The 115,343-nt window shown below is 39.5% G+C and carries 104 protein-coding genes, 1 tRNA gene, 2 pseudogenes and 1 other annotated feature (2 of these 108 running past the window's edge); of the genes and pseudogenes, 76 read left to right on the plus strand and 31 right to left on the minus strand.

Annotation, left to right across the window (positions count from 1 at the left end):
• From BOD01S_RS08145 to BOD01S_RS08160, 4 genes are all read left to right on the plus strand, one after another.
• Nucleotides 1-2,347, plus strand: partial view of a type I restriction endonuclease subunit R gene (locus BOD01S_RS08145; protein ID WP_036157238.1) — the 3' portion only. The gene continues 755 nt to the left of window position 1, outside the view; 2,347 of the gene's 3,102 nt are visible here — the last part of the coding sequence; its start codon lies off the left edge, out of view; its stop codon occupies nt 2,345-2,347.
• A gap of 13 nt (nt 2,348-2,360) precedes the next feature.
• Entirely contained in the window at nt 2,361-3,083 is a 723-nt protein-coding gene (locus tag BOD01S_RS08150; RefSeq protein ID WP_036157236.1) for a M48 family metallopeptidase, read from the plus strand.
• An 87-nt stretch (nt 3,084-3,170) separates the two neighbouring features.
• Nucleotides 3,171-4,043: an SMODS domain-containing nucleotidyltransferase gene (locus BOD01S_RS08155; RefSeq protein WP_036157234.1), complete on the plus strand. Its 873-nt coding sequence runs from the start codon at nt 3,171-3,173 to the stop codon at nt 4,041-4,043.
• On the plus strand, nt 4,021-4,602 hold the full coding sequence (locus tag BOD01S_RS08160) for an SLATT domain-containing protein (RefSeq protein ID WP_036157232.1): 582 nt from the start codon (nt 4,021-4,023) through the stop codon (nt 4,600-4,602). Before BOD01S_RS08155 ends, BOD01S_RS08160 begins: the two co-directional genes overlap by 23 nt.
• A gap of 15 nt (nt 4,603-4,617) precedes the next feature.
• Here BOD01S_RS08160 and BOD01S_RS08165 read toward each other — a convergent pair whose 3' ends face one another.
• Nucleotides 4,618-5,103: a hypothetical protein gene (locus BOD01S_RS08165; protein WP_036157229.1), complete on the minus strand. Its 486-nt coding sequence runs from the start codon at nt 5,101-5,103 to the stop codon at nt 4,618-4,620.
• A gap of 328 nt (nt 5,104-5,431) precedes the next feature.
• Between BOD01S_RS08165 and BOD01S_RS08170 the strand changes: the two genes are divergently transcribed.
• Nucleotides 5,432-5,875 (plus strand): hypothetical protein, encoded by a 444-nt coding sequence (locus BOD01S_RS08170; protein WP_036157227.1) that lies wholly within the window; start codon nt 5,432-5,434, stop codon nt 5,873-5,875.
• A gap of 250 nt (nt 5,876-6,125) precedes the next feature.
• Here BOD01S_RS08170 and BOD01S_RS08175 read toward each other — a convergent pair whose 3' ends face one another.
• Nucleotides 6,126-7,262 (minus strand): site-specific integrase, encoded by a 1,137-nt coding sequence (locus BOD01S_RS08175; protein WP_036157226.1) that lies wholly within the window; start codon nt 7,260-7,262, stop codon nt 6,126-6,128.
• A 245-nt stretch (nt 7,263-7,507) separates the two neighbouring features.
• Here BOD01S_RS08175 and BOD01S_RS08180 point away from each other — a divergent pair, with 245 nt between their 5' ends.
• From BOD01S_RS08180 to BOD01S_RS08195, 5 genes and pseudogenes are all read left to right on the plus strand, one after another.
• Nucleotides 7,508-7,870: a cyclic-phosphate processing receiver domain-containing protein gene (locus tag BOD01S_RS08180; RefSeq protein WP_036157223.1), complete on the plus strand. Its 363-nt coding sequence runs from the start codon at nt 7,508-7,510 to the stop codon at nt 7,868-7,870.
• Nucleotides 7,871-8,275: 405 nt separating this feature from the next.
• A complete protein-coding gene (locus tag BOD01S_RS08185) occupies nt 8,276-9,091 on the plus strand; it encodes an HNH endonuclease (protein ID WP_052124948.1) in 816 nt (271 codons plus the stop codon).
• A gap of 149 nt (nt 9,092-9,240) precedes the next feature.
• Nucleotides 9,241-9,363 (plus strand): annotated as a pseudogene (locus tag BOD01S_RS24020) (GMP synthase (glutamine-hydrolyzing)); the annotation flags it as partial.
• Nucleotides 9,364-10,032: 669 nt separating this feature from the next.
• Nucleotides 10,033-10,218 carry a hypothetical protein gene (locus tag BOD01S_RS23250; RefSeq protein ID WP_036157222.1) on the plus strand — a complete coding sequence of 62 codons (186 nt, stop codon included), beginning with the start codon at nt 10,033-10,035 and terminating at the stop codon, nt 10,216-10,218.
• Nucleotides 10,219-10,456: 238 nt separating this feature from the next.
• Nucleotides 10,457-10,717 (plus strand): hypothetical protein, encoded by a 261-nt coding sequence (locus BOD01S_RS08195; RefSeq protein ID WP_143815038.1) that lies wholly within the window; start codon nt 10,457-10,459, stop codon nt 10,715-10,717.
• A gap of 705 nt (nt 10,718-11,422) precedes the next feature.
• On the opposite strand, the gene BOD01S_RS08200 is transcribed toward BOD01S_RS08195, so the two are convergent.
• Entirely contained in the window at nt 11,423-12,466 is a 1,044-nt protein-coding gene (locus tag BOD01S_RS08200; RefSeq protein ID WP_036157218.1) for a hypothetical protein, read from the minus strand.
• A 535-nt stretch (nt 12,467-13,001) separates the two neighbouring features.
• On the opposite strand from BOD01S_RS08200, the gene BOD01S_RS08205 reads away from it, so the two are divergent.
• Nucleotides 13,002-14,144, plus strand: a complete 1,143-nt coding sequence (locus BOD01S_RS08205) for a hypothetical protein (RefSeq protein WP_036157216.1) — start codon at nt 13,002-13,004, stop codon at nt 14,142-14,144.
• A 209-nt stretch (nt 14,145-14,353) separates the two neighbouring features.
• Entirely contained in the window at nt 14,354-15,085 is a 732-nt protein-coding gene (locus BOD01S_RS08210) for a hypothetical protein (RefSeq protein WP_052124947.1), read from the plus strand.
• 527 nt (nt 15,086-15,612) lie between these two features.
• Here BOD01S_RS08210 and BOD01S_RS22510 read toward each other — a convergent pair.
• Entirely contained in the window at nt 15,613-15,948 is a 336-nt protein-coding gene (locus BOD01S_RS22510; RefSeq protein WP_036157214.1) for a tyrosine-type recombinase/integrase, read from the minus strand.
• A gap of 162 nt (nt 15,949-16,110) precedes the next feature.
• Nucleotides 16,111-16,349, minus strand: a pseudogene (locus BOD01S_RS22515) (ATP-binding protein); the annotation flags it as partial.
• Between the two features lie 325 nt (nt 16,350-16,674).
• Here BOD01S_RS22515 and BOD01S_RS22520 point away from each other — a divergent pair.
• Both BOD01S_RS22520 and BOD01S_RS22525 read left to right on the plus strand, forming a co-directional pair.
• Nucleotides 16,675-16,905, plus strand: coding sequence for a hypothetical protein (locus BOD01S_RS22520; protein WP_036157212.1), 231 nt, complete (start codon nt 16,675-16,677; stop codon nt 16,903-16,905).
• 28 nt (nt 16,906-16,933) lie between these two features.
• Nucleotides 16,934-17,179 carry an HNH endonuclease gene (locus BOD01S_RS22525; RefSeq protein WP_081978033.1) on the plus strand — a complete coding sequence of 82 codons (246 nt, stop codon included), beginning with the start codon at nt 16,934-16,936 and terminating at the stop codon, nt 17,177-17,179.
• 282 nt (nt 17,180-17,461) lie between these two features.
• Here BOD01S_RS22525 and BOD01S_RS22905 read toward each other — a convergent pair whose 3' ends face one another.
• Nucleotides 17,462-17,617, minus strand: coding sequence for a hypothetical protein (locus BOD01S_RS22905; RefSeq protein WP_156117057.1), 156 nt, complete (start codon nt 17,615-17,617; stop codon nt 17,462-17,464).
• Between the two features lie 219 nt (nt 17,618-17,836).
• Here BOD01S_RS22905 and BOD01S_RS08220 point away from each other — a divergent pair, with 219 nt between their 5' ends.
• The 3 genes from BOD01S_RS08220 (at nt 17,837) to BOD01S_RS08230 (ending at nt 20,392) form a co-directional block, all read left to right on the plus strand.
• Nucleotides 17,837-18,394, plus strand: coding sequence for a hypothetical protein (locus BOD01S_RS08220; protein ID WP_036157209.1), 558 nt, complete (start codon nt 17,837-17,839; stop codon nt 18,392-18,394).
• An 11-nt stretch (nt 18,395-18,405) separates the two neighbouring features.
• Nucleotides 18,406-19,713: a hypothetical protein gene (locus tag BOD01S_RS08225; RefSeq protein WP_036157207.1), complete on the plus strand. Its 1,308-nt coding sequence runs from the start codon at nt 18,406-18,408 to the stop codon at nt 19,711-19,713.
• A gap of 391 nt (nt 19,714-20,104) precedes the next feature.
• Nucleotides 20,105-20,392: an SAVED domain-containing protein gene (locus BOD01S_RS08230; RefSeq protein WP_269845634.1), complete on the plus strand. Its 288-nt coding sequence runs from the start codon at nt 20,105-20,107 to the stop codon at nt 20,390-20,392.
• A gap of 99 nt (nt 20,393-20,491) precedes the next feature.
• Here the strand turns inward: BOD01S_RS08230 and BOD01S_RS08235 are convergent, their stop codons facing one another.
• Complete coding sequence (locus BOD01S_RS08235) at nt 20,492-21,691, minus strand: TerD family protein (RefSeq protein ID WP_036157203.1); 1,200 nt, start codon at nt 21,689-21,691, stop codon at nt 20,492-20,494.
• 851 nt (nt 21,692-22,542) lie between these two features.
• Here BOD01S_RS08235 and BOD01S_RS08240 point away from each other — a divergent pair.
• The 6 genes from BOD01S_RS08240 to BOD01S_RS08265 all read left to right on the plus strand — a co-directional run bounded on the left by BOD01S_RS08240 (nt 22,543) and on the right by BOD01S_RS08265 (nt 31,640).
• The gene (locus tag BOD01S_RS08240; protein WP_036157202.1) at nt 22,543-24,234 is read left to right on the plus strand and encodes a methyl-accepting chemotaxis protein; all 1,692 of its coding nucleotides are present in this window, start codon (nt 22,543-22,545) and stop codon (nt 24,232-24,234) included.
• Between the two features lie 499 nt (nt 24,235-24,733).
• The gene (locus BOD01S_RS08245) at nt 24,734-26,695 is read left to right on the plus strand and encodes a hypothetical protein (RefSeq protein ID WP_244887293.1); all 1,962 of its coding nucleotides are present in this window, start codon (nt 24,734-24,736) and stop codon (nt 26,693-26,695) included.
• A gap of 1 nt (nt 26,696) precedes the next feature.
• The gene (locus BOD01S_RS08250) at nt 26,697-27,551 is read left to right on the plus strand and encodes a hypothetical protein (protein WP_036157200.1); all 855 of its coding nucleotides are present in this window, start codon (nt 26,697-26,699) and stop codon (nt 27,549-27,551) included.
• Nucleotides 27,541-28,311: a hypothetical protein gene (locus tag BOD01S_RS08255; RefSeq protein ID WP_036157198.1), complete on the plus strand. Its 771-nt coding sequence runs from the start codon at nt 27,541-27,543 to the stop codon at nt 28,309-28,311. Before BOD01S_RS08250 ends, BOD01S_RS08255 begins: the two co-directional genes overlap by 11 nt.
• Before the next feature lie 111 nt (nt 28,312-28,422).
• Nucleotides 28,423-29,262: a GIY-YIG nuclease family protein gene (locus BOD01S_RS08260; protein ID WP_081978032.1), complete on the plus strand. Its 840-nt coding sequence runs from the start codon at nt 28,423-28,425 to the stop codon at nt 29,260-29,262.
• Nucleotides 29,263-29,411: 149 nt separating this feature from the next.
• Entirely contained in the window at nt 29,412-31,640 is a 2,229-nt protein-coding gene (locus tag BOD01S_RS08265; RefSeq protein WP_036157194.1) for a YcdB/YcdC domain-containing protein, read from the plus strand.
• A 179-nt stretch (nt 31,641-31,819) separates the two neighbouring features.
• Here BOD01S_RS08265 and BOD01S_RS08270 read toward each other — a convergent pair whose 3' ends face one another.
• From BOD01S_RS08270 to BOD01S_RS08280, 3 genes are all read right to left on the minus strand, one after another.
• Nucleotides 31,820-33,604 (minus strand): PD-(D/E)XK nuclease family protein, encoded by a 1,785-nt coding sequence (locus BOD01S_RS08270; RefSeq protein WP_036157192.1) that lies wholly within the window; start codon nt 33,602-33,604, stop codon nt 31,820-31,822.
• 462 nt (nt 33,605-34,066) lie between these two features.
• Complete coding sequence (locus BOD01S_RS08275; RefSeq protein ID WP_052124946.1) at nt 34,067-34,399, minus strand: hypothetical protein; 333 nt, start codon at nt 34,397-34,399, stop codon at nt 34,067-34,069.
• A 609-nt stretch (nt 34,400-35,008) separates the two neighbouring features.
• Nucleotides 35,009-36,415: a YfcC family protein gene (locus tag BOD01S_RS08280; protein WP_036157189.1), complete on the minus strand. Its 1,407-nt coding sequence runs from the start codon at nt 36,413-36,415 to the stop codon at nt 35,009-35,011.
• Between the two features lie 753 nt (nt 36,416-37,168).
• Between BOD01S_RS08280 and BOD01S_RS22530 the strand changes: the two genes are divergently transcribed.
• Nucleotides 37,169-38,608, plus strand: coding sequence for a serine hydrolase domain-containing protein (locus BOD01S_RS22530; protein WP_088321722.1), 1,440 nt, complete (start codon nt 37,169-37,171; stop codon nt 38,606-38,608).
• Nucleotides 38,609-38,972: 364 nt separating this feature from the next.
• On the opposite strand, the gene BOD01S_RS22910 is transcribed toward BOD01S_RS22530, so the two are convergent.
• Complete coding sequence (locus tag BOD01S_RS22910) at nt 38,973-39,143, minus strand: hypothetical protein (protein WP_156117055.1); 171 nt, start codon at nt 39,141-39,143, stop codon at nt 38,973-38,975.
• Nucleotides 39,144-39,446: 303 nt separating this feature from the next.
• On the opposite strand from BOD01S_RS22910, the gene BOD01S_RS08295 reads away from it, so the two are divergent.
• Nucleotides 39,447-40,784, plus strand: coding sequence for a PA2928 family protein (locus tag BOD01S_RS08295; protein WP_036157186.1), 1,338 nt, complete (start codon nt 39,447-39,449; stop codon nt 40,782-40,784).
• Between the two features lie 171 nt (nt 40,785-40,955).
• On the opposite strand, the gene BOD01S_RS08300 is transcribed toward BOD01S_RS08295, so the two are convergent.
• Both BOD01S_RS08300 and BOD01S_RS08310 read right to left on the minus strand, forming a co-directional pair.
• On the minus strand, nt 40,956-41,918 hold the full coding sequence (locus BOD01S_RS08300; RefSeq protein WP_036157184.1) for a 2-hydroxyacid dehydrogenase: 963 nt from the start codon (nt 41,916-41,918) through the stop codon (nt 40,956-40,958).
• A 429-nt stretch (nt 41,919-42,347) separates the two neighbouring features.
• Nucleotides 42,348-43,718, minus strand: coding sequence for a metallophosphoesterase (locus tag BOD01S_RS08310; RefSeq protein ID WP_052124964.1), 1,371 nt, complete (start codon nt 43,716-43,718; stop codon nt 42,348-42,350).
• 427 nt (nt 43,719-44,145) lie between these two features.
• On the opposite strand from BOD01S_RS08310, the gene BOD01S_RS08320 reads away from it, so the two are divergent.
• From BOD01S_RS08320 to BOD01S_RS08400, 17 genes are all read left to right on the plus strand, one after another.
• Nucleotides 44,146-44,694 (plus strand): helix-turn-helix domain-containing protein, encoded by a 549-nt coding sequence (locus BOD01S_RS08320; protein WP_036157177.1) that lies wholly within the window; start codon nt 44,146-44,148, stop codon nt 44,692-44,694.
• 137 nt (nt 44,695-44,831) lie between these two features.
• On the plus strand, nt 44,832-46,088 hold the full coding sequence (locus tag BOD01S_RS08325) for a hydroxymethylglutaryl-CoA reductase, degradative (RefSeq protein ID WP_036157175.1): 1,257 nt from the start codon (nt 44,832-44,834) through the stop codon (nt 46,086-46,088).
• A 3-nt stretch (nt 46,089-46,091) separates the two neighbouring features.
• Nucleotides 46,092-46,532 carry a hypothetical protein gene (locus BOD01S_RS08330; protein WP_036157173.1) on the plus strand — a complete coding sequence of 147 codons (441 nt, stop codon included), beginning with the start codon at nt 46,092-46,094 and terminating at the stop codon, nt 46,530-46,532.
• On the plus strand, nt 46,529-47,884 hold the full coding sequence (locus tag BOD01S_RS08335; RefSeq protein WP_036157171.1) for a tripartite tricarboxylate transporter permease: 1,356 nt from the start codon (nt 46,529-46,531) through the stop codon (nt 47,882-47,884). Before BOD01S_RS08330 ends, BOD01S_RS08335 begins: the two co-directional genes overlap by 4 nt.
• A 19-nt stretch (nt 47,885-47,903) precedes the next feature.
• Nucleotides 47,904-48,800: a hydroxymethylglutaryl-CoA lyase gene (locus BOD01S_RS08340; protein ID WP_036157169.1), complete on the plus strand. Its 897-nt coding sequence runs from the start codon at nt 47,904-47,906 to the stop codon at nt 48,798-48,800.
• A gap of 348 nt (nt 48,801-49,148) precedes the next feature.
• Nucleotides 49,149-49,331 carry a hypothetical protein gene (locus tag BOD01S_RS08345; protein ID WP_036157167.1) on the plus strand — a complete coding sequence of 61 codons (183 nt, stop codon included), beginning with the start codon at nt 49,149-49,151 and terminating at the stop codon, nt 49,329-49,331.
• Nucleotides 49,321-50,742 (plus strand): amidase, encoded by a 1,422-nt coding sequence (locus BOD01S_RS08350; protein ID WP_081978040.1) that lies wholly within the window; start codon nt 49,321-49,323, stop codon nt 50,740-50,742. The genes BOD01S_RS08345 and BOD01S_RS08350 overlap by 11 nt, the downstream gene beginning before the upstream one ends.
• Nucleotides 50,743-50,906: 164 nt before the next feature.
• Nucleotides 50,907-52,199: an arsenic transporter gene (locus BOD01S_RS08355; RefSeq protein ID WP_036157163.1), complete on the plus strand. Its 1,293-nt coding sequence runs from the start codon at nt 50,907-50,909 to the stop codon at nt 52,197-52,199.
• A gap of 339 nt (nt 52,200-52,538) precedes the next feature.
• Nucleotides 52,539-53,138, plus strand: a complete 600-nt coding sequence (locus BOD01S_RS08360) for a glycerol-3-phosphate responsive antiterminator (RefSeq protein WP_036157162.1) — start codon at nt 52,539-52,541, stop codon at nt 53,136-53,138.
• A gap of 161 nt (nt 53,139-53,299) precedes the next feature.
• A complete protein-coding gene (locus BOD01S_RS08365; RefSeq protein WP_036157159.1) occupies nt 53,300-54,598 on the plus strand; it encodes an ABC transporter substrate-binding protein in 1,299 nt (432 codons plus the stop codon).
• A gap of 61 nt (nt 54,599-54,659) precedes the next feature.
• Nucleotides 54,660-55,577: a carbohydrate ABC transporter permease gene (locus tag BOD01S_RS08370; protein WP_036157157.1), complete on the plus strand. Its 918-nt coding sequence runs from the start codon at nt 54,660-54,662 to the stop codon at nt 55,575-55,577.
• Nucleotides 55,564-56,388: a carbohydrate ABC transporter permease gene (locus BOD01S_RS08375; protein WP_036157155.1), complete on the plus strand. Its 825-nt coding sequence runs from the start codon at nt 55,564-55,566 to the stop codon at nt 56,386-56,388. Before BOD01S_RS08370 ends, BOD01S_RS08375 begins: the two co-directional genes overlap by 14 nt.
• 11 nt (nt 56,389-56,399) lie before the next feature.
• Nucleotides 56,400-57,512: an ABC transporter ATP-binding protein gene (locus BOD01S_RS08380; protein WP_036157154.1), complete on the plus strand. Its 1,113-nt coding sequence runs from the start codon at nt 56,400-56,402 to the stop codon at nt 57,510-57,512.
• 5 nt (nt 57,513-57,517) lie between these two features.
• Nucleotides 57,518-58,363: a sugar phosphate isomerase/epimerase family protein gene (locus tag BOD01S_RS08385; RefSeq protein ID WP_244887294.1), complete on the plus strand. Its 846-nt coding sequence runs from the start codon at nt 57,518-57,520 to the stop codon at nt 58,361-58,363.
• Nucleotides 58,338-59,123, plus strand: a complete 786-nt coding sequence (locus BOD01S_RS08390) for an HAD-IIA family hydrolase (protein WP_036157152.1) — start codon at nt 58,338-58,340, stop codon at nt 59,121-59,123. Before BOD01S_RS08385 ends, BOD01S_RS08390 begins: the two co-directional genes overlap by 26 nt.
• Nucleotides 59,124-59,636: 513 nt before the next feature.
• Nucleotides 59,637-60,209: a TetR/AcrR family transcriptional regulator gene (locus tag BOD01S_RS08395; protein WP_036157150.1), complete on the plus strand. Its 573-nt coding sequence runs from the start codon at nt 59,637-59,639 to the stop codon at nt 60,207-60,209.
• A gap of 105 nt (nt 60,210-60,314) precedes the next feature.
• Nucleotides 60,315-62,507, plus strand: coding sequence for a YhgE/Pip family protein (locus BOD01S_RS08400; protein ID WP_036157148.1), 2,193 nt, complete (start codon nt 60,315-60,317; stop codon nt 62,505-62,507).
• Nucleotides 62,508-62,656: 149 nt separating this feature from the next.
• Here the strand turns inward: BOD01S_RS08400 and BOD01S_RS08405 are convergent, their stop codons facing one another.
• A complete protein-coding gene (locus BOD01S_RS08405; RefSeq protein WP_036157146.1) occupies nt 62,657-64,051 on the minus strand; it encodes an L-cystine transporter in 1,395 nt (464 codons plus the stop codon).
• Between the two features lie 445 nt (nt 64,052-64,496).
• On the opposite strand from BOD01S_RS08405, the gene BOD01S_RS08410 reads away from it, so the two are divergent.
• Nucleotides 64,497-64,976 (plus strand): hypothetical protein, encoded by a 480-nt coding sequence (locus BOD01S_RS08410; protein WP_036157144.1) that lies wholly within the window; start codon nt 64,497-64,499, stop codon nt 64,974-64,976.
• Between the two features lie 120 nt (nt 64,977-65,096).
• Here the strand turns inward: BOD01S_RS08410 and BOD01S_RS08415 are convergent, their stop codons facing one another.
• The 9 genes from BOD01S_RS08415 to BOD01S_RS08455 are packed head-to-tail and all read right to left on the minus strand — an operon-like array spanning nt 65,097 to nt 72,816.
• Entirely contained in the window at nt 65,097-66,710 is a 1,614-nt protein-coding gene (locus BOD01S_RS08415; protein ID WP_036157142.1) for a class I adenylate-forming enzyme family protein, read from the minus strand.
• A 9-nt stretch (nt 66,711-66,719) separates the two neighbouring features.
• Nucleotides 66,720-67,499: an enoyl-CoA hydratase/isomerase family protein gene (locus tag BOD01S_RS08420; protein WP_036157140.1), complete on the minus strand. Its 780-nt coding sequence runs from the start codon at nt 67,497-67,499 to the stop codon at nt 66,720-66,722.
• Complete coding sequence (locus BOD01S_RS08425; RefSeq protein WP_036157138.1) at nt 67,496-67,900, minus strand: acyl-CoA thioesterase; 405 nt, start codon at nt 67,898-67,900, stop codon at nt 67,496-67,498. Before BOD01S_RS08425 ends, BOD01S_RS08420 begins: the two co-directional genes overlap by 4 nt.
• Before the next feature lie 14 nt (nt 67,901-67,914).
• Complete coding sequence (locus BOD01S_RS08430; protein ID WP_036157136.1) at nt 67,915-68,283, minus strand: hotdog family protein; 369 nt, start codon at nt 68,281-68,283, stop codon at nt 67,915-67,917.
• Nucleotides 68,280-68,654 carry a MaoC/PaaZ C-terminal domain-containing protein gene (locus BOD01S_RS08435; RefSeq protein ID WP_036157134.1) on the minus strand — a complete coding sequence of 125 codons (375 nt, stop codon included), beginning with the start codon at nt 68,652-68,654 and terminating at the stop codon, nt 68,280-68,282. The genes BOD01S_RS08430 and BOD01S_RS08435 overlap by 4 nt, the downstream gene beginning before the upstream one ends.
• Nucleotides 68,651-69,496, minus strand: coding sequence for a 3-hydroxyacyl-CoA dehydrogenase family protein (locus tag BOD01S_RS08440; protein ID WP_036157132.1), 846 nt, complete (start codon nt 69,494-69,496; stop codon nt 68,651-68,653). The genes BOD01S_RS08435 and BOD01S_RS08440 overlap by 4 nt, the downstream gene beginning before the upstream one ends.
• 1 nt (nt 69,497) lies before the next feature.
• Complete coding sequence (locus BOD01S_RS08445; RefSeq protein ID WP_036157130.1) at nt 69,498-70,676, minus strand: thiolase family protein; 1,179 nt, start codon at nt 70,674-70,676, stop codon at nt 69,498-69,500.
• Nucleotides 70,677-70,729: 53 nt separating this feature from the next.
• Complete coding sequence (locus BOD01S_RS08450) at nt 70,730-72,025, minus strand: GntP family permease (protein WP_036157128.1); 1,296 nt, start codon at nt 72,023-72,025, stop codon at nt 70,730-70,732.
• Between the two features lie 17 nt (nt 72,026-72,042).
• Nucleotides 72,043-72,816 carry an enoyl-CoA hydratase/isomerase family protein gene (locus BOD01S_RS08455; RefSeq protein WP_088321721.1) on the minus strand — a complete coding sequence of 258 codons (774 nt, stop codon included), beginning with the start codon at nt 72,814-72,816 and terminating at the stop codon, nt 72,043-72,045.
• Nucleotides 72,817-73,007: 191 nt separating this feature from the next.
• On the opposite strand from BOD01S_RS08455, the gene BOD01S_RS08460 reads away from it, so the two are divergent.
• The 4 genes from BOD01S_RS08460 to BOD01S_RS08475 all read left to right on the plus strand — a co-directional run bounded on the left by BOD01S_RS08460 (nt 73,008) and on the right by BOD01S_RS08475 (nt 77,622).
• Entirely contained in the window at nt 73,008-74,024 is a 1,017-nt protein-coding gene (locus tag BOD01S_RS08460; RefSeq protein WP_244887295.1) for a LacI family DNA-binding transcriptional regulator, read from the plus strand.
• An 81-nt stretch (nt 74,025-74,105) separates the two neighbouring features.
• A complete protein-coding gene (locus BOD01S_RS08465; protein WP_036157125.1) occupies nt 74,106-75,527 on the plus strand; it encodes an aldehyde dehydrogenase family protein in 1,422 nt (473 codons plus the stop codon).
• A 4-nt stretch (nt 75,528-75,531) separates the two neighbouring features.
• Nucleotides 75,532-76,701: an iron-containing alcohol dehydrogenase gene (locus BOD01S_RS08470; protein WP_036157122.1), complete on the plus strand. Its 1,170-nt coding sequence runs from the start codon at nt 75,532-75,534 to the stop codon at nt 76,699-76,701.
• Between the two features lie 720 nt (nt 76,702-77,421).
• Entirely contained in the window at nt 77,422-77,622 is a 201-nt protein-coding gene (locus BOD01S_RS08475) for a cold-shock protein (RefSeq protein ID WP_036157120.1), read from the plus strand.
• Nucleotides 77,623-77,812: 190 nt separating this feature from the next.
• Here the strand turns inward: BOD01S_RS08475 and BOD01S_RS08480 are convergent, their stop codons facing one another.
• A complete protein-coding gene (locus BOD01S_RS08480) occupies nt 77,813-78,280 on the minus strand; it encodes a hypothetical protein (protein ID WP_156117053.1) in 468 nt (155 codons plus the stop codon).
• Nucleotides 78,281-78,989: 709 nt separating this feature from the next.
• On the opposite strand from BOD01S_RS08480, the gene BOD01S_RS08485 reads away from it, so the two are divergent.
• The 6 genes from BOD01S_RS08485 to lhgO are packed head-to-tail and all read left to right on the plus strand — an operon-like array spanning nt 78,990 to nt 86,678.
• On the plus strand, nt 78,990-79,994 hold the full coding sequence (locus tag BOD01S_RS08485) for a TAXI family TRAP transporter solute-binding subunit (protein WP_036157116.1): 1,005 nt from the start codon (nt 78,990-78,992) through the stop codon (nt 79,992-79,994).
• 25 nt (nt 79,995-80,019) lie between these two features.
• Nucleotides 80,020-81,999: a TRAP transporter permease gene (locus tag BOD01S_RS08490; RefSeq protein ID WP_036157675.1), complete on the plus strand. Its 1,980-nt coding sequence runs from the start codon at nt 80,020-80,022 to the stop codon at nt 81,997-81,999.
• A 16-nt stretch (nt 82,000-82,015) separates the two neighbouring features.
• Nucleotides 82,016-82,720 (plus strand): FadR/GntR family transcriptional regulator, encoded by a 705-nt coding sequence (locus BOD01S_RS08495; RefSeq protein WP_036157114.1) that lies wholly within the window; start codon nt 82,016-82,018, stop codon nt 82,718-82,720.
• Nucleotides 82,721-82,777: 57 nt separating this feature from the next.
• Nucleotides 82,778-84,184, plus strand: a complete 1,407-nt coding sequence (locus tag BOD01S_RS08500) for an FAD-binding oxidoreductase (RefSeq protein ID WP_036157111.1) — start codon at nt 82,778-82,780, stop codon at nt 84,182-84,184.
• Entirely contained in the window at nt 84,177-85,466 is a 1,290-nt protein-coding gene (locus tag BOD01S_RS08505) for a (Fe-S)-binding protein (protein ID WP_036157109.1), read from the plus strand. The genes BOD01S_RS08500 and BOD01S_RS08505 overlap by 8 nt, the downstream gene beginning before the upstream one ends.
• Before the next feature lie 12 nt (nt 85,467-85,478).
• Nucleotides 85,479-86,678, plus strand: a complete 1,200-nt coding sequence (gene lhgO, locus BOD01S_RS08510; RefSeq protein ID WP_036157107.1) for an L-2-hydroxyglutarate oxidase — start codon at nt 85,479-85,481, stop codon at nt 86,676-86,678.
• A gap of 156 nt (nt 86,679-86,834) precedes the next feature.
• On the opposite strand, the gene BOD01S_RS22915 is transcribed toward lhgO, so the two are convergent.
• Entirely contained in the window at nt 86,835-87,053 is a 219-nt protein-coding gene (locus tag BOD01S_RS22915) for a DUF5694 domain-containing protein (protein ID WP_322787992.1), read from the minus strand.
• Nucleotides 87,054-87,219: 166 nt separating this feature from the next.
• Between BOD01S_RS22915 and BOD01S_RS08515 the strand changes: the two genes are divergently transcribed.
• Entirely contained in the window at nt 87,220-87,921 is a 702-nt protein-coding gene (locus BOD01S_RS08515) for a Type 1 glutamine amidotransferase-like domain-containing protein (RefSeq protein ID WP_036157104.1), read from the plus strand.
• 31 nt (nt 87,922-87,952) lie between these two features.
• On the opposite strand, the gene BOD01S_RS08520 is transcribed toward BOD01S_RS08515, so the two are convergent.
• On the minus strand, nt 87,953-89,425 hold the full coding sequence (locus BOD01S_RS08520) for a helix-turn-helix domain-containing protein (RefSeq protein WP_036157102.1): 1,473 nt from the start codon (nt 89,423-89,425) through the stop codon (nt 87,953-87,955).
• 162 nt (nt 89,426-89,587) lie between these two features.
• Between BOD01S_RS08520 and BOD01S_RS08525 the strand changes: the two genes are divergently transcribed.
• The 9 genes from BOD01S_RS08525 (at nt 89,588) to BOD01S_RS08565 (ending at nt 98,790) form a co-directional block, all read left to right on the plus strand.
• Nucleotides 89,588-90,922, plus strand: coding sequence for a YjiH family protein (locus BOD01S_RS08525; RefSeq protein WP_036157100.1), 1,335 nt, complete (start codon nt 89,588-89,590; stop codon nt 90,920-90,922).
• A 15-nt stretch (nt 90,923-90,937) separates the two neighbouring features.
• The gene (hutU, locus tag BOD01S_RS08530) at nt 90,938-92,599 is read left to right on the plus strand and encodes a urocanate hydratase (protein ID WP_036157097.1); all 1,662 of its coding nucleotides are present in this window, start codon (nt 90,938-90,940) and stop codon (nt 92,597-92,599) included.
• Nucleotides 92,599-93,897 (plus strand): imidazolonepropionase, encoded by a 1,299-nt coding sequence (hutI, locus tag BOD01S_RS08535; protein ID WP_036157095.1) that lies wholly within the window; start codon nt 92,599-92,601, stop codon nt 93,895-93,897. The genes hutU and hutI overlap by 1 nt, the downstream gene beginning before the upstream one ends.
• Nucleotides 93,898-94,265: 368 nt before the next feature.
• Nucleotides 94,266-94,445, plus strand: a complete 180-nt coding sequence (locus BOD01S_RS08540) for a hypothetical protein (RefSeq protein WP_036157094.1) — start codon at nt 94,266-94,268, stop codon at nt 94,443-94,445.
• Between the two features lie 76 nt (nt 94,446-94,521).
• Complete coding sequence (locus BOD01S_RS08545) at nt 94,522-95,358, plus strand: alpha/beta hydrolase (protein ID WP_158212484.1); 837 nt, start codon at nt 94,522-94,524, stop codon at nt 95,356-95,358.
• 187 nt (nt 95,359-95,545) lie between these two features.
• Nucleotides 95,546-96,253 (plus strand): carboxymuconolactone decarboxylase family protein, encoded by a 708-nt coding sequence (locus tag BOD01S_RS08550; protein WP_036157089.1) that lies wholly within the window; start codon nt 95,546-95,548, stop codon nt 96,251-96,253.
• Nucleotides 96,254-96,266: 13 nt separating this feature from the next.
• Nucleotides 96,267-96,950 carry a CoA transferase subunit A gene (locus BOD01S_RS08555; protein ID WP_036157087.1) on the plus strand — a complete coding sequence of 228 codons (684 nt, stop codon included), beginning with the start codon at nt 96,267-96,269 and terminating at the stop codon, nt 96,948-96,950.
• Complete coding sequence (locus BOD01S_RS08560) at nt 96,947-97,588, plus strand: 3-oxoacid CoA-transferase subunit B (RefSeq protein WP_036157086.1); 642 nt, start codon at nt 96,947-96,949, stop codon at nt 97,586-97,588. Before BOD01S_RS08555 ends, BOD01S_RS08560 begins: the two co-directional genes overlap by 4 nt.
• 2 nt (nt 97,589-97,590) lie before the next feature.
• Nucleotides 97,591-98,790: a thiolase family protein gene (locus BOD01S_RS08565; RefSeq protein WP_036157084.1), complete on the plus strand. Its 1,200-nt coding sequence runs from the start codon at nt 97,591-97,593 to the stop codon at nt 98,788-98,790.
• A gap of 29 nt (nt 98,791-98,819) precedes the next feature.
• Here the strand turns inward: BOD01S_RS08565 and BOD01S_RS08570 are convergent, their stop codons facing one another.
• Entirely contained in the window at nt 98,820-99,140 is a 321-nt protein-coding gene (locus tag BOD01S_RS08570; RefSeq protein WP_036157082.1) for a DUF3870 domain-containing protein, read from the minus strand.
• Nucleotides 99,141-99,226: 86 nt separating this feature from the next.
• Between BOD01S_RS08570 and BOD01S_RS08575 the strand changes: the two genes are divergently transcribed.
• The 5 genes from BOD01S_RS08575 to BOD01S_RS08595 all read left to right on the plus strand — a co-directional run bounded on the left by BOD01S_RS08575 (nt 99,227) and on the right by BOD01S_RS08595 (nt 103,986).
• Nucleotides 99,227-100,561 carry a short-chain fatty acid transporter gene (locus tag BOD01S_RS08575; protein ID WP_036157080.1) on the plus strand — a complete coding sequence of 445 codons (1,335 nt, stop codon included), beginning with the start codon at nt 99,227-99,229 and terminating at the stop codon, nt 100,559-100,561.
• Between the two features lie 211 nt (nt 100,562-100,772).
• Complete coding sequence (locus tag BOD01S_RS08580) at nt 100,773-101,363, plus strand: carboxymuconolactone decarboxylase family protein (protein WP_036157078.1); 591 nt, start codon at nt 100,773-100,775, stop codon at nt 101,361-101,363.
• On the plus strand, nt 101,363-102,232 hold the full coding sequence (locus BOD01S_RS08585) for a 3-hydroxyacyl-CoA dehydrogenase NAD-binding domain-containing protein (RefSeq protein ID WP_052124942.1): 870 nt from the start codon (nt 101,363-101,365) through the stop codon (nt 102,230-102,232). The genes BOD01S_RS08580 and BOD01S_RS08585 overlap by 1 nt, the downstream gene beginning before the upstream one ends.
• Before the next feature lie 6 nt (nt 102,233-102,238).
• The gene (locus BOD01S_RS08590) at nt 102,239-103,306 is read left to right on the plus strand and encodes a zinc-dependent alcohol dehydrogenase (RefSeq protein ID WP_036157073.1); all 1,068 of its coding nucleotides are present in this window, start codon (nt 102,239-102,241) and stop codon (nt 103,304-103,306) included.
• Entirely contained in the window at nt 103,303-103,986 is a 684-nt protein-coding gene (locus BOD01S_RS08595; protein ID WP_036157071.1) for a cyclase family protein, read from the plus strand. Before BOD01S_RS08590 ends, BOD01S_RS08595 begins: the two co-directional genes overlap by 4 nt.
• Nucleotides 103,987-104,445: 459 nt before the next feature.
• Here the strand turns inward: BOD01S_RS08595 and BOD01S_RS08600 are convergent, their stop codons facing one another.
• The 3 genes from BOD01S_RS08600 to BOD01S_RS08610 all read right to left on the minus strand — a co-directional run bounded on the left by BOD01S_RS08600 (nt 104,446) and on the right by BOD01S_RS08610 (nt 107,609).
• The gene (locus BOD01S_RS08600; RefSeq protein WP_036157069.1) at nt 104,446-105,072 is read right to left on the minus strand and encodes an HAD family hydrolase; all 627 of its coding nucleotides are present in this window, start codon (nt 105,070-105,072) and stop codon (nt 104,446-104,448) included.
• A gap of 243 nt (nt 105,073-105,315) precedes the next feature.
• A complete protein-coding gene (locus BOD01S_RS08605; RefSeq protein ID WP_036157067.1) occupies nt 105,316-105,933 on the minus strand; it encodes an NUDIX hydrolase in 618 nt (205 codons plus the stop codon).
• Between the two features lie 311 nt (nt 105,934-106,244).
• On the minus strand, nt 106,245-107,609 hold the full coding sequence (locus tag BOD01S_RS08610) for an amino acid permease (protein ID WP_036157065.1): 1,365 nt from the start codon (nt 107,607-107,609) through the stop codon (nt 106,245-106,247).
• 80 nt (nt 107,610-107,689) lie between these two features.
• Nucleotides 107,690-107,941: a binding site (T-box leader), on the minus strand.
• A 457-nt stretch (nt 107,942-108,398) separates the two neighbouring features.
• On the opposite strand from BOD01S_RS08610, the gene BOD01S_RS08615 reads away from it, so the two are divergent.
• Together BOD01S_RS08615 and BOD01S_RS08620 are read left to right on the plus strand one after the other, a co-directional pair.
• A complete protein-coding gene (locus BOD01S_RS08615; RefSeq protein WP_036157063.1) occupies nt 108,399-109,931 on the plus strand; it encodes a DEAD/DEAH box helicase in 1,533 nt (510 codons plus the stop codon).
• Nucleotides 109,932-109,945: 14 nt separating this feature from the next.
• On the plus strand, nt 109,946-110,722 hold the full coding sequence (locus BOD01S_RS08620) for a YqhG family protein (protein WP_036157060.1): 777 nt from the start codon (nt 109,946-109,948) through the stop codon (nt 110,720-110,722).
• 72 nt (nt 110,723-110,794) lie between these two features.
• Here the strand turns inward: BOD01S_RS08620 and BOD01S_RS08625 are convergent, their stop codons facing one another.
• Entirely contained in the window at nt 110,795-111,319 is a 525-nt protein-coding gene (locus BOD01S_RS08625; RefSeq protein ID WP_036157058.1) for a YceI family protein, read from the minus strand.
• Nucleotides 111,320-111,658: 339 nt separating this feature from the next.
• On the opposite strand from BOD01S_RS08625, the gene BOD01S_RS08630 reads away from it, so the two are divergent.
• The 6 genes from BOD01S_RS08630 to BOD01S_RS08655 all read left to right on the plus strand — a co-directional run.
• Nucleotides 111,659-111,731: transfer RNA gene (locus BOD01S_RS08630), tRNA-Val, on the plus strand.
• A 769-nt stretch (nt 111,732-112,500) separates the two neighbouring features.
• Nucleotides 112,501-112,680 (plus strand): hypothetical protein, encoded by a 180-nt coding sequence (locus BOD01S_RS08635; protein WP_036157057.1) that lies wholly within the window; start codon nt 112,501-112,503, stop codon nt 112,678-112,680.
• A 50-nt stretch (nt 112,681-112,730) separates the two neighbouring features.
• Nucleotides 112,731-112,955, plus strand: coding sequence for a hypothetical protein (locus tag BOD01S_RS08640; RefSeq protein ID WP_036157055.1), 225 nt, complete (start codon nt 112,731-112,733; stop codon nt 112,953-112,955).
• Between the two features lie 18 nt (nt 112,956-112,973).
• The gene (locus BOD01S_RS08645) at nt 112,974-113,282 is read left to right on the plus strand and encodes a hypothetical protein (RefSeq protein WP_052124940.1); all 309 of its coding nucleotides are present in this window, start codon (nt 112,974-112,976) and stop codon (nt 113,280-113,282) included.
• Nucleotides 113,275-113,982 carry a cysteate racemase gene (cuyB, locus tag BOD01S_RS08650; protein WP_036157053.1) on the plus strand — a complete coding sequence of 236 codons (708 nt, stop codon included), beginning with the start codon at nt 113,275-113,277 and terminating at the stop codon, nt 113,980-113,982. The genes BOD01S_RS08645 and cuyB overlap by 8 nt, the downstream gene beginning before the upstream one ends.
• 71 nt (nt 113,983-114,053) lie before the next feature.
• Nucleotides 114,054-115,343: the 5' portion of a YheC/YheD family protein gene (locus tag BOD01S_RS08655; protein ID WP_052124939.1), read on the plus strand. Its footprint extends 1,116 nt past the window's final position; the window shows 1,290 of its 2,406 coding nt (coding positions 1-1,290); its start codon is at nt 114,054-114,056; its stop codon lies off the right edge, out of view.

Here is a 115,343-nt window from a genome sequence, read left to right on the forward strand (position 1 = left end):
TTCTATGTTCCATCCAGCTCGCCTATTGGAGTTAACAGCATTCTTTACGCTATTCGATAAAGATGTGAAGAAGGTTACTCGTTATCAGCAGTATTTTGCAATTAAAGAAATCTTAAATACAGTTGAACAGCGTGACGAAAACGGCAATCGTCAATCAGGTGTTATTTGGCACACACAAGGTTCTGGTAAATCATTAACGATGGTCATGCTGGCACGCTATATTTTAACGGAGATATCATATGTAAACCCAAAAGTCGTTATCGTTACAGATCGTGTAGAACTGGACAAACAAATTCATAAGACGTTTAATCATACGCGCCTAAAAGCAAGCCGTGCAAACTCAGGTAATCATTTAATTGCCTTATTAAATGACGGCAACACAGACATTGTCACTACATTGGTCCATAAATTTGATACAGCTTCTGCAAAACAACAAGTGAATGATTCACGTGATATTTTCGTCCTTGTCGATGAATCGCACCGCACACAGTACGGGAAGCTTCATAATAAAATGAAGAAAGTATTCCCGAACGCGTCGTATCTTGGCTTTACTGGTACACCATTAATGAAAAAAGAAAAGAGCACGATGATTAAATTCGGTAAGCTCATTCATAAATATACGATTGCAGATGCGGTGAATGATAAAGCCATCGTTCCTTTATTATATGAAGGTAAAATGGTCGATCAAACTGTTAACAAGATAGCAATTGATAATCGTCTAAACATGATTACGCGTCATTTAAATGACAATCAAAAAGAAGAAGTAATGAAAAAGTGGGCGCACTTTGAGCGAATTGCTTCGTCGGATCAGCGCATTAGCATGATTGCTTTCGATATTAATGACCACTTCTATCGCAACTATAAAACGCAAGGCTCACAATTTAAGGCGATGTTGGCGACAAATAGTAAGATGGAAGCGATTCGTTATTTGAATTTCTTCGAGGAGTTCGGCGATTTAAACTGCGCGGTCGTTATTTCTCCGCCAGATCAGCGTGAAGGTCACGATTCCATTGATGAAGATTCTCAAGATTTAATTCAACGCTTCTGGAAGAAAATGATGGACCGTTATGGCACTGCCGACGCCTACGAGGATGCAATCAAAGACGAATTTATAAACGGCGATGAAATTGATATATTGATAGTAGTCGATAAACTTTTAACAGGCTTTGACGCACCGCGAGCATCGATTCTTTATATTGATAAGCCCATGAAAGAGCATACGTTATTACAAGCGATTGCCCGAGTAAACCGACTATATGAAGGTAAAGATTACGGTCTTATCATCGACTACCGTGGCTTACTCGAAAAGTTAGACGAAGCATTACAAATGTATTCAGGCGCGGGACTTGAAAACTTCGATCCCGAAGACATTCAGGGCGCTATTTACGATGTCATTACAATTATCGGTGAGCTTCGTCAATATAACTCACAGTTATGGGACATCTTTGCGCCGATTCGCAATAAGTCGGACGTTGAAGAGTATGAAGTGTTATTAGAAGACGAAGAACTGCGTAACGATTTTTATGACATGTTAAGTAAGTTCGGTCGTAACCTTGCTATCGCTTTAGAATCAGAACGTATATATAATGCTTTACAGGAAGATGAACTGAATAAATATAAGAAAGACTTGAAATTCTTCCAAGAGCTTCGTAAAAGTGTTAAATTACGCTACTCAGATTCGATTGACCATAAGGAATACGAGGCGAAAATGCAAAAGCTGATGGACCAATACATTTCAGCCGAGGACATTATTCGTATTACGAACCCAGTCGACATTTTGAACGAAAAAGGGTTTGAGGAGGAGCTTGAACGTCTTGGCTCAAAGCGCGCTAAGGCAGATGCGATTCGTACACGTTTAACGAAAAGCGTCAGCACGAAATGGGACGAAAACCCTGCGTACTATAAGAAGTTCTCCGAGCGCATTCAGCAAGTAATAGACGAATATAAGGAAAAGCGCATTTCAGAAGCAGATTACTTAAATTCAATGAATGAATTGCTAAAAGAATTCCGTCAAGGAGAGCCAAAAGAAGATTATCCATCAATCATTAAAGATAATGGCCATGCACAAGCATTTTATGGCGTTACGAAAGACCTTTTAACAATTAATGACGAGCAAGTATCGTATGGCGATGAAGACTTTGCTAATTTAGCAATCAAGATGGATGCAATTATTAAGCAACATCAAAAAGTTGATTGGCATAACAACCCGCAAATTCACAATCGTATTGCTCAAGACATTGATGATTTATTGTTTGATTTCTCAAATGAAAATAATGTAACATTAGAATTCGACACGATTGACAAAGTGATTGAACAAGTAAAAACAGTAGCCATCAAGCGTTATTAAGGTAGTGAGCAATATGGAAAAGCACCAAATTCACTTCGGCAATCAGCCTATTGATTTTTGGATTGAACGAAAAGACGTCAAAAACGTCAATTTAAACATTAAGCCTGATATGAGCATTCAAATATCAGCTAATGAGAAAGTGCCGTTAAGTTTTATATATGACTTTGTGAAAAGCAAAGGCTCCTGGATTTTGAAAAACGTAAAGCAATTTGAAGACGTACTTCCACATAAACAAAGCGAACGCGAATATGTAAGTGGCGAGTCATTCAAATATTTAGGGAAACAGTACCGCCTGCGCGTCGAACATTCGGCAGACGAAGCGGTCAAGTATTTTAGAGGTTTTATATATTTGCAAACGCAGAACCCAGCGAACTTTTCTAAGAAAGAGAAGTTAATGGATGCGTGGTACAAGGAAAAGGCATATAAAATTTTCGGTGAATCATTAAATAAGATGTCCGCATTAATGAACAAGTATGGCGTTGAAAAGCCTGCCCTTGAAATACGCGTCATGAAAGCGCGCTGGGGTTCAGCTCAAATTGACAACAATACGATTTTAATTAATACGGAGCTTATCAAGGCGCCAAAATACTGCATTGACTATGTAATACTGCACGAATTAATACATTTTAAGTACAATAACCACAGTGAAAGCTTTTACAATATGTTATTTACGCTAATGCCAGATTGGGAGAAGCGTAAAAAGATATTAGATGAAGAAATTGTGCGCGAACTATAACATCTTAGAAATTACATCATGAATATTAACTTTCGACAGTTTCTTAGCATTCCGCAAGGAAACGGTCTTTTTATAGGGGGAATATCTATGGGTGTAGCAAGTAACTTTGAAACTTTTTGTAAGAATTTAAGAATGAGCGAAGAAACAGTAAACAAAATAACTTACCGAACAAAGCGTATTACAAAACAACTAAATATAGATTTTTGGGGATCGACTTCAGATACTGATCATAGTTTTTATTCAGGGTCTTATGGGCGAGGTACAGATATTTATACAAGTGATATTGATTTGTTAGTACGCTTACCTTATTCGACTTATGTGAAATATAATAATTATACTTCTAATGGGCAATCCGCTTTATTACAGGCAGTTAAAGAATCGATTGAAAAAACTTACAAATCATATAAGCGCGGAGATGGACAAGTAGTTAAAGTGGATTTTGAGGACAATATTTCTTATGAAATTGTTCCATGTTTTTTGAATGATGATGAAACATATACTTATCCCGATACAAATAATGGCGGTAGTTGGAAAACGACTAACCCTAAAGCAGAAATAAAAGCGTTCAACGAATTAAATAAAAGCAGTAATAAAAACCTTAAGCGACTTTGCAGAATGATTAGAGCATGGAAAAATAAAAATAATGTTCAAATGAGTGGTTACTTAATTGATACTTTATGTTATAGATTCATGCAAAATTGGTCATATAGTGATAAATCCTATTTATATTATGATTGGATGATTCGCGACTTTTTTGATTTCTTAATTGAACAATCCGATAAAACATATTGGTACGTACCTGGTAGTAATAGAAGAATAGATAAAGTTCATAGTTTTGATTACAAGGCTAAACAAGCAAAAAATATAGCGTTAAAGGCTATTGAATATGAATCAAATGGGAATGAATATTCTTCGAAAAGGGAATGGAGGGAGCTATTTGGAACGAAATTCCCAAGTTGAGGTTGAGCAAAGAACTAAATTAATGAGTCAGATACGAGAATGTTACGGGCGTGTTGCATATACTCAAAAAACACATGATATAAGCGCAGTATTATTAGAAAAGAAAGAAACAAGATATAAAACGATTCAACTTATATTATCAACTTTGGTAGCAGGCGCATTTTTAATCGTGCTGTTAGGTGATGGTGAAATTACAACTTGGGTTGGTACATTAGTATCCTTGATGTTATTAGTAGTTACTACAATTATGCGGGAGTTTGATTTTGATGGTAATTCAAAAAAACATAGAAATGTGGCGCAGACATTATGGGTAATACGTGAGGATTATATTTCTTTAATAGCTGATATGGATACTATGAGCATTGAAGAAATTAGAACTGCGCGTGATGAATTGCAATTAAGAACCTCAGAAATATATAGTAATGCACCGATAACATTATCTAAAGCTTATAAAAAAGCTCAAGAAGCCTTAAAGAAGAATGAAGAACTGACTTTTTCAGATGACGAAATTGATTTTATGCTTCCTAAACATTTAAGAAGTAATAAAGAAGTAGTTTAGGCGACCAAACTACTTCTAACTGTTTGAATAATTATTGCTGAAATTTAAGAGTAGTTGCGCAATAATGTCTTGGATTTTTAAATGTGGGAATTCCTTTTCACAAGTGCGGACAAACTGCTGGTACAACTCTTCAGGCATACGAAACGTCTTTGTTGAGAGTTTGGAAGCAAATATTTTTTTATCAATTGTGAAGTCATCATTGCGTTTATACTTCTCAATAAGCTTTTTAAGAACTTCCAAATTTTCATTGATAAAGGCTGTTAGTTCGTCCGCAGAATTATCGACGGATGAAATCGTATTTACATTGCGAACAAATTTGTAGTATTGGTTCTCGCGCTTAATATAAACGTAATCGTCCTCTTGCATTACTTTTGTAAATGTTGAGTAATTGATTCCAATTTTGTCAGCAACTTGTTGTAAATCATGATTATTTTTTAATAAATCATTAACGAATGCAACGCGCTGATTGCAATCAAGAGCAAGAAATTTGTCTTTATTCATATTTACATCTCCTTTAAAATTTGATGCTATATTATAGACATTAGTTTATAAAATATTCATAGGGACTTGAAAAATATTAAATGAATTAGTATGATAATCTTGCTTAACCGCAACAATATAAATTCATTCAATTCAAGTGCTATTGCATAGTCTTGCAAAAAAAAACTTTTTTGCATTGCCTATGGTCAATAGCACTTTTTGTTTTGCCTACAAAATAAACTTGCTTAATCCAAATGTGCTATTGAACCATCTTGCAAAATGCGATTTTTCGTTTTGATTGTAGTCAATAGCGCTTTTTTGTTTTGTTTAAAAACAAGGAGAGTTATCTATGTTAGTGAAGTATGATGTAACGTTTTATAAAGGTGAGCAAATCCCGATTTATTTGTTTGAAATGAATCATGAAAGTGGTTTTGTAGAACAATTTGTTGTAAGTTTATTTGAGATTAATCAATGCAAACAGATAAAAACGCCAAATGATGTAAGTGAGTATTGTGGTTTAGAAGGAACATTTTATGATTGTTGCCATCGACCAAATGATATAGGAGTTACATTAAGTACAAAATATAGAAATGTTACTATAGCGGGTAAAAAAGTGAAGTTAGAATTTCGAATAGATGAAATAGACTTATATATGATAGATTATAAGGAATACGAATTTAAGATGAAGGCAAATGAGCATTTTAAAGTGAACTTAGTTTTTTGCTCAACAAAAAATAAAGTGGATAAAGAATATTACGTTGGTTATGCGCATGTTACAGAAGTAATTAAGTAAGTAGTAATTGTCCCCGTAAATTCTCGTTTAAGGTCAAAATGGTTTGAATGGCTATAAACCATTGATATAACTGTATTCCACGATGACAGGGCATAGCCCCGCCCCGCCGTCTCCATACATAAATTTTCTAGAGTTGTCTAGAGTGGTCAAAACCCTTGTATATCAAGGGTTTTTTCTTTTTTAGTTGTACTGAGTTTTCTGGGCTTTTTATCGAAAACTGGCCAAAAATCTGGTCACTTTTGGGTCAAATTTATGAGTTCAAGTACGTAACAAATTTATTAATTGTTTCGTTTTTTGCACGCTTTGATAGGTGTGTATAAATGTTGAGTGTTGTTTGCACATCTGTGTGACCTAATCGTTCTTGTACTTCTTTGACACTTGCACCCGCTTCGAAAAGCAAAGAGCAGTGGACATGTCGAAAAGAATGGACATGTGTGTAAGGTAAGTTGTATTTATCGATGATTTTCATGAGCCATCTTCTAGGGATTGTTTGCTGCAATAAACCATTTTGTTCGTTTGTAAACATTAATTGGATTTTATCACTCCCATTTGGAAATTTGCCTTGCTGAATCTTTTTCCATTGGGATAATGTGCGGCATGTTTCATCATCGATTAAAAGCTGGCGTGAAGTATCGGTTTTCGTTGATTTAATATAGAGCTTGTTATTTTTACCTCTTGAAAGAGCTTTTGTAATGAGCAGTTCCTTCGTTTCGAAATTTAAATCTGCCCAAGTTAATGCAAGTGCTTCACCTTTACGGATACCTGAAAAAGCAAGCAGATAGAAAAATGCGGTAACTTGAGCGTTTCCATATTGCTTTAAGCATTGAAGAAAGTAAACTAGCTGCTCCTTTGAATAGTAGTTGACGTCGGAATCTACTACAGTAGAGGCTTTGTTTTTTGGAAGATCCACTAGCTTGAATGGATTAGAACGGATGTACTCCCGCTTAATTGCAAAATCAATCACTTTAGATGCGTAAGTTTTCACCATTCGAAATCTTTTTAGTTTCAAGGAACAGTCATCAACAAAACTTTGGCAGATTGCTACACTCAGTTTCTCTATTCGGTAGTGACTTATTGCAGGTAAAATATGATGCTTGAAAATGACAAGAGTTTTGACAAAGGTACTTTCTTCAACAGTTCTTTCGTAGTGCTGAATCCAGACATTATATATATCCTCGTATGTTTCAGTTTTAGGCTTCTTATATTCCCCATTGCTAACTTCAACTCTTAATTGAGCTAATGCTAGATTAGCCTCTTTTTTAGTTAGAAAGCCACGTCTAGTAACATGAATTTGTTTGCCTGTTTCGCTATCCATTCCTAAATAAAGTTTAAACATATAGTAGGTTTTGCCATCTTTTTTTGTATACGATTTAATATTGTCTTTCATTGAAATGCCTCCTAGAACCATACAGGGAAACTAGGGGTACAGTTAATGCTGCGATTAACTATATTGTAAGTATAGCTTATAAAAAACGGTTTCCCAATAAATAAACTTCCTTTATTTTGGGAGCATTTAATGTAGAAATAATGATGATAGCAAAAAGGCTATTTGTAATTAGTGGTTGAATGTTTGCAAAATCTTTTATTACATTACACAATTGAAACAAACGATGCATTAAGGGTGTGATTATTTTGGGTACACAAAAAATAAATCTCTATGTGGATGATTTAAGAGATTGCCCGAGTGGTTTTGTTGTGGCAAGAACGTTTCAGGAAGCAATTCACCTACTTGAAAATCACGAAGTAGATATACTTTCTCTTGACCATGATTTAGGAGAAGATTTACAAGGTAATCTATTGCCAACGGGTTATGACTTAGTAAAATATATTTGTGAAAAAGGGATGCGAGCAAACAAAATATACCTTCATACGGACAACCCTGTTGGTAGAGAGAATATGTATCAAACGTTGCATGGGGCAAAGCGAAGAGGCTTCATTGATTCAGATATTGAAATTTATCACTATTCTATTACTGAAAATAAATATACAGAATGAAGTGATATTAAACAAATCGTCAAATTGATAATTATAAGTGATTTATATGAAACGGAAGATTCTTTCCCATTACCAAACCGTATCTAAGCTTCGTATATTGAAAGGTTAACGTAATATTTAAAACTACCTAAACCACAAATTTTGCGTTAAGATCCTTTAAGTAGGAAGAGTAGTTTGTCACCTTTAGACAACCTTTTAACATTCCAGGGTATGGGTGTAAAAAGTTAATTTCATTGGGTACCTGGTAATTCATAAAAAATGTGTCCGATCTAATGTCTGATGGTGCTATTGCAAAAAAAGTTATTCACCTCAATGAATTTATTTAGAATTAGTTAAATACTGTACAATTATATAGTAAATATAAATAAAATTATTATTAATAATTTTAAGAATGGGCGTGGTATTTTGAATAAAGTATATTTCGCTTCGAGTAAACTAATACAGACTAAAGAAAGGAAGAAATTCCTTGATACTAATAGAAAGAAATTAGAGGAATGCTTGAGTATACTAAAAATATTAAAAATCAAATATTCATTAGAACAATGGCGTAAGGAAGGGTTAGGTAATAACACCTTAAATTATAGTTCGCAAAAAATACTAAATAAGAGTACATCAAATACGTTAGAGGAAAGAGAAGTTAAATCAATAATTAAGTTTTTTCAAGGTTTTTTAAATAATAATGATGAGGTAAATTACAATGGGGACTTATTGGTAGATTTTATGTATCAACTATCCAATGAGTTCTATGACAATTACTACGAAGATTTATTAGAATATTTCCGATATGGTAACGATAAACAGCGTGAAGAAATGTCAAGCGTTAATAAGAAAGAGTTAAAAGAAAGCAATAATTTGAGTTATCCTAGAAATCCATTGTTACCTAATAGAGTAATTAGTCTATCAAATTATCATTGTGAAGTTGATCAGGAACATAAATTTTTTATTTCAAATAGAACCAAAAGGAATTATGTAGAAGCACATCATTTAATTCCACTTGCTTATCATAAAGATTTTAATACAAGCTTAGATGTTTTAGGTAATATGGTTTCACTTTGTGTTATTTGTCATAAAAAGTTGCACCACGGGGAATTTGACGAAAAAAGGGATATTCTGATTAGCCTTTATAATAGAAAAAAAGATGACCTATATAAAGATGGTCTAGATATAGAATTTGAGGACTTGTTAAAATATTATCAAGTAAAAGTTTATGAAGAATGGTAAACGATATTATTCAAATTTTTTATATAATTAGTTAACACCATTACTTGAAGTAAAGAATGTCGCTGAATTAGATAATAATTAGTACGCTAAGCTTAATTATCTATTTCTTTTAAAAAATAAACATATAAATTAAACGTACTTACGAATGCATCCGTGTAGTAACATCAATCGACGGCATGACTTCCGACTGAGCACATATTCCTTGGGATGTGTTGGAAAAAAACTCTGTACGCATCGTCAACGAAGTAAAACTTTATATCGCAACCCAATAGCGATAGTGAGTCATTTATTATCTGAGCTACTTAAACCTATGTGTCTTTTTCAGATGCACACCTTGGTTTTATTTGGAGTGGCTGGCATGATACCCTTGTTTTGGCGTTAAACCCTTGTTGCTTCGCCATTTAAGCGTGAATCATGCCCGCAGTGGCTCCATGTAAAGCCTACCCGTAAACTTGCTATATCGATAATCTTGTCCACCAGAATGTTCTAAAATTTCGGTTGCGATATGGCTCGCATTTTAATTGCCAATTACAAAAGCGTCGTTTGGTAACTTTAACGTCGTAAATCCGATGTCTGATGAGACCCCTAAATTATTTCAACTCTCTAACTATAAAAAACAAACATTTGTAGGTAAAATAAAAAAGATTAAAAAACCGCTTTTCCTATTTGTCCCTTGGATAACGTTTAATTTATTCGACAATTTAGTTTATTTACCTACCAATTGAATATCGCGATTCAAAGCATGTAGAATGATAATACGACCACACTATGAAAGGAGCGATTCTTTGCAAGCACAGCAAATTAAGCACGATTTAGCAGTAGCATTACAAGACGAATTCAATTCATATAAGCTGTACAAGCATGTGGCTCAGACGATACGAATGCTACTTGACGCTCAGCTAGATGAAAAATAATATGTAGAATGCCATTTTAATGACTAAATGGCGAAGGCTGGGGTATTAGAGCGTTCCGAAAATAAAGAACTCTCTATTATTGTTCTTGTATTTCGAGAAAATATTAACGGTGAAATATTGATTCAATTAAATATCGTTGGCAATTGGTTAATCCTGTACAATCAGCTTTCAAATGCAATGATTGAGATTATTGATTGGCGAAAAATAGAGTAGATGCAGCATATTGCATCTCTTTTTTTTGCTCAAAATGGGTAGGGGAGATCTAATACATGAATAAATACAAAGGGTGTATGCTGCTGTTTATGCTATAGTATAAAGTTACTTTCTAAACAATTAAAAACATGTCTTATGGTGTATTAGAGAATATCGCAGTACACTATTTTTATAATACAATAGAACAAACATTAGATATTATGGAGGCGATTGTATTATGAAAGAAGAAACAAGAGACATGTTATTATATATTGCATCACGCTTTTATTCGAGTATGCAACAAACCGCCAGATGCCTAGCTTACTTTTTTATCATTTTCTATGTTCCGTATGTGCTCGCTCATTGGGCCATGGTAACATATGCACAGGTTGATCCGCTACAATTTATACACGTATATGCTTATACAGTGACGCTAGCATTCCCATTAATGATAATCGTATCAAATTACATTCCAATGGAGCTAGATTTTGAAACGATGCAATTTGAGATCATTGACTAAATGGCTCTCAGATGAATCGAGAATTAACTTTAAAAACAAATTTATCCATCTGAATTCATCTCATGCTTATTGGTCATATAAGATCGGTAAGCTTTTTTATGATTAAATACTTTCCCTCTTCAATTTACATGTGTATTACTCGTTCGGACAATTAGTACTGTAGAATCGTGAGGTGTAAACTGTTGATAAGGGCGAAGCAATGATGATAGCTATACGTTTTTCAACACTTATCGTATCTGTAATTGCATTGTCATTTGCTTTTACAAAAAAAAATAAACCGCCCTCGCCCCAAAAGCTGAGTAGTGGTTTATTTTTTTACTTTTTATTCGCTAATCGCCTTTGAATCGATGCTGCTTCTTGCTAAGATTGCTTGGTGTACCACCACTAAACAGTCTTATTTATAATCATTTCATACCAAATTATAGCATGATTTTTGAATTTTCTCTATACGGTTTGAATTGAATTATTAATTTTGATGTTCTCAAGTATGTATGATTTATTCATAGTAAAATGTATGTTAAGTAACATTTTTACGATGTCTTTTAAACGTGAATTATGCCCGCAAAGAATCCGTGTAAAGCCTACCAGTAAACTTGCTGTCTCGATAATCTTATCTACCAGAATGGTCTAGTATTTCTGTTGCGATATGACTCACATTTCCATTACGAAATACACGTCTATAAAACTATCTATCATAAATATAATTTATTTTTCTAGATTAATTAATAGATCATCTAACATTTCATTTAAATAATCCGAAGGTAAGGTATCTCCATTATTCTCAATAACTTCGAGCATTTTTACTAAATCACTGTTTGTCAGACTTAAAATGAGTTTTCCATTTTCTCTCAAAGTACCTTTGATAGCTTTTTTAGAATTCTCATCTTCGCCAAAAGGTGAAATAATTATTGCAACTGACCTGAGTGCTTTAGCATATAAATATTTTTCAGTTGTATATATTTCTTTCTGGGTTATTTTCTTAGAATAATTTTTAAATTCAAAAATCACATATTTTGTTTTGAAATAATCACTTACAATTTTCCAAAAACCATCAGGTTCCCCAGATTTGATTTTACAAATTAGATCAAATCTGAATAAATCTTCATTTGATTTTTGTTGTAATTTCCATAATGTTAAGTCATCATTAAACAAAGTTTTTAATACACCAATACATAAATTTTCATAATCTGAAAAAGTAGTATCCGTCGTCACCCATGAGCTTAATTTATTCTTATAATCTCTAACATTATTACTTCCTATAATATTTTTTGGAACTCTATCAAATAATTCAATCTCAGTTTTTTTAGGAAGAATGTCATGAGTGGAAAAATCTAATATTGAAACTAACTCTTCTCTTAAGACATTATTGTTTCTGACGAGATACAGAATGTTAGAAAGGTCTAAAATTTTTATGTCTTCTGATTCTACCTCTTTAGAAATTTTATCAAAATCTATGCTATTCCCAACAATTAATAATAATGTCGGATTTCCCCCTGTGGTATTGATATATTGGGATTTATTACTTTTCATTTTACTTATTGCCATTTTAAGACTAGAAAGGGGGTATCTTTCCTTCGAGGAAATTTTCACTTCAACTAAATATTTATTTTCCAAAATAAAATCAAAATAATCTGTAAATTTTAAATCATCAATGTTTTTTATATTGTGAATATTATAATAATCGAATAACTTTTTCAAGAAGTCTTCAAATAGAAAGCCTCTCATAATTAATTTTCTTTGATTGCTCATATTTATCCCTCCTTGTTTGTAGGTATTATACCATAGGAATTAATTAGTAAATATTTTGATATTCATGTAATTAAATCATCTAATTATCTATTCAAATTTCTTAAATAAAATCAATCTTTTACTGAAAATCAAATATTAGTTTAGAGTGTGAGTTATTTGAATAAACTTGCACTCTTTTTTGTATTTCTATAAGTGAAATAGATGGATTAAAATGGTGTATAGTATTATTATAACAGACATCAAATTTGACCAAAGTTATGTATATTTGTTAAGTGTGTTTAGACAAAACAATATTCCTGTGAGACAGGAATCGATATTGCTAATGTGGTGGAAAAGAAGCTGATGAAGAATGGTGAGAAGTACCTATAGAGAAGGCTTATGGAGTTAACAAGAAATATACTGAGCTATAGGGGAGGGTGTTTTCCGATTCCAAGTTGATGGCAAGTATAAAGAAGGGTGTCCAAGTACACACATGGGAATGAGTTAAATAACGATACGAGTAACCATTTTGGGAAAAAACTCAAAGGGGAATAAGATGAACTTATTTGAAGTAGAAAAAAAAATCAATGATGAGAAACTACATTATAAATTTAAAATGCTAAAAGATAGTTTGATTGAAGAGAAGGAAATAATTCAAGAATGGTCAAAAGGGTTTATAGATAAAGATAATAAATTTGCATATGAATTTCAAACGACTTTTCATTCTTCTTTTTGGGAATTATATCTACACACAGTTTTTAAAGAGGCTAAATTTACCTTAGATTATTCAAAACAAGTGCCTGATTTTATAGTTAAATTACCCTTTGAGTTTTATGTTGAAGCTGTGGTTGCAAATATTAAAGAAAAAGGTTTAAAAGAGGAAGAAAGGACTTTCATGGACACCTTTATAGGATTAGAAGCATTACATTTAAACCCCAATTTTAATCAAATAATTGATGAATCTATTGTTAGGTATTCTAATGCAATTCGTTCAAAAACCATGAAATATAAAAATGAATATTCCACAAAAGATTGGATAAATAAAGAGGCTTCATTCACTCTCGCTTTAGCTTCTTATGATCAAATAAATTATGGAGTAGAGTTTATTTATCCTCTAATGGCTTTATTATATGGTTTATATTTTGATGTTGAATCCCAAAGTTACGGGCAAAAAGACCATATTTTGAAACCTGGAACTGATGCTAAAATAAAGTTAAATATTTTTAGTGATAAGGAATTTGAAGATATATCAGCAATTATATTTACCTGTACGCTTACAATAGGAAAATTAACATCACTAGTTATTTCGAAAGGAAAATATTCTTTAAATAAAGTATTTTGTATTCGACATGATATATCTGATGATGTGTTTCCATACAAATTAAATAAAGTGTCTCCTGCCACTCCCGAACATCTTTCGGATGGATTAATAGTTTTTCATAATCCGAGAGCTAAGAGTCCCTTACCTATAGGGCTTTTTAAAGAAACAAATGCATTGCAAATTCATGCTAAAGGCAGTAGTGATTTACAATTAATATCAGAAAATTTACCATTAGTTGCTCGTGTAAATAGTGTTTTTTTGAGATTATTTAATGATGAAATGATAATGGACTTGATGATTAAATATAATGGGTTGGATGATAAAATGTTATTGGATTTGATGATGAAAGATTTAGGGTTTAAATTTAGTGAAAAATAGTAGATTTTAGCGATAAAAACTAGAAAAAGAACTTCGATTACTTTTAGTTTTTTTTAGGTACTGCATAACCAAGCATAATATAGTAGTGAACATTGCAAAGCTTGGTATAGCGCTGTTTGGTGTTTTATATGGAATGATTAAATGAAGTTCACAATGCTCAATAAACTCATATCAAAGAGAGTTGATGTGATAACATATAAGGAGAACATATGGATATAACGAATTTTAGACAATTAGATTACTTTATTAAAAAAGGTGCGATTCCAAGAATAGAATTGATTGATAAATTGTCTGTCGATTTTAATATGGGTTTCTTTTTAGGTATTGAAAATGGGTTTCCCTTACATGAAGCTTCTAAACTTTCTGCTCAAAGTTTGAAACAATCTTGGGAAGAAAATAATAATTATATAGAGAGAGTAATTGAATATCTAGAAGAATTTTGGAATTGGGAAATAGAATATAGTGAAAACTATATCAACTTACATTTGGATAACGAAATCATCCGAGCTATAAAAAATGAAACCTTTCAACCTCCTACTACTTGTTGTCCTATTTATATAATTACAGTTGGCGAAGGTGAAAGTGAAAAGGTTGTTTATATTGGGAAAACTTCTTCTACAAATAATAGGTTTAAGGGAGGACATACAGTCGCTCTTAAGCTACATCATCCAAAATACGATGGACTGAAAAAAAGTATTTATTTTTCAAGCGTTATGTTATTAAGTACAGATGAAGAATATCTTCCTTTAGAGTTTATTTCTAACTTCAAAGGAGCTGAAAAGTTATTATTAGAAGTAGAGGCTAGCTTAATATACCATTATAAACCTGAGCTAAATACTATAAGTAAAAAGAAAGCTAATTATGATATAGTTTCGGAAGTGCACATTCAAAACTTTTCTAAATACAGTAATTTCCTTAATGATAATTTTATTTCTGTTTAGTTAGCAATTCCAATGCATACTTCATTAGTATTTGAAGGAACTAGGAGGGGCTGGGTTTCCGATATTGAGGAAGGGTATCTATCTACTAACATGTAACCTGTTGCACTCACACGAATTTAGGTTATGAACGAAACGACATGTTCATTATTCAAAATAATAACGTTGTAAAACAGGGGTTCACCTGCTATAATTGAGGACAAAAATTACATGAATTGAATGGAATTTTCTGTTTTGATTAATAGTATAAAACCCTTATGTATCAATGGTTGGTGAGCGTACTGTATGACATTACTTCTAAGCTACCTCCAACGATTGAGCAGGAATAATTAATGAAAATGTAAAAAGCTTGGTAGAGCCTTATCTAATAAGGTTTCTACCAAGCTTTTTTTATGATTAATGTATAAATAAAAGGGGTTAGTTTTAAGTATTTCTTTACTTATTGCGAATACCTGCTTAAAGATAGAGAAAGAACAAGTACCAAAATACAAATGTACTTTGGCACGAATTGATATTCAATTAACGATCATTTATGCAGTATGATTAAATTGCTTTACTAATAGGTTGCTTAATTCAGGAATGCAATGAATATACGTATCTATCGTTGTTGTTATGTCTGTATGACCTAAGAAGTATTGAATGAATTTTACATCCTTCGTTTGATAATAGAGGCGAGTAACACAAGTATGACGTAAGCCGTGAACTGAAACAAGTTTTAAGCCATGGTGAGTTTGGAATCTTTTTAACCAGGCATTTAGCTTGCAGTTATTATAAAAGGTATTTTTATTGTTTGGGAAGATAAACTGCTTTTCGCCTTGAGGCTCAAAATTTGCCACTTTAATTGCTCTGCTTGATGCTCCTGCCATTTTAATAATGCTTGGAAAGTTTCATTATCAATATCAAGTGTTCTTTCTAAAAAGTTCTTCGTAGCTTTAATATAAGGCTTATTCGATTCGTCCGTACCAATTGCTTGATGAATGTCAATATCGTGTTAATAATCCCCAAAATCAACGGAATAAAATTCCTCACTATTCCAATTCGGCAGCTGGAGGGAGCGGGAATATTCCCGCTTTTTTCTTCGCCTCCATCCGGTAAGAATCACCTTTAATATTAAATGTAATCGAGTGATGCAGTAAGCGATCTAAAATCGCTGTAGCCAGCACATCATCACCGAATGTTTGCCCCACTCTAGATAGGACTTATTTGATGTAATAATGACAGCGCCTTTTTCATATCTCCTTGAAACAACCTGGAAGAAAATATTGGCTGTTAATGCATCGATAAAGGTGAGTAAGAGTAATAAGTACCATTCATTCCTACTCTATTCCATAAACTAAGTTAGGTAGTAACTTTTGATTTGTAAAATGTGACTTATATTTTAAGATTCGTAACGTATAGTTCCTTCCTATCATTTCTACGAAATGGTATAATACTACAAATGGAGTATTTATTTGATTTGAAGTAGTTGATTTTAGCTAACGGCAAAATGTATAACCATGTAGGAGCTTTCGGTGAATTTGGATATATAGATTGGCGCCAAAAAGCGAATTATGAAACAGGAGATACCGTATATATATGCTACCAAGCCATATATGAAAGTTATGTTTAAAACTATTGTAGAAAAGATTGATATTTTGTCTGATGAAATAACAGATGATAAAAACTTTTGGTATAACATAGAAGAATGCGAAGGTTCATTATTTGGAAAATATGCTCGATTAAGGTTAATTGAACGTGTGGATAGTGAGAAGCTTTCATTTCGTGATTTAAAGGAGAATGGTTTAAAAGCTGCTCCACAAGATCCAATGAGAGTAAGAGAGTAACTCGAAACTTATTTGGAGAGCGACTTTAATGATTACTATTCAGAAGGTGTCTTTCCAAAAGAAGTTAGTTATGCTTGAGCAGAGGCGCATAGACGCACAATCACAGGAACGTAGCTCTGTTGCAAGACAGAAATGTATTGAAGAGCATGGTCTAAACTGTGTTGTTTGTAATATGAACTTTGAAGAGGTTTACGGAGAGGCAGGTAAAGGGTTTATTCATGTTCATTATGTTGTGCCTCTACACGGAAGGGGGTACATACAAAGTGAATTTTAAGAGAGATTTAGTTCCTGTTTGCCCGAACTGTCATGCTACGTTACATAAAAAGATGGGGGAGTAATTTTCCACCATATAATAATTAAAATCTATTTTAAATAAAGGGTAAGGATAAGGAGAGGCATACTCCTCAACCTAAAGATATAGCTATTAATTTTATTTTTTATTAAGGTTAAAGTCTGCTGGTAATGATTCTAAATACCACTCGTTATATAGATGCCTTTCAGTTAAATAATCTTTTAGTGAATCCTTTTGAATGTAATATGTACAATTTTGTTTCATTCATTCATTTGAAAAGTCTACGATTTCATCAAATGATACAGTATTTAGTTCACGCCTTGCTATGTATAGTAAACTTTGGATTTCGTCAATATTTCTTTCAATACCTTTTAATAAAGATACCGTTTTTTTTAGAGTTACTAATTGCCAAAGTTTCATAATAACATTCCTCCATTATATATATTATTATTTGAAATAACTCCCTCTCCATTTAGAGTACCGAAACTAGGGTGTTTGTTAACTTAAAATAAATATTTACATTTCAGTGTCGAAATATTAGGTCAACGGAAGGATTATACTAATTGGAGGAGGAAATAAAAATTACATAGAAATTCTGATTATAGAATAGAACAGTATAACAAAGAGGAGGGAGAGAATTTGAACAAATATACAGTACCGTTTATTTTAATTGGTCTAGGCATAGTTATGGCTACAGATATATTTCCTATAAAAAATCCTTATATAATTGCTTGTTTAAATTTTTGTGCTTTTTTATTTACGGTATCATGTATTAATTTAGGGTCAATAAAATCTATGGGGAGAAGAGGTATTTCAAAGTCTATAACATTTGTTTTGCAAATAATGGCGATAATTTCTTTTTTTCTTTTAATTTTAGATGAAAATTCTAAATACTATGATAATGTCTATAATTTTATAGTCGGACTTAACCCTAATTCATTATTAATAATTGGGTTGTCTGCTACGTTAATATCTATTTATGCATCGAAGGATTATAACGAAAATCAACAGAAAAATACTAATAAACAAATAGAAAAGTTGAAAAAGGAAATTAGGATATTAGAAAAAAATTATTTAGATTTAAAAGCTAAGAACGTTTCTTTGAAAGAGCAGAAAAAACAATTAATTGAGCTCAATGAAGAACTAAATGAAAAATTGCAAGAAGCTATTGATATTCAAAAAGATAATAGGAAGTGAGGTACTTAAATATGAAAAAGGAATCCCAAAAGAGATATGTAGTAAAAATGCGTCAAAATACAAAGAAGCACGTTAAAGCATGGAGAATAACAGATTTTATTGAGAAAATTAATAATTCTTATTATAAAAAAGAGCTTTTAAAAGAGATAATAGAAAAGCTAAATAACGGTGTAAATCCAGAGAACATTATTATTTTAGATAAGTCTTTTAATATTCATAAAGCAAATAAAAATATTAAAGTACTGAAATTAAATACCGTTAATGGCGTTAAAAAACTTTATCATTTAGGGAAGCCGTATTCTTTATATCCAAATGAGAAAATAATTGTGTTTAATAACGTCTTTATCACATTTTCAACATTATACACACTATTTAATCAATACAAAGTTAAGTTAAATAAATCGATTTTAAAGGATACTTTTAATGAAATTTTTACTGAAAAAGAGAAGCTAATATTAGAGTTTACATTATTAAGCGAAGAATTAGACCGCTCGTTAAGCCTAGTAGAAGATTCTAAAGATAGAGAGAATTTGAGAGTTAAAAAAGTAGCCCTTTTAGAGGAGTTAAAAGAAAATATAGAAACAGAAACAAAAGCTGCTAAAGATTTTATAAAGATAGATAAAGATATAAAAGATGAAGGTACTTTAAAGAAAAAAATGGGTGATAAAAAATATAAAGAGTTAGCCTCTGTATCACCTAATAAATTTACTAGATATTTAATAAGTACTATTAGACCGATTGTTGGTATATATAATCCAGAAAAAAATCAGATTGAAATTTTAGCTTCGAATTTTATTAAAAAAGATGGATTCGATGAAAGGCAAATTGATTTGAAAAATGTTTCGCATAACAGCCCTTTCTCAGTAACAGTTATAGCTGGTATTACATTTTTATTAGGATTGTATCAAATGCATTGTAATAAGTATGATGCCAAGGCAATAGATAAAGAGGAGGTTGATACATATAGTGCTTTGTTAGAACTAGATTTAGACGACGATGACGATGACGATGACGATGAGTCAGATACAGAAGAAGCGATTGAAAAAAGTAAAATTCGTATTGAAGAGTGGCTACAGACAAGAGAAGAACTCGAAGAATTAATTCAAAAAAATAAAGAAGTAGCAGAATTAGAAGATGATACGAATCATAATAATAGTAATGTTCCTATTTCTGTTATAAAAGCTTTAGGTCACATGGAAAATAGAGTACAAACTCACTTTGATAAAGCATTTGAAAATAATGATTTTAAAGATGGTTTTATTGAGGTAGCGGAAGAGGATAGTAAAGAAGCAAGAGAAGAGCTTGAGAAAGTAATTTAAAATGAGTAATATTAAATTAATAGGTCTTTGAACCAAGTTCGTAAATATGTAATAATTCCTAGTGGATAAAATAGTTGAAATGAGCGCGGCTTTAAAGCGTGTAATCCCTTGTGGTTCTAAGTGTCGGCATAATGCTGCATGAATCGCAAGTAGACAAACTACACGCGTAGAAGCTGGCGTATTGGAGTTTCTGGACGCGGGTTCGACTCCCATCGTCTCCATACATAGGGAATCAAATGATTTCATAGAGTGTCAAAACCCTTGTAGATCAAGGGTTTTTTCTTTTGCACTGGTTCATCAAATGTCATTGGATTTCATTCAATGGCATTTTTTTAGAGTTAAAAACCCATATACTCTGCAAACTTTTCAAATCACATAAATAACAAAAGTTATAGGTGAAGATATTTCAATATGGACACTTACAATTGAAGAACCGGGAGTAGACTTTTTGAAATCTAAAAAGCAGTTAAGTGAGTTTAGAATGCTATTTCGCTTACTGTTGAATGAAATTAAGTTTAAGCATGGACAAGAAATTGAGATTAATATTTTCCCTGCTGCTCCAGCAGCTATTATTGTAGAGATGGGGAGAGTTTGGATGTCTAAAGCAGATTTACCTTTAAAAGTTTTTGATCAAAATCATAAGAAAAATGGTTTTCAATATGCTTTAACAATTCAATAAATAAATTTTAAAAGTAAAGTAGCTTGTCAACATACCGTGCCGGGCACTAAACCAAATAAAACAAGCCGCGCAGTTGATTCGATTGCGCGGCTGACTAATTTATTTATAGTCGTTTTTCGGTCCTTGGTCCATTAACACTTCTACAGTGTTATTTTTATCTATTTTTAGCTTTGGTCGGAATTCAGAGTCGGGCTTACTGTATAGCTCGAGTGGGCTGATCATTACGCCTTCATCGGTGTTATGCAAAATTCCGGGTACGCATGTGTAAATACGGTTATTTTTGTTCGCATTGTTAGCGTGAATAGTTACCGATGTTCCGTTATGATTGTCGATGCTCATTGACACTTTATAGCGATGGAATGATCCTGTGCCGTTTGATTGTGCTGAGTAAACGACAGGCACTACTGCAACGATATTTGGATTTAATCTCAGCTTAATTACTTCTGTTTTTGTCGTTTGATTTGTTCTTCCGATATCGCCCATATGTTCAACCGCGCCGTTATCATAGCTTTGCAGGGGAGGTGTACCGGAAGCACCAAACATAGCAACATCGATTTGTTTGCCGCTCTTTGTGTAAACGAGTGCATAAATATCATAGTCCGTGCCGGTTTCCCATGATACAGTGGCAGTAATAACAGGCGTTTTTTCAATGATGACTGATTTTTGGCCTTTACTTAAATTAACGTTGCCCTTTACCTTCTCAAGGCTTGGCACAACTACTTTTTTAGACTCCTCTATTGGTGGGGTACTGACCGATGTAGTAGCCGCTTCTTGCTGTGCTTCAACCTCTACGCCAAAGTTTTTACATAAGCCTTCAAGACCAGAGTTAAAGCCACGCCAAATAGATTTAGCTTTCATTTCATTGTTGCGCAAATATAGTTCCAAAACGACAATACCATTTTCTTTTGTAAAACTTACAGGTGCTAATTCAATAGTTGTTGCTCCAACATGAATTTCCGCCTTCAAGTTTTGTACATTAGCGAAGCCAGTGTGATGATCTTCAGTTAGTGTGACAGCAATTTTAGTAATATCCTTAGGGATTTTATGTAAATCAAAGTGCAGTTTATGAACCTGTCTTTGACCTACCGTTTCATGGGGTAAAAGAGTGGCAACACCTGAAACGTGTGAAGGTTGATTGTAAAAGATGATACCCTCATCCCCCTGTACTTTATCTACTGCAGTTAGTAAAAATGCCGTTAAAGAAATGTCAATTGTATTCGAAATATCATAGCTAATTTCGATGTGTCCATTTGCTGCATGTAAAGACGTATTTTGCCCCATCTGAAGAAATTGCTTCAAACTGACTCCCCCTCATTAAAAAACATAATTTACCTATTATTATAGGGTGAGTTTTAATGTAGGACAATTAAAAATATATTATGAACGTATGAATGAAAAATGAAATTGTATGCGAATATTTCATTTTTAAAAGTCACATATATATTTAAAATCGTCTCTAATACAGCTAGAGGTAATAAAAAGCGGATATCAAATTAATGAAAACCTAATCGTTCATTAGTAGCTAGAACTTGTATGTATATCAGTACATGCATAGATTGGCTAATATTCAGATCATATATTTAGAATGGCTAGCTATGTGAAATGCTTTTCGATTCGATACATCGTGCCAGGCACCCCCGGTAAGATAAACATACCATTCAAGGGAGGTGCCTTTCCTTATGCCAATAAACGAATTACCCATTGTTCCAGTCCAGCTGGATTCTCCTTCCCTTTCAACTACTTCGTCCCATCCTTCACCATGCAGTCTGCAGCAAATTCCATTTCCCACAAAACGATTCGAACGCTTGTATGGAGCCATAGTCTGTTGTTTGAACTATCCATTACAATTGTGAGTGATTTGAATTGCTGCATCGTCGTTATATATATAAAAATCTATAAGTTTAAGTCTCATACTTATCAAGTGGAACTTAAGTATGGAATTCGGGTAAACTATATTGATATATTTATCCTAATCAATTATAATGATCCATGCTGATTAATGAGAATATTTATCTATATAACCAGTTTATTCTATGGGTAAAAAGCTATTATTTTAGAAAAAATATAGTGTTTTCAAGCACTTTTTAACTGACTATTTCGCAGTTATTAGCTAAACAAAGAAATATAAAAAAGGGTTAGGAGAGAATTTTATGAAATGGACAATTAATAAAAAGCTGCTTTGTGGCTTTTCAATCGTCATTTTCATTTTGATTATGATAGTTGGTTTAAGTTACTATCAAATCAATAATGTAAATGATAGCTATAGTGATTTACTTTTAGACAAGTCAAAAAAAGCGGTTGATATTAAGGGTTTACAAGTCGCAATAAAGCAAGAAATGGTGAGCATGCAGGATTACTTAACCTTGGGCGATGAGCAATCATTACAGGGCTATAACAGAGCACGTGAAGAGTATCAAAAGAAATACGATGATTTATTAAGCCGATTTAAAATCCAAGAGGCTATCCAAAAATTGGAGGAACTTGATGAAATCGAGAAGGAATATAAGCAATTTAGCGATCAAGTATTTAAGCTGAAAAGGGAAAATAAATTTGAAGAATATACTGCTTTGTTCTCTACACAAGGCCGGGATATTATGAAAAGATTTGATGAGCAGATTCAAAATTTGTCTGACTTTCAAAACGATTTACTAGAAGATGGGCAGAAAGAAAATACACAAAATGTGGAAGCTACTATAGCCCAAAATCTAGTATTAGGAATAATTGCTGTTTTCATTGGTATTGGGATTGCTGTCTTGATGGGACGCTTGATTTCAAGACCGATTATCATCACTTCAACTGTAGCTAATAAGATTTCTAACGGTGATCTCACAGTGGATGAAATACAGGTGAAGAGTCGGGATGAAGTGGGAGACCTGGCAGATTCATTTAACCAAATGGCGCAAAATCTTCGTCATTTAATAGAACAAGTAGGCTTCAATTCATCTCAGGTTGCTGCTTCAGCAGAAGAATTAACAGCCAGTGTAGAACAGACAACTCAGGCTACTAATCAGATTGCAACATCTATCCAGGAAGTAGCGAGTGGGGCGGAATCGCAAAATCTGAAAGCAAATGAGAGTGCATTAGCCATGAAGGAAATGGCAAGTGGTATTCAGCAAGTAGCACAAACAACCTCCTCTGTTGCTGGATTGGCACATGAAACAAATGAAGAAGCAAACAATGGGAATAAGTCTCTACATAAGGTTATCGAACAAATGAATACGATCGATGAAGTTGTAAATCATTCTGCTTCTGTCGTCGAGAGTTTAGGAGAAAGTTCAAAAGAAATTGGCAATATTATTGACGTAATTACGTCCATAGCTGATCAAACGAATTTACTTGCCCTTAACGCTGCTATCGAGGCTGCTCGTGCAGGTGAGCATGGTAAAGGCTTTGCGGTAGTAGCTGATGAAGTACGAAAACTTGCTGAACAGTCTAAAGCGTCTGCAGATCAGATTACTGAACTAATCAAAAGAATTCAAAGTGATACGATACAGGCAGCAGAAGTAATGGACAAAGGAACGATGGAAGTGAAAGAGGGAATTGTAGTCGTTCATAAAGCCGAAGAAGGGTTCAATAAAATCCAGGAATTGATTGAACAAATTACAGCACAAACTCAGGAAGCATCAGCTGCATCCGAAGAAATGGCTGCCAGTGTGGAACAGGTGAATTCATCAGTTGAGGAAATTGCCCGCATTACGCAATTGTCTGCCAGCCATTCGCAAAATGTTGCCTCTGCTTCAGAAGAACAGTTAGCTTCCATGGAAGAAATAGCAGCGTCAGCTAATTTACTATCCGAAATGGCGGAGAATCTACAACAGCATGTAAGTCAATTTAGGGTTTAATCAAGCAAGAGGTTTCTGCTTCTTCTATAATGTAGCGGGAAATAGTACTAATTTAGGGTTTGTTAAAGACCCCGGTTTTTATAAAAGAAAATGGACATGGTTTTAAAGAGATAATCTTGGAATTATATTCTAATTAGACATTTTACCTTTCCCTAAATTAATTCCTGTTAGGAACAACTATAAAAAATACGTATGATCTGGGAAAAATAAAAACACCTTACGTTGAAAATGGGTATTGAAACCCTACTAATCAACGTGGAGGTGTTTTTCTATGGACTTAAGAATTAGCTAGCAAAATAAAGGCAATTGAAATGTGTTTTGTTTCATGCATTTTTGCCTGCTGTCCTACGTAACGTTTACATTCTAAAATTTATACGGCATCCTTGTATGGAAATTAAATGGATAATATGGAAAATGTATTATGTTATTTATCTATCAGTTAATTCGTTCTATAATGAGAAGTTGGAAATGATAATAAGTGGTAAAATAATCATGGTGAATGATGTTAATTATTACCTATATGATAGAGATGAATGAGGTGCACAGTTTGAACGCAGCAGATAATCAATGGCAATTTTCGAAGATACCAAATATCGAGGAATCGAATTTTAATAAAATTTTAGAGCGTTTTTATAGTTTAGGTGTAGCAGGTTTGACACGTGAAAATATACAAAATTCATTAGATGGAAGACTGACAGAATTAGATGAGCCGGTTGTAGTGAAAATACAATTAGGGAAAGTAAATCGACAAGCTATTCCAGGGATGGGCTCAATCGTGCAACGTATCAATAGTTTAGAAGGCCGGAATGGCTATACGAAAGAGACGATTAGTCATATGAAGGCTTCTATGATGTCAGAGGAAGTTCGTTATATTTCATTCGAGGATAGCAATACGCGCGGATTAACAGGCGCAAAGTATGGTCAGAGTAATTCGAAAGAGCATACATGGGGGATTTATGCGTATAACAAGGGCGTCCATTTTGAAGAGAAGGATGAATCCTTTGAGGCGTCACGCGGGGGCTCACACGGGGTAGGGAAAATAGCGTCCAACGCAGCGTCTGATGTACATATGATGTTCTTTGCCAACTGTGATGCAGAAGGGGAACAGCACCTAGGGGGTACGATCCAGCTTATTGAACATAAATTGGGGGATCATTATTACCGCTCAACAGGATATTTTGCCAAATTAGAGGGCTCGAAATTTATGCCGTTTGAAAATCAATACGATAAAATTTTCGAGAAAACGACGCGCGGCTTAAAAATTGTGATTCCGTTTTTGAGAGACAGCTTCTACAGAGAAGATGAAGTTATCCGTTCGGTATGTGATAGCTTCTTTGTTTCCATTATGGAGAAGAAGTTAGTCGTCCATGTAAATGATCTAGTCATTGATGCTGATTCCATCGATGCGATTGTGACAGACAGTCAATATTACGTGCAGGAAATTGAGGCAATGAAAAAAGTGTTTACACCATTATATGTGAAAACCTATAAAAATCAGCAGCCTCGTTTAATCGAAATCCCTCATGCAAATACAGTATTTCAATTCAATTTATATTTTAATTACGATGAGCGTATTCCAAAAGGACGAGTCGGCATCATTCGAACGATTGGTATGAAGATTGAAGATTTTACAGTGAAAAATAATGCAACGAAGCCGTTTAATGCGGTGTTAATAGGCGGAATTGATGAGGACAGTTATTTAAAATCGCTTGAAAACGAGTCACATACCAAAATATCAAGTGATGATTTAAAAGATCCTGCACTTACAAAGCTTGCAAAGAAATTTATCAGCAATCTTAATAAAGAAATCGTAAAAGTCATTGATGAAGAGATGCGAAGCCATAACCCGGTAGATGGGAAAATCAATACATCGGATCTGCTTTATACGATGGAGCTTGATTTTAAAGAAAATTTATCGCAATCATTTGGCACTGTAAAAATCAAAAACGGAAAAAATATTGTAACGAGTGATGAAGATAATAAAGCTGAAACTACACCTGCAAAAGTGAAACGAAAAAAACGTGAAAATGATGGCGCAGGAAAGCCTAAAGAAAGCGGCATTCGAAGAAAAGGGAAGGCTCGGGATAAAGGTGAGGATGAAAGCGCGGCTGAGGACCAAAAGGACGAATATAAAATTAATCCATACCGTGTCGAACGTCTTTTGTTACATGACCAAGAGTTTATTCAATTAAATTTAACGGGCAGTCCAGAAGTGGCGAAGGCAAAAAAATGTAATCTGAAGTTCAATATTATAGATGGAATGGGCAAAGAGTATATCGGTGAATTTAATATGAAGGAAAATTATTCCGATATCATCGATAAAAATACTAGCAATCCATGTGTGATTGAATCAGATGTCATTAAAAATGTATCAATTAAAAATGGTATTGTTCATTTGCAGCTTGCCCTTAAACCGAAATATAATCGCTCATTAAAATTTATTTACTACGTAGAGGTGTAACATGATTTATAAAAAAGATGCCAATTTCCCTTATCCCATTCTTTCATCGACCACTCTTGCGTACGAAGAAAGTGATTTCACGATAAAAGTAAGCTTTGAAGAAGATGGAGACCTATATCGTTTTAAAATTATGCCGCAGCTTACTTCAGCGTTTGTTGAAGCATTATTGAACAGTGGAGACGCTCAGTATTTATTAGTCATTCAGTCAAAGGATACAAAATTCTTCCCGCTAGATCCGCATAGTTTACAAGTAGAAATAGCGAAAAATCGGATGTCATTATCAAATCGAACGTCCATTCAAATTCATATTGTCGCAAAATCGGAAATTCGGTTTGACAACAATGATGAATTAAATAGTTTCTATGATGAGTTAAAGCATTCGATCATTGTTCCAAAGTTTTCGATGATCGGCTTTTCGAACATCGTAACCTTTGAGGGCGGTATGAAAAATCCATTAGATCTATTCGAAAAACGATTGAACCCAAATTTAAGCTCAGCAATTAAATTTGAGTTAGGGACAGAATGTATCATCCTCCACTTCCAAGATGAAGAGATTCAATTCCAATCCATGTCAAAGGCTAGTGCATTTATGAATCCCTATTTATATACAGGCTTGCGCATGGCCCTAGAACGCTTTATTAGTAACTATGCTGATGAGGATGACGATGTAGTAGAGTTTTCACAAATGACGCAGCCGGAAGATTTACTGGATTTTAAACTATATAACTTAATGACTAGTAAAGCAGTAGAAGAGTTACATGTGGATAATATTGACGAAGTGATCGGGCGTATATCCCATCAAATCATCGAGAAATACGTAAAAGCTGTAAAGGAGTTAGCAGTACATGAAGATTAGACTTTTAAAAGAAGGTTATAAAAAGGATGAGCTGCTCTATACAGCGTTTAAAAATGGCGAGGTAGTAGACGATCTGTTTTTTTCAGAGGAAACTATGGAAATTGAGGAAGCACCGGATTTCCCAATTTATATGGGGAAAGGCTCTGAGATTCAAAAGAAAGCTGATTTTCTAGCGGCATTCCAGGCCATTGCCAGCTCATATGTAAAGGTAGATCGCGATATTCATCTGGATGAACGATTCTGGCATTCCTTATTAATCACGAAAAAGCGGGATTATATTTTGGAGAAATATCCTCAAGTGTTAGAAAGCTATCGCGAGTTTAGCAATATCGTCATCAAAGGCTTCGACTGGGAAAACTATATTTATAAATGTATTTTAGCCGTTGAATATATCGAGGATGCCACAGAGCTGGTCCTTTCTAAAGAGCAATATTATGAGCTGATTGTAGATAATTTGGATATATACAACTACATCATTAAGTATTCGATTTTTAGAAACGGTGAATTTCTAGTAAAGATCTTAACTGTCATTCATAATCTAGGAATCAGTGAGCTGCTAAAAGGGAAAATAACGGATCGCCCTGATTTAGGAAAAGATGAACGGTACGGACGGCGTGTTATTTTTGAGCTGAATAAAGCTTATCCGGTATTAATGAGTCCATTATTAGATATTGAAGCGTTAGAGGAAGAGTTTTTAAAAGCATTAGGAAATTACTGTGATGTTTCGGGGATTGAATCGCAAAATAAAGTTGTTTTGTGAAAATAAATAGCTCTAAAGTATTTAAATATCCGCCTAATTATATTTTAATAATTGGGTGGATATTTTTGGTTATAATGATATTAATACTACTTTCTATAAGGGATGGTTGAAATGACTTTCGGAAAAACAATTAAAATGTTCTTAATCGATGGAGATCCGAGTGGGAGACTAACTTGTGAGTTATCGAATTGGACCGGTTTAGCCTACAGAATACCTCGAACAGAAGTGAAGAAATGTAATGATAGACCAAACTTGAATTCAACAGGTGTTTATATGCTATTTGGTCGAAATGACGAGGATAAAGAAGCGGTTTATATTGGTGAAGCAGAGGAAGTTTATACACGATTACAAAGTCATTTACGTGAAAAAGATTTTTGGAATGAAGTGATCGTATTTATTAGCAAAGATGAGAATTTAAACAAAGCACATATAAAATACATAGAAAATAAATTGTACGAAAAAGCGAAGACTGCCAATCGTTATGATGTTGTGAATGGAAATATCCCGCCTATGCCTTCTATAGCAGAATCCGATCGGGCGGAAATGGATGAATTCATTAGTAATCTTGAGATGCTGGTTAATATGTTAGGGCATAAATTATTCGTAGACATTAAAGATACGTCAGAAACGAATGCCGAGGAACTTTTATATATAAAAGGAGCTCGTGGGGCGGATGCTAAAGGGGTTCAAACACAGGAAGGATTTGTAGTCTTGCAAGGTTCTAAAATTGCAAGCAGCGTTGTTAACTCATTTTCAGAACGTTTAACAGCCAAAAGAAATGATTTAATTCACACGCAGAAAGTGCAAATCTTAAATGGTGAATATGTAGTAATAGAAGATCTCTTGTTCTCCAGTCCCTCATTAGCTGCTGAAATTGTGATGGGGAGAAGTGCGAATGGGTTGACGGAGTGGAAAGATAGACTTGGCAAGACTTTGAAAGATTTAGTTTAATAAAGCATCATATGAAACGCTCTTGCAAACCTGCAGGAGCGTTTTGAATTTATGGTTAATTTTAGAAAATATGCAACTTTTTATTTCCAAATTACGTATAATGGAAGTGTAAACAGATGTTTTACGAAAAAGAGACAGGGGGATCTAGAATGAGTACTTTTAAAAAGGCGGGTGTATTGTTATCCGCTACAGCGCTGTCGGTTGGCTTATTGGCACCGATGGCAAGCGCAGGGCCGGTAGGAAATGAGCGGATGGAGACATTGCCGATTCAAGTGGCGCAGACGAATGCAAAGGTAACAAAAGATGATCTAATGAAGCGTTTTCGGGAGCTGTTCCCAAATGGGTTTCCTAATGTAACGGAAAAAGAATTTAGTATGGGGACAGGCTACTCGCGTCCTAACGATTCTACGGTGCGTTATGAACTTAATTTTTCAAAGAGCATTGATAATCGGTATATATATGGAATCTTTACATTCGTTGGAGAAACGTTAGAGCTGGAGCAATTCCAGTATCAGCCGGTAAATACAAAGGATGTATTGTTCCCGGCAAAATATTCAGAAGCAGAAGCGCAAAAAGTAGCGGATGAGTTTGTCAAAAAATTCGACAAAGCGGGAGAGTATGAGCTTCTACCAAATGAACACAATTATTATTCATCTTCTCTTTTAACGCAGCCGGTCCAATACTCGTTTATGTATACAAAGAAAAAGTCCGGTGTACCGGTTTCAGATCAATCGATTCACATACGTGTATTAGGAGATGGGACAGTAACATCCTATTATAAAACACATCTTGAGAAAAATAATTTTACGTATGATGATCTTTCCAAGAAACAAAGTGAATCAGACGTTGCCAGCCGTGTACAAGATGCCTTGAAAGCCCAGTTGTCGTACAGGATTGAACCAGATTATACAACAGGGGAGTATGCAGTAAAGCTTGTTTATCAACCGAACAGCTGGGTTACATCAGGTGTACATGCGCTTACGGGGGAATGGCTGACGGCGGACGGGCTATCTTCAACGCTGCCAAATCAACCGATTACACCGATTGTGACGGATCCATTAGCGGCAAAACAGCAGAACATAACGTCGGACCAAGCACAAGCGATAGCACAGAAGCTGCTTGCAACAGATAAAAAAGGTGTTACATTGGAGATTGAGTCTGTTCAAGAAACAACAACAGAGACTGGTAAGGCAGTATTTAACATTCAATATATGTATCGCCACAAAAATGGCGGTTCAGGTACTACATTAACGATTGATAAAAAAACAGGGGAAATTATTAATCATAGCGATATTAGAAACAACCTCGAAGTAGAAGAGGATAGCAGCAATGCAGAAGCAGAATTAACACGACAACAGGCATTGGAAAAGGCGGTTGCCTATGTGAAAGAATTGGCGCCTTCCTACGCACATCAGTATGCATTACCGGTAAATGAGGGCGTTTACGAGAAATATAATAACAGTTACGACTTTACGTTCCAGCGTATAGTGAATGGTTTAACGGTGGCAGGAGACCAAATCACAGTAAATGTCGATGCGAAAAAAGGGAATTTATTAAGCTTAAATGTGCACTCATATGAGAATGTAGAGTGGCCGGCAGCAACAGGCATTTTGACACAGCAAGAAGCAACAAAGCTGTTGAAAAATCAGCTGAATTTGAAGCTGCAATATATAAATCATCCAAAAGTTGAAAACGAGCAGCATTACAGCCTTGTCTATCAGCCGGTTTTCAAGGAAGACCCGTATGCTGTCCTTGATGCCAAAACAGGGGAATGGATAAATCCCTATGATATGGCTAATTCAGATAAGCCGACAATCGAGCATCCAACAGCTGCAGAGGAATTAAATTATTTAATTCATGCAGGTATTTTAGGGGGGGATGAAACATTCAACCCAGATGCGCCCGTTACAAAAGAGGAAGCGCTGAAAGTGATAATGAAATCTGTCACATACATGTATAGTGACCCTAGATATAATGAGAATGAAACGATGAGTCAGTCGTTTACCGATATTACGCCTGACCATCCTTCATACCAATTTGTCACACGTGCATTAAAAATGGGTATGCTTGATGCGTCTACGAAAACATTTAATGCGACTGCTTCCCTTTCAAATCAGGAACTGGCAAAATGGGTAGTTGGCATGCTGAAGCTACATAACGTAGCGCAACTTAGCGATATATATGAGTTGAATTATAGTGACGCTGGACAAGTAGATCAGAACCTGCGCGGCTATGTTGCATTAGCGTATGGAATGGGATTACTTGAAGCAGAAAACAACCAGTTGAAGCCAAAAAGTGAAGTAACGTATGCACAGTTGGCACAAGTGATAATTCGTTTAGCCTATAAAATGAACGAATATCAGATTGACAGCTATTAATACGTGTATGGGCGGGTAAAGGGCCCGATGATCGATACAATTTAGGCATAGGAAAAGCACAGAATCACCAATTTCCATCTACTTGAATGGGCAAGAAACGAGTAATGGAACGGTCATCTGTGCTTTTTGTTTTTTCTCGTATTAAAAGATGTAACAATCAAGCGGATGGAGGAGTGGGTCTACTCCAACATGGCTGTATATATGTCCTGCAGCGTGTTTATGATTCGCTGCAGCTCTTCATTGTGATACAGTTCGTCAAACTGTTTCATTAACGCTGCTTCGTCCAAAGACTCGATATACATTCTTTTAATGTATATACGTGTATATTTGGCATCTGGTTTCAAACCTTGCTTCCTGAATTTGATGTCGGCACTTTGGATGGCTTCCAACAGTGGAACACGTTTTTCAGCTTCGATCGGTCCGACTTCGAGCGTAAAGTAAATCTCATGCTCGGAATATTCGTACCAGAACAGGAAAGGTCCGTTATTCCACCACCATTTGATTTGCGTTTCGCCCAATATCTCCTTGAAATCATTAAATAGCGGGATAATAAAAGAGATATGCTTTGCCGAGATCCGGTAATCATTTTCAGGAATCTGATTTTGGCCAGCCCATTTTTTGAATATCTGGCTCACCTGGTCTGCATTAGAAGCGGGTGATACGTGCAGATTTATTGGCCTTTGTTCCGGGAGGACGTGTTCATTGCGCAGTGCGGCAGCCACCTGTTCCCGCAGCATGAGAAATGCCTCGTCATTATACAGCGTCAACATACCTTGTGCTAGCTCATCTGCATCATCCCACTTGCTTATATCTATTTTTTTCGAATAAATCCGTGTATATCTAGCTTTTTCGGTTTTGGAGCTTTCCTTAAAAATCATCCCTGATTGTTCCAGCTTTTGGATAAGTGCCAGGCGCTCCTCATGTTGTATTGGCCCGATTTCAGCAATTACTTTTAGCCGGTTATCGTTTGTTTTTGAAAACCAAATAATTAACCCGTGCTGGAGCCAATAGTTTGGTTCCTTCATTGGTAATGTACCGGATACAAGCCATTCAGGCGGTACCAGATTCGGGACAGTAGGGTGTGCCTGATTTAGCACCTCACCATCGAATTGAAGCTTTATAAATTGCTCAAAGCTATACGATAAAATATTGTTGCCATGCTTTAAAATATACTGGATTGTATTTTTATATTTACTGATAAACTCAAATTCATAACCGGCCTCAAAATGCAGTTGGTGATGGTGTGGCAGCTGCTCTTCTAAATATTCAAGCGTCTTCCGGTGCTGCTTGTAAATATCGAATGCCTGGACAATCTGCTCTTGATCCGGATAGAACTTCTCACGCAAAATTTCCTGATAATGTGCAATGAAAGCATAAGCCTGTGCATTTAGTTGGCCTTCAAACAATAACAGCAGATGCTGCAATATGTATTCAATGCGCTCATAGCTTAATGTGAAGTAATGCTCATTGCTCGGTGTTTCGCCGTCTATCGTTAAATAGATCGGGATGATCGTGAAATCGGGTGAGATGTTTTGGATATGTGCCAGATAATCGTTTAGCTGATTGAATGACTCCGATGAATAGAATTTGTTTTCTATGATGAAAACAGTCTGTAATTGCTGGTTGACGATGACTAAATCGATATATCGATTGTTATGTGTTTTCACTTCGCGGAACACATGGCTCTCCATTAAAGACTGGTTTAAAATACTGCCGACAGCGCTATATTGCGGGTTATCCAGGTTTTCATCCATCAGCAACAGATGCTCTAGTACTTTTCTCAAAAAATAATCATTCAGCCGGTGGTTCTCTTTCGGATTAAAAAGCCAGGCAAGTATATTGGAATGCCGAATTTCATAATGCTCTATACGCAAAACCTTTAAAGGGTTGAACGAATTTACTTGTTGATTCAATTTTTGAAATGCTATCTCATTTTCTAGATCAAATAAGTCACGAATTTCCATAGAAAGGATTCTCCTTGTATGTTGAGGGATTATGGTGCTGCTTGTTAATTGTATACTAAGAAACGGATTAGAGTACCAGGTTGTTTGGTAAATTAACTGCAAGATTTCCTTCTGTAACGCCTTGGCTGCAGGTTTCCAATGAAGTACACTAGAGTAACTGCTTTTGATAAGACACCTGATCTTATCGGTACTGTTTCAGTATTCCAAAAAATTAATACACCTGTCCCTCCTCAAAACTCCACAGCTCTATTACCTTAGCATACAGTAAGACTTCTTTTCTTTATTCTTTCTTTATTCTTTCTTTAAATATTAGGGCGCCGCCAGCCGTTGGTACCACAGCGTTTGCGGCCGCTTTCATACGTCAATCTGACGGGGCCCTGTCCGCCAGATTGATGTATAGTTGCATGTCAAATTGGTGCATAGTACCCGTCAAACGGATGTATACGACAAATTGACGTGTAGTCAAACCGGTGCATTGTCTACATCTAGCACTCTTTGTAATTCATCGTACCGGACACGATAATAGGTGCCTTTGTGGTCGAATCGTTTCTTTTCAATCAACTTCCTTGTATGCAGGGATTTGATTAACCGCTCAATTGTACTTTTTGAGATGAATGGCAGCTGGAAAAGCCATCCGTCGGTCGAACATTGAAACCATTTACAGCCTTCTACCGTTCTCTGTGAAAATTGGATGTTGTAGTGCAGCTGCTGCAGGAAAATCGCTTCAAGCAGGCCGACTTTCACAGCCAGTTTTGGATAAAGGATAATAACAGGTCCCTCTACCAGCTTCTTCATAGACATCCCTCCTGATCGGAAGGATAGAGCCGATTTCTGTGATTTGCCCTTAACAATACCCGCCATAAAAGATATATAGGATTTCCGGGCTGGTTACGATACGCAAAATTATGCAATAAATGTTGCCTGCCCAAACTTGGCGTTTTTCTCAAAATACATGCAATCAGTACCTGTTGACATTGCCACTTCATTTTTCATTCCCCCTTTATAATATAAATCGAAACGAGACAGCAAAAGGGGACATTTCTTTCTAATTTTAAGGGGAGTTTTTCTTATGTACAAAATGGCGTTTTTATATGGATAAGAGGCACTTATTAATATATTTTGGTCTAGGGAAGTGGGGAGAGGACAAAAGTAGAAAGCTAACGGAAATTTGTGATAAGAATCTGATACTTTATAAATTGATTGAAATATAGAATCGAGTGCAGGTGTCTACTGCATGCTTTTTGCTGCAGAGTGAAGCAATGGCACGGAAGTTATTTCAAAGCTTCCCGATGCCTGTGTAAAGCGTACCTGAAACGGAAATCAGTTTCTCTGCACCGAAAAAACACCATTTTTCTGTTGAGAAAAATGATGTTTTTGGTTGTTGTCCTTATTTCCTTGATTGTCTTATGATATGCCTAACGCAACAGCTGCAATTAACGCAAGACAAGCAATCACTGCCCAGCCAAGGATCATCTTCCAAATGAATTTGATCCACTTTTCATACGGAATGCCTGCAACGGCTAAATAGGCCATTAAGGCAGATGATGTAGGAATAATGGAGTTCGTCAAGGAATCCCCGTATTGGAAGGCTAAAACAGCGACTTGACGTTCCAATCCTAGCAAATCGGTGATAGGAATCATGATTGGCATTGTTGCTGCTGCCTGGCCGCTGCCGGATGAAATAAATAAATTCAAAAGTGCCTGGATAAATAACATGCCGATTGCGCTGATCGCATGCGGCAAATGGCCAATCGTTTCTGAAGCTGTATACACAATCGTATCGATAATTTTCCCTTGCTCTAAAACAACCGTGATGGCACGGGCAAATCCTACAATTAACGCGCCAAACGTTACAGCTTTTGCCCCGTCAATGAAGGAGTCAAAAATAGTCCCGGGTTTTAAACCGCCGATTAACCCTGCGATTAACCCCATAATTAAGAAGGATGCTGTTAATTCTGTTAGGAACCAGCCCCAATTGAAGACCCCGTAAATATTAAAGCCAATCCCGCAAGCCATCGCAATGAATACGAATTTATGCTTTCCTGTCAATGCAGGAATGTCAATCTTGGAGACATCCGATTTGGCTTTTTGCTCGATATCGTAAATTACACTTGCCTGTGGGTTCTTTTTCACTTTGAAGGCATATCGGGACACGTAGAATATCGCAAAGCCGAGAACAAAAACATAGACGACTGCACGGAACCCGATTCCGGAAAATAGCGGTACATCCGCTAAGGACTGCGCAACCCCTACAGTAAAGGGATTAAGCATTCCTCCAAAAAATCCGCTGGCGGCCCCAAGCGTGATCATAGCCGTTCCTGTCACAGCATCGAACCCCATAGCACGGGCAATTGCGACACCGATTGGCACGAAAATAATCGTTTCTTCCGCCAGCCCCATTGTAAAGCCGCCGACAGAGAACAAGATCATCGATAAAGGAATGAGCAATTTTTCTCTTCCTTCCAACGCTTTTACCCCTTTATAGACACCGGCCTCAATGGCTCCAGTTGAACGAATAATGCCAAATACACCACTGACTAAGAAAATATAGAAAATAATTTGGGCCCCTTTTTCAAGCCCTAACGGAACCGCCGTAAACATTTCGAAAAATGATACTGGATCACTTTCGATATGATGATAGCTTCCATCTACAACGAGCATTCGCCCCTCGTCATCCTCAAAGCGGTCAAACTCACCCGCCGGAATAATGTAGCTTGCAATACCTGCTAGAAAAATAATAGCGAAAATAAGGGTATATGTATGAGGTACTTTCAGCCAGCTCTTCTTTTTTTCACTCTGTTCAGTTTCCATGAATTCACCAATCCCCATCGTATAATTTGACAATAGGACATTATGTAACTATCACTCTTTTTTAGTTTGTCGCTATATGTCATTTATTGAAGACAAATATACAGTAGTTGAAATTTAATGTAAAGTTATAATTTTCTGCTAAATGTGAAGAAACAACTTTAAATAGTGCTATATGTGCAATAACGAGAAGATTGTTATTATCTTGTTGCGGTTGTGCCAAAGAAGAAGTAGAGATTGAAATCAGTGCATGTTTAGCAGCCCTTTTATTTGCTTTACAACCTATAATTTTGAGGGCCGGGAAATACTCCAAATGTTGACATGAAAGGTGTCTAGAATGAGCAGGCAGAACATCCGCCGTCGCGTTACAAATCGTAAATAGGAAAAACTCTTCATCAATAAATGTAATGAGTTTCGAATGATTGGAGACTGACCATTGCTTTATGTAACTAAATAATTTTAGTAAGTGTTTGCAGGAATGAACGAAAAGAGAGTAGAAGCATAAAAATATTTCATTAGGCGATATATTTATAGGCAGCATGTTAAAGGAATTTCCCCTTGTATCGTACAGAACGGTTCGTCATACGTTAAATAAAGTTGGATGGATCATTTTACATTAGACCCCTTGTGCATTTTCTTTATTTTGTTTTTGAAAGTTCACTGAAGAGATGGAAAAGTCGTTTAGTTTCCATTCACTGGCGTTTTATCTAATTACTCGACGGTATCACTTTTTCATTAGAGAATGGAGAGCTGCAAATGAATAAGAAAATGATCGTTTTTATGTCAGTGCTTTTATGGATGTCAGTGTTTTCTTTCTCTGCAGCCACGAATGCTGCGGAGGGGGTAGATAAGGAATCTGTTGATCGGTATGTGGAGGATTACATTGATAAGAACGGTCTGCCGGGTGCTGCCATTGTCATTGTAAAGGAAGGGAAAGTCGTATATGAAAGTGGGTACGGCATAGATTCAGATGGTCAGCCTATTACGGAAAATACCTTACTGAGACTTGCTTCTGCTTCCAAACCATTTACGGCATTTGCCATTCTGCAGCTGGCAGATGAGGGGAAGGTAGGGCTGGACGATCCGGTGAAGATGCATCTGGGGGAACTGGCGCTGGATGACCCGAGAGTAGAGGATATTACGATTCGGCACCTATTAAGCCAAACTTCGGGTATTCCAAATCCGACAATCATTCCGCCGGCAGATACGCTGCCTGAACAAATCAAAAACCTCCATACGTGGAAGCTTCAATCTGATCCAGGAGATAGGTATTTTTATAGTAATGCCAATTACTGGATTTTGGCCCGTGTCATTGAAACAAGCAGCGGCAAGGAATTCTCGGCGTATCTCGAGCAGGAGGTTTTTGCGCCGCTTGGAATGGATGAATCGTTCAATACCACCAAGTCTACTGATACTGCCGAAGGGTTGGCTCAAGGGCATATAACGGCATACGGAACTGCAATTCCTTGGCCCCCGTTAGAACAAATGATTAGCGGCTCGGGCGGAATCGTGACAACAGCTGCTGATATGGGGAAGTGGCTGGCGATGCATACGGCAGGGGGACAAAATGCTTCGGGACAACAATTATTATCAAAATCATTATTAGAGGAATCGTATTCTCCTCAGGCAGGCAGCAAAAAGCATGGTCTTGGCTGGTCACTGAGCGCACCGGATATTCAACCTGCACGCATTTCACATAGCGGTGTATTGACGAATTACCAGACACAGCAGGATATCGTGCCATCCAGTGGGTATGCTGTAGCCGTTTTGCTGAATAGTTTTACGCCGACATTTGAACATGCTTATGAAATCAGTTCAGGAATCCTCCAATTGACGGAAGGGCAAGAAGCCGAAGTTGGCGCAGCCGTGCCTACGATAATCGATCTGACTCTTGGTATGATAACGTTAGTTTATCTGGCGCTGGGAATCAGAGGGATTATGCGGAGCAAAAAATGGGCAACAAAGCGAAAACACCAGGCTGCCTGGAAGTATTATTTACGGTTGACCCCTCAATTGATTGCCGTTATTGGCATTGGCTGGCTATTCTTTATTGTCCCCAGCCTGCAGGATAACAGCGCGACTATCAAGGATGCTTTTGGACTTTGGCTAGCCGCGATGATTTTCCTGACGGTAATTTTCCTGGTTGCTTGTGTAGTGACGGCTAGAAGAATTTATTACCGTGTGGTTTTGAAATGAAGAATACTATGAAAGATTCTTGTTTCTTGCGGGGCAGGGATCTTTCTTTATTTCCGGCATTGGTTGTTGCCAGGTGACTCTATTCATTGGATCTCGGGGCTTTACAGAAGGGGTTTTTTCGGGCGTTGGAAAATTATTATGATGTAATGGATAGAGCTGCAAAACAACACAGTTCTAAAATATGTAAATACCCATCCAATTGCATGTTAATAATTGGATGGTTGTTTTTGTTTATCACAATCTTGATGATGCTTATGTAAGAAATAACTGAAAGAAATTTGAATCGGGTAATGAAAGAAAGCAGCTTGCCGAATCATACGGCCGACGAGTTCCTATATAACCATTCTATGTAGTTCCGGTTCCGTTACCCATTGCCGTACCAAAAGTCGGTGAAGGCTGTCCATATTGCTGCGAAGATTTTTATGACGGCATATAGCATGCCGATTGCTATGGATGCTGAGGCAACCGCTACTATTACCGATACAATAGTGACGATAACAGATATGATACTTATTACCTTTAGCTTCTTATTCATGGAAACCTCCTCTATCAAAAGATTACTATTGATTTCCTCTTACTCTACCATATTATACACTGATCAATTACCACAGGAGGAATTTGCTTTTGGAATGTTAATAGCTGAAAAGATTTCATAAATCATCTTTGGGGAATTGTACCGCGGCGAAAAACATAATCAGTATTTTTAATTGTTTATCGCTTCTATTTCAGAATAGAAATATCGTACAACTACAGATGCGAGTCCAAATTAATCTATTGCTGCCATAAATATGGAAAGTAGTGTTACAATTAACTATATTAGAGAAAAAGGATAGATAAAATGGAAATGATAACAGCTTTTTTTGAAAAGTGGCTGATGCTGCTGAAATTTAATACTAATATGATACATAATATTGCTCTGGCCTTACTATATATTCGCTTGCTGTATTTGCCGTTAAAGTCGTTTAATCTAGTAGGGAAAAAGAAAGCTGGAGAAACCGCACCTTCTTCCACAACCAAAAGCTTAAAAAGATTAATTATGGCACTGCTCTTAAACTTGTTGCTAGGGTCGGCGCTACTCAAGTTTCTGCAGCCAAGCTCTCTAGCCAATTGGCTGCCAACAGGCTGGCGGTTTGACTACATTATGCTGGCTGTTATTGGCGGGTTAATCCTCCTGTCTTTACTTATTTACATTCCCCGGCAATTCTATCGGATCAGGAAAAAAGAACAATCCTTCGGGAAGGTGCTTTGGAAATTCAGTTGGCTTTTACTAATGGAGTTTTTCCTTTTTTCATCACTGCTGTGGGGAGTTAATGAACTGTTTGTGCCGAACAGAATCGAACTGGATTCTCCTGTTGTGATGTACGATTTGGAAGAAAAGCCGGTATCCATCGTTAAAATCAGAAAGACAACACCTAACGGAACAGAAAATGGTATTTCCACGAGCGATACTAGTTTCTTAATCAGCGCAGTTGATCTACATTCCGGTGAAAAGGTTTGGAGCAGGAGTGCTGCGTGGCAGGAATACTTAGTAGGTGAGACTAAAGAGGGCCTGCTAGTATTAAATAATAAAAAGAAAACCCTCTATTTTCTAAATCCGAGAACCGGTAAAAAACAAATGGACGAAAAAGACTTACTCGAAAAGTTCCCTGTTTTAGCAGATAACTTAAGCTATATGTATACGGATTATGCTATTACAAATCCAGATGAAATCTATTTTTACGGTCTAGACGGTCGTTATTATATGATCGACCTGGCTGCAAATGAGGTAACAGAAGACCCGGGCTATTCCGATAAAATAAACCCCTTTACTGAAGCATGGGATGATGAAGCGGGCAGCAATGAAAAACAAATGGAGGAAATTGAGACGCTTTACCCTGAGTTAATGGGCGTAGGGCTAGTCGAAACCCAACAAGCTGATAAACAGCTCGTTGCCTATCAGAAAAAGCGCAATGATAATCGGTATACGCTGGCTCTGCTTGACCTTACTAAACGAAACATAGTTTGGGAGCAGCTGCTAGATGCTCCTGCTGAAAATACGGATACTTCATTATCCTTCCATCAGGATGAGAAGTTTGTCTATGCCTGGACCGGTCGTTATCAATACAAAATCAACAAAGAGACCGGGAAAGCTGCTTATCAGTATGATTATAAGCGCGGGAAGCAAGTAGTTGATTAGCATTTCTCGCTTTTACATTTAAATGTGCGCAATCCATTACTTCTCAAGCATTAATATAGCAATGAAATAAGACGGTAGGATAGAATCCCGCCGTCTTATTTTTATTGGTAATTGGTTTTTAGCTTCCACTTCAACATTTGCGATAAAAATCTCCGGCACAATCAAAATCCGCTATCCGTTTACAATGTTGCTTCGTTTGCCTTGCATAAAATCAATCAGGTTTTGGGCAGCAAGCCTGCACATGCCTAGCCGTGTATCAATAGTAGAGCTGCCGATATGGGGGAGGGCAACGAGGTTCGGCAGTGTAAGCAGTTTATGATCAGGGGCGATCGGTTCTTCCGCAAATACATCCAGTCCTGCTGCATAAATGTCCCCATGAACAAGTGCATCATATAAATCGTCCTCATTCACGATACCGCCGCGTGCGGTATTGATCAGAACCGCCGTCTTTTTCATCAGCTTTAATTCACGGGCTGTTATTAAGTCCTTCGTTTCAGCGGAATATGGCGTTAAGATACATACAAAATCGGATTTTTTCAATAATTCATCAAGCTCCTGATAGGATGCGCCAAGCATTTCTTCCGCTTCGTATTTACGCGAGCGGTTATAGTAGAGTACATTCATATCAAAACCTTTTGCACGCTTTGCGACGGCTTGTCCGATAGCACCGAACCCGATAATCCCAATGGTTGCGTGGTGGATATCTCTTCCAGTCAAACTGAACAGCGACCAGGACCGCCATTCATTGTTGCGGAGATGCTCGGAAGCTTCCGGGATTCTGCGTGCCGTGGCCATGAGGAGGGCAAAGGTTAAATCTGCCGTCGTATCCGTTAAAATACCCGGGGTGTTGGTCACGGCAATGTTTTGTGCCTTGGCAGCTTCGATATCGATATGATTGAATCCGACAGATAATGTGCTGATCACTTTCAAGTTTTTCGCTTTTTCCAGAAGGGCTGCATCGATTGTGTCGGTTATTAAGCAATATAACGCATCCACTTTCTCAATTTCTCGTTCTAATATTTCCCTCGGAACGGGCGTCTCTTCGGATTCCCAGCCCGACACTTCAAAATGCGCCGAAAGCATGTCAATTGTTTCTTCAGGCAATCTGCGCGTCACATACAATAACGGTTTCATGTGTAACCTCCTTGATTATCATGATATGCAAAAGTGATGATAACTGAATTGAAGCTGCCGTTATGGAAACAGCAATAGAAAACTAGATAGATACACTTTGCTGTTTAAGACATGGAGTAAATGCGGCATTCCTAAAAAACAACGGATATAAAAACACTATAACAATAGCATCTCCTAAATAATAGAGGGGCGCTACTTGATACTTATATTTTTCATTAAGCGCAAAAACTTGAATAGCATGTGTGTCCCAATGTTTCTTTAAATTCCTATTTCCATATAAAAAACTCCCCATCGATAAACAGATCACTTTCTGTCTATCTCGTGGGGAGCATATCTAGCTGAATAGCTTGGTTCTAAAAACATGAAGGTATTTCATCTATCTTCGTCCATTATGGCAAAAGTTCAACCACATTTTTTTCTAACGTATTGCTAATTCTTAATAATGCCGAATTGATCAATAATATATGGTTTAGCATTATTTTTGTTTTGGTCGATTTCGTAAGTTACCGCAACAAGCTTGTTTTTAGAAACTGTGATGCCTACAAAGTTTTGAATTTGGCCGCGTACAGGACGGTCATTTTTGTCTGGATCGGGACCGTAGATGGCTGCATGGTTTTCATCTGCTACTTCAAAGAGATTATAGTATGCATTTCCAAGCAGGGGATCTTGATTTTTATAATACACTTTTGGTCCAGCAGTAGCAGGGATTAAATAAATTGTGCCATCTGGATTTACCGTATATTCAGTCGTCTGGCCTTTTTTAGTTACAGTAATCTTTTCAGCCTCTGAAGCTTTGCCTTCATGATTAATCGGTTTTGTGCGTGCGTAAATATGATCATGCCCCTGAAGAACGAAGTCTATATCAAGTTCAGCCATAAGCGGCGCAATCTGATTTCTTACCCCGTTCGGCCCCATAATATCATCGTCTGTTGCATGGTTGGAAGTCGTATATGGTCCTTTGTGAATGTTTACGATCACCCATTTGGCACCTTTTGCTTTGGCTGCTTTTACATCCTCTTTCAGCCAGTTAACCTGCTCTTCTGAAAAATTATCGTATCGCTCAGAGTCTTCGTTACTATTAAGCACGACAAAATGAGCATTACTATAATCGTAAGAATAGTAGGCACCTGTTTCAGTAGCAGAGTTTTTTGGGACGTCTAAATTGAAATGGTCGATAAATGCATAGTTTTCATCCTCATGATTGCCCGCTGATGGCACGAAGGTTGTATTTAACAGGCTTTCCTGTGAATGTCCTAAAAGCCAATCCCACTGCTCCTCTTTCAATCCATTGTCTACCAGGTCACCGTTATGGACTATAAAATCCGCGTTCGGAATCGTATCCATAGCTTTTTCGATCGTTTCCGCCGAGAGAATAGCTTCCTCTTCTGTTTTGGCCTGGGTATCTGCTAAATCAATAAACGTAAAAGAGCCTTTTTTAGGTGCCGTTTTAAAGCTTCCTACTTCACTCCAGCTTTTTAATGATGCATCTCCCACACGGAAATAGTATTCCGTATCTGGCTCAAGCCCTGTTGCTACAGCCTTATGTACATATTCTTTCTGCGAATTAGTAGAAGTGGAAACAGTGCCTTTAAAAGTCAGCCCTTTATCAAATTTAGGCTTCTTTGCTCCGACTTTTTTGACTACCTGTACGTCACTATTTTTGAAATTTGGGGATGTATACCAAGTAAATCCTTTCGTGCTTGTAGCATCGTTATTGAATGTGACAGTTACCTTGTTAACGGTAGTCGGATTAGGATTTTCGGCGGCAAAAGAAAGCGTACTGCCGACTCCTCCCAGCATCGATATAGCCAGGGTAGCTGATAGTAATTTTTGAGTAATTTTATGCAAGTAGTTCAACCTCCACCAATCATTTTCACTATCTTTTCTGATAGCAATTCGAGTATAGCATCGGTTTTTACTGTTATTGTTAATGTCATATTATGATTGTGTAAAGAATGAAAAGTAAGAGGTTGCTTTGTTTTCTGCCCGTACAGATTTTACGGGAGTTATTGAACTTTATAGAATGTCCACAAGCGGTCTTCATTTGAAAATAATGTCCTCTATGTTTTCAACGAAAGAGCCAAATCTTTTTTATAGCCGTTTACTAATTCTATATATCCAAAAGCTGCTTTCATTATTTCCACAATTGCCGTATTTTCCTATCCTTCATTTGAAAATATAGTATAGTTACTGTAAAAAGCCTAATGGATCGAGGGGACTGGACTAGATGAACATACTAGAAGTTGGGGCAAAGATTAAGCAGATGCGGAAGAAAAATAAAATGTCTCAGGATGATTTAGCAACGCAGATCAATTTAACAAAAAGCCATATTTCGAAAATAGAGAACGGGAAGGCGACGCCGAGCTTGGCGACCTTGTCCAAAATTGCGGAAATATTTGATGTGCCTATGGCTTGGTTTGTGATACAGGATCAGTTTGACGGCATTTCCATTGTGTCTAAAAAGGAGCGCAATGAAACCGTTGAAACGAATGAACTCGGCTATCAATATGAGCTTTTGGCGAATAAAAGCTATATGAGCAATATCAATCCTTCCATCGTGACGGTACATAACGGGGCGGAAAATTTAGCTCCGTACACACATGATAATGACGAGTTTATTTATGTAATTTCAGGCAGCATCACCCTAAAATACGATAATAAATTTTACACGTTGGAAGAGGGGGACTCCGCTTATTTTTCCGGGAAGAAAGAGCATATATTCATTAACAATTCTGAGGAAAACTCAAAAGTATTGACGATTTATGTGGAGGATTAAATCTATTCGCTTAAGCGTAAATATTATCGTAAATACAATTTTCTTGTTTACAATTGGCTATAAGCAATTTACAATTGGTGTAATATCATTCAACTAAGTTGAATAGTATTACACTTTTTGATTTTGGGGGTATGGGGATGACTTCACGTATTAAAGGGTTTTACTTACTTTCGGTAGAAGAGCGAATCAAGCTGATCGCTGAACAATCAAATTTAACAAATGAGGAAGTGGAAGCTTTAAAAAGCGGACTTCCGTTAGAGCTTGCTGATGCAATGGTGGAAAATGTTATTGGACATATTTCAGTGCCTCTTGGGGTAGCGGCCAACTTTAAAGTAAATGGCAAAGAGGTATTTATCCCGATGGCTACGGAAGAACCGTCAGTGATCGCGGCGGCTAGTAATGCAGCACGTGCGGCATATGAATTGGGCGGCATTTTTACCTCCAGTTCGGGCACTGTGATGCGCGGGCAGATTCAAGTTTTAAATATCGGGGATCCGCACGGAGCGAGAGCGAAAATTTTTGAACATAAAGATGAAATCATCGAGCATTGTAATGCAAAAGATCCAACGCTAGTAAAGCTAGGCGGCGGTGTAAAGGATATTGAAGTACACTTGATTGACACGGCAAAGGAAACGATGGTCGTCGTACACCTAATCGTAGATACGAAGGATGCGATGGGTGCCAATGCCGTCAATACGATGGCGGAATCTGTTTCACCGTTAATCGAACGGATTACAAATGGACGGGTCGTGCTGCGGATTATTTCGAATTTAGCGGATAAACGGATTGTGCGTGCGCGCGGAGAATTCTCGACAGACATGCTGGGCGGTATGGAAATCGCCAAAAATATTGTAAGTGCGTATGAATTTGCAGATGCTGATCCATACCGGGCTGCCACACATAATAAAGGGGTTATGAATGGGATTACAGCTGCAGTATTGGCATCGGGCAACGATACACGCGCTGTTGAGGCCGGCGCCCATGCATATGCTGCCCGTACAGGCAGATACCGTTCGTTAACGACATGGGAGCTGAATAAAGAAGGAAACCTTGTCGGTACGCTGGAGTTGCCGCTAGCTGTCGGGATTGTCGGAGGGGCTACAAAGACGCACCCTGTGGCAAAAGCAGCACTGAAAATTATGGGTGTGCAGTCAGCTGAGGAGCTGGCCGGCTATATCGCCGCGGTAGGATTAGTAGAAAACCTGGCAAGCTTACGGGCGCTTTCGGCTGAAGGCATTCAGTCTGGCCATATGCGTCTGCATGCAAAAAACCTGGCTGTCATGGCTGGAGCAACAGGCGATATTATTGACCGTGTCGTGCAGCAGGCGGTGGAAGAGAAGGATTTCCGCTATGATCGTATTCTAGAAATTACGAACTCTCTGCGGGGTGAGTAACATATGACAAATACTCAATATGATGAGAAAAAAAATACAGCGGAAAAGAAGTTTATCGAAATTTTAGGTGACACAGTTTCCGGAAATCAGTTAATTATCTCGATTATTTTAAGTGTAGGAGCCAGCTTTTTAGGCTATCAGCTCGGGCAGTGGATATTCCCGAAGTTTGCGGATCCGCAGATGATTAACTCCTATTCGCTGTTAACAGGAATCGCGGGTATTCTGATCGTCGTCGCTATCAATACGATTCTATTTAAACCGAAGCGTATTTTAGTAGAAGATGAAACATCCAGCCATTCTCTGAAGGAAGCGTTTGAGGATTTACAAATTGATATCGACGAGGAAATACGTCTGATCGAAGAAGATCCGGTAACGAAAAAAGAGCTTGAGAATTTAGGCATTCTTTCCAGCCTGCAAAGCTTGAAGGGAGCGGATAACAAATGAGTATTTATTTAATAGCTCTTTTATTTGCCTTGTTAGGTGCCGCCATCTTTACGATTATCGGGCTCATTTCAGGAACAGACGAAACAGCGATTATGGTGCCGATTACATTGCTGGTGATTTTACTGGGGGCACCTCCTGAAGGGGTATTTGCGTTCTTCATGGCCGGGGTGTTATCGAAGCACTTAACACATGCTGTGCCTACCGCGTTATTAGGGATTCCGGGTGATACAACGGCCGTACCGCTGATTGACCATGCGAACACATTACGCCGCTTGGGAATGCCGCACGTTGCACTGCGTAAAATGATTTCCGGCGGTGTCATCGGAGCGTTTATCGCTTTACCGACGGCTGTACTGTTAGGCCAGTTTTTAGGCCAGTTTGCCGATTTCTTTAAATCGTCATCAGGCATTATTTTTACGCTTGCCGCTGTTTTGATTGCGTTTTTCTCAAAGGGAAAATGGGCAAGTATTTTAATCATTATCCCATTTGCGTTTTTCATTAAAGCTTTGGACAGCGTCAGCTTTTTGATGCTTGATAAGCATTTAAGCATTACTTTCTTTTTAGGGATCGCCATCGGACCGATGTTCTGTAATATTTTAATGGCAGCTTCTCCTGTGTCAAAAAATGATTTAACACGCAGTAAGCCAAATGAATATAATCTTGCACCGGACACGAAATCATGGAAAGGTTATTTTCCGAATCCATTTAAGATTTTATCGAAAAGACAGTCCATTTTTACGGGTATTACAACGTTTCTTTCTTCCCTCACATTCGTGTTCAGTCCTGTAGGGATGACATCTTTGATGGGTGAAATTGTCGGCTCCCGTACAAAAGGCGCCTATAAAAAATCGACAACGAGCCTGACGGTAATGAATGGTGTAACAGAGTCGACTTATATCGCCGAAGCCATTATTCCGTTAATTGCATTCGGTATTCCGTTAAGCCCGGTTGCACTTGGACCGGCATCACCTTTATTCAATGCACCACCCGTATTTACGGTAGAACCGGTACACAATCTGCACACGTTAATGTCGTCATGGGATTTCTTCATTTTCGGATTGATCGGTATTACGGTGGCGGTATTAATTGCCTATCCGTTTGCGATGAATTATGCGCGGAAAGCGTCTGTGCTCGTATTAAAATACATCAGCCAGGAAGCAATCGTGGCGATGTTCATCGGTCTTGCATTCCTGCTTGCCTATAACGAAGCGCAGCTATTAGGCGTTGTGTTAACATTCACAGTCGCAACTGTCGGCGGGCTATTAAACCGTATTTTAGGTGTAGGGGCCGGTGTACAATTCATGGTGTTCTACGCATCAAGCTGGATTATGCTGCAGCTGTTCGGCATTTAGTGAAGGGAAGTGTATTTATATGACCTTACCAAAAGCAGTGGAAATAAGGGAAGTCGGTCCACGTGACGGCTTACAAAATGAGAAGGTATTTATTCCAACTGATTTGAAAGTGCAGTGGATTGACTTAATAAGCAAAACAGGCGTCCGTCATGTCGAAGTATCGTCTTTTGTCAGCCCCAAATGGATACCGGCGCTGGCTGATCATAATGAAGTGTTCGAGCAAATCACACGCGATGAAAAAATAACATATGCTGCGCTTGTCCCTAACCTGAAAGGGATGGAAGGGGCTATTAAACAAAAGGTTGACGAGGTTGCTTTATTTATCTCTGCTTCCGAGGAGCATAATAAAAGCAATGTAAATGCCTCCATCGACGAGTCCCTGCAAAATTTAAAGGCGGTAGCGGCTGCGGCAAATGATGCGGGTATACCGTTAAGAGGCTATATTTCCACTGTATTCGGCAGTCCGTTCGGTGACGAAGTACAGCTGCAAACAGTGAAGAGAATTATCGATGCGTATATAGAGATGGGCGTTTCTGAAATCTCGCTCGGCGATACAATCGGTGTAGCGGACCCTGTACAGGTAAAAGCAATCTTATTGGAGCTGCTTACCGACTATGACCGTGAGCTGTTTGCGCTTCATTTTCATGATACGTACGGCCGTGCTTTAGCGAATATATTCGCAGCACTTGAGATGGGCATTACAAAGTACGACAGCGCAATCGGCGGCTTGGGCGGCTGTCCTTATGCCCCGGGTGCAAGCGGCAATGTATCAACGAATGATCTAGTAAATTTCCTGCATCGGCTAGGTGTGGAAACGAATATTGACGAAGAAAAGCTATTTACCGCCACACAGTTTTTACAGCAGGCAATCAATAGACAGCCCGATAGTAAAGTGTATAAGGTGCAAAGCCAATAAGAAAAAGGATATGGGAAGGTCATTCCCATATCCTTTTTTTACGTAGGCTGTCAGCGGGGGAGGGGAAAGACTTTTTGTTATATATGGCTTTCTCTATCCTGAGTTACTCAGATGCAGAAATAACAATAGCCAATTAATGAGAGTGTATATGTCGGAAACTCCCGCGCGGTTTGCTGGGGAGTTTAAAGGTTCTCGCGATTAATCAACCTAAGCAAGAAGGTGAAAATGGGCCTAAGAGTTCATTGATAAGTCTTTCTATCTAACTTTCTAAAAATTCAACAAATTTCGTGTCTCTAAGTTTATGATAGATATATGCGAGAGAAGTCGCTAGAAAAGGAGGCAATATTTATGAAATTAACAGTTGAACAAATGCTTGTTAGTAAAGGTATTACTCCAAAAGAAGGTCATCTGGAAATCCTGGAAGCACGCTGGAAGGAAATGAGCGAGCTGCGGGGGGATTTGGATGGGATTAAGATTGATGACGCAGATATTGCGTTAAAAAATATCGCAGGAGGTGACCATCATGAGTAATCTGCATTTAAAATCTGTTGAAGAATTGGCGCCGTTACTTGAATCGAAGCAGTTATCGCCTGTGGAGCTGACAAAGGAAATTTTAGAGTTCGCGCATCAAAGCCAAGAGGCGATTAATTCCTATATCGACTTTTATGATGACGAAGCGATAAAAGCAGCTGAAAAGGCTGAGGCAGAGATAGCAAATGGCGATTACAAAGGGATGTATCACGGGATTCCTCTTGCATTAAAGGATAATTTGTATTTTAAAGATAAAGTAACGACGATGGCATCGAAAATCCATAAGGACTTTACATCGGATGCAGACGCGACGGTTGTCGAAAAGCTGCGTGAAGCCGGTGTTATTTTTACAGGGAAACTGAGCATGCATGAGTATGCATGGGGGATTACAAACAATAACCCGCATTACGGACCTGTCCGCAATCCATGGGATACAACGAAAATGCCAGGAGGTTCAAGCGGCGGCTCCGGTGCTGCTGTGGCAGCAGGTGCCAGTGTTGCATCGCTTGGAACAGATACGGCAGGTTCCATCCGCATTCCGTCTTCGGCTTGCGGCATTGTCGGGCTGAAGCCTACACATGGCCGTGTCAGTAAGTTCGGATGTTTCCCGCTGGCATGGACGCTTGACCATATCGGGCCGATGACTAAAACGGTAAAAGATGCGGCTGCGATGCTTGAAATCATTTCAGGATTCGATCATCGGGACCCGACTTGTGTCGATCGCCCTATCGATCAGTACGTAAATTACTTAACAGGTGACGTGAAGGATTTAGTCATTGGGGTGAATGAGGATTACTTCTTCAAGCAGGTCGATCACGATGTGGAAAATGCCGTCCGCAAAGCGATTGATTTACTCGTAAGCCAAGGGGCGAAGGTGGAAGTCGTGAAAATTCCATCACTCCAATATGCCGAGTGGGCAGAGCTTGTTACATCCTTATCGGAAGCGTCGGCCATCCACCACTCCAACTTAAAGACAAGACCAGAGGATTTCGGAAACGATATCCGCCTGCTGTTTGAGCTGGGTGAGCTGCCATCAGCAGTTGATTACTTGCAGGCTCAGCAGGTAAGAAGACAGCTAAAGGCTGAATTTGCGGAAGCCTTTAAGAAGGTCGATGTATTGATTGCGCCGACATTGCCGGTTGTGGCAAATGATATCGGTGATGATACAGTAGACTTGAACGGCGAAAAAGTGGATCTGATTAACAACATCATCCGTTTCACTGGTCCAAGTAACTTAACAGGGCTTCCTGCCTTAACGGTTCCATGCGGCTTCAAAGGAAAGCTACCAATCGGCCTTCAAATTATCGGACCAGCCTTCAAGGAAGGCAAAGTATTGAATGTAGGCTATGCGGTTGAGCAGTGTAATCTGATGGAAGGCAAAAAACCGGAGATTCTATTGGCTAATCGATAAGATTCCCCGCAGCTAAATAGTTTGGCAGAAAACAACTTTTTAATAGCACTTATGAATTTAGGCTTTATTCTAAACTTCATAAGTGCTTTACTATTTAGTTGGGAGATACATAAATAGAGTGATTATACGATTGGAACCGGATCAGGAAGTTGGAGGATAGAAGCTTGGGAAATTTACTATTAGCCGCAGTTATATTTATTATCACATTAGCACTCGTGATTTGGCAGCCGAGAAATCTAAATATCGGGTGGTCAGCAGGCGGCGGTGCAGCAGCCGCACTCATCGTCGGGGTAGTTGATGTTAGTGATGTGCTTGCTGTAGTCGGTATTACTTGGAATGCAACGCTATTATTTATTGCAATCATTATCATTTCGTTAGTGCTGGATGAAATCGGCCTGTTTGAATGGGCTGCACTTCATATGGCCCGCATCGCAAAGGGGAATGGCATCAGGATGTTTATGTATGTCATGGTGCTTGGGGCAATTGTGGCAGCATTTTTCGCGAATGACGGAGCAGCGTTGATCTTGACGCCGATTGTGCTGGCGATGGTTCGCCATTTGAAATTTAGTGAAAAAATGATTTTGCCGTTCATTATGGGGAGCGGATTTATAGCGGATACAACATCCCTTCCGTTTTTGATCAGTAATCTGGTCAATATTGTAGCGGCCGACTTCTTTGGTGTCGGCTTTATGGAGTATACGCTGCGGATGTTTATCCCGAATTTGTTTTCGTTGCTAGCGACGATTATTGTCCTGCTATTGTATTTCCGCAAGTCAATCCCGTTAACATATGAGCTCGGCATGCTAAAAGAGCCGGCTGAAGCAATCCGGGACAAAAAACTGTTTATGCTGGCATGGCCGGTTATGGCTATTTTACTGCTCGGCTACTTTACAGCTGAGCTTATTCATGTGCCGGAAAGTGTGATTGGCTGGATCATTGCAGTATTCCTGCTTGGCATGGCCCGCAAAAGTCCGGCTGTTAATACAAAGGCCATCATGAAGGGGGCGCCTTGGAATATCGTATTCTTTTCCATCGGTATGTATTTGGTCGTATACGGTTTGGGGAATGCGGGATTTACGAAGGCACTGGCAGCTGTTATTGAATGGACGGCAGAAGGCGGTTTATTTACGGCAACGATTGGCATGGGCTTTATCGCCGCATTCTTATCTTCCGTTATGAATAATTTACCGACCGTCATGATTGATGCATTGGCGATTGCCGAAACACATACAACGGGTGTTATTCGGGATTCACTTATTTATGCGAATGTCATCGGTTCGGATCTAGGGCCGAAAATTACGCCGATCGGTTCTTTAGCGACTCTTGTCTGGCTGCATGTGCTGTCGAATAAAGGAATCAAAATCTCATGGGGGCAGTACTTTAAGACAGGGATTGTGCTTACGATCCCGATTTTGTTCGTTACATTGGTGGGGCTGTATATCACGTTTTTGATTTAGCGGTTTTTCGATTTTATGGGGTATTTTACTATATTGATGAAGGGCGCAATAAAAATGGGGCGGCAAAATGCAAAAACAACTGCATTGTTACCTAGTCAGCTATATACTCTATTTTTGGCTGATATGACAACGGCGATTGCCCATTACGTAATAGAACTGCATTCCTTTGTCTTGAAATACCTTATATTGATTTTTTAAATCCGGCTATTTTCATATACACTGCCAATCCCTTTTATCAAAATAGACGAAGTAAACAGAGTGTAAAGAGTATGTTATATTTTATTGGTTTTTACCAAGAGTGCACGTTTCTCTTCTATTATAAAAGAGGGAGGGACTTGCATGTTAAATGTATTTCATGAAAGGCTTGAAAAGCACCGGTTGATCGCTGCCATCAAAGAGCCGAAAGCACTCGAGAAGGCGGTCAAATACAAAGATAATTTAAGTGCGGTCATTTTAATGACAGGAAATATTTTGACGGTCCATCAGTATGTTAAGCTGCTGCATGATGCGGGGCTGCCGGTTATTTTGCATGTGGAGAAGATTGGCGGTCTGCAGCTGGATCAGTACGGTATCGATTTCCTCTATAATATCGTAAAACCGTTTGCGATCGTGACGACAAAATCGAATGTGATCAAAAAGGCAAAGCAGAAGAAAATGTTTGTCGTTCAGCGGGTTTTTTTGATTGATACGGAAGTGTATTGTCAGTTGGAGCAATCGGTCAATGACTCGGCGGCGGATATGATTGAGATTATGCCATGCAGAGCACCCGATTTTATCAGGAAGCTTTCGCTTGTGACGGATAAACCTTTACTAACGGGCGGGCTGCTGAATACGGAAAAGGATGCGATCGAGGCATTGCAAAGCGGGGCAGCGGCCGTAACGACATCCAATACGGAGCTATGGAAAAGAAGCATTCACAATTACGATACAATTACTTAATACGGAGTCAATGCTGGATTAACAATCACCTTTTATAGTAGTAAGTGAGAAGTAAATAGACTCAGGCGCTGATAAGAGAGGCCGCAATTTGTTGTGTAGGAGGTTACACGGCTTTTTGCGGTCTCTTTTTATGCTGTCTGGAATAATTGGGAGGAGATTGGATGAAGACTTTATCAAGGTTTTGGTTGTTGTTCATGGCGGTAGTATTTTTAGCGGCGTGCTCGGACGAAGAGGGGGACTCTTCAGGTGCTGCCGCATCAGGCGACAAGGTAAAAATTGAATATTGGCATGTGAATGCCGAGACACAAGGCGGCAAGACAGTTGAAGAGCTGGTGAAAGAGTTCAATGCCCAAAGTGACACAGTAGAGGTAGTAGCAAAGTTTAATCCAGATATGTATAAAGGATTGATGCAAAATCTGCAGGCAGAAGCCGCAGCGGGTAATGCGCCGGCTGTTGTGCAGATTGGCTGGGCGTTTTTGGATTATTTCTCTAACAACTTTTCCTATACAGAACCACAGTCGATCATCGATCAGTATTTCACAGAAGACAAAACATTTTTAACAGATCATTTCCTGCCGAATGTGATGGATCTGGCGAAAAACAGTGAAGGTTCTCAAGTAGGGATTCCTTATTCATTAAGCAATCCGGTGCTGTATATTAACCGGGATTTACTGCGTGAGGCGGGTTTGGATGAAAACGGTCCAAAAACGTGGCAGGAAGTACAGCAATTCTCAAAGGTGATTAAAGAGAAAACGGGCAAATACGGCTTCTATTTACAGGAACCGGCCGATAACTGGGCAACGCAGGCGTTACTGGAAAGCAATGGTGCGCAAATGATCACGAATGGCAAGGCGACATTTGCCTCACCGGAAGGAATAGAAGCATATTCGTTGTGGGCAGATATGATAGTAAAGGAAAAAACAGCGCTGCATATCGGCTGGGATCAAGGGATTCAGAGCTTTATCGATGGCAATGTAGCGATGCTTTATACAACGATTGCACAGCGTTCAAATGTACAAAACAATGCACAGTTTGATGTAGCAACAGTGAAATCGCCGGTCTGGGAAGGGAAAGAGGTGAAATTGCCAGCAGGTGGAGCGATGCTTGCTATTACCGCTCAGAAGGAGGAGCAGCAAAAAGCAGCATGGGAATTCATGAAGTTTTTGTATAGCGTAGAATCGGTAGCTAAATGGACAAAAGGTACAGGTTATGTGCCGCCGCGTGAAGGGGTGGCAGATGCAGAAAATGGGTTGAAGCAATTCCTTGAAGAAAATGAAATGATGCAGGCGGCGGTAGACCAAATGGATGTTATCGTTCCTTGGACTTCATTCCCGGGAGATGCGGGCTTGCAGGCGGAACAGCTGTTACTGGATATGCGTGATCAAATTTTAGGCGGCACTATTACAGCGGAGGAAGGTTTAACATCAACACAGGATGCGATTAATGAATTACTGAAATAATATCTACTATCGGTGGGTATGCATTGCCCACCGGTTTTGATCCGGTGAAAGTGGTGAGATAATGAGTGCTTTGGCAGCATCTTTTAAAAAAATATCGGCAAATAAGCAGGCATTGTTTGCCTATAGTATGCTTTTTCCTTCTGTCGTCATCATGGCGGTATTTATGTTCTGGCCGTTTCTTTACACAATTTATTTAAGTTTTTTTGATTGGAATATGATCAAGCCGACAAAGGAATTTGTTGGCCTGCAAAATTATATCGAAGTTTTAAAGGATCCGCTCACGTATAAAGTATTTGGGAATTCGGCTGTATATATTTTTATTCTGCTCCTTCTTAACTTTACCGTACCGTATATTTTTGCGTTCATTCTTGACTTTGTTATCGGCAGGATGAAGAGCTTTTATAAAAGTGCCTTCTTTTTGCCGGCTTTTATTTCATTAGTAGTAGGCTCAATTTTGTTTACATGGATTTTGAATCCTGTATCAGGACCTGTGGCTATTGTGATGGGCTGGTTCGGACTTGAAATGCCTATTTGGAGCAAGCTGGACGGCTGGGTTATTTTCATTCTTTCCCTTATTACTTCATGGAAAATTTTCGGCTATAACTTTATATTACTGTACGCATCCATTAACGGCATCTCGAGGGAAGTTATTGAAGCGGCAAGGCTGGACAATGTCCCGTTATGGAAAATTTTCTTTCATATCGTTGTGCCGATGAGCAGTGCGACGGGCATCTATATTTTCATTATTACGATTGTGCAGGGGCTTCAGTTTGCCTTTACACCGATCAAGGTCATTACGCAGGGCGGCCCTAACTATGCAAGTTCGAATGTCATTTACCATGCTTATCATGAGGCGTTTGTCTTGTACCGGACAGGCCATTCAGCCGCATTGTCGATTTTAACGATGGTGATTTTTGTCATCCTGCTGATCGTGGAATTCAAATATGTAGAGAGAGGTATTTACTATGAAAATAAGTAAAAACATATCGATACCTTGGCATATTGCCTTTCTGATTACGATATTTCTATTGATTTTCCCGATTGTTTTTGCGGTTGGTTCATCTTTTACATCACTGCAGGATGCTTATAACCATCCATTAGCGCTTTTCCCGCTCAATCCAACGCTGGAAAACTATCAAGCCTTTTTTGATAGCTTACCGGCAATAAAAATTGCGATAAATACATTCATCATTGCATCGGTCGTTACTCTCTTTAAGGTAGTGACCTCCTTCATGGCTGCATATGCCTTTGTGTATTTTATCTTTAAAGGCAAAAACACGCTGTATTTTATGTTGATCAGCACGATTTTCCTGCCGTTTACTGTGACGATGATTCCTAATTATTTAATTATCTCGAATCTGGGACTAAGTGATTCACTATGGGGTGTAGTATTGCCGCAGCTGGCAGATGCCATGGGGATTTTCCTGTTAACACAGGCTTTACGAACGATTCCTGTATCGCTTATTGAAGTAGCAAGGCTCGATGATATGAGCCACTGGCAGATCATGAAGGATATTGTACTGCCACTGGCAAGACCGGCAGTCACCTCAACAAGTATCTGGTTTTTTATTACAGCCTGGAACGAATATGTATGGCCGGTACTGATTTTGAAAAGCACGGAAAACTTCACGCTTCCGTTAGCTTTACAGATGTATATCAGCTCTGAGGGCGGTACGAACTTTACGGTAGCGATGGCTGTATCGGTAGTTACGATGATTATTCCACTCGCATTATATTTGATGTTCCAACGCTATATTATCGGAACATTTACTTCATCCGGGATTAAATAGGAGGAGCGGCCATGAAAGAAATTCGTTTTGAAAACGTGAAAAAAAGCTATGGACATACAGAAGTAGTGAAAAATTTAAATTTCAGCATCCATGAAGGGGAGCGTCTGATTTTGCTCGGTCCATCAGGCTGTGGAAAATCAACAACACTGCGCATGATTGCAGGACTCGAGGATGTCTCGTCCGGGAATTTATATATGGGCGGCAAGTTAGTGAATGATGTTCCGAGCGGTAAACGGGAAGTCGCGATGGTATTTCAGAACTACGCCCTTTATCCGCATATGACGGTAAAGCAAAATATTGTGTATGCGCTCCGCATGAAGAAGGTACCTAAAAAGGAAATTGCCGCCCGGCTGGAGGACGCACTGGCGATGCTGCAGTTAAGAGGCTTGGAGGACCGCCTGCCAAAGGACTTATCAGGCGGGCAAAGACAGCGTGTAGCTTTGGCGCGTGCTGTCGTAAAGCAGGCGGATTTCTTTTTACTCGATGAACCTCTTTCGAATTTAGATGCACAGCTTCGTGTTTCTGCGCGGAAAGAGCTGGTCAAAATTCATGAAAAGTATAAGCAGACCATTGTGTATGTGACACATGACCAAATCGAGGCGATGACAGTAGGCGACCGGATTGCCCTATTGAATGAGGGAGTACTGCAAATGCTGGATACCCCTGAAAACGTCTATCACCGGCCTGCTAACATTTTTACCGCAAAATTTATCGGGGCGCCGCCAACGAATATTTTAGAAATGGTCTATTATGATAAGCATATCCGTTTCGGCGATCAAAAGATGAGCATTCCTAATGAGTGGATTCAGCATATTCAAAAAGCAAACGCCAGGGAAATGGTTTTCGGTATTCGTCCGGAGCATCTGGAAATCATGGAGGAGCACGGGGAAAATACGATGTATGCCATTGTCAGGGCGATAGAAAACTTAGGAGCGGAATATGCGGTCTATTTAACGTTTAATAATGAGGAAGTCATTGCACTGAGCCCCCATAAGGAGTGGCGGGTAGGAGAGCAGGTTTACATTCGTCCAAACGTTCAGCATATGCATATATTTGATATGGCCACGACCAATTCTATCGGCTATCCGGAAAAAATGGTGAATAGAGTACCTGTATTCAATTAAACGACATGGAGGAGTTTACGATGAAGGTTTGTTATTCAGATTTAGTGCTCATTACAAATGAGATTGTTGAAAATGTTGAAAAGTTAATCCAGCATGGTGCTGATGTTGTAGAGCTTCTAATGGATGGAGATAAATGGGATGAGATGGAGGCGTTATTCCCCGTTTTAGCCGAACAGCTATGTGCTTTGGATGTAGCGTATACTGTCCATCCGCCGGCATGGGATATAAATTTAACAAGCGAAAATAAGGCAATCCGTGAAGCATCATTTTTGGAATATAAAAAGGCCATTGAGTTTGCGGGTAAAATTGATGCACAGCATGTGGTCATCCACCCGGGCTTTTGCTTTGCACCGCAATTCAGCAAGGAAACAGGAAGACAGCGGGCAAAAATGTATATTCAGCAGCTATGCGAGATTGCAAAGCCATTACATGTAACTCTCGCAATAGAGAATGTCGGCTACAATGGAACATCGTTGTTTACGCAAAAGGAATATGAAGTTTTTTTAGAGGGTGTTGATGGCAACGCAAAATATTTGATTGATGTCGGTCATGCGAATCTGAACGGATGGGATATTGCTTCTGCGATTTATCATGTGAAGGATCGCTTAGCGGGACTGCATTTACATGACAATGACGGAAAGAGTGATCAGCATCTGCCGGTTGGTGAAGGAACAATCGATTGGTCGTCTATTTTTGACGTGTTATGTACGGAGCAAATCGATTGTGAGCTTGTGCTAGAATATGCTCCCGGAACAGATTTGAACATGCTGCAAAAAGGGAAAGAACGATTAGTAAATGAGCTTTCCAATAACGAAAAGGTGGGGCATGTTAGTGAAGATAGAGCTTTTTGATGCTTTCTGCTTTGACCTCGATGGTACAGTGTATGTGAGCGATACCGTGCTGCCGCATGTACTGGAAACAATGTCAAAGTTGAGGAAGGCGAATAAAAAAATATTATTCATTTCCAATTCACCGACACAGTCGAGAGCAAGTGCCGTCAAAAAATTACGCAGCTTTGGAATTGCTGTTCAGGAGGAGGAAGTGCTAACGGCTGCTTATTTAGCAGCCAAGTACATGGCTGAAAATCATGACGACAGTAAAACGTATATTGTGGGAGAAACCGCATTGTATGAGGAGTTTAAAAATCTTGGCGTGGAAGAGACGAAAAATCCCCTCGATGCAACACATGTGGTGGTAGGGCTGGACCGGGATTTCACATACCAAAAATTGAACAACGCGATGCTGGCTGTCCGTAACGGGGCACAGCTGATCGTGACGAATCCGGATCCTGCCTGTCCTGTTCCCGGAGGACTGCAGGCAGATACGATGTCTCTTGCAAAAGCGATAGCTACAGCAGCGGAGATGAAAATCGAGACGATCATTGGCAAGCCGACACCCTATTTTGCCAATGCGATGCTGGAGCTATTGAACGTGCAGGCAAAGCGCTGTCTCATTATAGGTGACAGGCTCGAAACAGATATTCTGCTCGGGAAAACAGTAGGAATGCCTACTTGTTTAGTATTAACGGGTGCTTCCACACTCCAGCATGCCGAACAAGCAGCCTACAAACCTGATTATGTTGTTCCGCATCTGGGTGAATTCATTTTATAGCTTTACACGTAATACCATTGCCGATCTGATAAACGGATTGGTGATGGTATTTAGTAATTGTGAGGATAGAAGGTGTAATTATCTATAGAATTGATTGTAAACCCGGGGGAATACTATCCGGAGCAGGGAGAAAATAAAACGAATACACAGCATTTAAGGAAGAGCAGCAAAAGGCATTATTGCTATAAGTTGAATGTATGCTGTTCAGAATAGCTGAAGAAACTCTATTTGTGTTTGTCACACTATAAGTACTTAAGGAACAAAGGTTAAAACTGTTCGGCTGTGCCCCAGGTGAAACGTGCAGCTAGCGCAAATACGACAGGGGAAATTGATTTACTATCCAGAGAATTAAACCCCTAAAAAATCCTCAAATTAAAATTATAAAAAATAATAAATATAACTGTTGCATTTTTAAACGATCGGTGTATAATAATGACCAGATGACCGGAATGTTATTTTGGTCATTTTTAGATCGAGTTGAAAGAGAAAATGTTAGCAAAGGGATGACGTCTAATGGACCGCAGGCAGGAAATTTTAGATGCAGCTACAAAATCCTTTTCGCTCTTTGGGTATAAGGCGACAACGATTGAGCAGGTGGCGAAGGTTGCGAATGTAGGGAAGGGAACGATCTACACATTTTTTGATAATAAGGAAGTACTGCTTCAGGAAGTAGTAGTTTCGTTAATTCGAGAAATGAAAGTAGCAATGGATATGGCTATCGATCCGTCTGTCAGCTTTATCGACAATGCACATATGGCACTGATGAAGATGCTTCAATTTAGAGAAAAGCATGTGTTATTTGCCAAGCTAGTCGAAGAGGAGAAGGCTTTACGTACGCCGGCAGTAAAGGAAATGCTTCAGGTGATTGAAACTGAAATCATTTCGTACATTGCAGGATTTATACAAATCAGCATTGATAAGGGGCAGGTTAATGAATGTGATCCGCCGCTTGTAGCGTATTTGCTGTTGAAATCGTACTTGGCATTTGTAGTAGATTGGCAGCAGACACATGATGAGCCTCTAAATGAAGAAAAAATCTTAATGACTTTCAAACAAACGATCTTTAGTGGCTTAACTAAAAAGTAAGACAAAATCATTGTTCTCTTTGGGAATGATTGGTTTTTTCTTGCAGCAAAGTGACCAAAAGACTATTTCGGTCAGTTAGTATTTTAAATTAAAAGGTGGAATAGCATGTTTAAGTCAGAATGGCGAAAAGTATTAACAACGCGAAAAATGATTATTTCAATTGTTGCTGTGTTGTTCATTCCGGTGCTATACAGCGGGATGTTTTTATGGGCCTTTTGGGATCCGTATGACCACTTAAGTAGTCTTCCTGTAGCCGTTGTGAATGATGACAAGGGAACGACCTATGAAGGGGAAAAAATGGAGCTTGGTGATGAGCTCACAAAAAAACTGATAGATAGTGAACAGTTTAAGTTTGAAGAAGTATCAAGTGATACGGCAGATAAACAGCTTAAGGATTTAGATTATTATATGATTATTCGCATTCCTGAAAACTTTTCGGAGCATGCGACAACTCTATTAGATGAAACACCATCTAAGCTTGTTATTGATTATATTCCAAACGAAGGCTATAACTTCCTTGGTGCCCAAATCGGTGAAACAGCGTTAGACCGCATTAAGGCAGAAGTGAATGGACAGGTTTCAAAAACATATGCAGAGCAGCTCTTTGCATCGATCACAAAATTAGGTGACGGCTTTACTGAGGCAGCAAACGGTGCCGGTGAGCTGGATGCCGGAGCGAAAAAGGTTGTAGACGGTGCTGAAGATCTAGAAGGTTATTTAGAGCAGTTAGCATCCAGCACGGTCGAATTGTCTGATGGTACAGACAAGCTGGCGACAGGTGCTAAAAAAGCCGCATCTGGTGCGACTGATTTAGCAAAAGGTATCGGCACAATTGAAGATGGCAGTAAACAGCTGGCAGCAGGTGCAGGTCAAGCGGCAACTGGTGCAAATGATTTAGCAAAAGGGATTACAAGCTATACAGAAGGTGCTGCACAAGTAGCAGCCGGTCAAGCAACATTAGTGGAAAAACAACAGGCATTAGCTGCCGGGATTTCCAATGTAGCAAGCGGCAGTGCAAGCTTACAAGCAGGAGCTAATCAATTAAACAACAGTGCAGCAGGTTTACATCAAGGAATTAGCGCACTATCACAACAAATGCAAGGCGTGCTAGCAAGCTTGCCGGAAGAGCAGGCACAGGCACTGCAAGCAACATTAAATCAATTAAACGAAGGCAGTGAGCAGTTAGCCGGCGGTGTATCGCAGCTAGCCTCCAGCGCTGGGCAATTACAGCAAGGAGCGGCTCAATTACAAGACGGCAGCACACAAATCGCTGCTGGTCAACAACAGGTAGCAGCTGGTGCCAATAAACTGGTTGCAAACTCTGATGCCCTCGTAAAAGGCGCAGCGAGCCTGCAAGCAGGGAATGCTACATTAGCAAGCAAACTGTCTGAGCTGGCAAATGGTGCTGGAACAGCAAAAGCAGGAGCCAATGAATTAGCATCAGGCTTAAATACATTAGTTCAAGGCAGTACAACTTTAAATGATGGTACATCTTTACTTGCAGAAAAATCAGGTGAACTGGCAGAAGGTTCATCTACACTGGCTAAAGGTACAAAAGGGCTGGCAGACGGCACAACAACATTAGCAGGTAAGCTGTCAGAAGCCAGCGACGAAGTAAACATCCAGCCAAACGATAAAAATTATGACATGGTAGCTCAACCAGTGAAGGTTGAAAAAGAAGCGATTAACAAAGTACCGAACTACGGTACAGGCTTTGCACCATACTTTATTTCATTAGGTTTATTCGTAGGGGCATTGTTGATTTCCATCGTGTTCCCACTTGTTGAACCAGCTACTCGCCCAACAAGCGCAAGAGCATGGTTCTTCAGTAAAGTATCAATTTTAGCTGCAGTAGGGATTATTCAATCGCTTATTTCTGTAGCGGTAGTAGTAGGAATTTTAGGGCTTGAACCGGAAAACTTGCTGATGTTTACATTAACAGCTATCCTAACAAGCTTTACATTCTTGGCGATTATTCAAATGCTTGTTTCGATCTTTGGGGATCCAGGACGATTTATCGCGATTTTAACGTTAATTATTCAATTAACAACAAGTGCAGGTACATTCCCTCTAGAGTTAGTACCGGATCCATTAAAATCGTTCAATCCGTTCTTCCCGATGACATACTCTGTTCAAGCGTTTAAAGCAACAATTTCTACAGGGGATATGGCATTCCTTGGCTTCAACAACTCAGTTCTTGCAGGCTTTATGATTGTATTCCTAATCATTACATTCGGCTACTTTGCATTAGTGTTCAAAAAACGCTATTCAAATGAAGCAGCAACACCAGAAGCGTAAAAAGAACGTGCCTTTTAGGTAAGTAAAAACCAGCTACATCACATGTAGCTGGTTTTTTTTTGTGTGTATAAAAGTAGAAATCAAAAACCATCCGGCACCGGTTAATGACCGGTGCCGGATGGCTGCTTCGTGTTAGCTGATGAGAATTATTATGCTTCGGCTACTTCATCCAAGCCGTGTTTATCGTTGTATGTTTTTTCATCAAGCTCACCCGTAACTTTCGCTGTCAAAACACCTGATACCATACTTCCGTTGACATTTAATGCTGTACGTCCCATATCGATAAGAGGCTCGACAGAAATCAATAAACCAACAATGGCTACAGGCAAGTTCAATACAGAAAGAACGATTAAAGAAGCGAATGTCGCACCGCCGCCCACGCCGGCAACACCAAATGAGCTGATCATGACGACTAATACGACAGTTAAAATAAAGCTGATGCTAAATGGATCAATTCCGGCAGCCGGTGCTACCATTATCGCCAGCATTGCCGGGTAAATCCCTGCACAACCGTTTTGCCCAATACTTAAGCTAAATGGACCAACAAAGTTTGCTACCCCTTCAGAAACTCCATACCCATTTGTTTGAGTCTTGATATTAAGCGGCAGTGTACCTGCGCTTGAACGGGATGTAAAGGCGAATGTTAAAGTAGGTAATCCCTTTTTCACAAATGTGACCGGACTTAATTTTGCGAGACTAATCATAATCAGGTGGATTAAGAACATCGCAATAAGCGCTACATAAGAAGCAACGACAAATTTACCTAAATTCCAGATAGCTTCATAATCACTTGTAGCTGCAACCTTTGTCATTAGAGCTAAAACCCCATAAGGAGTGATACGTAATACTAATGTGACAATACGCATTGTGATGGCATATAACGTATCGACAATTTTAGCGAACAGCTCAGCTTGCTCAGGCTGTTTTCGTCTGATGCCCAAATAGGCTATTCCGATAAAGGATGCGAAGATTACCACAGCGATTGTGGAAGTAGTACGGGATCCTGTTAAATCAGCAAATGGGTTAGATGGAAGGAACGATAGAATTTGATCTGGAATCGTCATATCCTGAACAGTTGCGACCCGCTCTACTAATTCCTCATTACGGGCATTTTCAGCATCGCCCGCTTGTAATTCAATTCCATCCAAACCAAAGCCAAGTGCCGCTCCAATCCCGATAAATGCGGCAATACCTGTTGTCACAAGTAAAATCCCGATTCCTAAGAAACTGATTTTCCCTAGGTTTTTCGTAAGGTTTACCTTTGTAAAGGCGCCGACAATAGAGATAAATACTAATGGCATAACAACCATTTGCAATAGCTTCACATAACCTGAACCGACAATATCAAACCATTGAATCGTCTTTGTTGTGACGTCAGATGCTGTACCATACAGCAGGTGAATAATAATACCAAATACAATCCCTATCCCGAGACCCGCAAATACACGCGTTGAGAATTTCACGTGTTTCTTCTGCATCATGTATAATCCGAAAATCAATGCGAGAAGAATAACAATATTTACGATAATAAGTAACGTATCCACAATGGATCCTCCTTCAATTCAATAGTGCAAAACTGATTGATTGCAACTAAAATCTTATTGTTTTCACACAATAACACTATAATACAATAAATCTAATAGACAAACTAGGTTTTTTGCTTGGGAATCCGTTTTTTTATCATGAATGAATAAATTGGGGCAATGAAAAAAACTTTACATCCTGAAATAACCGCGATGAACCTGCTGCCACTTTATAGCAGTAAGAGACGCCATAAACAAAAACATCGGACATATAGTTTTATGTTGTAGGTAATACACTCTTTATATTCCCCATAAACGTAAGGACAATCCATTGAACGACCAAAAATTCGGCATCCTGTACTTTGGGCAGCATAAGAAAGCCGGGATTGCTAAAATAGGTCCAGTCGCATAAAATCACAGATGGAACCTTTTAAAAATAGAGCTTATTTAAAGGAGGAAGACAGGAATGAAGAAGTATTGGCTATTCCTTCTTATTGTATTATTGGTTGGCTGCAGCGGCGCCGAAAAAGATGCCCCGTTATTCACAAAAGAGCAGGCTGTTCCTTTTGAAATTGTGAAATATGAGGAGAAAATTGCGCCTGTTTATGAACAGCTTGTCCCGCATATAGCCTATGCAGAAACGGCAAACCAGCTGGAAGCATTAAAAGGACGGTTTGATATAGAGGAACTTTCGATGGATATGGATCAATATTTCGCTGTCTTTATCGTTACGTATTCAGACAGCTGCGGCATAGCGGTGGACGGGGTTTACAATAATGGCGGCCTGCTGTCGGTTCAGTTACTGACTGCAAGCGGGAAAGCCTGCGATGAAAAGGCGGTGCCGCATACGTTTGTGCTTCAGGTAGAAAAGGGGGATTATCAAAAGGTACAGCTGTTTAACGGCGATGTGATTAAATCCTCGATGGATGTGGAGCAGACTTCATAGAGAAAAGATCCCTTATTTTAAAAATAGGGATGGCATAAGGCACTGACTGTCTCCAAAGTGACAGCCAGTGCCTATTCTATTGTAAATAGTAAAAGATCTTATCATTATAAATAGTGAAAGCTATTTTGCCTGTTCGGTATCTTTGCGAAGCAAGCGACGTAATAATTTTCCGGAATTGGTTTTAGGGATGGCATCAATGAACTCCACTTCACGAGGATATTTATAAGCGGACATTCTTTCTTTTGCCCATGTAATTATTTCGTCTTCCGTCGCTGTACAGCCATCTTTTAATACGATAAATGCTTTTACGGATTCACCGCGAACGGCATCGGGTATCCCAATGACAGCTACTTCACTGACCTTCTCATTCTTTGCTAACATTTTTTCAACTTCCTCAGGGTACACACTGTAGCCTGAACATTTGATCATTTCTTTTGCACGCCCCAAGAAGTATAAAAAGCCATCTTCATCAATAGTGCCGATATCACCTGTTAAAAAGAAACCTTTATAAAATGATTTTCTCGTTTCTTCCTCTTTTCCTTTATATCCTTTAAAGACACTTGGACCTTTTACTAAAATCATCCCTTGGGTATTTGGTGGTAACTCCTCGTCATAATTATCAAGATTGACAATTTTTAATACAGTGCCTTCAGGGGGTTTCCCATTAGCGCCATATTTGATTTGATCAGGCGGCGTCATAGCATTACCGGTGTGTGTTTCACTCATTCCATAAGCAAATTCCATTAAAGGGATGCCTGTGAATGATTCCCAATTATCAGAAATTTCCTTTGTTAGCTGGATACCAAAGCTTGTGATGATGTTGAGTACTAATGAAGAGAAGTCGGTGTCTTTTATTTTTTCTTCATTCATCATCTGAATATTCATCGGTGTAGTTGTATATAGAATAGTTGCTTTATATTTCTCCACCGCCTGCAAATACCCTACAGGATGAAAGCGGGAAAGTAAGATGATTGTGGAACCGGTAATGAATGGACTCATCATTCCGACTAATTTTCCTGCGATGTGGAAGATGGGCATGATACTTACTACTTTATCTTCTTCACGGTAGCTGAAATTTTTGGCTACAGCAGCTGCCTGGTATTCAGAATTTTTAAAGGTCAGCATCGCTCCTTTTGGTGCACCGGTTGTTCCGGAAGTATAAACAATCAGGCCAACATCCTCTGACATATCAACCGCAGCAGGACGAACATCTGTAGCAAATGCCTTATTATTTATAATCTCATTCCATGCCGATGTATCATTAAATGAAGTGTGGTCAATTTTTTCAGGGAAATCAGGGTATGGTTCAGACGGTAAATAATCGGCATAGTTAATTAATATTTTATGTTTTACGTTTGTTTCATCCTCGATTTTCTGGAAAATCGGATATAAATCAGGAGAAGTAATAATAACCTTCGCTTCTAGATCATTTAACTGATAATGTAATTCCCATTCTTTGAACATGGGGTTGCAGGGGCCCACTATAGCCCCAATTCTTTGGGCTGCATAAAAGGAAATAATATATTGCGGTGAGTTTTGTAAATAGAGCGCTATAGTATCGCCTTTTTGGATATTGATACTTTGCAGATAATTTGCGAGCTTATTAATATCATCATTTAATTTACTATATGAAATTTCATAACCATAAAAGTTGATTGCCGTTTTTGCGGGATGTAAAAGAGCGTACTCTGCAATATATTGATCGATAGGTTTATTTTTTAATAGTTCTAACACACGGGTTCCTCACTTTCCGGTAAATTTAGGCTCTCTTTTTTCAACAAATGCCTGAATACCTTCTTTATGATCCTCTGAATGATAGGAAGCAAATGTTGATAATGTTTGTAGTTTAAAGGCTTGTTCATAATCCAGCCCTGCGGAAGCATGCATCGCCTTTTTCATCAGGCCGATTGATCTCGTGGCACTTAAAGCTAGTCTTTCCGCTAGCTGCTTGACCTTATTTTCAAGCTCATCGGTAGTAGTTACCTCATAAAGCAAACCTAATTGCATAGCTGTCTGCGCATCAAACATTTCTCCTAAATATAAATATTTTGCTGCCCGGTGGTACCCGATCCGTTGCTGTAATAGGTAAGTACCTGAGGCTAATCCACGCAATACGAATGGAAGCCCAAATTTCGCTTCTTCACTGGAAATAATAAAGTCGGCTGCTAAAGCAATTTCAAATCCGGCACCTAACGCATATTTATGAACGGCTACGATAATTGGTTTTTCCAGTTCTTTCATTGCGAACACAATTTGCGGGTAGCCTTCATAGTATTCTTTTACTTTATCGCTTGGATTTGGATGAGCTTCTGTTCCCATATCGACAAGATCGTCTCCTGCACAATAGGCGCGTCCGTTTCCTTTTATAATGACTACACGGACCGCGTCGTCTTTTCCGGCATCCTTTAACGCTTCAATGATGGAAGCAATCATATCGTTATCTAATGCATTGAGCGCTTCAGGACGGTTCAATGTGATTTCTGCCATGTTATTCTGTTTTGAATAATTAACTTTCGTGTTCATTGCCCCACCTCCTCATAAAGGTGATTTTCTAAAACAGATTTAATTGAAGGAGGGATAGGCTCGCTTTTTTGTTCTTGGGTATTGAAATTCACATAGATGGTAGAAGCGGTAATGCATTTCGTGTTGCCTTGCCAAATTTCTTCATAAAGTTCCAGACTGGCGTTGCCGATTCGCTTGATCCAGCATTTAATCAGCGCATCTTTCCCAAAGTAAATTTGGGCTTTATACTCTACACAGCTTTTTACAATGACCATACGCCAATTTTCAAAATCATCCTCAGGATTAAAAATTTTAAATAGTTCATTTCTTCCGGCCTCTAGCCAAACCGGTATTGTCGTGTTGTTAATATGACCGACACCATCTGTTTCTGAAACCCGTGGCTGTATAATCGTTTCAAACATCGTATACACGTCCTTTAATGAATTAATTGTTTAAACATTACTGTCCATCTGCCATCAGCTACTTTTACTTGTTCCGCAAATAATTGAATACCTATTTGATAAACTTTCTTTTGTTCTTTCAATAGTTGGACCTCATAGTGACAATATAAGGTTTGGCCAACTTGAACGGGATGCAGGAATGTCCATTCTTGGCCTAGTGCAGCTATAAGGTATTTTTCCAAATTCAAGCTTCGATTTAACAGTCCAGTAGTCAGCATAATGAGTAGGCGTTTATCGATATTATCATGGGCCCATTCACTATCTGCTAATTGGGAAAATAGCCGGCAATCCGTTTCAAAAACCGTACGCCCGATAGAGCCTGGCGGGTGAATATATAGTGTCATATACATCCCTCAATTCCGGTAAGCTGACCGTGAACAATGACTGTTTCTTTTTGATTGATAAGTGAGAATGTCAGCGTGTCATCATTTATTTGATAGATTGTATAAACTTCATCATGCAAACAGACGTATGATTGATATCTGCTGGAAATCGAATGATATATAATCGATTTTCCCAGCTCTTTTTCAATTAAGCTGATTGCAAGTGCAAGGCTCGTGTCCCCGTGTAAGATCACATGCTGGAAATTTGAATCCTGCATTACTTCCACATTACTATGAATATTTAAATCTCCTTCCCAAATCATAGGGAAGATTAAATGAGATTCAGTAATTGTTAAAGTACGTGTTGAATTCCACTTTTCCTTCGTACTCATGAGTATTTGTAAAAACCTTCACCGCTTTTTCTGCCCAATTTGCCGCTTTCCACAAGCTTTTTAAGAAGGGGACAAGGACGGTATTTTGAATCAGCAAAATCTCTATATAATGTTTCCAATGCCGATAAGGTTGTATCCAGCCCGCATTCATCTGCCAGTTTAAGGGGGCCGATTGGATGGTTTGCACCCAGCTTCATAGCATTATCGACTTCTTCAGCAGGCGTACCCTCCATTACTAAAAAAGCAGCTTCATTCATCATAGGTAATAAGATTCGATTTACTATAAATCCGGGATAATCTTGTGCAACAACTGTTTGCTTATTGATTTTTACAGCAAATTCCTTTGCAGTTTCTAGTGTTTCTGCAGAGGTAGAAAGCGATTTTACTATTTCCAATAAATTCATCAAAGGAACCGGGCTGAAGAAATGCATCCCGATTACATTTTCCGGCCGCAGCGTAACTGAGCCGATTTCAGCTATAGAAAGGGAAGAGGTGTTACTTGCTAAAATGGCATGCGGCTGAATGATTTCATCCAATTTCCTGAACATCTCTTTCTTTAGCGCTATATTTTCGGGAATTGCTTCAATTACTAAATCAGCTGTCGCACCATCTTGGACATTTGTTGAATAGTGAATATGTTCATGGATACGTCGTTCATCTTCAACTGAGTACTTTTCACGTTTCCGCATGGAAGCGATACTTTTTTCAATATATTTTTTACCGCGATCAATATCACTGTCAGACCGATCAACTAATATAACAGGTATACCAGCAAGCGCAATTACCTGTGCAATTCCACTGCCCATTAAACCTGCTCCTACAACAAGAACTTTATTAATCAAGTTAGTTTCCCCCTTGAGCTATGTTTTTAATAATTAATGAAACGCCCTGTCCTCCCCCTACACAAAGAGAGGCTAGACCATAGGATTTATTTGTTCGGATTAATTCATGAAGTAATGTTACGACAATCCTTGAGCCGGAATTTCCGACAGGATGGCCTAAAGCAATAGCACCGCCATTAACGTTCACTTTATCTAAATTAATTTTTAATTCTTCCAATACTGCTAAGGTTTGTGCTGCAAATGCTTCGTTCAGCTCTAATAAATCGATATCTTCCAGCGTTAAATTTGCACGGTTCAATGCTTTTTTCGTGGCATCCACTGGTCCTATCCCCATATATTTTGGTTCAACCCCAACTGATGCATGGGCGATAATTTCTGCCAGAGGTTTTAACTTATATTCTTCACAATATTTTTCTGAGCAGATTAATAGTAGGGAGGCTCCATCATTTAAACCGGATGCATTTCCAGCAGTTACAGAACCATCTTTTATAAAAGCAGGCTTTAAATTTGAGAGCGCATCAAATGTAGTTTCGCGGACAAATTCATCTGTTTCAAATATGCTGGATCCAATTACTAGTGGAACAATTTCTTTTTTAAATTTCCCTGACTGTTGTGCGGCCAATGCACGCTGTTGGCTCATCAAAGCGTATTCATCTTGTTTTGCACGGGAAATGGAATATTTTTCGGCCAGATTTTCAGCTGTAATCCCCATATGGTAGTTTTCATAGGAGCAAATAAGCCCATCGTATAAAAGACCGTCTTCTATAGTGAAACTGCCGAGTTTTTTACCAGACCGCCCCTCTAATAACAGGTGAGGTACCCGTGTCATATTTTCTGTGCCTCCTGCTACTATACAATCGGCTTCGCCCAATGCAATTTGTTGATAAGCCAATGTAATAGCGCGCAGCCCGGAAGCACATTGTTTGTTTATCGTCATAGCGGGAATTGTGTGTGGTAATCCAGATTTTAATGCGACCTGTCTTGCAGGGTTTGCTCTATTGCCGGCCTGGTAGACATTGCCCATTATTACTTCGTCAATAGTCATAGGGTTAATAGCGGTTGCAGATAGAATATCCTTTACTAATGGAACAGCTAATTCACTCGCAGGAATGTTTTTTAATGCACCTCCGAATTTTCCGATTGCCGTGCGCTTTGCTGCAACGATAAACACTTTAGACATATAATCACCTCAGAATGTAGTGGTAGAATGGATTCAATGTATCTATGAAAAAATTAACCTAGCAGAGTAAATAATATAATGGCGATGACGGTAGAAATTTGTGTCAGGATAACAGCCATACAGGCAACCGGCAAATAGGCCGTCTTAAATGTTTCCTTCGAAATATTGCGGATTGTCGTTACGACATACCCATTATGAGGCAATGAAGCAAGACCATCTGAAGACATGACAGATACACGGTGTAATGCCCCTGGATCAATCCCCATATTTAAATAAATCGGAGATAAAATAGGCAGGGCAATCCCTAAACCACCGGAAGCAGATCCTGTTAAACCAGCGATTAAATTAATACAGATGGCCATGCTTAATAATGGAGGACCCGGAATCTGCAAAACGGTATCAACAATTTGCGTAAATCCGGCTGTCAGTGCAGCAACTTTACCAAATGCAATGACAGCAGATGTATTACATGCTGCAATGATTGCTTCATTGGCACCTTTGCCCATCACATCCCAAAGCTTGGAGAGATACGTAAACATAATGATCAATGCAATAATAATAGCTGTGAGTAATGCAAATATAGTAGCAGTGTTTGCATCGAAGTATTGTGAATACGTAACCATTCCAACAATCACTCCTAATATAGGCAAGAATGCCTGCACGATACTAGGTAATTTTTTGTCGTTCTGCTCAATATCTTTATCTGATTCATATGAAACAAATTCTTCTCCATGTTTTTTCGCGCGATTTACCATCCAATACAGCCAGAATGAGCCTACTATAAATGTGAAGGCTGCAATCGCAACCCCGACCCCTAATCCTGAATAAGGAGTGGTACCGAAAAATTCAGTCGGCATAATATTTTGAATTTCCGGAGAACCCGGCAAATACATCGTAAAGGTAACAGAGCCAAATACGAGTGCGGCAGGGATGAAACGGCGTGGCAAGTTGGCTGTTTTGAATAATGAAACAGCGATAGGATAAACAGCAAAACCAACTACAAATAATGAGACACCGCCGTATGTCATAATGGCACAGGCTAACACGATAGCCATAATGGCGCCTTTAGGCCCGATAATTTTCATTACCCAGCGTGCAATTGATTCAGCAGCACCGGTATCTGCCATAATCTTACCAAAAATGGCGCCGAGTAAGAAAATTAAAAAGTATGAGGCAAAGTAGCCCGTAAAACCTTGCATATAAGTACCAGTCATGGCCTCCACAACGTCCAGGCCAGAAACCAATGCTACGAATACACTTGCTAAAATAGCGCTAACAATGATATTTACGCCTTGGAAGGTCATGAAAATTAACAAAGCTAGGCCGATCAACAATAAAACAACACTCATACATATCCCACCTTTTATCAGTTAAACTTCGGTTCTCTTTTTTCTATGAAAGCGTTAATTCCTTCAGCAGCATCTGGGTGGTTAAAAATATCAATAAATAACTTTTGTTCAATCTGCAGGCCAGTTTCAAGATCAGTTTCCATCCCCTGCAGGACAGCCTGTTTTATATGGTTAAAAACTTGGGTAGATTTTTTTGAAATTTCCTGCGCAATGTTTAATACCTGTTCAAAGCCTTCGCCTGAATTAAAAACATTGTTAACAAGCCCGATTTTTAAAGCATGGTCAGCAGAAATAGGTTCCCCTAAATACATCATTTCTAGAGCCTTTGCCTTACCGATAAGTTTTGGCAAACGTTGAGTTCCACCTGCACCGGGGAAAATACCTAGATTCACTTCAGGAACTCCCAGCTTTGAGTGTGCCTCTGCATAGCGGAAATCGAATGCTAAAGCTACTTCAAGACCACCGCCTAAAGTCAAACCATTTAAAAATGCAATGGTAGGCTTAGGGAAATTTTCGATGAAGTTAATTACTCGATGGTTTTTTTCTACACTTTCCTGAAGGGTTGTTGAACCAATCCAATTAGGAAATTCTTTAATGTCAGCCCCTGCAATGAAAAATTTTTGACCTGCTCCGCGAAGCACCACAACATGTACGGATGTATCATCGCAGAGGGATTGAAAGCAATGAAATAGCTCATCGGCTAATTTACTGCTTAAAGCATTAGCAGGGGGATGATTGATTTCAATGACGGTTATATGGCTGTATGCCTGCACATTTAAAAGCGAATACAAAATATAATTCCTCCCTCGAAAATTTTGAATACGTATACATTTTGTGGTAAGCGTTTACACCTTCACTATAGAATTGTCGCAAATTTCTGTCAACAACTTTTTTTAAAATGGCTGAAAATAGCTTTTCTATTCTGCTTATCCATTGGATAACCTTTACATCATAACGGGGGTGCGGTATAAAATAAGTAATAGTGGGAGATCGAGGTGAGAGCATGGTAACTTCTAAAGATGTAGCGAAATTAGCGGGGGTTTCGCAAGCTACAGTGTCAAGGGTATTAAATACACCCGATGTTGTTAAAAAAGAAACAGTAAATAAAGTGATGAATGCAATAAAAGAACTAAATTACATTCCAAATGCGAATGCAAGATCACTCGTTCAGAATAAAATCGGAACGATTATCCTGTTATCGGGACCGTTAAGTAATCCGTTCTTTGTCGACACGACGAGTGCCATTGTAAATTATGCAAGCAAAAGGGATTACCGTGTACAAGTACAATTCGTTAATGATAATAATTTGGAAAAGGCATATGCCAGTGCCTTAGAGCAAAAGAATGACGGCATTATTTTATCCTGCATTCTTGAAGATGACCCGATTTTTGATAAGCTGAAAGGGCTGGGAATTCCTTTTATTACATATAATCGAAAGCATAAATCAAATAAAAATTTTGTAGAAATTGATAACTTTCATGCTGGAGAACTTAGCTTTCAACATATGAAAGATCTGGGGCATGAAAATATTGCCTGGATTGGCGGGCAACTAAACGTAACGACCTTTAAAAACAGGTATCAAGGTTTTACAAATGCAGTGAAAGAAGCAGGGGCGAAAGTTAACCCCAGTTATGTAATCCACGATATTATTTCCAAAAGTGATTTAGAAGAAGCCTTTTATAATTTACTTCATCTTCGTACACCGCCAACGGCCATCTGTGCAGCAACAGATTCTATTGCATTAGATTTAATAGATATTGCTAAAAAGGCAGATATTTCAATTCCGGAAGAAATAAGTATTATGGGAATTGATAACGTTGAAATCAGCCAGCATGGTATGGTCGAACTAACAACGGTAGGGAGCAAATATAAAAAAAACCTAGGTTATATCGCTATTCAGGAGCTGTTCTCGATGATGGAAGATGAAAATAACAGTTGCAATTGTATTACGGAGCCTGTTAAACTCTTCGTAAGGAAAACAACACAGCGATTAAATTAATCACTGTGTTTTTCTATAGCATAAAATGAATACGTATACATTCTTGGCGTTTACAAACTATATAACAAGGATGGTAAAGGTATGGAAAAGGCATTATATTTAAACGGAAACTGGGTTAAGGCTGGAGAATATACTGGTTTATATTCCCCTTATGATGGAGAGTTTTTAGCAAATATCCCTGTTGCTTCGGCCGGCCAAATGGAAGAGGCAATTCAATTTGCCAAAAACGCCGAAACAAGCATGAAACAGCTTACCTCTTTGGAAAAGTCAAATATACTTTTACAAATCTGTTATCAATTTGAACATAGAAAAGAGGAGGCTGCGAGAATCATTGTTAAAGAGACAGCAAAGCCAATGAAATTTGCTCTAGCTGAAATCGACCGTACGATTGAAACGTACCGATTTGCAGCCGAGGAAGTTAAGAGGCTGGCTGGTGAGCTTGTACCGATGGATGCAGCAAAAAATGGAGCCAATAAATTTGCCTATACGCTCCATGAACCAATCGGAACTGTCGCTGCTATTACGCCATTTAATTTTCCACAGAATTTGGTTGCCCATAAAGTAGGGCCGGCCATTGCTGCCGGAAATCCCGTTATTTTAAAGCCGGCATCTCAAACACCATTGTCTGCATTGTTTTTGGCTGAATTAATTCATAACACCGAATTACCAAAAGGTGCTTTCCAAGTGCTTACAGGAAGCGGCTCACAAATCGGTGACTATCTCGTCTTGCATGAAGATATCAAGATGATTACTTTTACCGGCAGCCCCGAAGTTGGAAAGTCTATCAAAATGAAAGCGGACTTAAAACGTGTTTCTCTTGAACTGGGGTCAAATGCGGGTTGTATTATCGATAATGAAGTCGATCTCCCGGCAATCGCCAAAAAGTGCATTGTCGGAGCTTTTTCAAACCAAGGGCAAGTATGTATTTCCCTACAAAGAACTTATGTAATGGAAGACAGCTATCAACCGTTTATAGATGAATTTAAAAAACTAACAAAGGCATTAAAAATAGGAAACCCGCTCTCGTTAGAGACCGATATTTCTGCAATGATAAATAAAAAGGAAACCCAAAGAGCAAAGGCTTGGATAGACGAAGCAGTTAATCTGGGGGCAACGATTGAATACGGCGGAGAAATCATCAATGAAGTGCTGCAGCCTACGATTTTAGCCAATGTACCGAGTGAAGCACGAATTTCATGCCAGGAAGCATTTGCACCGGTAGTAATCATTAATAAAATTTCAACTGTGGAAGATGGTATTTCGGAAATAAATAATTCCATTTACGGACTTCAAGCAGGAATTTTTACAAACAATATTTCCAAGGCCCTTAAGGCTTCAAAAAGTTTGCAGGTCGGCGGGGTAATTATTAATGACATTCCCACATTCCGTGTTGATCAAATGCCTTACGGCGGGGTGAAAAACAGCGGAACCGGACGGGAAGGGATTAAATATGCACTGGAAGAAATGACAGAGATGAAACTTGTTGTTTGGAATGAGGGGTAATCATATGGCAGAGAAAATTAGTTTTGTAAGCAAAAATCATATTGGCTGGGGCTCCATTCAACGCTTGAACGAAGAAGCGAAAGCACTTGGCGCAAAAAAGATTTTAGTAGTAACAGATCCGTTCTTATTAGAATTAGGGATGATCGGCAGGATTTTAGATCAATTGGATCCAACGTTTGAAATTAGTCTTTATTCAAAAGTTTCACCGGAGCCTTCGTTGGCGATAGCGGAAGAATTAGTGGCATATACCCGGGAAAATAACTCGGAACTCATCATTGGAATTGGTGGGGGAAGCGCACTGGATTTAGCGAAAATTGCGGCCGTACTTGCCACCCATGATGGCCAGGTGAAAGATTTTTTAAATCTGACGGGTACCCGACAGCTTGAAAATAAAGGTCTGCCGAAAATCTTGATTCCTACTACTTCGGGTACAGGATCAGAGATCACAAACATTGGTGTATTGGCATTAGACACAACAAAAGATGTTATTACACATGATTATCTGCTTGCCGATGTAGCAATAGTTGATCCTGAATTAACACTTTCATTGCCACCGAAAATTACTGCTTCAACAGGAGTGGATGCTTTAACACATGCGATCGAAGCATATGTTTCCGTCAATGCAAGCCCTACTACCGATGCGCTGGCGATAAAAGCAATTCAGCTTATAAGTAAATCGATACGTAAAGCTGTATGGACAGGTGATGACACTCAAGCACGGACGGATTTGAGCTACGGAAGCTATTTAGCGGGCTTGGCGTTTTATAATGCAGGAGTAGCCGGAGTGCATGCGCTGGCCTATCCGCTAGGCGGAAAATTCCATATTGCGCACGGCGAATCAAATGCGGTGTTATTGCCTTACGTAATGGGCTATATCCGTAGCAGCTGTAAAAAGCGTATGACGGATATTTATGCTGCAATGGGCTTTAATCCGATTCAGCTTTCCGAGGAAGAGGCTTCCATCAAATGTGTAGAAGAGTTAGGGCGCTTAGTAAAAGATGTGGAGATCCCGCTTACGCTAAAAGAATTTAATATAGAAGAAATACATTTAGAGGAGTTAACAAGGGATGCGGTAAAACAAAAACGCCTACTTAGCAGATCTCCTATGCCATTACTGGAAAAGGATATCTATTTGATTTATGAAGCCGCTTATAAAGGCGTGTATATGCATTAAATGTAAAGTGGTATCATTTCTAGACAGCTCCTATTTATAGAAGCCTCGATTCCTTTGGGAACCGGGGCTTTTTGGATTACGTGCATAGAAAGCATGGCGTGGAATCCGCAGCAGGGCGGCTAACATACGAATTAGCTGCCAATTGTTCTGAAAGGAATAAAGTTTACAGCTATTTCCCCACGGGTCCTTCTTTCCCAATTATTTTGTATTGTCGATATGACATGGTCAATATCCCCGGTGAACTTCAAAATAACAAAATTAACTAACAGTAATATGTATATAATAAATATAGCTTTCCAATTTACTTTCACCATGTATAAAATACCAGCCTTTTTCATATAATAAGAACTGTTCAATTTATTTTTGGATTGTAACATATTACCAAATTGATTTTATAAGAAATCCATGTAAAAAATGTTTATCTATAATAAATTCAGGGTATATTATTTTTGAGCGTGCCCAAACGCCTGTATTCGCGTGCTCTTACAACTACATTTATCCATAAACACCTCAGATTTCTTTTCCAAAACCAGTATATTTATTTGACTAATGTTGGTTTTAAGTATATAGTGAAGCTAATAAGGTCCTTCGATAGGAAACAAGTTGAATTCACCTATTACAAAGAGTAATCAGTGGTATTTGATACTTTTTGTAATATGTGAATTTTTTTATTTAAAAAAAGCTTATATATTAAATTTTTTATTAATGGAGGTCATTTACATGACACAAGGTACAGTAAAATGGTTTAACGCAGAAAAAGGTTTTGGATTCATCGAAGTTGAAGGCGGATCAGACGTATTCGCTCACTTCTCAGCAATCCAAGGCGACGGCTTCAAAACTTTAGAAGAAGGCCAAAAGGTTGAATTCGAAGTAGAACAAGGCCAACGCGGACCACAAGCTACAAACATCGTAAAACTTTAATTTTTACGTATAGTTATAGCCAAGAGGAATCCTATTACAGGGTTCCTCTTTTTTGTTTGTGAACGTAAAAAAATAAGAAGACTTATCCGTGCAGATGAATAAAGAAAATAATTACCGCCTAAGTGTGCTGAAACAGACTTTTTTCCATATCCAAAAACCCCTCTACCTGAACAAGGTAAAAGGGCATCTCTTACAGGAATTTTTTATTGTCTACAGTAACAGGGCTTTCCCAATCGTAAATAATAAGAAATTTGTGGCCATCTTCGGCTTGGATAGTCATCTCACCCGCTTTCTCAATTTGTTCATCACCGATCATCACCAACAGTGTATAGTTGATTTTATAGCTATTATCCTCAGGCGCTTCTTGAATGGAATCGATAATAACGTCATGCAGTTTTATATTTTTTTGATTTTCCTTGGCAAAACGTTGGGGAAAATCAAACACACCGTTTATCTTGTTTTTTTCAAAGATTTCTTTACTCATATATGGTTCAACTTCTTTTAAAAGTGTCGTATTTTCCTCGGAATTCTGCGCGTCCGCTGTATAAATAATTTTCTTATACTCTGTAATAAATGATTTAAGGTCCTGCTCGTTCACGGTCTCTTCCTGACATCCACCCAAACTAATGACAGACATGATCATTAAAAACAAGAACATAAGCCTTTTCATTTTTACATCTACCACCCTCTGCATTTTCATCCATTATATGTTTTTTAGAATGAAGTAACAAATAAGCGAAATGGTGGAAAGGTTTATTTGTACAAAACAGAAAACGATATTTTCACTACAAAAAGATGAATACAAGGGTTTTAAAGATTGCCGTTTTATCGACTCCCGTTTTTTACCCACAAATTTATACGGCCAAAAAGTAATAACAAAGAAGGCTGAAATTGCTCGCAAGAAAAAATCTCCTATCTCTGGATGGCTTTCTTCTTGCGTTATATAACCTTTTCCTCCAAGGCCATGTCTATTCAATTTAGAACCTCAATCCTTTTAGGGGGCAGAACATTTTTAGTTTGATAGATCAGTAGGGCATCCCCTGTCTTTTTCTTGGAAAACCTTATACCTCCAGATAATTGTATAACCCGAGTGAAAAATGCTATACATCTGACACCATATTTTCCAAGACAAAGCTCACCACGCTGAAATCATATATCCCGAAAATTAGAACAGTACAAGGATTCAGCTATTACTATGGGAGAGAAGTGATAGAGAAAATGAATTAATTTTAATGGAGACCAAGTAGATAACCGTGTTAAATGAACTATTAATTATAAATATTCAGAATTTTTATTGAAAGATAAATAGAGGTGTTGTAGACTTGTCATACAAGCTTACTACATTCGTTTATATTGGGGGGAATGAGATGAAAAAAGCACTGTTGCTTATTTTGGCAGCGCTATCATTATTGTTATCGGGGTGCATAGAGCGCCGTGAGTTCATAACAATCGCGACTGCATCGGCAGGAGGGACGTACTATCCGATCGGAGTAGGATTAGGAAATCTATGGACTGAAATATTAACAGAAGAAAAGGTAAAAGCTACAGGGCAATCGTCGGCGGGATCCGTGGAGAATATCCAGCTATTAAAAAATGGGGAGGCAAAGGTAGCTATTCTTCAGGGGCTTATTGGCGCTCAAGCATATGAAGGGCGGGGTGGTAACTTTGAAGGTAGACCTTATAAAGAATTACGCTCCATCTCTATGCTATGGTCAAACGTAGAGCATTTTGTGCTGATGGAGAAGGAGATCACAACAGGCACAATTTCTGACATCGATACAAAATCGTTTTCCGTAGGTCCGCAGGCATCTGGAACAGAGCAGTCGACGCTTGTCATTATGGAAGGGATTGGTTTAACGAAAAAAAATATTAAGCCTGAATATTTAGGATATGACGACACAATTTCAGCTATGCGTGATGGACGTTTAGACGGAGGCTCGCTGCCAGCTGGAATTCCAGTGTCATCTGTAATGGATATGACGGCCTCTGGTGTTAAGGCTTCTGTATTAGATGTCACGGATGAACAGCTTGATAGTATTAACAGTATATTTAATACCTGGTTCCGTTTTGTCATCCCGGCAGGTACATACACAGGAATCGATAAAGAAATCAATACAATTGCGCAGCCCAATTTCTTGGCAACTACTACAGAAATTGATGAGGAGCTTGTATACAAATTGACAAAAACGATTTATGAAAACTTAGACAAAGTGCACCAGATTCATAATTCGGCAAAAGAAATTCAATTAGAATCAGCATTAAATGGTCTTCCTGCACCGCTTCATATAGGAGCATACAAATACTTTGTGGAGGCTGGGTTAGAGGTGCCAGAGCATCTTATCCCGCCGGAAGCGAATGAAGCAAAAAAATAAAGGAGTCCATCACGGGGGTGTAATGATGATTTTCAAGAAAAGACAAAAAGAATTTGATGTCACTGAAACATTGGAAAATGACAAAGAGGCCGGTGGAGCGATAAGGACATTCTCAGGTAAGACAGGCATGACCATTTCGATATTACTGTTTGCTTTAGCAGCCTTTTCGGTTTATGTAAATAGTTTGATGAATATCCAAGAAATCTATCGAAATGCAATCTTTTTAACGTTTCTTTTAGTATTAACATTTTTGCTTTATCCGGCCACAAAACATTCCAGTAAAACAAAAATAACGATTGTTGATTATATATGGGCTATTTTAGGATTTGCAGGCGGCGCATACATTTTACTGAATTACTCTACCATTCATAATGTCAAGCTATCGGAACCTACGACAATCGATTATGTTTTTGCGTTTATTACAATTGCCGTATTACTAGAAGTATCACGCCGTACGATTGGTTTATTTATTCCATTATTATCGATCATTGCGCTTTTCTTTGCGCTGTTCGGGCCATGGTTTCCCGGTATTTTTGGGCACGCTGGATTTGGCTTTGAACGCCTCTTATATCGTCTTTATATGACGACGGAGGGGATATTCGGTATGACGTTTTCGATTGCAACGACATATATCGTAATCTTCATTTTGTTCGGTGCATTTTTAAATGCAAGTGGGGCGACACGTCTATTTAATGATTTAGCATTAGCGGTTGCCGGACAGCGACGCGGCGGTCCAGCACAGGTAGCTGTATTATCATCCGCTTTAACAGGGATGCTAAGTGGTTCGGCAGTAGCGAACGTAGCGACGACAGGAACTTTTACGATTCCCCTGATGAAGAGTATTGGTTTAAAACCACGTTTTGCTGCGGCAGTTGAGGCAACTGCTTCTACTGGCGGAATGATTATGCCGCCTATTATGGGTGCGGCCGCTTTTATCATGGCTGGTTTTTTAGGTGTAGGCTATAACATTATCGTCCTTGCTGCAATTGTGCCGGCGATCCTCTACTATAGCGCATTGATTATCGCCATAGATATTGAAGCAAAGAAGCAGGGATTAAAAGGGATTAGTAAGGATAATATTCCCGATGTACTAGAGGTTATCAAGTCACGCGGGATACTAATCTTACCCATTATTATCGTGATTGTGACATTGATGACAGGCTTTACAGCGTTGTTTGCCGGCTTTGCAGGGATTTTTGCTTGTATTGTGGCGAGTTGGCTGACGAAGGACAAAGAAAATCGAATTGGCATTAAAGCTATTACTAATGCGCTGATTGAGGGGGCCCGTGGGTCAATTCAAGTAGCAGTGGCCTGCGCAACGGTAGGTATTATCATCGCAGTAATTACGATGACGGGCTTAGGCTCCACGCTAGCGTATAACATCATTCAAATATCAGGGAATAATTTAGCCATCATTTTAGTGTTGATTATGATTACGAGTATTGTGTTAAGTATGGGATTACCATCGACAGCACTTTATATCGTAGTCGCTGTAGCTGCTGCCCCGGCATTAATTGAAGCAGGGGTAAATCCTATTGCGGCACACTTCTTTGTATTTTGGTTTGGTGCGCTTTCTAACATTACGCCGCCAGTTGCCCTGGCATCGTATACAGCGGCAGGGATTGCCCGGGCAGATGCAATGCAAACGTCATGGACAGCAGTAAAGCTATGTTTACCGGGCTTCCTGTTACCTTTCATGATTGTGTACAATCCAGCACTTGTTATGCAGACAGAGGCAACGGGCATGGATGCAGCACTTCAAATTATTTTTGCCTTTACTACTTCGATTTTAGGCGTGTTTGCATTGGCGACGGCGGTATTTAATTTCTTTACGACAGATATGACAATTTTTGAGCGTGTAGCTATGGCGATTGCGGCGCTGCTTTTAATTATTCCAGAATTAATTACAAGCGCAATCGGTTTAGGTATCATTATACTAGTGTTAGCTATTCATTTGCCACGTGCCAAAAAAATGAATACACAAAGGAATGAAGTATCTGTCTAAAGATAGGGGTTATGAAATGCAGGTTGAACGTAGGAAAGTAGCAGATCAAATATTAGAGTTTTTAATTGAAATGATGCGTACAGGAGAGCTCCAGACAAACACGGTACTGCCAACGGAAAATGAATTGGCAGCACGCTTTGGGGTAAGCAGGGCTCCTATTAGGGAAGCCCTGAAAGTACTGGAGGTTGCAGGTGCAATTGAAAGCAGACAAGGCGGTCGAAGCCTGGTGAAGGAAGTGTCGCTGGCAGAGTTGTTGGATCCAGTCCGCTTTCAGCTGATCAATAAACAGCAGGTATTGGATTTACTGGAGTTCCGTATCATTATCGAAACTGAGGCAGCCGCATTGGCAGCAGAACGCCGAACAGAAGAAGAGCTTGTGGAAATCCAACGGCTGGTAGATCACTTTCAACAGTTGATGGGAGACAATCAAGCAATCGGCTATGAAGAAGATTTTCAGTTTCATCAGTTTATCATGAAGGCGAGTAAAAATAATTTTATTGCTGAAACAATCAGCAATTTAAGTGACCTGCATTTACGTGCATTAAAGTATTCGCTATCCAAAAACTTAGGGTGGGATAAAAAGCGGGAGGAAGTCGCTAAGGAGCATATGATTATTGCACAGGCGATTGCCAGTCAAGATAGTGAAGGGGCAAGAAAGGCAATGCGGGAGCATTTAATGAATGCTCGCAACAAAATCCTTACTTTACCGGAAGAAGAGTAACGCCCCAAAATGCGTACTCTTTGCGGATCTGTAAGGTTACACATAGGAGGGGACGAAATGGAGCAACTACATGAGCTTTTACAACAAGTCATCCCGGACGGTGAGCGTGTTTTGACAGAGAAGGCAGATTTGGCAAGTTATTCGTATGATGCCTCATTTGGTGTATATATGCCGGAAGTAGTTGTACAGCCGTTATCGACATGTGAGGTGGCAGAAATTTTAAAGCTGGCCAATAAGCATAAAATTCCTGTCTATCCACGCGGTCAAGGGACTAGCTTAAGTGGCGGTCCCCTGCCTGTTCGTGGGGGGATTGTGATGGACTTATCCCAATGGACATCAAAGTTGGAAATCGATACGGAGAACATGCTGGCGGTTGTATCGCCTGGTGTAACGGCACAGGCAATTAATAATGCGGCACTTGTGCACGGATTGATTTATCCGCCGGATCCGAGCAGCATGAACATTGCGACAATCGGGGGGAATCTGGCTGAAAATTCGGGCGGTCCAAAAGGGCTGAAATACGGGGTTACAAAGGATTATGTTATCGGACTGGAAGTCGTAACACCAGAAGGCGAGGTCATTCATACAGGCGGCAAAACAATGAAAAACGTGACAGGCTATGATTTAACGAAGTTGATTGTCGGTTCTGAAGGAACGCTTGGTATCATCACGGAGGCTATTCTTCGTCTTTACCCAAAGCCGCAAGCTACAGAAACACTGATGGCATTGTTTGACGACATTATTGATGCAGGGCGCGCCATTTCGAATATTTTAAGTGCGGGTATTATTCCGGCAAAGCTGGAAATTATGGACAAGGCATCTGTAGAAGCGGTAGAGGCCTATCGTCCAACAGGGTTGCCGACGAATATCGATGCGCTCATTTTAATTGAATTAGATGGGCATCCAGAAGCAATCAAGGATGAGATTAAGCGTGTAAATGATGTATGTCTTCAGGAAAAAGCCCGTTCGGTACAAATCGCTAAAACTGCAGAGGAAGCCGCACAGCTATGGCTTGCCAGAAAACTTGTATCACCTGCGATTGTCCGTGTCAAACCAACGAAAATTTCTGAGGATGCCACGGTCCCGCGCAGCAAAATCCCAGATATGTTTCAGCGGCTAAAGGAAATTAAACAGAAATATAATATTGATCTTGTTGTTTTTGGACATGCAGGCGATGGGAATCTGCATCCGAACATTATTGCAGATGAGCGCGATACAGAAGAAATGAAGCGGGTAGAACAGGCAGTAGAGGAAATATTCCAGGCGGCGATTGAGCTGGGCGGTACATTATCAGGAGAACACGGCATTGGCACATTGAAAGCGCCTTTTATGGAGATGGAGCTTGGTGCAGTAGGGGTGGATATGATGAAACGTATTAAACAGGCATGGGATCCAAATGATATTTTAAATCCGGGAAAAATATTCCCTGAGCCAAATCAAAGGTTTGTATTGACGAATGACTGAGTTAGCATATCAAGAGACGCTTAGCTGTGTACAATGCGGCTACTGCCTGCCAACATGCCCTACGTATATAACATTTAAAAAAGAAACCCATTCACCGCGAGGACGCATCAATTTAGTGAAGATGGCGGCTGAGGGGAAAATTACATATGACGATATGACCGAAGCGATTGATTTATGCCTGGGCTGCCGTGCCTGTGAAACTGCCTGCCCAACGAACGTCCAATATGGAAAGATTCTCGAGTCTGCAATTGAAGTACTGGCAAAACATAAAGATGAGCAGCTGAAATCTCGTGTCAAGACAATGAAAGCATTCTTATTTAACCAGGTGGTACCCAATGAACATATACGCAAAGTACTTGGTACAGGTCTGGCATTTTATCAAAAAACAGGTTTGCAGAAAGTAGCGCAAAAAATGGGTGTATTACATGTGCTTCCCGAAAATCTCCACGCTTTTGAAACTATTTTACCGTCTGTCGAAGGGCCGATAAAGCGAGCGAAGCGGGAGCGTTTCTATGAAGCTGTCACACCACAGCCTGTATTGAAGGTCGGTTTTTTTGTCGGATGTATTATGGATACCATGTTTTCATCCATTAATACACTCAGTATGAAGCTGCTGCAACAGGCAGGCTGCCAAGTTACGGTTATCCAGGAGCAGGGCTGCTGTGGTGCATTGCATCAGCATAGCGGCTTATCGAATAAAACACAAGAACTGGCCAAGCGTAATATCGAGGCATTTGAGCGCTATGATTTCGACTATGTCGTAAATAGTATAGGCGGTTGCGGGGCGATGCTTGGTGAATATCCGCAGCTGCTGGCCGACTCACCAGAGTGGTTAGAAAGGGCGGAAAGATTCTCCAAAAAATCTGTCGACATTAGTGTCATTCTAAGTCAACTGACATTGCCATTTAAGAAGTCGTTGCCATATAAGGTAACATACCAGCCGTCGTGTCATATGACAAATGTGCAAAAGCGTGTAAACGAACCGCTTCAAATGGTTCAAAATATACCTGGCATTGATTTTATCTCGTTGCCGGAAGCACATATGTGCTGCGGATCTGCTGGTATTTATAACATTGTCCGCTACAAGCATTCGATGAAAATTTTAGATGAAAAAATGAAACATGTAGAAGCATTGGCCCAGCAACCAAATATTATTGTGACAACAAATCCGGGGTGCCATTTGCAAATGAAGCTGGGGGTTGAGCGAGAAGGGCTGTCACAGGAAATCCGGGTTGTTCATCTTGTGGAACTATTGGCTGAAGCATGTGGGATTGAAGCGTAAGGGGGAAAAGGTATGTTAGATGTAGTCATTATTGGTGGAGGAATTGTGGGATTATCGGTTGGTCTAGCGCTAACAGAAAGATTCCCGGAAAAGAAGATTGTTATTTTGGAAAAGGAACCATCTGTATCGATGCATCAAACGGGTAACAATAGTGGGGTAATCCATTCAGGAATCTATTATAAGCCTGGAAGCTTTAAAGCACGCTTTGCGAAACAAGGCAGTCAATCGATGGTGGCTTTTTGTGCAGAACATGATATCGAATATGACATTTGCGGGAAAGTAATCGTGGCAACTGAGCAGAACGAATTACCGCTTCTTCAAAACCTCTATGAACGCGGGCTGCAAAATGAGCTGGCCATTGATATGTTAAACGTGGAACAGTTAAAGGAGATTGAACCACATGTGGCAGGGCTGGGAGCGATCCGTGTCCCGCAGGCAGGTATTGTGAATTACAGGCAGGTGTCTGAAAAAATGCGTGAGTTGATCGAAGAACGAGGCGGGGAAATCCGCTGTAATGAAGCGGTTGAAAAGATTGAGGAAGGGGCAGCGGGTGTTTATATCGAGACAAGCCATCAATCCTACGAAGCAAAAGTAATGATCAACTGTGCTGGCTTGCAAAGCGATCGTATTGCTCGGATGGCAGGCTATCATGCTGATTTAAAGATCGTACCGTTTAGAGGCGAGTATTATAAACTTCAGGAAAGCAGCCGTGGCCTTGTGAATCATTTAATCTACCCTGTCCCAAACCCGGATTTTCCGTTTTTAGGTGTACATTATACGCGTATGATCGGTGGGGAAGTAGAGGCTGGCCCGAACGCGGTACTAAGCTTTAAGCGTGAGGGCTATAAAAAAACGGATATTAACGTTTTTGATCTTGCTGAAACGCTTATGTATAAGGGGTTTTGGAAGCTAGCAGGAAAGAACATGAAAGAAGGCTTGAACGAAATGGCACGTTCGTATAGTAAAGGGCTGTTCGTGAAAAGTCTGCAAAAGCTTATTCCGGAAATCACAGCCGAGGATTTAGTACCTGGGGGAGCGGGCGTGCGGGCACAAGCACTAAAAAGTGATGGATCCATGGTCGACGATTTTTATTTTATCCCTGGTAAGCGAAGCATCCATGTACTAAATGCACCGTCCCCGGCAGCAACAGCTTCTATTGAAATCGGTAAAGAGATTGTGGCACGCTTCAAGACAAAGTTTGAATCACTATAAAAGAAGAGAAGTAATCGATGGGGTATCATATCGCAGATGACCAATCCATTCGTTTTTTGATTAGCCAACGTTTATAGCTAACGTTGGCTAATATAATTTATAAAGAAAAAGAGTAAAGGACGGCCGGCAAAAATCCTCCATGCCTATGGAATTTAACTAGTATGTCTCTGTTACACCTGCTTCTCCAAAGCTAACAATCGTATAGCCGGGTACCTCGCTTAAAAACTGTTTCAATAAATAGCTATGAGCCCCTTCTGCTAACACAAGTGCCTTTGTTGTTGTGTCTTTTATACTGTTGCGAATATTTTTCGCCATTTTTAAATTGCGGTAGTACCCGTAGTTCGCCTTGTGTATCGAACCGTTATGAAGATAAATATATCATGATATGAATAGATTTATATATTAATTGGATTTATGTAATATAATGGTAACGTAAATGGTGGTCAGTCCAGAAAAAGCATTATCAGGTAAGAGGGGGGAGATATTTTCCTCCGTTGAAGAAAACTATGTTAGCAGAACATTTACAGGGAGGGAAAACAATATGAAACAAATTATCGCATTAGGCGGTGGCGGGTTTTCAATGGAGCCCGACAACCCTTTGCTGGACCGTTATGTCCTCGCTCAATCAAATAAGACGAATCCGAAAGTTTGCTTTATCGGCACGGCAAGCGGAGATGCGGAAAACTACATTTCCCGCTTCTATCAATTCTTTGAGAAGGAGCAATGCCAGCCTTCCCACTTATCATTATTTAATCCGCCGACAAGAGACTTGGAGGGATTTCTTTTAGAGAAAGATATTATTTATGTAGGCGGGGGAAATACGAAGAATTTACTGGCTCTATGGAAGGCATGGAGGCTGGATGAAGTGCTGAAGAAGGCTTGGGAAAAGGGCGTCGTGCTGGCTGGGATCAGTGCCGGCTCCATCTGCTGGTTCGAGGAGGGGGTAACGGATTCCTACGGAGATGGGTTGGAGCCATTAGCCTGTCTAGGCTTTCTAAAAGGCAGTAATTGCCCGCATTATGATGGGGAAGTAGATAGAAGACCTGCTTATCAGCTTCTGCTTGAGTCCGGTAAGATAAAGCCCGGGTTGGCAGTGGATGACGGGGCTGCCATCCACTTTATTGATGAGGAAATCCGTACAATTGTTAGTTCACGGCCAAATGCGAAAGCATACCGTGTATATATGGATGGAGCCGTAAAAGAATCGGAACTTGAAACAACCTATCTCGGCCTATTGGAATGAGAGAATTGTAAGGGATAACCCTTTTCAACTTTTAACGCAAGTACTCCTTCTTTTCTCCCTTTTGCACGAGCTGCCGGTACTGATAAGGCGTTTGATGATGTGCCTGCTTGAACAGCTTAATGAAATAGTTGGCTTCGGAAAATCCTGTCAGTGCCGCTATCTCCGCAATGGGGAAGTTTGTTTCACGCAAAAGCTTTTCAGCATGCTGAAGGCGATATTGCTGTACATACTTCTTAAAAGGAACACCCTGCTTTTTGGAAAAATAAGCACTTAAATATGAGCTGCTGATGCCAAGATGTTTAGCGGCAGTCGTTAAGGAAAGATCTGTGTCTGCATAGTTGAGGTGTATATAGTCAATAGCAAGCTCTGACAGATCGGCGAATGTATGCTGTTTGGCATTTTGGACAGATTGCATAAGCGCCTGTATAAAAAAGACCATCTCCTGCAGGATTTCATACAGGATAGGGCTTTCCAAAATAATATGGAAAAGCTTCCGGTACTGTCCCTCAAGGCGTGCATGCTGCTGGAGGTGGTATTTCAGCATATAACGGCGGATTTGAGCAAGCACGCTCGTTAGATGAATCCGTACATCATCCTGATGGTAGTAAATCCCGGGCAATGTCAGTACATGGAGGAAGGACTTAATATCCCGCATATTTTGTTCTTCCAGTGTCCTAATCCAAAACTGCTGCTGCTCGGGAGACAACAGGGGGTCAAGATTCGAGATAGCGATTTGTTCGGAGCTGACGAAAATTTGGTTATAGCCTTTATAGAAACGCTGATTAAGTGCACGTTTAGTCTCTTCGTACATATGGCGTATTGTTGCGGGTTCCCCGTCATATATAGAAATGTTCAGCAACCCGCTGTAACGTACTTGCCATTCCTGCATAAGCAGCAGGCAATGCTTTTTGACGGCCTCCAAAGAATCCATCTGCACGACGCAAACAATCCGCTTATGCAAAGGAATGAGTGTAAACTCCTCAAGTAAAGAAGAATGGGAAAGCCACTGATAAAGTATAAGATTATCTTCAAATTTTGCCGGCTCCATAAGGAAAAACTGCTGCTGTGATTTATCGATAATCGCTGGATCATTTAAATAAAGAGACAAGTATAAATCGGTTTTCGGCAGCACAGAAGCAGGGGAGGCGACTTCCTTCTTTGGCCGTATGGATAAGAGAATAGTCTTTAGCGAGTCAAGTGCAACAGGCTTTGTCAATAACTGTACTGCCTGCAGTTCGATTGCCAGCTGGGCATGCTGGAAAAGCGGCTGGGCCGTAACAGCGATAATCGTTAACTGTTTTGCCAGCAGCTGCTGTTTAACCGCAGGTGTGACCAACGCCATGTTGGCAATGACGACGTGGATCTCTTTTTGCTGCAGGATAGCCACCGCCTCAGATGCCGAATGAGCCTCCCATATCGCCAATTGCTTGACGACATAATTATGTAAATACCATTTGATACCGTTTATTTCTTCCATATCACGTTCTATTATTAGTAGTTCCATCGCCCGATTCCTTTCTTAAAAAAATCCCATATCTAAAATTATTACTACTTTCATATGATAAAAAGCGTATCTTATTAAAATAATACGATATTTCCATTAATTATTCCATTTATTCTGAAAAATTAAAACCTTTACACTAGAGATATATAAGGGGGGAGATGGATGGCAAATGTTCCGCAGGAAATATCGGAGGCACCAAAGGAAAAGCAGGATGTAAAAATTATTGCCAAAATGCTGATCTGCAGTGTGATAGGGATATTTAGCTTTTTTGTGTCATTTGAATGGGGTGGGAAGAGCACAATCCTCATTGACCATATTGTGTCATGGGTGCAGGCGACATTCCCGGTAATCGTGACAGTATATATTTTCGTTGGGCTGATCGCAGGGACGGCTCATCCGTTTATTACGGGAAAGTGGAAAACTTCAAAGGTGAATATTGTCCTTTCAATATTTAAGGTTTTTGGATTGGCAGCGGGAGTAATGCTCATTTTCGGCTTTGGTCCGGCATGGCTGATGAATCCGGATATCGGGCCTTATTTGATGGATAAGCTGATCAAACCGTTAGGAGTATTGATTCCCATCGGCTCGTTATTTCTAGCCCTGCTTGTCAGCTACGGGCTATTAGAATTCATCGGGGCATTAACACAGCCGATTATGAGGCCGGTATTTAAAACGCCTGGCCGGTCTGCAGTGGATGCGGTCGCATCGTTTGTCGGGAGCTATTCAGTCGGTCTTGTACTGACAAACCGTCTTTACAATGAAGGCAGGTATACAGGGAAAGAAGCAGCCATTATTGCAACAGGCTTTTCTACGGTATCTGCGACGTTTATGGTGATTATTGCGAAGACACTCGGCATTATGGAATATTGGAATTTATTCTTTTGGGTATCGCTTGTCGTTACATTCATTGTGACAGCCATTACTGCCAGAATTTATCCTCTACGCACAATGAAGGATGAATATATGGAAGGGGTTGTCCCGCAGCCGGAAAAGGCTATCACGAAAGATCGGCTGAAGACAGCGTGGTTAGAAGCAAAAGAAGCTGTTGAAAAGACGCCGTCACTCGGAAAAAATCTATGGGTGAATCTCAGGGACGGTATATTCATGACGATGGCACTCATTCCTTCTATCCTCTCAATTGGATTACTAGGATTGATATTAGTTACGTATACACCTGTTTTTGATTGGGTAGCGTATATTTTCGCGCCGTTCACTTATTTACTTCAACTGCCAGAGCCGATGCTGACGGCAAAGGCGCTGTCGGTTTCTGTTGCAGAAGTGTTTCTGCCTGCACTAGTCGTGACACAGGCGGCCGTTGTGACGAAGTTTATTGTTGCTGTCGTATCGATTTCCTCAGTGCTATTTTTATCCGCGGTTATACCGCTCATCTTATCGACGGATATTCCGATTACACTGCGGCAGATGATCATCGTTTGGTTTGAACGTGTTATTTTAACATTGCTTATCGTGACACCGATTGCATTTATATTATTTTAAAGGGAGAGATTATTTATGTTACAAACTCGTACAATACGTGCACCGAGAGGGACGGAGCTTGCTTGTAAAGGATGGACACAAGAGGCTGCCATGCGCATGCTGATGAATAACCTGGATCCGGAAGTAGCGGAAAATCCAGATGAATTGGTTGTTTACGGCGGGATCGGACGTGCAGCCCGTGACTGGGAAAGCTTCGATAAAATGATCGAAACATTAAAGAAGCTTGAAAATAATGAGACGATGCTTGTGCAGTCGGGGAAACCGGTCGCTGTCTTTAAAACACATGAGCATGCTCCGCGCGTACTCATTGCGAACTCGAATCTTGTACCTGCCTGGGCAAATTGGGATCATTTTTATGAGCTGGAAGAGCGCAATTTGATGATGTACGGCCAGATGACGGCCGGCAGCTGGATTTACATTGGGGCACAGGGTATCTTGCAGGGAACATATTTGAGCTTTGTAGAAGCCGGCAAGAAAAAGTTTGGCACAGCCGATTTACGCGGCAAGTTCATCCTGACAGGAGGGATGGGCGGTATGAGTGGTGCCCAGCCGCTAGCAGGGAAAATGGCAGGGGCGGTCATTCTAGTTGTTGAGGTAGAACGTGCACGTATCGAGCGGAAAATAAAAGAAGGATACTGTGATTACCTTGTTGAGACAGTGGATGAAGCAATCGAGCTTGTCAATAAACTGACGGCTGCAAAAGAACCGGCTTCCATTGGACTTGTCGGAAACTGTGCGGATGTAAATCGTGAACTATTAAACCGTGGCATCATTCCTGATTTAGTAACAGACCAGACAAGTGCGCATGACCCAATCAATGGCTATGTCCCGAACGGCATGTCGTTTGAGGAAGCGTTAGCTCTTCGTGCAAAAGACCCGAAAACGTATGAGCGAAAAGCAAAGGAAACGATGGCAGAACATGTGCGTACAATGCTCGCGTTCCAAGAGGCAGGGGCGGAAACATTCGATTACGGCAATAATATCCGCGCTTATGCAAAGGAAATGGGTGTTGAAAATGCATTTGACTTCCCTGGCTTTGTCCCGGCTTATATCCGTCCGCTATTTTGTGAAGGGAAGGGACCGTTCCGGTGGGCGGCGCTGTCAGGAGACCCGGAGGATATTTATAAGACAGATGCATTGGCAAAGGAAATGTTTGCAGATGACGAAGGTCTTGTCAACTGGATTGACATGGCACAAAAAATGGTAAAATGGCAGGGCTTACCTGCGCGGATTTGCTGGCTGGGCTATGGGGATCGTCACCGCTTTGCACTGCGTGTCAATGAAATGGTTGCAAAAGGTGAACTGAAGGCACCGATTGTTTTTGGCCGGGATCATCTGGACTCCGGTTCGGTCGCTTCTCCAAACCGTGAGACAGAAAGCATGAAGGACGGCTCAGATGCAGTATCCGATTGGCCGTTACTTAACGCGCTTGTCAATACAGCCGGCGGTGCTAGCTGGGTGAGTATCCACCACGGAGGCGGGGTAGGTATAGGCTATTCCCAGCATGCAGGTCAAGTACTAGTAGCAGATGGAACGGATATGGCGGCAGAAAAGATTAATCGTGTCCTCGTATCGGATCCGGGCATGGGTGTCGTTCGTCACGCAGATGCCGGCTATGAACTTGCGATAAAGACTGCAAAGGAAAAAGGCGTGCATATGCCGATGCTGGAAGGATGATGGATATGCTACTGATTCATAATGCAAATGAAGTGCTGACACTGCAAAGCGATACGAAAGGACCTCGTACACGCGAAGCAATGAGCCATCTTGGTGTAATCGAAAATGCCAGTGTATTAGTCGAGGGTGACCGGATTGTGGCGGTTGGCCCATTGGCAGAGCTTGAAGAGCGGTATAGCGAAAAGGTCAAAAAGGCAAAAAGAATTGATGCAACAGGGAAGGTCGTTATGCCGGGGCTTGTGGACTGCCATACACATCTTGTGCATGGCGGTACACGCGAACATGAGCTGAATATGCGCCTGGCCGGGAAAACATACATGGAAATCATGAATGCCGGCGGAGGCATCCATTACACTACGACGAAAACACGGGAAGCAAGCTTTGAGGAGCTGTATGAAAAAACAAGCCGGCATTTGGATCAGTTCCTGCAATATGGCGTTACGACAGTAGAGGCGAAATCCGGCTATGGGCTTGATTGGGAAACGGAAAAGAAACAACTGGAAGTGGCGAAAAAACTGCAGGAAACACACCCGGTTGATGTCGTCTCGACATTTATGGGAGCCCATGCCGTCCCGAAGGAATATAAGGGAAATGAAGAGGCGTTTGTTGATATGGTGATTGACGAAATGCTGCCAAAAGTTGCAGAATTAAAACTTGCCGAGTTCAATGATGTGTTCTGTGAAAAGGGCGTATTCACCCCTGAACAGTCCCGAAGAATTTTAGAAGCGGGCAAGCGTTACGGCCTCATCCCGAAAATTCATGCGGATGAAATCGAACCATATGAGGGGGCGGAGCTGGCAGCGGAAGTGGAAGCTATTTCTGCTGAGCATCTTCTTGTCGCGTCTGATGAAGGAATTGAGAAAATGGCAGCAGCAGGAACGATTGCGGTCCTCCTGCCGGGTACAGCCTTCTTTTTACGGGCGCCGTTTGCACGTGGAAGGCTCATGGTAGATCGGGGTGTACCGGTCGCCATCTCAACGGATTTCAACCCGGGCTCTTCCCCAACAATCAGTCTGCCCTTCATCCAAAATCTTGCCTGCATGAATATGGGGATGACGATGGAGGAAGTACTATGTGCTACAACGATCAATGCAGCCCATGCTATTAACCGCGGCGATGAAATCGGCACAATCGAGGCGGGGAAAAAGGCAGATCTTCTCATCTTAAATGTGCCGAATTACAAGCAGCTTCAGTATTTTTACGGCATGAACCATATAGATACGGTCGTAAAGGCCGGGGAAGTAGTCGTTGAAGGGGGAGCGCTATGCAGCTCGGCTACGACGGTATCCAACCGCTAACAGGCAGGAGATAGGTAAAAGACATGGCTCACCTGTATGAAAGCGGTCCATATCTATTAAAGTAAGAAAAATAGTTTCTGAAAAGCCGAGCGGCAGCATATATCTGCTCGGCTTTTTTTCGTTCATTCTTCCAACTTTCAGACTTACGTAAAAGCAAAAATAGGAAATAGCGGATAGCATATTTTTAATATTTCCCGAAGTGAGTAACGGGAAAGAGAAAAAGGGATGAATGATTCGGAAAGAGGCAGTGCAGTATAACTTTTCACTCCATAGAAATGACGGGAAATAAAATGGGAGACCATACCCTTGTATGTATAATGAAAGCTTGTTAAAACAGCTTTTATACAGTGAAAGGTGTATATACTTCAATGATGGAAACTTACTACTTTTTATTCGTTATCATAAGGGGGTCTTTTCCTTGGAGGAAAATTCAAGCACCGGTCTTTGAACTTTATGCAATACTGTTTTTTAATAAAAAAATGCGCAGCGATTTTACCGGCGCGGGACCTGATTTTAGAGCCGTGAAATATAGCGAAAAAGGAAGATAGCCATAAAAATAATTTTGACAATTTAAAATTGTTGGTGTAAAAATGGATGTATTATTTTCGGAAAGGTGGAGAAATGATGAACCGTTCGATAGAAGTGAATGGCAGCGAGATATATTACTATGATTCACAAACAAAGGGAGATACAGTGGTGGCTGTGCATGGACTAACCGGAAACCACCTGCAGCTGTCCCACTACAGAAACCTGCTGGAAGGCAGCTACCGCTTTATTTCGGTAGACTTGAAGGGGCGGGGAAATAGTGCTCCTGCAACAGAAAAAACAGGAATTGAACAGCATACACAAGATATACTGGCATTATTGGATGCTTTGCAGATCCGCAATCCAATATTGATTGGGTATTCGATGGGTGCTTTCATCATGGCCAATATTGCCAGTCGCCGTCATGATGTAAAGGCGCTTGTTTTACTGGATGGTGCAGCAGAGTGCACCCCTGATCATCAGAATAAAATTGTGGAGCCATCACTAGGACGCATCAGCAAAATCTATCCGACAGCCGATGCTTATGTGGAAGAGGTGAAAAACATTTACGATAACCTTGGCGTGAAGTGGAGCCAGGAACTTGAAGAAATGGCCCGCTATGAAATCAAGCAAATAGACGCTGGCTGGACTCATCGTTCTGATGAGGACAAAATCCGGCAAGATTTCAAGAGCTTTTACACGTATAAACCCGAAGAAGTTTTCACTAGCATTGAGTGCCCGATTTTATTGATTCATTCTCAGGGGCGTATTGGACAAATGCCTCCACTATTTCTAAATGAGTCTTATGTATCAACAATGGAAGCGGCCAAAAATATTATGAAAGTCGATTCCGAAACGAATCATTACACGCTTGTAGGTGAAAAACAGCCTGAAATAAATACCGCTATCCAAACTTTTTTTGAAAAAAATTTATAAAAACTATTGCGAATTTGCAGAATTTATGTGAATAATAAATTAAATTTATAAATGCAGTCTATTAATCGGCTATAGGGAAATAACCTTTCCCTACTTACCCCGTTTAACAGTTGGCTACATGTCGTCCCAAAACTATTCTATAGTGGGCGAGGTGTAGCCTTTTTTTGTTCAAAAGGAGGAACAAACAATGTCAAAAGGCTTGGATTATTTTAAAAAAGTATATGATACCGTACCCGGCTGGGTGCAGAAAATGCATGATTATAATCCCGATATGCTCGATCATTATACAGCTCTCCGCAGTGCAGCGATGTCAGATGGTGCATTATCTGTGAAGGAAAAAGATATTCTGCTTGTCGGGATGAATGCGGGCCGCTTCTATGCCAGAAGCATGGTATATCACACAAAAGGAGCCATCGATGGCGGTGCAACTATAGAAGAACTGATTGAATATTTGGTCGTACCTATGTTGGTGGGCGGAGAGCAGGCGCTCCAAATTAGCCTTCAATCATTTGAATATGCCTGTGAATATACCGGTAAGGAAATAGACGTAATTTCCCATGATTCTTCGCCGGAAGAGATTCTCGTCTACTACAAGCAATTTACGAATGAAAAAGCATACTTGCAGCAGATTTTGGAAGCGATGGCTGAACAAAATGAAACCGCTTTATCTGCTGCTCTGCTTCACTCGGCAAAGGTATCGACTGAAATGAAGCATCTGTTAATAACGGGATGCTATACAGCACGTTTACAAAATGCTCAAACAGAAGAATGGGCAAAGAAAACGAGAGCCTTGAATGTGGAGGAGGCAAAATTGGCAGAGCTGGGCTATACATGCTTATTAACAGCAGGCATACCAGCATGGTTTGAAATTAGTGATGCATTAATGGCGAAATAGGGAGGGACAGATAATGAAATATTTTGAGAGTGCAGAGCAGGCGTTATCCTGTGTGGAAAGTGGACAAACAATCATGGTCGGAGGCTTCGGTCTTGTCGGGGGGCCGCTAACATTAATTGATGAGCTAGTGGAGTATGATGTCAATGATTTGACGATTATCAGCAACAATCTTGGAGAAAAAGGGGAGGGCCTTGGTAAATTGCTGGAGTACAACAAGATCAAAAAAGCAATAGGCTCTTACTTTACCGGAAACAAAGATGTCGGAGAAGCATTGCTGCAGGGCAAAATCGAGGTGCAGCTGCTGCCGCAGGGAACGCTGGCAGAGGCAATCCGTGCTGGAGGTGCTGGAATTGGCGGGTTTTATACAAAAACATCTGTCGGAACAGCACTGGCTGAAGGAAAAGAAACAAAAGTCATTGACGGCGAAGAGTATGTCTTCGAAAAAGCACTAAAAGCAGATGTGGCGATTATTCGTGCCCATAAAGCGGACAAGCTGGGCAACTTGATTTATTACAAAACGGCCCGCAACTTCAATCCGCTGATGGCTACCGCGGCGAAGGTAGTCATTGCAGAAGTGGATGAAATTGTAGAAGTAGGCGATTTGGGCAGTGATGAAATCGTAACTCCTCATTTGTTCGTAGACCGGATTATTATAGCTGAAAAGATTTTGACAAGGGAAGGTGTGAAGGTGCGATGAGCAATATGCAAGAGATAATCGCAAAGCGTGCAGCAAAAGAACTGGAAAAAAATCAAATTGTAAACTTAGGTATCGGTATCCCGACACTTGTTGCCAATTATATCGAAGGAGATGATGTATTCTTCCACACGGAAAACGGTATGTTGGGGGTCGTGGATGTGGAAGAGGAAAATATTGACCCGAATTTGGTGAATGCCGGGAAGTTCCCGGTAGGAGAAGGACTCGGTGCTTCCTATTTTGACAGTGCAGCCTCATTCGGTATGATCCGGGGTGGGCATGTAGATGTCGCAATTTTAGGAGTTCTTCAAATTGATGAGCATGCGCGCATCGCCAATTATGCCATCCCGGGAAAAACTATTTTAGGGGTGGGGGGAGCCATGGATCTGCTGGTCGGGGCCAAAAAGGTAATCGTCACTACTACACATACTGCAAAGGATGGAAAAAGCAAGATTTTAAAGGATTGCACATTCCCAATTACAACGACTCGAAGCGCCGATATCATCATTACAAACTTGGCAGTCTTCAAATATATTGATGGGGTATTGCATCTGACTGAGCTAATGCCGGGTGCAACATTGGAGCAGGTGGAAGCGCATACCGAAGCAGCGTTTATTAATTCATTAGAGAGGGGGCAATAAAAATGCAGGAAGTTGTTATTGTAGAAGCATTGCGTACAGCCGTAGGGAAATTGGGCGGCACATTAAAGGATGTCACGCCGGATCTGCTTGGCGGACATTTGATTGATGCTCTGATCGAAAAGACAGCAATCAGTCCTGAAGAAATCGATGAAGTCATACTAGGGCAGGCCAAACAGAGCGCAGACCAATCGAATGTTGCACGTGTTGCCTCCCTGCAGGCGGGACTGCCGATAAAAGTAGCCGGCTATACCGTGCATCGCCAATGCGGATCAGGGCTGCAGGCAATTAATAATGCAGCACAGCAAATCGCATTAGGTTTAAGTGATGTAATTATTGCTGGAGGCGTCGAATCCATGAGTACGGCTCCTTACTATATACGCAATGCACGCTATGGGCTGCAAGTGGGCAATCAGCTGATTCTAGACCCGAATACAGAAAGCCAGCCGGGATCACAGCCGCAGCACTACAACATAAAAACAATGGGCCAGACAGCAGAAAATTTAGCGGAGAAATATCAGATTCCGCGCGAGGCGCAGGATGCTTTTGCGTATCAAAGCCAAAAGCGAATGAAGCAGGCGATGGACAATGGCTATTTTGATGAGCAGATTGTTCCTTATACAATCCAAGGTAAAAAAGAGAGCGTTGTATTTGATAAAGATGAACATCCGCGATTAACTCCGGTGGAAAAGCTGGCAACATTGAAGCCTGTGTTTAAAGAGGGCGGTTCTGTCACAGCAGCAAACAGCAGCGGGCGGAATGACGGTGCCTCTGTGTTGTTAATAATGTCCCGGGAAAAAGCGGAAGCGCTTGGCTTCTCTCCAAAGGTAAAAATAATTGCACAGGCAGCAGCAGGCTGTGATCCGGCAATTATGGGAATCGGTCCTGTTCCTTCAACGAAAAAAGCGTTGCAGCAGGCAGGTTTATCGATTGAAGACATTGATATTATCGAGCTGAATGAGGCTTTTGCCGCACAGTCATTAGCGGTAATTCAGGAGCTTGGACTTGATCACGAAAAGGTCAATCCGAATGGCGGGGCAATTGCGATGGGCCACCCAATTGGTGCAACAGGCGCTATTTTAATGACAAAGCTCGTACATGAACTGCAGCGTACGGGAAAACGCTATGGCTTGGTTACACTTTGTATTGCCGGAGGTTTGGGCATTACGACAATTGTTGAGAATTGCATGCCCGCAGCGGAGTAGTCCAAGCGGGCAGCCAAAATAGTATTACATTATTGATGGATCTTTTCTAAATAACGTTTCTGAGCGGATTTTAATGCAACGACGACCGAGCCGACAGATGGCGCATAGTAATGTTCTTCGATGCGCGCAATCAGAATATCAATATCATCTGTAAAGTCAAAGCCCTGCAGCATGCGTTTAAAGAAATGCTGGGCAAGCCCAGTGACAAACGTGAATTCCGCATCCATGATTTTATGGGTTTGTTTATCGATTTCAAGAACAATCCCGGCATGCTTGTAAAGTTCATACATGGATGTGCCTTGAGGGGCTTTGGCATAAGCGGTAACTAAAACAGTTTCTAATTTTTGCATAAATCGGGCCTCCAAATTTAGAATCACTTCAATATTGTAACAAATAAATCTAATTTCGTAGATACATTTTCACAAGGGGGATCTATATGGAGTTTTTAACAAATTTCTTCACAAAAATGATGCGTAAGTATTTACCTGATCCATTTGTTTTCGCAATTGGATTAACACTTCTTACGTTAGTGCTATCCATCATCATTGAAGGGGCGGGTTTTCTAGAGTTAACAGTGGCATGGGGTGATGGTTTCTGGGACTTACTGGCCTTCACAACACAAATGGCAGTCATATTGGCAATGGGGTATGTACTAGCAACCGCACCGGTAACACAGCGCTTTTTAGATAAAATTACAAGCTTTGTACATACACCGAAAATGGCTGTTATTGTTGCTACTTTAGTCGGTGGTATCGGTTCCTATTTAAACTGGGGCTTTGGTTTGATTGTCGGCGGCATTATCGCAAGAAAATTAGCGTTAAAGGTTAAGGGAGTCCACTATCCGTTAATTATTGCGGCGGCTTATTCAGGCTTTACATTTTATGGTCTGGGCTTATCCGCATCGATTCCGGTATTGATCTCCACACCAGGTCACTTTTTAGAAGAAAGCATGGGGATTATCGGATTGGGAGACACAATTTTCAGTTTGCCGATGATCTTGACAACAATTGCTTTATTTATCGGTCTACCGCTATTTAATGCAATGCTTCATCCGAAAAATCCGGCGAATGTAAAGGAAATTGATCCTTCGCTGGCGGACAGCGGTTCAAGCGAAACGAAGGCAGCGTTATTGGATGAAAATACGCTGGCTAATAAATTGAACAACAGCCGTGTTTTAGGGTATGCCATTGGTATTTTAGGCTTTGTCTACATTATCAATTATTTTGTAAACGGTAACAGTATCAATTTAAATATTATCAACTTTATCATTTTATTCTTGGGCATCATCCTTTTGGGAACGCCGGCAAAGTATGTTACACATTTAAATGACGGGATCAAAACAATTTCAGGGATTATTTTGCAGTTCCCTTTCTATGCCGGAATTATGGCCATTATGGCAGCTTCCGGGCTTGTTGATACGATTTCCGAGATTTTCGTAAATATTTCCAACGAACACACTTTACCGTTCTGGGGATTGATCAGTTCCTTCTTTATCAATTTCTTTGCTCCTTCAGGCGGAGGGCACTGGGCAGTTCAAGGGCCATTCATGATCGAGGCGGCAAAAAATCTCGGCTCTTCATTGTCGGAGACATCAATGTCTGTTATGCTCGGTAACGCTTGGAATGATATGGTGCAGCCGTTCTGGATTTTACCGGCACTTGCCCTGTCACGTCTGAAGCTAAAAGACATCATGGGCTACTTAGTAATGATTATGTTCTTTGTAGGTATCGTCTATATTATCGCCTTGCTTGGCTGGGCTTATTTATTATAAGAGGGAAAAGCGTATCCAGGAAGTGTTACTGCTAAATAATTTCTTTCATGATTCATAGGATACATGCAAAATCTAGGTTTCTAACGGATAGATCAAAAGTGTCCATCCTTATTGTAAAGGGGCGGCTCCATAGGACATGTGGGACGCCTCTTTCTCTTAAGGTAGATTGGAGAAAGGAACCAGCACTTTTTACAAAGAGAAGAGGGATTCTATGTTTACAGAGGGCGTCATAACAAAAAAGGAAAAAGCTTTGCTGGCCGTGGCCTTATTTGCAGCCCGCCGAGAAGAACAGGAAATGCTCCATATGACAAATATCGCTGTAGAAGAAGGAAATACGACAGCAGAAATTGCCGAATGTATCGCCAGCACGATTATTTCCAGGGGAATACCCGCCTGGCTGTCAGGGGTAGGCGCCATTGAAAAGAGTATAATGCTGCAGGGTGAAGAACAGATGCATCTCCCGGCTGTGGAGGCATTTCAAACAGAGGAAGAGTGCATCGCCTATTACCGAAGAGAGTTTGAAATACTCCCGCAATGGGTGGACTATTTAATTTCCTTTGCTCCTGACACGCTGTTAAAATACAGCAATTTACGTACGGCAAGTTTAAAGGATGGACTTGTGTCAAGATTGCACAAAGAGCTGCTGCTGTATGCCATTAATATTTGTGACCAATATGAAAAAGGTATTGCCATCCATGAGGCAAATGCCAAGCAGTTAGGGGCAGGGCCTCTGCACTTACAAGAAATAAAGGAACTTTGTGTGTATGCGGTTGGCATTCGGGCAGTGATAGGAGGAAAATGATGAAACGTACTTTAGTAATCGGCGGCGGTTTTATGGGTATGGCCATTGCACAAGTGCTCGCACAAGGCCATCAGGAAGTATTTATTTATGAAATGAATGAGGCATTGCGGTCATCGCGGGCAAAAGAGTACCCGGATTTTCGTTTCATTCGTCATTTGAATGAATGTAAAGATATTGATGTTATCATTGAAGCAATTCCTGAAAAGCTGGAATTGAAACAGGAATTATTTCAAAAGCTCGAGCGGGAATTTCCGCAGGCGATTTTGTGTACAAATACATCAAGCTTTTTAATCTCCCATGTCGGGGCGAAAATGCATTCGATGGAGAAACTGATCGGTACGCATTTCTTCTCTCCGGCCAATATTTCACCGCTTGTTGAAATAATCCCGACAGCAGAAACGGACCCCGCCGTTGTAGAGGCGATTTTCTATATGCTGGAGGGTTGCGGGAAACGGCCGGTCCGCTTGAATTTCGAGCTTCCGGGCTTTATCGGCAACCGTTTACAAAGCGCTCTTGCCCGCGAAGCCATGTCGTTAGTGGAAAAAGGGATTGCCACTGCCGAGGATATCGATTTTATTGCCAAATGGGCATTGGGAATCCGTTTAGCTATAACAGGTCCGCTTGAACAAAGGGATATTAATGGACTGGATACACATTTGTCCATTACTGAGCATTTATATCAAGATTTGGAAAATAGCCGGGAGCCGCTTGCGATCCTGCAAAAGAAGGTCCAGGAAAACAAGCTTGGGATGAAAACGAAAGCCGGTTTTTATAATTGGCAATCGAAAAATACAGATGAACTTTTAGTTAAAAAGGATAGAGCGCTTCAAAAAATCATCGAAGTTGCGAAAGCTCTAGAGGAGGAGTAACAAGATATGTATAAAGCATTTGTAAAGAAGTCAGCCGCCAAAAGGGATTTTCAAATAGAAGAACGTGCATTCGAGCGTTTACTTCCAGACCAAGTGCGGCTTCGCGTTAAAGCTGTCGGTATATGTGGCAGTGACTTACATATGTATGATGGGCATAGCGGCTATGATTGGGTCACTTATCCGCTTGTGCTCGGGCATGAAGTAGTAGGGGTCGTTGAGGAGGTAGGCAGTGAGCAGTCTAAATCGCTTCTTCAAAAAACGGTTGTTATAAATCCATATAAGCCTTGCGGGGCATGTGAATTTTGTCTGGCAGGGAATGAAAATCGCTGTGACGCTTCGCAGTTCCAATTCAATAAAACACCAATCGAGTCATTACGGTACGGTTTCCGCGAGGCAGGTGGACTGGCTGAATCAATGATCGTAGATGTGCAGAACGTTATCCCGATTGATCCGGTAATCGAGGATGGGGTAGCAGCAATTTCCGAAGCTTTGACGGTCAGCTATACAGCGATCAAAAAAGTGGGGAACTACGGCGCCAAACGATTGTTGATTGTAGGCCCTGGCCCGATTGGTTTAGGGGTAGCAGCGATTGCGATCGGAGCAGGGAACAAGGACGTGACGATACTGGGAACAGAGGCAGATCAGGAACGTTTAGCACTTGCAGAACGTATGGGTGTCCGCCAAGCAATTACAAGTATTGAAGAGCTGGCCGTTGAGGGGTTCGATGGGCTGGATGCTGTCATTGATTGCTCCGGATATCATGCAGTGCCGGCTCAAGTGCTGCCCTATTTGAAGCGGGGCGGACAACTGGTTTTAGTAGGTATTTCCGCAAATGAATTTTCAGTGCCGATGGATCAGATCGTACGGGGGGAAATTCAAATTCAGGGCAGTTACGGAATTACGAATGACAATTACTGCGAATTATTAAAACTAGCAGCAGATAAAAATTATCCGTTCTCCAAAATTGTTCATGAAACCGTGCCGTTTGAGCAAGTGGAAAAAGGCTTCGAAAAAGCATTAAATCGTAGTCCGGGAAAAGTTGTTATACAAATGGGGGAGGGAAAATCACTATGAAAATTATTGACTTATCGGTAGAACTATTTGACGGAATGATTTCGTATACATCACATCCGCCCATTGTCATTCGGGAAGAATCGACATTTGCCAATTCAGGCCATCGCTATCAGCCGCCTTGTGAAGGCTTTGAATCCCGCTTTTTAGAAATGTCTGACCATAGCGGAACTCATATTGACGCACCGATCCATTTTATCCGTGAAGGGCAGACTGTATCGGAAATGGACTTATCACAATGTATGGGAAGAGCCGTATTACTGGATGTTTCAGATTTTAAAGCAAAGGATGAGCCGGTTTCGATTGACATGCTGAACCGTGCCGAACAACAGCAACATATAGTAGTAGAGCCGCAGGATATTGTGTTAATCCGCACGCGAAAAGGACAGTGGGGAGATGCAACATTTTTCGAGGAAGCTGCATTTGCTCCAGAAACAGGCCAATGGTTTGTAGACAAGCAGATCAAGGCAGTGGGACTTGATTTAGCCAACATCGATATTAACGATAATATGAACCGTGATGTACACATGAAAATTTTAAAATTACCTATTTATATAGTAGAAAATCTGACAAATCTGGATCAGCTTCCGCTAAATAAGAAATTTCATTTCCAAGCGGTGCCGTTGAAATTAAAAAATGCGACTGCTTCACCAGTCCGTGCTTTAGCATTTCTGGAAGAGTAATGTCATGGCTGGTTAAGCCAGGATAATGAACATTTACAATAAGTAGAGCTTTCTATAATCAGTGCAAAAAACCGTTGGAGCCCATTCCAGAAAGGCGCTTCAACGGTTTTCCGCGTTTTGGGAAAATAGCTGCTACAACATAGGCGTGTTAGCTAATTGTTATTTCTAGCATTCGGCATATACTGTCTAATGGAAAAGAAGAGAATCTATTTTGCGGGATGATACGTTTTGATTTGAAATGAAATTTAATCAAAAAGTTCTATTCAATCCTTATTAAACAACAAAGGCAAAACCTCCATTTAAAAAAAGTTTGATTAAAATGGAGGTTTTCGTTTTAGTTAAGTATGAAAATTTTATAAAAAAGTTTGATCATTTTCTCAGGGTGTTGTTCAACAATCGCGCCCGATTGTTGAATAACGTTTCAATAAATTAACTGTTAGCATTAATACATCTTCATTATTAATCAATAGTTATTAAACTTAAAATATCTTCAGGCTTTCTTAAAACATAGTCTGCTTCTTCGAAACCCTCTGTTTTTTTTGCTCCCCACAATGCTAATGCAAACTTAACACCCGCACTATGAGCGCATTGCATATCATAGATGGAATCTCCAATATACACCGTTTCTTGGTTTGAAACATTTAATTTCTCTAAACATAATAATAATGGATCAGGATCAGGCTTATGTTTAATCGTATCATCTGCACAAACAACGGCTTTAAAATATGTCCCTAATTCAAATGGGTCGAATTCATCAATTAATTCTTGTTTAGTTTTTGAAGTCACAATACCAGTAGTAATTGACATTTCAAATAAACGGATAATAATTTCTTTTAAATTTTCAAATACGATAACTTCATTTGAAAAGTCTAATACTGTTTTTGACCATTTAGGATGCACTCGGTCTATATCAGTAATTCCGATCTTTTTTAAGGTTTCTTTACCTGGGATGCCTAAAGCAAATTTTAAATTTTCCAGCTCATAATATAAATTTTCTTCTTTTAAAACCTTTTGTAAAGATTTTAAAACAGCTTTTTCCGTATCTAAAATTGTTCCGTCTACATCAAAAATAATATATTTATACAAACAAATCCCACCAATCCAAGTTTTATATAAACCTAATATACAAAATTATACATTATTTAGAGATATTAATTCCTTTAAATAAGTCATATAGTTATTTTTTTAAATGAAATTTATTCAACAATATAACCCTAAAACGCAAGAAGGGCCTTTTCTTTATTCAAGGAAAGCGCCCGATTGTGGAAGATTGTTATTAAACTAAGACACCAGTTAGTTGAATAACTTGGGAGCCATTAATCTTAACTATCAATCAAAATATACAGGTTCTTGCTGATTATACAAATGTTTAAATGCAAGTTGAATTTGTGATTCTGTATTTCTTGCCATCGATAATTGTGGTAATTCATTTCCGGCGAAAAATTCTACGGCATCTGTTTCAATACTTTCTTTCGGTTGACCCCCAATGATTTCACATTGGATAAACATTTTATAGACGTGATATGGAGAAGGTGGATGAGGATGGCATTTTTTGTCGAATAAGGCTAATAATTTTATCGGTTTTACATCAAATCCTGACTCTTCTTTTACTTCCTTGACTGCAACTTCACTTGGTGATAAACCTATATCACCCCATCCTCCAGGTAACGACCATTCCCTATCCTTTGTTTCTCTCACCATTAATATTTTATCATTTCTAAATACAACAGCTCTAATATCAACTTTTGGCGTTGCATACCCAGTTTCATTTGCAAATAGTTCTTTTATAGTTGTATTGTCTATAGTTGTATGCTTTTCCAAAATTTGAACACTAATATTTCTAATCAACTCAAATCTTTCTACATCATAAACATCTTTAGAATAGGTTAGTCCGGCCTGTGCAATGGATTGAAGTTGTTTTGCCCATTCTAACCATTTAGGTTCCATTCATTATTCACCGCCTACTTATTTTTACCTAATTTTACCTTGTTTTTATTTAAAATTAAACATTCCCAACTTAAACTAACCTGCTCGTTAGTTTAAGTAGAATCCTTCACAAATATAATTAAATATTAACTTAAATAATTAAAGTATTCTTATTTAGTGTTATTCAACAATATGGCCCCTTAATTGAATAAAGCACTTTTCTTATTCAAGAAAAGCGCCCGATTGTTGAAGTTGGACCGATTAAAAAATGCAGATTTATAGCGTTAATAAATCCGCTATTCTTTAAAGAGGTGTTCATTCAACGAAACGATTTATCTACTTTTAACATTTATTACTTTGTATCCAACATACAAGATTAAAAACCAAATCGGTGCAACATACAGGGCAACACGCATGTCTGGAATAAACATCATTAACACAATCACCAGTAATAAGAATGTAATGGCAATGTACGTAGAAAGTGGATAAAGCGGAATTTTGAATTTCAGCTCGGCTACTTCCTCTTTCGTTTTTGACTTTCTAAATTTCAATTGTGCTAATAAAATAATCATCCAGCTTGTAATGACTGCAACAGTCGCAACAGCAGAAATATAGATGAACACTTTTTCTGGCACGATATAGTTTAAAATAACCGCAATAAATAAAATCATTGATGAGAATAAAATACTTCTTCTTGGGGTTCCGTTTTTGCTAAGAGTTTTGAAATATTTAGGGCCATTCTTCTGTAATGACAAGTTGTACAACATTCTTCCTGTTCCGTATAAACCACTATTAAATGCAGACATTGCAGCTGTGATAACAACAAAGTTAATAATATGAGCTGCACCAGGGATTCCGACATGATCGAAAATTTGAACAAAGGGACTACCGTTTGAACCGACTTCGTTCCAAGGATACAGGGTCATCATGACGCCTAACGCACCAATATAGAAAATTAGAATACGCCAAACAATGTTATTGATGGCAGAAGGTATAGACTTGCTGGGATCTTTTGCTTCTCCTGCTGAAATACCGACTAATTCAACACCACCGAACGAGAACATCACTAATACAAGGGACATTAAGATTCCGTTAAATCCATTTGGCATGAAGCCACCGTGAGACCATAAATTTTCAAAACCAATCGCTTCGCCGTGATTGCCCATACCGAAGAGAATAATGACCAACCCAAGAACAATCATGCCGATAATTGAGACAACTTTTATCATTGCAAACCAGAACTCAAATTCTCCGTAAGCTTTTACATTCGCTAAATTCACAATTGTAATTAATACAAGTACAACAAAGGCTGTTACCCATTGAGGAATATCTGGGAACCAATAATTAATATAGACACCAACGACTGTTAATTCGGCCATCCCAACAACAATCCACATAAACCAATAGGTCCAGCCGGATAAGAATCCCGCAAAGTTTCCTAAATATTTGTTGGCATAAGTACTAAAAGAGCCTGATACCGGTTCGGCTACAGCCATTTCTCCTAACGCTCTCATAATTGTAAAAATAACTAGTCCGCCAACTAAATAGGCTAATAAAATAGATGGGCCAGCCATTTGGATGGTTGAGCTAGATCCATAGAACAAACCGACGCCAATGGATCCACCAAGTGCAATTAATTGCATATGTCTGTTACTTAAACCTCGTTTAAGCTGCGAATCTTGCTGATTTTCTTTCATAACTTTTTACTCCTTATACTTCTAAATTTCCAAATATTTTGCTCAAAAAAGGAATAAAAAAAACGCCCTTTTGGATTAACCAAAAGGACGATTCAACTCGTGTTACCACCTTTAATTTATAAGCAATTCACATTACTTACCTTAAGAAGTACGGTCATTTGACGATACTCTCGCACATGATTACGGGTGCTTACCGGCGCAGCCTACTCAGAATGATCTTTTCGGTACACAGCTCCAAGATGAATTCACAATCATTTTACATGCACCTCTCATCAACCGGTAACTTTCTGTTCGTAAAAATAATTGATACTATTTCTTTTCATAGCCTTTATTCTATACAAATATTTTTGAATTATTTTTTATTTTACAGAAGAAAGTTTTTTTGTCAATATCATTTTTAGAATTTTTTCATAAACCGCCTACATTACATCGGGCATTATACTATCCAAATACAACTCACCGCTTAAAGAGTAAAGTGAAAGAGAATACTCCGAAAAATGTCATTTGAGTTCTTTTAAACATGTTATTCAACAATCTGGCCCGTTTGTAGAATAAGAAAATATCTTGCCTATCTACACAGGAATTTGATCAAACTTTATTATAAACAATCAAACTTTATTATAAATTATCGAACTTTATTTTAAAGCCACAATATGAGTGAATTCTATTTGAAAGCAGCCCGTTCAGAAAAACATTGCCAAATAATACATCCTATAAAACAATATCTATTCTCATACACCTCTCGTTTTCGGGCAACCTATGTAAAAATAGTAGCCGTGAGGTGTGTTTATGTATATCGAAAGGTCATCGGATTGGAAGGCAGGATTTTTAAAACGTTTGGAAGAGAACGGACCTTGGGATAACTGGACTCTTTATAATATGAGCTATGATATGGCGGAACATAACTTAATAACTGATTTTACCGGTCTGCAGGCACCGAAATATTTACCGCATTTCACACCGCTTGCCCATCAGCTGGAGGCTGCCGAAACGGTCATTGAGCGGATGAATGGCAAGGCAATACTAGCTGATGAGGTGGGTCTTGGGAAAACAATTGAAGCAGGACTTGTGCTAAAAGAATATATGATCCGCGGCCTGGTGAAAAAAGCCCTTATATTAGCGCCGGCTTCCTTGATCAACCAATGGGTAGAAGAGCTCAATAATAAATTTTTCATTCCGGCGATTGCCTATCGAAAAAAATACGGTATCGATCAGTCTGAAATCATCGTCATGAGTATGGATACGGCGAAGAAAAGCCCGCACCGGGAGCTTATTTATGAGCAGGACTATGACATGATTATTATTGACGAAGCTCATAAGCTGAAAAACCATAAAACGAAAGTGTATGAATTTGTACAGAGCTTAAAGAAAAAGTTTTGTTTATTACTGACAGCAACACCTATCCAGAATGATGTATTTGAGCTGTTTTACTTAATTTCGTTATTGAAGCCCGGCCATTTAGGAAACTTCGAGGCTTTTCAAACTTCCTTCTCTGCAAGCAAGCGGACAGTGGAACATGAGGAATATTTAAAAGAGCTCGTAAACCAGGTGATGGTCCGTAATAGAAGACAGGATACTGGTGTCGAATGGACGAACCGGAAGGTCCAGAATATACAGATCCAATTTACGAAAGAAGAACAGGAAGCATATGATCTGCTCACAGGATTAAAGGATATCTCCTCCGTTTTTTCCGGCGCTTTTTCAATGATCACGCTGCAGAAGGAAATCTGCAGCAGTAAGGAAGCTGCCTGTATGACGCTGAGTCATATGCTGTCAAAATGTACGAGCGAGGAAGAAATCGCGTATGCAGAGGCGGTAATGGAAAAGCTGATGAACCTTGAGGTGAACTCCAAAGCAGAAAAGGTATATGAGATTATCTCACAGGCAGATGATAAGGTAATTATTTTTACTGAATACCGGGCCAGCCAGACCTATTTACAGTGGTATTTAGGAACAAAGGGAATAACGAGTGTACCCTTTAACGGGAAGTTCAGTAAAAGCAAGCGGGACTGGATGAAGCAGTTATTTCAGGAGAAAGCACAAGTACTCATAGCGACGGAGTCCGGAGCGGAAGGGATTAACCTTCAGTTTTGCCACCATGTCATTAACTACGATCTACCGTGGAATCCGATGAAGCTGGAACAGCGGATCGGTCGTGTGCATCGTCTAGGTCAGGAGCATGATGTGCATATTTACAATCTCGCTATAGAAGATACAATCGAGCAGCATATTTTAGGTCTGCTCTATGAAAAAATCGATGTGTTCGAAAAGGTGGTCGGTGAGCTGGATGATATTCTCACGAGCTATAAAGAATCAATCTAGAAAGGAGGGAGCCTATGTATCCGCAACAGGTCCATGATTATTTGCAAACATTCTTTCAGGAAACAAATTGTCCGATTTTAACAGAGCATCCTTATTATATGGTCGTGCAGCTGACAGAAGAGATGGATAAAAAAATTATGAACAGACCGTTTTACTGGCAGTATGTCGAGAGTGCGGGAATAGAGCCAGCACCGCTGCAGCTGACATTAGTTACAGACCGGACAAAGCTGCAAGAAGATATTAACGGCGAAATGATCCACTTTGGTTCCCCGAGGCTCAATCGGTTGTTTGAAGCGACAAAGGAATTAGGAGCCTTCGTCAAGCTGTATGAGTACACAGGCAAGGGAAACAGTATGACATTGACTCCATGGCTCGGTGTTAACTATAAAGTTTCCTATTACTGTCATCATACAAAGGAAATGCTTTACTCGCTCGGAATTAATTTATTGACGGGACAAGTAGTAGAGAACTTTCAAGAGAGGCTAAAAACAAGAAATCTCCAATCAAGTATACCGGCGGATACTTTTGCGGTTCCTTATATTATTAAGCCGGCAAGGGCACTTGACCGTCTTGATGTGCTGGTGGAAGAGATGATTATAGATGATGACCATTCCTGGGCAAAGGCAGCAGAGGCAAGGTGGCTACGTGACTTGGAGGTACTCGAATACTTTTATATTGATTCGGTAACAAAACCTGAAAGCTATGAGCTTGAAAAAAAGGCACTGGAGGAACAATATACACCCCGCATTAAGGTGGATATGGTGAACGGGGGATTGTTTTATTTAAGCTAGCCTATAGTGGTGAGGGATGATTATATTTCAAAAGAAGCATGCGTTCCAAAAGAACGCATGCTTCTTTGTATATTAAGCCGGGTTGACCTCTAGATCAACAGTAATTTTAATGTCTTTACCTACTAATACGCCGCCAGTTTCTAAAGCTGCGTTCCATGTCAAGCCGAAATCTTCACGGTTGATTTTTGTTTCAGCTTCAAATCCATATACTTCAACACCCCATGGATTTGTCCCTCTACCATTGTATGATACATCAAATGTTACTGGTTTCGTGACATCTTTAATCGTTAGGTCGCCTGTAACTTTGTAATCTTCTCCATCTTTTTCGATGTTTGTTGATTGGAATGTAATTGTTGGATATTGTTCTACATTAAAGAAATCCGCAGAACGTAAATGATTGTCGCGATCTTCAGATTGCGTATTGATGGAAGCCGTTTGAATTTCAAATGTAATAGCTGCATTTGATAAATCTGCTAAATCTTCTGTTGTTACTGTTGCAGAGTAGTCTTCGAACGCCCCTTTTACTTTTGATACCATCATATGCTTAACAGAGAAGCCAACGCTTGAATGTGATGAATCTACTGACCAGTTTGTCATAATTTATTCCCCCTATTTTGAAATAAAGATTCTCGAATTCGAGATAATTTAATTTTAATATACATGCTCTTTCCTAATACGTCAAGAGGGAATTTTCAAATTTTTCTCATCGCACATTTGAATGAAGGGAAAACCTCAAAAAAGCAGGGGAGGTGATAATTAAGTGTAGTAATTATACGATTTCCCCGCGTATATTATTATTAAACATACAGATGGGACTGCTATTTCAAATGGAATAATAGTGGGGGATTTTAAAACGATAGGAAAAATACATTTTAAGGGATACCCATTCCCGAAAAGATGTGATATGATTGCTATGTAAGTCACTTCATTATATACGGTCTTGTAGCTCAGCTGGGAGAGCACCACCTCGACAAGGTGGGGGTCGCAGGTTCGAACCCTGTCGAGACCATCATTAAAAAAAGCCGCAAATCCTTCATAGGTAAGGATTTGCGGCTTTTTTGTATGCGCTTTGCAGCAGTGTCTTTTTAAGCACGATATAGGTCAGTTTCCAGCAGTTTTTTTAAATTAATGAAAACGATCTTCTTGGTGAATGACCTAGGTTGAGAGAGGATTTATATTGTCTAACATTCACACACATACAGCAGCTCCATCGCTGCTTTAGTAGCTGTCCAACATATATTACCAGGTAGTTGCGATTTGTTAGCCATTCTTTTTGAAGGGTATTATCCAGCCGCTTTAAAAGATTCGCATGCCGTAGAGTTTACCGAAAAGGCTGACATACTATAATTTGTTAGAAAGACTGCTAGATTCCCCTGATAGAAGATGGCGGGTTGGAAATACCCGAAATGTTACTTTTTGGGCGCTGCTCTCAACATAGGCTGCAGCGTATGGAATAACCCAAATGCCACACTTGGTTGTATAGTGGCTGCTATTTTAAATGAAGTCCTCCCAGGAGATGTATGGATCAATGTCGATTGATACGCCAGCAGCTATAAGAGGGCTTTTTTTGTATGTTTCCGAAAATCCTCATAACAGGAATGAGACTCCGTAAAAATGTTCTCACAGCCCTACATATAATTGCTTATATAATTTCCCTTATTTCTTAGGTGATTAACCGTGGCGAACTGTCTGCTGACGGAATAGATTAATAAAGAATATTACCATGATTACAAATGAGTGATTAATGGATGTTTGAAATAATATTTAGGGGTGAAACAATGGAAAATCTAGATAAGGAAAAGCAGAGAATGAATAATACGCTTTCTATAAAAAATAGCGGGAATTCCGAAAATTTCTTAGACATTTTCGCTAAATCTAAGTCTGATGTTGAGACTTCCGTAAAAGCGGAAGCCGACCAAGAACAAGAGCAGGATATAGATTTTGAAGTTGAAGGTTAAAGTAATACACTGCCAATTCACTAATTTTACTATTAAGGAGGATATCGAAAATGAAGACTGGCTTTGATAAGAAAAAATATATAGAGAGACATCATTGTAAACCTTCCACAAAACCGGAAAAAGAGTGCTGCGGGAACGTTGGCAATTCTGCTGTCATAGAGAATAGCGGAAATTCTAAAAACCACATTAGCTTCCATTCATTGGCTAAGTCGCGAGCAGAATCAAGTGTTAAAGCAGATGCTGCACAGGATCAAGATCAAAGAATTCAATTTTAAAAGAAGGGCGTATGAACGATGAAAAATGAAAAAATCCCTTCCGATTCCCCCGGTGAGAACAGCAGCGAAAAAGCGAATGCAGGAAGGGAACATTTGGTTCAATCAAAAGTCTCTAATAGCGGAAATTCGGATGTGAATATAGATATTAAGATTGACGTAGATGTAAAGCCAATTGCCTTTGCGATGCTTTATTCTCTTTTTGCCACTCACCAACTAACAGAGCAGGAGCTGGAAAAGGCACTGAAAAGGTTAGAGTCTTATACTGATGGTTTAACAGATGTAACCGTAGACAACAGTGTAACTCCTAAAGGAGGCACAGATGAATAAGACGATTGGTATTCTTGGAGGAATGGGGCCTTTTGCAACGTTGGATTTATTTGGGAAAATTTTAGAGAATACGCCTGCTGCAGTAGATCAGGATCATCCTAGAATTATTATTTATAATAATCCAAAGATTCCTCCAAGAATTCACCCTGCCTGTCCATCCCAAAGCCCCCTGCCGGAATTAATAAAGTCAGCTGCACTTTTACAAAAAGCAGGTGCTGATTTTATCATTATGCCCTGTCATACTGCTCATATTTGGTATGAAGAGGTACAAAAACACGTATCAATCCCTTTTTACAGCATGATTAAAAATACAGTGAGATCAATCGAGCATTTTTATGGAAACAAGGAAAACAAAAAACTCCTGCTTTTGGCCACCGAAACGACTATCCAATCAAAATTGTATGAGAGCGAATTTAAAGATAGTTCCTTTTCAATTATCGTCCCCAATTCAGAAGAACAGAAAATAGTAGATAAAGCGATAAAAGTAGTTAAAAGCGGGGATATAAATCCCCGCGATTTCACTATTGAAAAGGTAAATCAAATGATAAACCAGTATAAGGATGATGGTGTTGCCTTATTAGTAGGATGCTGTACTGAAATACCCCTGATGTATCCTCTTTTTCAAACAGAGATGGAAATGATTGACCCTACTCTTCTTTTAGCCAAACTGGCGATAGAAAAGGCGATGGAAGAAAAATGATGAATAATGAAATAACCAATCGATCTGTCTCTTTTGTATTTTCAACAATTATTTAGCAGGAGGTAACACCGATGACACAAGTAAAACCGGACATACCGGCGATAGGTATTACTGGCAGCTCGGGTAAAACCACAACCCGTGAAATTCTGTCCTCTATTTTAGAGCAGAAATGGAAAGTGTTAAAAAATACAGGGAATAAAAATCTGCCGACTAACACACAGCAAATTGCAGAAAGCTATGACTCTACGATTGATGCCATTGTTTTGGAGCTTGGAATGGGAAAACCAGGGGCAGGCAAAATTCACTGCAGTTATTTACAGCCTAACATTTCAATCATTACGAATATTGGAACTGCCCATTATGGTAATCTTGGAAATAGTATTCGCTCTACTGCTGAAAATAAGTCTGCGTTAATTAAATATATGAAACAGGATGGACTATTGTTACTTAACGAGGATGACGATAACTCAAAACTATTAGATACTAGTACCTTTAAAGGGGAAATTATTACAATCGGGATAAACAAACATTCTGATTACCAAGCCAGCGATATTCAATATGTTCAACGGGGAATGAAATTTAAAGTTAAATTAGATAACAAGGAAGAACAATTTTTTATTCACACATTTGGAGAGCATATGATTTACAATACATTGTTTGCCGTGGCTCTTTCTCATAAGCTAGGTTTTACGGCAAGTGAAATCAGAGCCGGACTTGAAAACTTCCAAATGCCGATTAAGCGATTGAATATTATTGAATTACAGAATCAGTCCATTTTGATTGATGATACAGTAAATGCTAATCCGCAATCTGTAAAAGCAGCATTCGATGTACAGGAGAAGCTCGGAAGAGGGAAAAAACGGATTGTTGTATTAGGAAGTATGCTTGAACTGGGTGATTATTCAGATGAAGGTCATATAGAGGTGGGGGCATATTTAGCTGACAAAAAAGCGGATGCCGTTTTTACGTACGGACGGGCGGCGAAGCTGATTAATAAAGGCTTATTAAAAGCAGGCTATCCTCCAGAAAAGGTAAAACACTTTAATAGTAGAGATGACCTCCATAGGGAACTGAAGAGAAGCATTGAAGCAAATAGTGTTATCCTTGTAAAAGGATCCAGTGCGATGAATATGAATAAAACGGTTTCCTATATAAAAGACAGATTCTTTTACTCCATTACAATAAACCCTGATATTCAACAAAAATACGTTTATCTTAATAGCCAAACTCTTGAAAGGATCGACCCTGAAGCAGAAGAGATTACGCTTCACTTTGGACAATTACAGAAAAACTTAAAAATAGTGATTGATAATGAATTAGAAGCAGGAGAAATAATTATCCCTCAAAATTTAACAAAGCTT

This window comes from Lysinibacillus odysseyi 34hs-1 = NBRC 100172 (assembly GCF_001591965.1).
GTDB classification, from domain to species: domain Bacteria; phylum Bacillota; class Bacilli; order Bacillales_A; family Planococcaceae; genus Lysinibacillus_B; species Lysinibacillus_B odysseyi.

Excerpts from the sequence above, each read along its gene's own strand:
- BOD01S_RS08470 (WP_036157122.1), top strand. The coding sequence starts at position 75,532 with ATGGCAGAGAAAATTAGTTTTGTAAGCAAAAATCATATTGGCTGGGGC.
- BOD01S_RS08515 (WP_036157104.1), top strand. The coding sequence starts at position 87,220 with ATGAAACAAATTATCGCATTAGGCGGTGGCGGGTTTTCAATGGAGCCC.
- BOD01S_RS08525 (WP_036157100.1), top strand. The coding sequence starts at position 89,588 with ATGGCAAATGTTCCGCAGGAAATATCGGAGGCACCAAAGGAAAAGCAG.
- BOD01S_RS08335 (WP_036157171.1), top strand. The coding sequence starts at position 46,529 with ATGAGTATTTATTTAATAGCTCTTTTATTTGCCTTGTTAGGTGCCGCC.
- BOD01S_RS08420 (WP_036157140.1), bottom strand. The coding sequence starts at position 67,499 with ATGAACACGAAAGTTAATTATTCAAAACAGAATAACATGGCAGAAATC.
- BOD01S_RS08310 (WP_052124964.1), bottom strand. The coding sequence starts at position 43,718 with ATGCTGGGAGGAGTCGGCAGTACGCTTTCTTTTGCCGCCGAAAATCCT.
- BOD01S_RS08225 (WP_036157207.1), top strand. The coding sequence starts at position 18,406 with ATGAAAAAGGAATCCCAAAAGAGATATGTAGTAAAAATGCGTCAAAAT.
- BOD01S_RS08435 (WP_036157134.1), bottom strand. The coding sequence starts at position 68,654 with ATGAGTACGAAGGAAAAGTGGAATTCAACACGTACTTTAACAATTACT.
- BOD01S_RS08595 (WP_036157071.1), top strand. The coding sequence starts at position 103,303 with ATGAAAATTATTGACTTATCGGTAGAACTATTTGACGGAATGATTTCG.
- BOD01S_RS08295 (WP_036157186.1), top strand. The coding sequence starts at position 39,447 with ATGGAAATGATAACAGCTTTTTTTGAAAAGTGGCTGATGCTGCTGAAA.
- BOD01S_RS08370 (WP_036157157.1), top strand. The coding sequence starts at position 54,660 with ATGAGTGCTTTGGCAGCATCTTTTAAAAAAATATCGGCAAATAAGCAG.
- BOD01S_RS08485 (WP_036157116.1), top strand. The coding sequence starts at position 78,990 with ATGAAAAAAGCACTGTTGCTTATTTTGGCAGCGCTATCATTATTGTTA.
- BOD01S_RS08325 (WP_036157175.1), top strand. The coding sequence starts at position 44,832 with ATGACTTCACGTATTAAAGGGTTTTACTTACTTTCGGTAGAAGAGCGA.
- BOD01S_RS08150 (WP_036157236.1), top strand. The coding sequence starts at position 2,361 with ATGGAAAAGCACCAAATTCACTTCGGCAATCAGCCTATTGATTTTTGG.
- BOD01S_RS08360 (WP_036157162.1), top strand. The coding sequence starts at position 52,539 with ATGTTAAATGTATTTCATGAAAGGCTTGAAAAGCACCGGTTGATCGCT.
- BOD01S_RS08565 (WP_036157084.1), top strand. The coding sequence starts at position 97,591 with ATGCAGGAAGTTGTTATTGTAGAAGCATTGCGTACAGCCGTAGGGAAA.
- BOD01S_RS08445 (WP_036157130.1), bottom strand. The coding sequence starts at position 70,676 with ATGTCTAAAGTGTTTATCGTTGCAGCAAAGCGCACGGCAATCGGAAAA.
- BOD01S_RS08635 (WP_036157057.1), top strand. The coding sequence starts at position 112,501 with ATGGAAAATCTAGATAAGGAAAAGCAGAGAATGAATAATACGCTTTCT.
- BOD01S_RS08195 (WP_143815038.1), top strand. The coding sequence starts at position 10,457 with ATGTTATTATATATTGCATCACGCTTTTATTCGAGTATGCAACAAACC.
- BOD01S_RS08175 (WP_036157226.1), bottom strand. The coding sequence starts at position 7,262 with ATGAAAGACAATATTAAATCGTATACAAAAAAAGATGGCAAAACCTAC.
- BOD01S_RS08450 (WP_036157128.1), bottom strand. The coding sequence starts at position 72,025 with ATGAGTGTTGTTTTATTGTTGATCGGCCTAGCTTTGTTAATTTTCATG.
- BOD01S_RS08620 (WP_036157060.1), top strand. The coding sequence starts at position 109,946 with ATGTATCCGCAACAGGTCCATGATTATTTGCAAACATTCTTTCAGGAA.
- BOD01S_RS08340 (WP_036157169.1), top strand. The coding sequence starts at position 47,904 with ATGACCTTACCAAAAGCAGTGGAAATAAGGGAAGTCGGTCCACGTGAC.
- BOD01S_RS08465 (WP_036157125.1), top strand. The coding sequence starts at position 74,106 with ATGGAAAAGGCATTATATTTAAACGGAAACTGGGTTAAGGCTGGAGAA.
- BOD01S_RS08570 (WP_036157082.1), bottom strand. The coding sequence starts at position 99,140 with ATGCAAAAATTAGAAACTGTTTTAGTTACCGCTTATGCCAAAGCCCCT.
- BOD01S_RS22525 (WP_081978033.1), top strand. The coding sequence starts at position 16,934 with ATGATTACTATTCAGAAGGTGTCTTTCCAAAAGAAGTTAGTTATGCTT.
- BOD01S_RS08345 (WP_036157167.1), top strand. The coding sequence starts at position 49,149 with ATGAAATTAACAGTTGAACAAATGCTTGTTAGTAAAGGTATTACTCCA.
- BOD01S_RS08240 (WP_036157202.1), top strand. The coding sequence starts at position 22,543 with ATGAAATGGACAATTAATAAAAAGCTGCTTTGTGGCTTTTCAATCGTC.
- BOD01S_RS23250 (WP_036157222.1), top strand. The coding sequence starts at position 10,033 with ATGGCGAAGGCTGGGGTATTAGAGCGTTCCGAAAATAAAGAACTCTCT.
- BOD01S_RS08615 (WP_036157063.1), top strand. The coding sequence starts at position 108,399 with ATGTATATCGAAAGGTCATCGGATTGGAAGGCAGGATTTTTAAAACGT.
- BOD01S_RS08610 (WP_036157065.1), bottom strand. The coding sequence starts at position 107,609 with ATGAAAGAAAATCAGCAAGATTCGCAGCTTAAACGAGGTTTAAGTAAC.
- BOD01S_RS08550 (WP_036157089.1), top strand. The coding sequence starts at position 95,546 with ATGTCAAAAGGCTTGGATTATTTTAAAAAAGTATATGATACCGTACCC.
- BOD01S_RS08280 (WP_036157189.1), bottom strand. The coding sequence starts at position 36,415 with ATGGAAACTGAACAGAGTGAAAAAAAGAAGAGCTGGCTGAAAGTACCT.
- BOD01S_RS08410 (WP_036157144.1), top strand. The coding sequence starts at position 64,497 with ATGAAGAAGTATTGGCTATTCCTTCTTATTGTATTATTGGTTGGCTGC.
- BOD01S_RS08520 (WP_036157102.1), bottom strand. The coding sequence starts at position 89,425 with ATGGAACTACTAATAATAGAACGTGATATGGAAGAAATAAACGGTATC.
- BOD01S_RS08540 (WP_036157094.1), top strand. The coding sequence starts at position 94,266 with ATGATGGAAACTTACTACTTTTTATTCGTTATCATAAGGGGGTCTTTT.
- BOD01S_RS08260 (WP_081978032.1), top strand. The coding sequence starts at position 28,423 with ATGACTTTCGGAAAAACAATTAAAATGTTCTTAATCGATGGAGATCCG.
- BOD01S_RS08170 (WP_036157227.1), top strand. The coding sequence starts at position 5,432 with ATGTTAGTGAAGTATGATGTAACGTTTTATAAAGGTGAGCAAATCCCG.
- BOD01S_RS08245 (WP_244887293.1), top strand. The coding sequence starts at position 24,734 with ATGATGTTAATTATTACCTATATGATAGAGATGAATGAGGTGCACAGT.
- BOD01S_RS08275 (WP_052124946.1), bottom strand. The coding sequence starts at position 34,399 with ATGAAGAAGCTGGTAGAGGGACCTGTTATTATCCTTTATCCAAAACTG.
- BOD01S_RS08475 (WP_036157120.1), top strand. The coding sequence starts at position 77,422 with ATGACACAAGGTACAGTAAAATGGTTTAACGCAGAAAAAGGTTTTGGA.
- BOD01S_RS22530 (WP_088321722.1), top strand. The coding sequence starts at position 37,169 with ATGAATAAGAAAATGATCGTTTTTATGTCAGTGCTTTTATGGATGTCA.
- BOD01S_RS08385 (WP_244887294.1), top strand. The coding sequence starts at position 57,518 with ATGGAGGAGTTTACGATGAAGGTTTGTTATTCAGATTTAGTGCTCATT.
- hutI (WP_036157095.1), top strand. The coding sequence starts at position 92,599 with ATGGATATGCTACTGATTCATAATGCAAATGAAGTGCTGACACTGCAA.
- BOD01S_RS08480 (WP_156117053.1), bottom strand. The coding sequence starts at position 78,280 with ATGTTCTTGTTTTTAATGATCATGTCTGTCATTAGTTTGGGTGGATGT.
- BOD01S_RS08505 (WP_036157109.1), top strand. The coding sequence starts at position 84,177 with ATGACTGAGTTAGCATATCAAGAGACGCTTAGCTGTGTACAATGCGGC.
- BOD01S_RS08555 (WP_036157087.1), top strand. The coding sequence starts at position 96,267 with ATGAAATATTTTGAGAGTGCAGAGCAGGCGTTATCCTGTGTGGAAAGT.
- BOD01S_RS08490 (WP_036157675.1), top strand. The coding sequence starts at position 80,020 with ATGATTTTCAAGAAAAGACAAAAAGAATTTGATGTCACTGAAACATTG.
- BOD01S_RS08265 (WP_036157194.1), top strand. The coding sequence starts at position 29,412 with ATGAGTACTTTTAAAAAGGCGGGTGTATTGTTATCCGCTACAGCGCTG.
- BOD01S_RS22520 (WP_036157212.1), top strand. The coding sequence starts at position 16,675 with ATGAAAGTTATGTTTAAAACTATTGTAGAAAAGATTGATATTTTGTCT.
- BOD01S_RS22510 (WP_036157214.1), bottom strand. The coding sequence starts at position 15,948 with ATGGCAGGAGCATCAAGCAGAGCAATTAAAGTGGCAAATTTTGAGCCT.
- BOD01S_RS22905 (WP_156117057.1), bottom strand. The coding sequence starts at position 17,617 with ATGAAACTTTGGCAATTAGTAACTCTAAAAAAAACGGTATCTTTATTA.
- BOD01S_RS08575 (WP_036157080.1), top strand. The coding sequence starts at position 99,227 with ATGGAGTTTTTAACAAATTTCTTCACAAAAATGATGCGTAAGTATTTA.
- BOD01S_RS08380 (WP_036157154.1), top strand. The coding sequence starts at position 56,400 with ATGAAAGAAATTCGTTTTGAAAACGTGAAAAAAAGCTATGGACATACA.
- BOD01S_RS08255 (WP_036157198.1), top strand. The coding sequence starts at position 27,541 with ATGAAGATTAGACTTTTAAAAGAAGGTTATAAAAAGGATGAGCTGCTC.
- BOD01S_RS08200 (WP_036157218.1), bottom strand. The coding sequence starts at position 12,466 with ATGAGCAATCAAAGAAAATTAATTATGAGAGGCTTTCTATTTGAAGAC.
- BOD01S_RS08590 (WP_036157073.1), top strand. The coding sequence starts at position 102,239 with ATGTATAAAGCATTTGTAAAGAAGTCAGCCGCCAAAAGGGATTTTCAA.
- BOD01S_RS08165 (WP_036157229.1), bottom strand. The coding sequence starts at position 5,103 with ATGAATAAAGACAAATTTCTTGCTCTTGATTGCAATCAGCGCGTTGCA.
- BOD01S_RS08645 (WP_052124940.1), top strand. The coding sequence starts at position 112,974 with ATGAAAAATGAAAAAATCCCTTCCGATTCCCCCGGTGAGAACAGCAGC.
- BOD01S_RS08330 (WP_036157173.1), top strand. The coding sequence starts at position 46,092 with ATGACAAATACTCAATATGATGAGAAAAAAAATACAGCGGAAAAGAAG.
- BOD01S_RS08365 (WP_036157159.1), top strand. The coding sequence starts at position 53,300 with ATGAAGACTTTATCAAGGTTTTGGTTGTTGTTCATGGCGGTAGTATTT.
- BOD01S_RS08390 (WP_036157152.1), top strand. The coding sequence starts at position 58,338 with ATGTTAGTGAAGATAGAGCTTTTTGATGCTTTCTGCTTTGACCTCGAT.
- BOD01S_RS08500 (WP_036157111.1), top strand. The coding sequence starts at position 82,778 with ATGGAGCAACTACATGAGCTTTTACAACAAGTCATCCCGGACGGTGAG.
- BOD01S_RS08495 (WP_036157114.1), top strand. The coding sequence starts at position 82,016 with ATGCAGGTTGAACGTAGGAAAGTAGCAGATCAAATATTAGAGTTTTTA.
- BOD01S_RS08395 (WP_036157150.1), top strand. The coding sequence starts at position 59,637 with ATGGACCGCAGGCAGGAAATTTTAGATGCAGCTACAAAATCCTTTTCG.
- BOD01S_RS08580 (WP_036157078.1), top strand. The coding sequence starts at position 100,773 with ATGTTTACAGAGGGCGTCATAACAAAAAAGGAAAAAGCTTTGCTGGCC.
- BOD01S_RS08625 (WP_036157058.1), bottom strand. The coding sequence starts at position 111,319 with ATGACAAACTGGTCAGTAGATTCATCACATTCAAGCGTTGGCTTCTCT.
- BOD01S_RS08375 (WP_036157155.1), top strand. The coding sequence starts at position 55,564 with ATGAAAATAAGTAAAAACATATCGATACCTTGGCATATTGCCTTTCTG.
- BOD01S_RS08210 (WP_052124947.1), top strand. The coding sequence starts at position 14,354 with ATGGATATAACGAATTTTAGACAATTAGATTACTTTATTAAAAAAGGT.
- BOD01S_RS08605 (WP_036157067.1), bottom strand. The coding sequence starts at position 105,933 with ATGGAACCTAAATGGTTAGAATGGGCAAAACAACTTCAATCCATTGCA.
- BOD01S_RS22910 (WP_156117055.1), bottom strand. The coding sequence starts at position 39,143 with ATGAATAAGAAGCTAAAGGTAATAAGTATCATATCTGTTATCGTCACT.
- BOD01S_RS08250 (WP_036157200.1), top strand. The coding sequence starts at position 26,697 with ATGATTTATAAAAAAGATGCCAATTTCCCTTATCCCATTCTTTCATCG.
- BOD01S_RS08585 (WP_052124942.1), top strand. The coding sequence starts at position 101,363 with ATGAAACGTACTTTAGTAATCGGCGGCGGTTTTATGGGTATGGCCATT.
- cuyB (WP_036157053.1), top strand. The coding sequence starts at position 113,275 with ATGAATAAGACGATTGGTATTCTTGGAGGAATGGGGCCTTTTGCAACG.
- lhgO (WP_036157107.1), top strand. The coding sequence starts at position 85,479 with ATGTTAGATGTAGTCATTATTGGTGGAGGAATTGTGGGATTATCGGTT.
- BOD01S_RS08640 (WP_036157055.1), top strand. The coding sequence starts at position 112,731 with ATGAAGACTGGCTTTGATAAGAAAAAATATATAGAGAGACATCATTGT.
- BOD01S_RS08320 (WP_036157177.1), top strand. The coding sequence starts at position 44,146 with ATGAACATACTAGAAGTTGGGGCAAAGATTAAGCAGATGCGGAAGAAA.
- BOD01S_RS08430 (WP_036157136.1), bottom strand. The coding sequence starts at position 68,283 with ATGACACTATATATTCACCCGCCAGGCTCTATCGGGCGTACGGTTTTT.
- BOD01S_RS08155 (WP_036157234.1), top strand. The coding sequence starts at position 3,171 with ATGGGTGTAGCAAGTAACTTTGAAACTTTTTGTAAGAATTTAAGAATG.
- BOD01S_RS08425 (WP_036157138.1), bottom strand. The coding sequence starts at position 67,900 with ATGTTTGAAACGATTATACAGCCACGGGTTTCAGAAACAGATGGTGTC.
- hutU (WP_036157097.1), top strand. The coding sequence starts at position 90,938 with ATGTTACAAACTCGTACAATACGTGCACCGAGAGGGACGGAGCTTGCT.
- BOD01S_RS08545 (WP_158212484.1), top strand. The coding sequence starts at position 94,522 with ATGAACCGTTCGATAGAAGTGAATGGCAGCGAGATATATTACTATGAT.
- BOD01S_RS08560 (WP_036157086.1), top strand. The coding sequence starts at position 96,947 with ATGAGCAATATGCAAGAGATAATCGCAAAGCGTGCAGCAAAAGAACTG.
- BOD01S_RS08270 (WP_036157192.1), bottom strand. The coding sequence starts at position 33,604 with ATGGAAATTCGTGACTTATTTGATCTAGAAAATGAGATAGCATTTCAA.
- BOD01S_RS08205 (WP_036157216.1), top strand. The coding sequence starts at position 13,002 with ATGAACTTATTTGAAGTAGAAAAAAAAATCAATGATGAGAAACTACAT.
- BOD01S_RS08400 (WP_036157148.1), top strand. The coding sequence starts at position 60,315 with ATGTTTAAGTCAGAATGGCGAAAAGTATTAACAACGCGAAAAATGATT.
- BOD01S_RS08300 (WP_036157184.1), bottom strand. The coding sequence starts at position 41,918 with ATGAAACCGTTATTGTATGTGACGCGCAGATTGCCTGAAGAAACAATT.